The organism is Bradyrhizobium daqingense, from assembly GCF_021044685.1.
GTDB lineage: Bacteria > Pseudomonadota > Alphaproteobacteria > Rhizobiales > Xanthobacteraceae > Bradyrhizobium > Bradyrhizobium daqingense.
Genome location: NZ_CP088014.1, coordinates 57,672 through 169,820, shown reverse-complemented (window position 1 = coordinate 169,820; position 112,149 = coordinate 57,672). Strand labels below are relative to the sequence as shown.

The 112,149-nt window shown below is 64.0% G+C and carries 110 protein-coding genes (2 of these 110 running past the window's edge); 54 read left to right on the top strand and 56 right to left on the bottom strand.

Features of this window, described 5'->3' with window-relative positions:
- Positions 1 to 663 carry the 3' portion of a zinc-dependent alcohol dehydrogenase family protein gene (locus LPJ38_RS00800; protein ID WP_145630775.1) on the top strand. It extends 345 nt beyond the left edge of the window, so 663 of the gene's 1,008 nt are visible here — the last part of the coding sequence; its start codon lies beyond the left edge, outside the window; the stop codon is at positions 661 to 663.
- Here LPJ38_RS00800 and LPJ38_RS00795 read toward each other — a convergent pair.
- Complete coding sequence (locus LPJ38_RS00795; RefSeq protein WP_231088558.1) at positions 660 to 1,349, bottom strand: AraC family transcriptional regulator; 690 nt, start codon at positions 1,347 to 1,349, stop codon at positions 660 to 662. The genes LPJ38_RS00800 and LPJ38_RS00795 overlap by 4 nt on opposite strands.
- Between LPJ38_RS00795 and LPJ38_RS00790 the strand changes: the two genes are divergently transcribed.
- Together LPJ38_RS00790 and LPJ38_RS00785 are read left to right on the top strand one after the other, a co-directional pair.
- The gene (locus LPJ38_RS00790) at positions 1,348 to 1,488 is read left to right on the top strand and encodes a hypothetical protein (RefSeq protein WP_231088557.1); all 141 of its coding nucleotides are present in this window, start codon (positions 1,348 to 1,350) and stop codon (positions 1,486 to 1,488) included. The two genes, LPJ38_RS00795 and LPJ38_RS00790, sit on opposite strands and share 2 nt — an antisense overlap.
- Before the next feature lie 425 nt (positions 1,489 to 1,913).
- Positions 1,914 to 2,762 carry an outer membrane protein gene (locus tag LPJ38_RS00785; protein WP_145630777.1) on the top strand — a complete coding sequence of 283 codons (849 nt, stop codon included), beginning with the start codon at positions 1,914 to 1,916 and terminating at the stop codon, positions 2,760 to 2,762.
- Between the two features lie 21 nt (positions 2,763 to 2,783).
- Here LPJ38_RS00785 and LPJ38_RS00780 read toward each other — a convergent pair whose 3' ends face one another.
- Positions 2,784 to 3,983, bottom strand: a complete 1,200-nt coding sequence (locus tag LPJ38_RS00780; protein WP_145630778.1) for an MFS transporter — start codon at positions 3,981 to 3,983, stop codon at positions 2,784 to 2,786.
- 186 nt (positions 3,984 to 4,169) lie between these two features.
- On the opposite strand from LPJ38_RS00780, the gene LPJ38_RS00775 reads away from it, so the two are divergent.
- The 3 genes from LPJ38_RS00775 (at position 4,170) to LPJ38_RS00765 (ending at position 7,104) form a co-directional block, all read left to right on the top strand.
- A complete protein-coding gene (locus tag LPJ38_RS00775; protein WP_145630779.1) occupies positions 4,170 to 4,973 on the top strand; it encodes an MBL fold metallo-hydrolase in 804 nt (267 codons plus the stop codon).
- 152 nt (positions 4,974 to 5,125) lie between these two features.
- The gene (locus LPJ38_RS00770; RefSeq protein ID WP_145630780.1) at positions 5,126 to 6,142 is read left to right on the top strand and encodes an alpha/beta fold hydrolase; all 1,017 of its coding nucleotides are present in this window, start codon (positions 5,126 to 5,128) and stop codon (positions 6,140 to 6,142) included.
- Positions 6,143 to 6,156: 14 nt separating this feature from the next.
- A complete protein-coding gene (locus LPJ38_RS00765; RefSeq protein WP_145630781.1) occupies positions 6,157 to 7,104 on the top strand; it encodes a fatty acid desaturase in 948 nt (315 codons plus the stop codon).
- A gap of 56 nt (positions 7,105 to 7,160) precedes the next feature.
- On the opposite strand, the gene LPJ38_RS00760 is transcribed toward LPJ38_RS00765, so the two are convergent.
- Both LPJ38_RS00760 and LPJ38_RS00755 read right to left on the bottom strand, forming a co-directional pair.
- Positions 7,161 to 7,412, bottom strand: coding sequence for a hypothetical protein (locus LPJ38_RS00760; RefSeq protein WP_145630782.1), 252 nt, complete (start codon positions 7,410 to 7,412; stop codon positions 7,161 to 7,163).
- Between the two features lie 97 nt (positions 7,413 to 7,509).
- A complete protein-coding gene (locus tag LPJ38_RS00755) occupies positions 7,510 to 8,529 on the bottom strand; it encodes a helix-turn-helix transcriptional regulator (protein ID WP_145630783.1) in 1,020 nt (339 codons plus the stop codon).
- 88 nt (positions 8,530 to 8,617) lie between these two features.
- Here LPJ38_RS00755 and LPJ38_RS00750 point away from each other — a divergent pair, with 88 nt between their 5' ends.
- Positions 8,618 to 9,262: a glutathione S-transferase family protein gene (locus LPJ38_RS00750; RefSeq protein ID WP_145630784.1), complete on the top strand. Its 645-nt coding sequence runs from the start codon at positions 8,618 to 8,620 to the stop codon at positions 9,260 to 9,262.
- Between the two features lie 204 nt (positions 9,263 to 9,466).
- Here LPJ38_RS00750 and LPJ38_RS00745 read toward each other — a convergent pair whose 3' ends face one another.
- The 3 genes from LPJ38_RS00745 to LPJ38_RS00735 form a co-directional block, all read right to left on the bottom strand.
- Positions 9,467 to 10,252, bottom strand: coding sequence for an enoyl-CoA hydratase/isomerase family protein (locus LPJ38_RS00745; RefSeq protein WP_145630785.1), 786 nt, complete (start codon positions 10,250 to 10,252; stop codon positions 9,467 to 9,469).
- 247 nt (positions 10,253 to 10,499) lie between these two features.
- Entirely contained in the window at positions 10,500 to 10,718 is a 219-nt protein-coding gene (locus tag LPJ38_RS00740) for a hypothetical protein (RefSeq protein WP_145630786.1), read from the bottom strand.
- 117 nt (positions 10,719 to 10,835) lie between these two features.
- Positions 10,836 to 12,275 (bottom strand): TAXI family TRAP transporter solute-binding subunit, encoded by a 1,440-nt coding sequence (locus LPJ38_RS00735; RefSeq protein ID WP_145630787.1) that lies wholly within the window; start codon positions 12,273 to 12,275, stop codon positions 10,836 to 10,838.
- A 402-nt stretch (positions 12,276 to 12,677) separates the two neighbouring features.
- On the opposite strand from LPJ38_RS00735, the gene LPJ38_RS00730 reads away from it, so the two are divergent.
- Positions 12,678 to 13,025, top strand: coding sequence for a DUF3307 domain-containing protein (locus LPJ38_RS00730; protein WP_208750529.1), 348 nt, complete (start codon positions 12,678 to 12,680; stop codon positions 13,023 to 13,025).
- A 315-nt stretch (positions 13,026 to 13,340) separates the two neighbouring features.
- The gene (locus tag LPJ38_RS00725) at positions 13,341 to 13,739 is read left to right on the top strand and encodes a hypothetical protein (RefSeq protein WP_167520383.1); all 399 of its coding nucleotides are present in this window, start codon (positions 13,341 to 13,343) and stop codon (positions 13,737 to 13,739) included.
- Here LPJ38_RS00725 and LPJ38_RS00720 read toward each other — a convergent pair.
- Together LPJ38_RS00720 and LPJ38_RS00715 are read right to left on the bottom strand one after the other, a co-directional pair.
- Positions 13,736 to 14,050, bottom strand: a complete 315-nt coding sequence (locus tag LPJ38_RS00720; RefSeq protein ID WP_167520405.1) for a YkgJ family cysteine cluster protein — start codon at positions 14,048 to 14,050, stop codon at positions 13,736 to 13,738. The genes LPJ38_RS00725 and LPJ38_RS00720 overlap by 4 nt on opposite strands.
- Before the next feature lie 5 nt (positions 14,051 to 14,055).
- On the bottom strand, positions 14,056 to 14,754 hold the full coding sequence (locus tag LPJ38_RS00715; RefSeq protein WP_145630790.1) for a helix-turn-helix transcriptional regulator: 699 nt from the start codon (positions 14,752 to 14,754) through the stop codon (positions 14,056 to 14,058).
- A 127-nt stretch (positions 14,755 to 14,881) separates the two neighbouring features.
- Between LPJ38_RS00715 and LPJ38_RS00710 the strand changes: the two genes are divergently transcribed.
- Both LPJ38_RS00710 and LPJ38_RS00705 read left to right on the top strand, forming a co-directional pair.
- On the top strand, positions 14,882 to 15,154 hold the full coding sequence (locus tag LPJ38_RS00710) for a hypothetical protein (RefSeq protein WP_145630791.1): 273 nt from the start codon (positions 14,882 to 14,884) through the stop codon (positions 15,152 to 15,154).
- Positions 15,155 to 15,190: 36 nt separating this feature from the next.
- Positions 15,191 to 15,919 (top strand): glutathione S-transferase family protein, encoded by a 729-nt coding sequence (locus LPJ38_RS00705; protein WP_145630792.1) that lies wholly within the window; start codon positions 15,191 to 15,193, stop codon positions 15,917 to 15,919.
- Positions 15,920 to 16,121: 202 nt separating this feature from the next.
- Here LPJ38_RS00705 and LPJ38_RS00700 read toward each other — a convergent pair whose 3' ends face one another.
- The 9 genes from LPJ38_RS00700 to LPJ38_RS00660 all read right to left on the bottom strand — a co-directional run bounded on the left by LPJ38_RS00700 (position 16,122) and on the right by LPJ38_RS00660 (position 25,044).
- Complete coding sequence (locus tag LPJ38_RS00700) at positions 16,122 to 17,273, bottom strand: ABC transporter substrate-binding protein (RefSeq protein ID WP_145630793.1); 1,152 nt, start codon at positions 17,271 to 17,273, stop codon at positions 16,122 to 16,124.
- A gap of 91 nt (positions 17,274 to 17,364) precedes the next feature.
- Positions 17,365 to 17,784, bottom strand: coding sequence for an acyl-CoA thioesterase (locus tag LPJ38_RS00695; RefSeq protein ID WP_145630794.1), 420 nt, complete (start codon positions 17,782 to 17,784; stop codon positions 17,365 to 17,367).
- A gap of 10 nt (positions 17,785 to 17,794) precedes the next feature.
- The gene (locus tag LPJ38_RS00690; protein WP_060737208.1) at positions 17,795 to 18,556 is read right to left on the bottom strand and encodes an SDR family NAD(P)-dependent oxidoreductase; all 762 of its coding nucleotides are present in this window, start codon (positions 18,554 to 18,556) and stop codon (positions 17,795 to 17,797) included.
- Positions 18,557 to 18,581: 25 nt separating this feature from the next.
- The gene (locus LPJ38_RS00685) at positions 18,582 to 20,465 is read right to left on the bottom strand and encodes a feruloyl-CoA synthase (RefSeq protein WP_145630795.1); all 1,884 of its coding nucleotides are present in this window, start codon (positions 20,463 to 20,465) and stop codon (positions 18,582 to 18,584) included.
- Positions 20,462 to 21,271 carry a crotonase/enoyl-CoA hydratase family protein gene (locus LPJ38_RS00680; protein WP_145630796.1) on the bottom strand — a complete coding sequence of 270 codons (810 nt, stop codon included), beginning with the start codon at positions 21,269 to 21,271 and terminating at the stop codon, positions 20,462 to 20,464. The genes LPJ38_RS00685 and LPJ38_RS00680 overlap by 4 nt, the downstream gene beginning before the upstream one ends.
- A 243-nt stretch (positions 21,272 to 21,514) precedes the next feature.
- Positions 21,515 to 21,976: a DUF3237 domain-containing protein gene (locus LPJ38_RS00675; RefSeq protein ID WP_145630797.1), complete on the bottom strand. Its 462-nt coding sequence runs from the start codon at positions 21,974 to 21,976 to the stop codon at positions 21,515 to 21,517.
- 11 nt (positions 21,977 to 21,987) lie between these two features.
- Entirely contained in the window at positions 21,988 to 23,307 is a 1,320-nt protein-coding gene (locus LPJ38_RS00670; protein ID WP_145630798.1) for a TRAP transporter large permease, read from the bottom strand.
- Positions 23,308 to 23,309: 2 nt separating this feature from the next.
- Positions 23,310 to 23,819, bottom strand: coding sequence for a TRAP transporter small permease (locus tag LPJ38_RS00665; protein WP_025033898.1), 510 nt, complete (start codon positions 23,817 to 23,819; stop codon positions 23,310 to 23,312).
- A 208-nt stretch (positions 23,820 to 24,027) separates the two neighbouring features.
- Positions 24,028 to 25,044, bottom strand: coding sequence for a TRAP transporter substrate-binding protein (locus LPJ38_RS00660; protein ID WP_145630799.1), 1,017 nt, complete (start codon positions 25,042 to 25,044; stop codon positions 24,028 to 24,030).
- 264 nt (positions 25,045 to 25,308) lie between these two features.
- On the opposite strand from LPJ38_RS00660, the gene pobA reads away from it, so the two are divergent.
- Positions 25,309 to 26,424 (top strand): 4-hydroxybenzoate 3-monooxygenase, encoded by a 1,116-nt coding sequence (gene pobA, locus LPJ38_RS00655; RefSeq protein WP_145630800.1) that lies wholly within the window; start codon positions 25,309 to 25,311, stop codon positions 26,422 to 26,424.
- 274 nt (positions 26,425 to 26,698) lie between these two features.
- Positions 26,699 to 27,118 (top strand): PaaI family thioesterase, encoded by a 420-nt coding sequence (locus LPJ38_RS00650; protein ID WP_145630801.1) that lies wholly within the window; start codon positions 26,699 to 26,701, stop codon positions 27,116 to 27,118.
- Between the two features lie 147 nt (positions 27,119 to 27,265).
- On the opposite strand, the gene LPJ38_RS00645 is transcribed toward LPJ38_RS00650, so the two are convergent.
- A complete protein-coding gene (locus tag LPJ38_RS00645) occupies positions 27,266 to 28,150 on the bottom strand; it encodes a LysR family transcriptional regulator (protein ID WP_145630802.1) in 885 nt (294 codons plus the stop codon).
- Between the two features lie 122 nt (positions 28,151 to 28,272).
- Between LPJ38_RS00645 and LPJ38_RS00640 the strand changes: the two genes are divergently transcribed.
- Complete coding sequence (locus LPJ38_RS00640) at positions 28,273 to 28,905, top strand: pyridoxamine 5'-phosphate oxidase family protein (protein WP_145630803.1); 633 nt, start codon at positions 28,273 to 28,275, stop codon at positions 28,903 to 28,905.
- 261 nt (positions 28,906 to 29,166) lie between these two features.
- Here LPJ38_RS00640 and LPJ38_RS00635 read toward each other — a convergent pair whose 3' ends face one another.
- From LPJ38_RS00635 to LPJ38_RS00625, 3 genes are read right to left on the bottom strand one after another with little or no spacing between them, the layout of a single operon-like run.
- A complete protein-coding gene (locus tag LPJ38_RS00635) occupies positions 29,167 to 29,898 on the bottom strand; it encodes an ABC transporter ATP-binding protein (protein ID WP_145630804.1) in 732 nt (243 codons plus the stop codon).
- Entirely contained in the window at positions 29,895 to 31,664 is a 1,770-nt protein-coding gene (locus LPJ38_RS00630) for a branched-chain amino acid ABC transporter ATP-binding protein/permease (RefSeq protein ID WP_145630805.1), read from the bottom strand. The genes LPJ38_RS00635 and LPJ38_RS00630 overlap by 4 nt, the downstream gene beginning before the upstream one ends.
- Before the next feature lie 7 nt (positions 31,665 to 31,671).
- Positions 31,672 to 32,712: a branched-chain amino acid ABC transporter permease gene (locus tag LPJ38_RS00625; protein WP_167520384.1), complete on the bottom strand. Its 1,041-nt coding sequence runs from the start codon at positions 32,710 to 32,712 to the stop codon at positions 31,672 to 31,674.
- Between the two features lie 172 nt (positions 32,713 to 32,884).
- Here LPJ38_RS00625 and LPJ38_RS00620 point away from each other — a divergent pair, with 172 nt between their 5' ends.
- The gene (locus LPJ38_RS00620; RefSeq protein ID WP_145630806.1) at positions 32,885 to 33,406 is read left to right on the top strand and encodes a MarR family winged helix-turn-helix transcriptional regulator; all 522 of its coding nucleotides are present in this window, start codon (positions 32,885 to 32,887) and stop codon (positions 33,404 to 33,406) included.
- Positions 33,407 to 33,524: 118 nt separating this feature from the next.
- Here LPJ38_RS00620 and LPJ38_RS00615 read toward each other — a convergent pair whose 3' ends face one another.
- The 10 genes from LPJ38_RS00615 to LPJ38_RS00570 all read right to left on the bottom strand — a co-directional run bounded on the left by LPJ38_RS00615 (position 33,525) and on the right by LPJ38_RS00570 (position 44,860).
- Positions 33,525 to 34,808 carry a glycerate kinase type-2 family protein gene (locus tag LPJ38_RS00615; RefSeq protein WP_145630807.1) on the bottom strand — a complete coding sequence of 428 codons (1,284 nt, stop codon included), beginning with the start codon at positions 34,806 to 34,808 and terminating at the stop codon, positions 33,525 to 33,527.
- Between the two features lie 192 nt (positions 34,809 to 35,000).
- Entirely contained in the window at positions 35,001 to 36,230 is a 1,230-nt protein-coding gene (locus LPJ38_RS00610; RefSeq protein ID WP_145630808.1) for an ABC transporter substrate-binding protein, read from the bottom strand.
- A 172-nt stretch (positions 36,231 to 36,402) separates the two neighbouring features.
- Positions 36,403 to 37,632: an ABC transporter substrate-binding protein gene (locus LPJ38_RS00605; protein WP_145630809.1), complete on the bottom strand. Its 1,230-nt coding sequence runs from the start codon at positions 37,630 to 37,632 to the stop codon at positions 36,403 to 36,405.
- 252 nt (positions 37,633 to 37,884) lie between these two features.
- Positions 37,885 to 39,111, bottom strand: a complete 1,227-nt coding sequence (locus LPJ38_RS00600) for an ABC transporter substrate-binding protein (protein WP_145630810.1) — start codon at positions 39,109 to 39,111, stop codon at positions 37,885 to 37,887.
- Positions 39,112 to 39,230: 119 nt separating this feature from the next.
- On the bottom strand, positions 39,231 to 40,466 hold the full coding sequence (locus tag LPJ38_RS00595) for an ABC transporter substrate-binding protein (RefSeq protein ID WP_145630811.1): 1,236 nt from the start codon (positions 40,464 to 40,466) through the stop codon (positions 39,231 to 39,233).
- A gap of 39 nt (positions 40,467 to 40,505) precedes the next feature.
- Positions 40,506 to 41,525, bottom strand: coding sequence for a branched-chain amino acid ABC transporter permease (locus LPJ38_RS00590; protein WP_145630812.1), 1,020 nt, complete (start codon positions 41,523 to 41,525; stop codon positions 40,506 to 40,508).
- A 2-nt stretch (positions 41,526 to 41,527) separates the two neighbouring features.
- Positions 41,528 to 42,406 carry a branched-chain amino acid ABC transporter permease gene (locus tag LPJ38_RS00585; protein ID WP_060737194.1) on the bottom strand — a complete coding sequence of 293 codons (879 nt, stop codon included), beginning with the start codon at positions 42,404 to 42,406 and terminating at the stop codon, positions 41,528 to 41,530.
- Between the two features lie 13 nt (positions 42,407 to 42,419).
- Positions 42,420 to 43,133, bottom strand: coding sequence for an ABC transporter ATP-binding protein (locus LPJ38_RS00580; protein ID WP_145630813.1), 714 nt, complete (start codon positions 43,131 to 43,133; stop codon positions 42,420 to 42,422).
- Entirely contained in the window at positions 43,130 to 43,927 is a 798-nt protein-coding gene (locus tag LPJ38_RS00575) for an ABC transporter ATP-binding protein (RefSeq protein ID WP_145630814.1), read from the bottom strand. The genes LPJ38_RS00580 and LPJ38_RS00575 overlap by 4 nt, the downstream gene beginning before the upstream one ends.
- A 66-nt stretch (positions 43,928 to 43,993) precedes the next feature.
- Positions 43,994 to 44,860, bottom strand: coding sequence for an IclR family transcriptional regulator (locus LPJ38_RS00570; protein ID WP_167520385.1), 867 nt, complete (start codon positions 44,858 to 44,860; stop codon positions 43,994 to 43,996).
- Positions 44,861 to 44,991: 131 nt separating this feature from the next.
- Between LPJ38_RS00570 and LPJ38_RS00565 the strand changes: the two genes are divergently transcribed.
- The 6 genes from LPJ38_RS00565 (at position 44,992) to LPJ38_RS00540 (ending at position 53,520) form a co-directional block, all read left to right on the top strand.
- Entirely contained in the window at positions 44,992 to 47,088 is a 2,097-nt protein-coding gene (locus tag LPJ38_RS00565; protein WP_145630816.1) for a 3-hydroxyacyl-CoA dehydrogenase NAD-binding domain-containing protein, read from the top strand.
- A 109-nt stretch (positions 47,089 to 47,197) separates the two neighbouring features.
- Positions 47,198 to 48,880: a dicarboxylate--CoA ligase PimA gene (gene pimA / locus LPJ38_RS00560; RefSeq protein WP_145630817.1), complete on the top strand. Its 1,683-nt coding sequence runs from the start codon at positions 47,198 to 47,200 to the stop codon at positions 48,878 to 48,880.
- On the top strand, positions 48,877 to 50,064 hold the full coding sequence (locus LPJ38_RS00555) for an acetyl-CoA C-acyltransferase (RefSeq protein ID WP_145630818.1): 1,188 nt from the start codon (positions 48,877 to 48,879) through the stop codon (positions 50,062 to 50,064). Before pimA ends, LPJ38_RS00555 begins: the two co-directional genes overlap by 4 nt.
- Before the next feature lie 64 nt (positions 50,065 to 50,128).
- Positions 50,129 to 51,319, top strand: coding sequence for a pimeloyl-CoA dehydrogenase large subunit (pimC, locus tag LPJ38_RS00550; protein ID WP_145630819.1), 1,191 nt, complete (start codon positions 50,129 to 50,131; stop codon positions 51,317 to 51,319).
- A 134-nt stretch (positions 51,320 to 51,453) separates the two neighbouring features.
- A complete protein-coding gene (pimD, locus tag LPJ38_RS00545; RefSeq protein ID WP_145630820.1) occupies positions 51,454 to 52,596 on the top strand; it encodes a pimeloyl-CoA dehydrogenase small subunit in 1,143 nt (380 codons plus the stop codon).
- Between the two features lie 150 nt (positions 52,597 to 52,746).
- Complete coding sequence (locus tag LPJ38_RS00540) at positions 52,747 to 53,520, top strand: SDR family NAD(P)-dependent oxidoreductase (protein ID WP_145630821.1); 774 nt, start codon at positions 52,747 to 52,749, stop codon at positions 53,518 to 53,520.
- On the opposite strand, the gene LPJ38_RS00535 is transcribed toward LPJ38_RS00540, so the two are convergent.
- Positions 53,504 to 54,373 (bottom strand): hypothetical protein, encoded by an 870-nt coding sequence (locus LPJ38_RS00535; protein WP_145630822.1) that lies wholly within the window; start codon positions 54,371 to 54,373, stop codon positions 53,504 to 53,506. The two genes, LPJ38_RS00540 and LPJ38_RS00535, sit on opposite strands and share 17 nt — an antisense overlap.
- A gap of 29 nt (positions 54,374 to 54,402) precedes the next feature.
- Complete coding sequence (locus LPJ38_RS00530) at positions 54,403 to 55,761, bottom strand: MBOAT family O-acyltransferase (protein ID WP_158644751.1); 1,359 nt, start codon at positions 55,759 to 55,761, stop codon at positions 54,403 to 54,405.
- A gap of 274 nt (positions 55,762 to 56,035) precedes the next feature.
- Here LPJ38_RS00530 and LPJ38_RS00525 point away from each other — a divergent pair, with 274 nt between their 5' ends.
- From LPJ38_RS00525 to LPJ38_RS00500, 6 genes are all read left to right on the top strand, one after another.
- Entirely contained in the window at positions 56,036 to 56,227 is a 192-nt protein-coding gene (locus LPJ38_RS00525) for an endonuclease domain-containing protein (protein ID WP_231088556.1), read from the top strand.
- A 425-nt stretch (positions 56,228 to 56,652) separates the two neighbouring features.
- The gene (gene glpK / locus LPJ38_RS00520) at positions 56,653 to 58,158 is read left to right on the top strand and encodes a glycerol kinase GlpK (protein ID WP_145630824.1); all 1,506 of its coding nucleotides are present in this window, start codon (positions 56,653 to 56,655) and stop codon (positions 58,156 to 58,158) included.
- A gap of 211 nt (positions 58,159 to 58,369) precedes the next feature.
- On the top strand, positions 58,370 to 58,966 hold the full coding sequence (locus tag LPJ38_RS00515) for a GNAT family N-acetyltransferase (protein WP_145630826.1): 597 nt from the start codon (positions 58,370 to 58,372) through the stop codon (positions 58,964 to 58,966).
- A gap of 154 nt (positions 58,967 to 59,120) precedes the next feature.
- Entirely contained in the window at positions 59,121 to 59,312 is a 192-nt protein-coding gene (locus tag LPJ38_RS00510) for a hypothetical protein (protein WP_145630827.1), read from the top strand.
- A gap of 140 nt (positions 59,313 to 59,452) precedes the next feature.
- On the top strand, positions 59,453 to 60,196 hold the full coding sequence (locus LPJ38_RS00505; protein ID WP_145630828.1) for an RNA-dependent RNA polymerase family protein: 744 nt from the start codon (positions 59,453 to 59,455) through the stop codon (positions 60,194 to 60,196).
- Positions 60,193 to 60,666: a reverse transcriptase domain-containing protein gene (locus tag LPJ38_RS00500; protein WP_158644752.1), complete on the top strand. Its 474-nt coding sequence runs from the start codon at positions 60,193 to 60,195 to the stop codon at positions 60,664 to 60,666. Before LPJ38_RS00505 ends, LPJ38_RS00500 begins: the two co-directional genes overlap by 4 nt.
- A 543-nt stretch (positions 60,667 to 61,209) precedes the next feature.
- Here LPJ38_RS00500 and LPJ38_RS38215 read toward each other — a convergent pair.
- Both LPJ38_RS38215 and LPJ38_RS00495 read right to left on the bottom strand, forming a co-directional pair.
- Positions 61,210 to 62,085, bottom strand: coding sequence for a DUF3800 domain-containing protein (locus LPJ38_RS38215; RefSeq protein ID WP_404438576.1), 876 nt, complete (start codon positions 62,083 to 62,085; stop codon positions 61,210 to 61,212).
- 128 nt (positions 62,086 to 62,213) lie between these two features.
- The gene (locus LPJ38_RS00495; RefSeq protein ID WP_231088555.1) at positions 62,214 to 62,636 is read right to left on the bottom strand and encodes a DUF6636 domain-containing protein; all 423 of its coding nucleotides are present in this window, start codon (positions 62,634 to 62,636) and stop codon (positions 62,214 to 62,216) included.
- A 106-nt stretch (positions 62,637 to 62,742) separates the two neighbouring features.
- Here LPJ38_RS00495 and LPJ38_RS00490 point away from each other — a divergent pair, with 106 nt between their 5' ends.
- Entirely contained in the window at positions 62,743 to 63,372 is a 630-nt protein-coding gene (locus LPJ38_RS00490) for a glutathione S-transferase family protein (RefSeq protein WP_145630831.1), read from the top strand.
- Positions 63,373 to 63,769: 397 nt separating this feature from the next.
- On the opposite strand, the gene metH is transcribed toward LPJ38_RS00490, so the two are convergent.
- Both metH and metF read right to left on the bottom strand, forming a co-directional pair.
- The gene (metH, locus tag LPJ38_RS00485) at positions 63,770 to 67,615 is read right to left on the bottom strand and encodes a methionine synthase (protein WP_145630832.1); all 3,846 of its coding nucleotides are present in this window, start codon (positions 67,613 to 67,615) and stop codon (positions 63,770 to 63,772) included.
- Positions 67,616 to 67,620: 5 nt separating this feature from the next.
- Positions 67,621 to 68,532, bottom strand: a complete 912-nt coding sequence (metF, locus tag LPJ38_RS00480; RefSeq protein WP_167520386.1) for a methylenetetrahydrofolate reductase [NAD(P)H] — start codon at positions 68,530 to 68,532, stop codon at positions 67,621 to 67,623.
- Between the two features lie 370 nt (positions 68,533 to 68,902).
- On the opposite strand from metF, the gene LPJ38_RS00475 reads away from it, so the two are divergent.
- The gene (locus LPJ38_RS00475) at positions 68,903 to 69,919 is read left to right on the top strand and encodes an LLM class flavin-dependent oxidoreductase (RefSeq protein ID WP_145630834.1); all 1,017 of its coding nucleotides are present in this window, start codon (positions 68,903 to 68,905) and stop codon (positions 69,917 to 69,919) included.
- A gap of 129 nt (positions 69,920 to 70,048) precedes the next feature.
- Here LPJ38_RS00475 and LPJ38_RS00470 read toward each other — a convergent pair whose 3' ends face one another.
- A complete protein-coding gene (locus tag LPJ38_RS00470; protein WP_145630835.1) occupies positions 70,049 to 70,906 on the bottom strand; it encodes a prephenate dehydratase in 858 nt (285 codons plus the stop codon).
- A 21-nt stretch (positions 70,907 to 70,927) separates the two neighbouring features.
- On the bottom strand, positions 70,928 to 71,668 hold the full coding sequence (locus LPJ38_RS00465; RefSeq protein WP_145630836.1) for a 3-deoxy-manno-octulosonate cytidylyltransferase: 741 nt from the start codon (positions 71,666 to 71,668) through the stop codon (positions 70,928 to 70,930).
- Positions 71,669 to 71,884: 216 nt separating this feature from the next.
- Here LPJ38_RS00465 and LPJ38_RS00460 point away from each other — a divergent pair, with 216 nt between their 5' ends.
- The 6 genes from LPJ38_RS00460 (at position 71,885) to LPJ38_RS00435 (ending at position 80,378) form a co-directional block, all read left to right on the top strand.
- Positions 71,885 to 72,439 (top strand): c-type cytochrome, encoded by a 555-nt coding sequence (locus LPJ38_RS00460; protein WP_145630837.1) that lies wholly within the window; start codon positions 71,885 to 71,887, stop codon positions 72,437 to 72,439.
- A 210-nt stretch (positions 72,440 to 72,649) separates the two neighbouring features.
- Positions 72,650 to 74,548 (top strand): extracellular solute-binding protein, encoded by a 1,899-nt coding sequence (locus LPJ38_RS00455; protein WP_145630838.1) that lies wholly within the window; start codon positions 72,650 to 72,652, stop codon positions 74,546 to 74,548.
- Positions 74,549 to 74,562: 14 nt separating this feature from the next.
- A complete protein-coding gene (locus LPJ38_RS00450; RefSeq protein WP_145630839.1) occupies positions 74,563 to 76,443 on the top strand; it encodes an extracellular solute-binding protein in 1,881 nt (626 codons plus the stop codon).
- Positions 76,444 to 76,445: 2 nt separating this feature from the next.
- Complete coding sequence (locus LPJ38_RS00445; RefSeq protein WP_145630840.1) at positions 76,446 to 77,555, top strand: microcin C ABC transporter permease YejB; 1,110 nt, start codon at positions 76,446 to 76,448, stop codon at positions 77,553 to 77,555.
- Positions 77,555 to 78,733 carry an ABC transporter permease gene (locus LPJ38_RS00440; RefSeq protein ID WP_145630841.1) on the top strand — a complete coding sequence of 393 codons (1,179 nt, stop codon included), beginning with the start codon at positions 77,555 to 77,557 and terminating at the stop codon, positions 78,731 to 78,733. The genes LPJ38_RS00445 and LPJ38_RS00440 overlap by 1 nt, the downstream gene beginning before the upstream one ends.
- A gap of 7 nt (positions 78,734 to 78,740) precedes the next feature.
- Positions 78,741 to 80,378 carry an ABC transporter ATP-binding protein gene (locus tag LPJ38_RS00435; RefSeq protein WP_145630842.1) on the top strand — a complete coding sequence of 546 codons (1,638 nt, stop codon included), beginning with the start codon at positions 78,741 to 78,743 and terminating at the stop codon, positions 80,376 to 80,378.
- A 6-nt stretch (positions 80,379 to 80,384) separates the two neighbouring features.
- On the opposite strand, the gene LPJ38_RS00430 is transcribed toward LPJ38_RS00435, so the two are convergent.
- Together LPJ38_RS00430 and LPJ38_RS00425 are read right to left on the bottom strand one after the other, a co-directional pair.
- Positions 80,385 to 81,227, bottom strand: coding sequence for a C40 family peptidase (locus LPJ38_RS00430; RefSeq protein WP_145630843.1), 843 nt, complete (start codon positions 81,225 to 81,227; stop codon positions 80,385 to 80,387).
- Entirely contained in the window at positions 81,220 to 82,593 is a 1,374-nt protein-coding gene (locus tag LPJ38_RS00425) for a leucyl aminopeptidase family protein (RefSeq protein WP_145630844.1), read from the bottom strand. Before LPJ38_RS00425 ends, LPJ38_RS00430 begins: the two co-directional genes overlap by 8 nt.
- 23 nt (positions 82,594 to 82,616) lie before the next feature.
- Here LPJ38_RS00425 and LPJ38_RS00420 point away from each other — a divergent pair, with 23 nt between their 5' ends.
- Positions 82,617 to 83,087 (top strand): hypothetical protein, encoded by a 471-nt coding sequence (locus LPJ38_RS00420; protein WP_145630845.1) that lies wholly within the window; start codon positions 82,617 to 82,619, stop codon positions 83,085 to 83,087.
- A complete protein-coding gene (locus LPJ38_RS00415; protein WP_145630846.1) occupies positions 83,020 to 83,832 on the top strand; it encodes a tetratricopeptide repeat protein in 813 nt (270 codons plus the stop codon). The genes LPJ38_RS00420 and LPJ38_RS00415 overlap by 68 nt, the downstream gene beginning before the upstream one ends.
- A gap of 55 nt (positions 83,833 to 83,887) precedes the next feature.
- Here LPJ38_RS00415 and LPJ38_RS00410 read toward each other — a convergent pair whose 3' ends face one another.
- From LPJ38_RS00410 to LPJ38_RS00365, 10 genes are all read right to left on the bottom strand, one after another.
- Positions 83,888 to 84,862: a type II secretion system F family protein gene (locus LPJ38_RS00410; protein WP_145630847.1), complete on the bottom strand. Its 975-nt coding sequence runs from the start codon at positions 84,860 to 84,862 to the stop codon at positions 83,888 to 83,890.
- Positions 84,863 to 84,871: 9 nt separating this feature from the next.
- A complete protein-coding gene (locus tag LPJ38_RS00405; RefSeq protein WP_145630848.1) occupies positions 84,872 to 85,849 on the bottom strand; it encodes a type II secretion system F family protein in 978 nt (325 codons plus the stop codon).
- 10 nt (positions 85,850 to 85,859) lie between these two features.
- Positions 85,860 to 87,329, bottom strand: a complete 1,470-nt coding sequence (locus LPJ38_RS00400; RefSeq protein ID WP_145630849.1) for a TadA family conjugal transfer-associated ATPase — start codon at positions 87,327 to 87,329, stop codon at positions 85,860 to 85,862.
- 20 nt (positions 87,330 to 87,349) lie between these two features.
- Positions 87,350 to 88,618, bottom strand: coding sequence for a CpaE/TadZ family protein (locus tag LPJ38_RS00395; protein ID WP_145630850.1), 1,269 nt, complete (start codon positions 88,616 to 88,618; stop codon positions 87,350 to 87,352).
- Complete coding sequence (locus LPJ38_RS00390; protein WP_145630851.1) at positions 88,615 to 89,349, bottom strand: CpaD family pilus assembly protein; 735 nt, start codon at positions 89,347 to 89,349, stop codon at positions 88,615 to 88,617. Before LPJ38_RS00390 ends, LPJ38_RS00395 begins: the two co-directional genes overlap by 4 nt.
- Positions 89,350 to 89,368: 19 nt before the next feature.
- Positions 89,369 to 90,859 (bottom strand): type II and III secretion system protein family protein, encoded by a 1,491-nt coding sequence (locus tag LPJ38_RS00385; RefSeq protein WP_145630852.1) that lies wholly within the window; start codon positions 90,857 to 90,859, stop codon positions 89,369 to 89,371.
- Positions 90,856 to 91,653, bottom strand: a complete 798-nt coding sequence (cpaB, locus tag LPJ38_RS00380) for a Flp pilus assembly protein CpaB (protein WP_167520387.1) — start codon at positions 91,651 to 91,653, stop codon at positions 90,856 to 90,858. The genes LPJ38_RS00385 and cpaB overlap by 4 nt, the downstream gene beginning before the upstream one ends.
- Before the next feature lie 128 nt (positions 91,654 to 91,781).
- Positions 91,782 to 92,306, bottom strand: a complete 525-nt coding sequence (locus LPJ38_RS00375) for an A24 family peptidase (RefSeq protein WP_145630854.1) — start codon at positions 92,304 to 92,306, stop codon at positions 91,782 to 91,784.
- Between the two features lie 112 nt (positions 92,307 to 92,418).
- Positions 92,419 to 92,565 carry a hypothetical protein gene (locus LPJ38_RS00370; protein ID WP_167520388.1) on the bottom strand — a complete coding sequence of 49 codons (147 nt, stop codon included), beginning with the start codon at positions 92,563 to 92,565 and terminating at the stop codon, positions 92,419 to 92,421.
- A gap of 70 nt (positions 92,566 to 92,635) precedes the next feature.
- Positions 92,636 to 92,800, bottom strand: a complete 165-nt coding sequence (locus LPJ38_RS00365; RefSeq protein ID WP_008546920.1) for a Flp family type IVb pilin — start codon at positions 92,798 to 92,800, stop codon at positions 92,636 to 92,638.
- Between the two features lie 268 nt (positions 92,801 to 93,068).
- On the opposite strand from LPJ38_RS00365, the gene LPJ38_RS00360 reads away from it, so the two are divergent.
- Together LPJ38_RS00360 and LPJ38_RS00355 are read left to right on the top strand one after the other, a co-directional pair.
- Positions 93,069 to 93,896: a sterol desaturase family protein gene (locus LPJ38_RS00360; RefSeq protein WP_145630855.1), complete on the top strand. Its 828-nt coding sequence runs from the start codon at positions 93,069 to 93,071 to the stop codon at positions 93,894 to 93,896.
- A 159-nt stretch (positions 93,897 to 94,055) separates the two neighbouring features.
- Entirely contained in the window at positions 94,056 to 94,553 is a 498-nt protein-coding gene (locus LPJ38_RS00355) for a pilus assembly protein N-terminal domain-containing protein (protein ID WP_145630856.1), read from the top strand.
- A gap of 111 nt (positions 94,554 to 94,664) precedes the next feature.
- Here the strand turns inward: LPJ38_RS00355 and LPJ38_RS00350 are convergent, their stop codons facing one another.
- The 3 genes from LPJ38_RS00350 to LPJ38_RS00340 all read right to left on the bottom strand — a co-directional run bounded on the left by LPJ38_RS00350 (position 94,665) and on the right by LPJ38_RS00340 (position 97,015).
- Positions 94,665 to 94,877 (bottom strand): cold-shock protein, encoded by a 213-nt coding sequence (locus LPJ38_RS00350; RefSeq protein ID WP_145630857.1) that lies wholly within the window; start codon positions 94,875 to 94,877, stop codon positions 94,665 to 94,667.
- A gap of 247 nt (positions 94,878 to 95,124) precedes the next feature.
- Positions 95,125 to 95,415: a translation initiation factor IF-1 gene (infA, locus tag LPJ38_RS00345; RefSeq protein ID WP_008546913.1), complete on the bottom strand. Its 291-nt coding sequence runs from the start codon at positions 95,413 to 95,415 to the stop codon at positions 95,125 to 95,127.
- A gap of 25 nt (positions 95,416 to 95,440) precedes the next feature.
- The gene (locus LPJ38_RS00340) at positions 95,441 to 97,015 is read right to left on the bottom strand and encodes a DEAD/DEAH box helicase (protein ID WP_145630858.1); all 1,575 of its coding nucleotides are present in this window, start codon (positions 97,013 to 97,015) and stop codon (positions 95,441 to 95,443) included.
- A 502-nt stretch (positions 97,016 to 97,517) separates the two neighbouring features.
- Here LPJ38_RS00340 and urtA point away from each other — a divergent pair.
- From urtA to LPJ38_RS00265, 15 genes are all read left to right on the top strand, one after another.
- Complete coding sequence (gene urtA / locus LPJ38_RS00335; RefSeq protein ID WP_145630859.1) at positions 97,518 to 98,840, top strand: urea ABC transporter substrate-binding protein; 1,323 nt, start codon at positions 97,518 to 97,520, stop codon at positions 98,838 to 98,840.
- Positions 98,841 to 98,922: 82 nt separating this feature from the next.
- The gene (gene urtB, locus LPJ38_RS00330) at positions 98,923 to 100,530 is read left to right on the top strand and encodes an urea ABC transporter permease subunit UrtB (protein ID WP_145630860.1); all 1,608 of its coding nucleotides are present in this window, start codon (positions 98,923 to 98,925) and stop codon (positions 100,528 to 100,530) included.
- Positions 100,527 to 101,696 (top strand): urea ABC transporter permease subunit UrtC, encoded by a 1,170-nt coding sequence (urtC, locus tag LPJ38_RS00325; RefSeq protein ID WP_145630861.1) that lies wholly within the window; start codon positions 100,527 to 100,529, stop codon positions 101,694 to 101,696. Before urtB ends, urtC begins: the two co-directional genes overlap by 4 nt.
- Before the next feature lie 5 nt (positions 101,697 to 101,701).
- On the top strand, positions 101,702 to 102,463 hold the full coding sequence (urtD, locus tag LPJ38_RS00320) for an urea ABC transporter ATP-binding protein UrtD (RefSeq protein ID WP_060737172.1): 762 nt from the start codon (positions 101,702 to 101,704) through the stop codon (positions 102,461 to 102,463).
- A 3-nt stretch (positions 102,464 to 102,466) separates the two neighbouring features.
- Positions 102,467 to 103,162, top strand: a complete 696-nt coding sequence (gene urtE / locus LPJ38_RS00315; RefSeq protein WP_061846218.1) for an urea ABC transporter ATP-binding subunit UrtE — start codon at positions 102,467 to 102,469, stop codon at positions 103,160 to 103,162.
- Positions 103,163 to 103,192: 30 nt separating this feature from the next.
- Positions 103,193 to 104,023, top strand: coding sequence for an urease accessory protein UreD (locus tag LPJ38_RS00310; RefSeq protein WP_145630862.1), 831 nt, complete (start codon positions 103,193 to 103,195; stop codon positions 104,021 to 104,023).
- A gap of 37 nt (positions 104,024 to 104,060) precedes the next feature.
- A complete protein-coding gene (locus LPJ38_RS00305; RefSeq protein ID WP_007605424.1) occupies positions 104,061 to 104,363 on the top strand; it encodes an urease subunit gamma in 303 nt (100 codons plus the stop codon).
- 113 nt (positions 104,364 to 104,476) lie between these two features.
- Positions 104,477 to 104,782 (top strand): urease subunit beta, encoded by a 306-nt coding sequence (locus tag LPJ38_RS00300; RefSeq protein WP_026202067.1) that lies wholly within the window; start codon positions 104,477 to 104,479, stop codon positions 104,780 to 104,782.
- 57 nt (positions 104,783 to 104,839) lie between these two features.
- On the top strand, positions 104,840 to 105,379 hold the full coding sequence (locus LPJ38_RS00295; RefSeq protein ID WP_145630863.1) for an HD domain-containing protein: 540 nt from the start codon (positions 104,840 to 104,842) through the stop codon (positions 105,377 to 105,379).
- A gap of 34 nt (positions 105,380 to 105,413) precedes the next feature.
- Positions 105,414 to 107,129 carry an urease subunit alpha gene (ureC, locus tag LPJ38_RS00290; protein WP_145630864.1) on the top strand — a complete coding sequence of 572 codons (1,716 nt, stop codon included), beginning with the start codon at positions 105,414 to 105,416 and terminating at the stop codon, positions 107,127 to 107,129.
- Between the two features lie 128 nt (positions 107,130 to 107,257).
- Positions 107,258 to 107,557: a putative quinol monooxygenase gene (locus LPJ38_RS00285; RefSeq protein WP_145630865.1), complete on the top strand. Its 300-nt coding sequence runs from the start codon at positions 107,258 to 107,260 to the stop codon at positions 107,555 to 107,557.
- Positions 107,558 to 107,569: 12 nt separating this feature from the next.
- Positions 107,570 to 108,175, top strand: coding sequence for an urease accessory protein UreE (locus tag LPJ38_RS00280; RefSeq protein WP_145630866.1), 606 nt, complete (start codon positions 107,570 to 107,572; stop codon positions 108,173 to 108,175).
- A complete protein-coding gene (locus LPJ38_RS00275) occupies positions 108,156 to 108,884 on the top strand; it encodes an urease accessory protein UreF (RefSeq protein ID WP_145630932.1) in 729 nt (242 codons plus the stop codon). Before LPJ38_RS00280 ends, LPJ38_RS00275 begins: the two co-directional genes overlap by 20 nt.
- Before the next feature lie 158 nt (positions 108,885 to 109,042).
- Positions 109,043 to 109,666 carry an urease accessory protein UreG gene (ureG, locus tag LPJ38_RS00270; RefSeq protein WP_145630867.1) on the top strand — a complete coding sequence of 208 codons (624 nt, stop codon included), beginning with the start codon at positions 109,043 to 109,045 and terminating at the stop codon, positions 109,664 to 109,666.
- A 292-nt stretch (positions 109,667 to 109,958) separates the two neighbouring features.
- A complete protein-coding gene (locus LPJ38_RS00265) occupies positions 109,959 to 111,620 on the top strand; it encodes a CHASE domain-containing protein (RefSeq protein WP_145630868.1) in 1,662 nt (553 codons plus the stop codon).
- Here the strand turns inward: LPJ38_RS00265 and LPJ38_RS00260 are convergent.
- Positions 111,617 to 112,149 carry the 3' portion of a TetR/AcrR family transcriptional regulator gene (locus LPJ38_RS00260; protein WP_145630869.1) on the bottom strand. It continues 79 nt past the right edge of the window, so only the last 533 of its 612 coding nucleotides appear in the window; its start codon lies off the right edge, out of view; its stop codon occupies positions 111,617 to 111,619. The two genes, LPJ38_RS00265 and LPJ38_RS00260, sit on opposite strands and share 4 nt — an antisense overlap.

Sequence of the window (112,149 nt, the reverse complement as noted above, 5' to 3'; positions counted from 1 at the left end):
GAGGTGATGGTGCTCGACGCCGAGGGCGTCAGCCACATTCCCTCGCATCTGTCGTTCCAGGAGGCCGCTACGCTACCCTGCGCCGGCCTAACAGCTTGGCGTGCGTTGTTCGAACATGCCAAGGTACAGCCCGGCGACACCGTGCTGGTGCAGGGCACAGGCGGCGTGTCGATCTTCGCTCTGCAATTTGCAAAGCTCGCTGGCGCAAGCGTGATCGTGACCTCATCGAGCGACGCGAAGCTCGAACGCGCCAGGGCGTTAGGTGCCGACCACACCATCAACTATCGATCGGTTCCGGAGTGGGGCAAGGCCGCGGCGGCGTGGAGCGGCGGCGGCGTCGATCATATCGTCGAGGTTGGCGGCAAGGATACGTTTGCGCAATCACTGGAGGCCGCGCGCGTCGGCGGTACGATCTTGGTGATCGGCATCCTCACGGGCGTCTCGCAGCAGATCGCGATCTCGAGCCTGTTCGCCAAGAACCTGCACGTCATCGGCCTTTCTGTCGGCAGCCGCCGCATGTTCGAGGCCATGGCCGCTGGCATCGGACGGAACGCGATGAAGCCAGTGATCGACCGCACCTTCGGCTTCGAGGCCGTGCCGGATGCGATGCGTCTGATGCAGCGCGGCGGCCATTTCGGCAAGATCGTGGTCGAGTTCGCCTAGCTGGCGTCGCCGGCCAGCTTCCTCATGTCATCCGGCGTCTGCCCGAAGCGGCGGCGAAACACGCGGTGGAAGTAGGAGACGTCGTGGAATCCCGCAAGATGCGCGATCTCGATGATCTTGCGCGTGCGCATGGCGGGATTTCGAAGCAGACGCTCGGCGCGCAGCAACCGCTGCTCCAGCACGAAGCCGCTATAAGTGATGCCGGCCTGCTCGAACAGCAACTGGATGGTGCGCGGGCTGATCCGATGCGCGGCGGCAAGATCGGTGAGCGACAGCGCAGGACTGTCCAGCTGCGCCAGAATGTCCGATTTCAGGGTTTGGAAACGCGCCGCCGCGAGGCCGCGCAGTCGCGCCTCGTCGGCGACATCGCCGCGCGCCCCGATCATCAGCACGGCGAGGTCGAACAAATGTTGGGAGACCGCATCGAGCTCCGCGGGCGCGAGCTTGTCCGCATGAGCATGCGCGAGATCGTAATATCGCAGGAACATCGACGTGATCGGATTGGCGCCGGGGATCGACTGCGCGATCAGGTCCTCGGCATTCGGGCACGCGCGCAGCAGCGCCTTGCGCGGCAGCAGCGCGGTCTGGAAATTGCCGTGCTTGATCTGGGTGATGCAGGCGCCCTTGATGGAGGGGTCGCCGATGGTGATGTCGCCAGCGGCGATCTCCAACGGACGTTTGCCCATGGCCCCGCTCAAGGCCGAATTGGGTGACATCGTAACGATCAGTTCGTCGTTCGTCCCCAACGACACGAAAGACATCGGCGTGCCGAACGAGGCCGAGAGCCTGATGCGGGGAAGAATGGCGGGCGCAATGGTCCGGTGAACGCGTCCTTCTCCCACCGGCACGAAATCGACATTCGCCACCTGACGGCAAAACTGCTCGCGCCATTCTTCATAGGCCCGACCGTTCGGATCGCCATCGAATGAGAGTTGCGGCTGGGTCATCGATCGCTGGAATATATGCGCTGACGATTTGATGCGGATTGCATCCTCGTCGGCGCGCCGCGGTGCGGCAACCAGAAAAGCTCCGGATTGCGCAAAAAACCACTCGCAACTGCGCGGTGAGCCAGTGACGAGGTGCCGCAGGTCAGGCGTTCGCGAATTGTGCCCGGATCGCAACAGGCGGCGGCGGATCTGCAGGCCTTCACGTCAGTCCATCCAGCCTTTCGCCACTCCCCACGAACCGCGGCCGCATCCCGCCTATCGTCCCGCCCATAACGATTGGCCGATTGGAAGGAAATTGGTTCGATGACACGGCGTAGGAGCAGTTTGCTGCCCGTTCTTCTGGCACTTGGGCTTGGTGCGCTTTGCGCCACTGATGCAAAGGCCGCCGACATTGCGCTGAAAGCGCCCCCTGCGCCGCCGCCGGTCTTCAGCTGGACCGGCTTTTACGCGGGCGTTCACGCCGGCTACGGCACCGGTGACGGCAACGCCGCCTCGGTCGATCCCAGCGCGCTACTGGCCCTGTTTCCCGGCGTCAACAATGCGACGTCGACGGCGTCGGCGCCATTCACGCTCGGTGTGGGGCAATCCGGCTGGCTGGGCGGATTGCAGGCCGGCTACAATTGGCAGGCCGGTCATATGGTCGCCGGTGTCGAAGCCGATGTCAGCGTCTCCGGGATTGGCGGACGGGCATCTGGAGCTTATGCTCTACGCCCCGTTTTCCTCGTCGGGGATTTCGACAACTACACCGGCAGCGTGACGGTGACCCAGGACATTGATTATCTCGGCACGCTGCGCGGCCGCCTGGGTTATGCCAGCAACAATTGGCTGCTTTACGCGACGGGCGGTCTCGCCTGGGCGCATGTCAAGGCAAGCCTCGACAGCAGCCATGCGCGCCTGACTAACAATCTGCTCATCGCGGGATTTCCCGGCGCGCTGGACGGTCACGCCTCGGCAAGCGGCTACAATCTCGGATATGCAGTCGGCGGCGGCGGGGAATGGTCGTTCGCGCCGCGCTGGTCGCTCAAGGCGGAGTATCTGTATCTCTATCTCGGCCGCCAGCTCTCCTTGTCGATTCCCGGAACGAGCATGCCGGCCAGCGACATCGAACTGCACACGCTCAGGATCGGCCTGAACCGGCAATTCGCCCCGTGATTCCGGCGGTGGCGGTGAAGCTCAATACTTCTTCACCGTCGCGGCGAAGGCCAGCCACAGTGCCATCGAGGCGAGCCCGAAGCCGCCGAGCAGCAGGAAGGTCGGGCCGTAGCCGATCCATTGTGCGATCCAGCCGCCGAGCGCGGGGCTGAGGCTCGCGCCGACGCCTTGCACGGTGATGACGGCCCCCTGACCGAGGTTGATGCGGCCGGTGCCGTTGAGCGAGCGCGCGACCATGCCGGGAACGGCGACCGTCTGGAGCCCGGTACCGATGCCGTCGAGCACCTGCATCGGCACGACGCCCCACCATCCCGTGACGAAGAAGGCGAGCACGCCGCGGATGGGCAGGAACATGAAGGAGACCAGGATGATCGGCCAGTAGTTGCGCTTGCTGGCGGCCTTCATCGCGATCAGTGAGGTCACGACCATTACGCCCTGCGCGATCACCACGGTGGTCGCGACGAAGGTCGGACCGTTGGCTTGTCCCTCGGCCACCGCGGCAAGTCCGTAGAGCGGCACGATCGCGGCGTTGCCGAGATGGAATAGCGCCAGAGCCAGCGCAAGAACCAGGAGCGCGCGGTGTTTGAGCAGCATCGTGAAGGCGTCGGGCGCGCTGTCGGGATCGTCCTCCTTGCAGCCACGCGCGGCGCGGTCGTCGATCGCCTTGGCTGGAATCATCAGCACGCAGGCGATCGCGATGGCGCCGAACACGGCCGCCAGCGCGAAGACGGCAAAATAGCCATACTTGTAGCCGAGATAGCCCGAGAGCGCGGCGCCCACCATGTTGCCGGCGTGGTTATACGCCTGGTTGCGGCCGTTGAGCGCGTTGAAGCCCTTCTGCTTGGCGATGCCGAGCGTGATGCCCGTGACTGCCGGCACGATCGCGGCGCTCGCCAGCGACTGCGCGACTTGCGAGACCGTCACCGCCCAGAAATTTTGCGAGATCAGGATGATCGCGGAGGCCGAGACCACGCAGATGCCGGGAATGACGACCCACATCCGCTTGTTGCGGCTCGAATCGATGAAGCCCCCGATCGGCGTGGTCACCAGCATGCCGGCGACATTGCCGATCGTCATCGCAGTGCCGATCAGACCGGGCGCCCAGCCGCGCTCCTGGAGGAAGACGCCGATGAAAGGCCCGATGCCCGACTGCATGTCGGCCATGAAGAAGTTGAGCGCAAACAGGGGCCAGATACGAGACGTTGAAGGGCGCGATGTCATCGAGACGCTGAACTTGGTGCTGCCGATCGCATCGGATCTCGCATGAGGCGGGGACTGCGGGCCAATGGGGCCTGCGGCGGACCAGAACTTAACCTGTGCTCATCGCGTTGGTTCCGGCCGCCCTTGTGATCGCAGGCTTCGCGAATTCATGCCAAACTTGCGACGGTCTCAATCAGGATCACGGCCATGCCACTCTGGATCTGCGAAACCTGCGGCGCACAATTTCCGGACAGCGGACATCCGCCCGCATCCTGTCCAATCTGCGAGGACGAACGGCAGTATGTAGGTTGGAATGGGCAGATTTTCCTGACGCGCGAGACGCTGGCCGAACGCCACCGCGTCGTTTGGCGCGACGATCTCGGCCTTACCGGCCTCTCGCTCGAGCCGAGCTTCGCCATCGGCCAGCGCGCGCTGCTGGTGCCACTCGGCGATGGTTGCTTGATGTGGGATTGCGTGCCGCTGGCGACCGCGGAGGCGATCGCGCATGTGCGTTCGCTCGGCGGACTCAAGGCCATCGCGATCTCGCATCCGCACTATTATGGCGCGCTCGCCGATTGGAGCGACGCCTTCGGCGGCGTGCCGGTCTATCTGCACGCCGATGATCGCCAATGGGTGACACGGCCGCATGCGTCGATCGTGCATTGGACCGGCGAGAGTCAGCGCATCTCCGACGAGGTGCTGCTGCTGCGCACCGGCGGTCATTTCGCCGGCGCCACCATGCTGCACTCGTCGCGCGCCGCGGACGGCAGGGGCGCGTTCCTCACCGGCGATATCGCGCAGGTAGCGATGGACCGCCGCTTCGTCAGCTTCATGTATTCCTACCCCAACTACATGCCGCTTAACGCTTCCGCGGTACGGCGCATCGCGGCTGCCGTCGAGCCGCTCGCCTTCGATCGGATTTATGGCGCTTGGTGGGGCCGCAATATCGCGCGCGGCGCCAAGGCCGCGTTTGCGGCGTCGGTGGAGCGATATATCGCGGCCATCGCGTGACCTGCGCTCAAACCGTCTTGTGTTCGCTAAATAAATGTACTACTAGTACAGTATATCGACGGCGCAACGATGCGTTTGCTGGTTCGGCACGATCGATGCATCGTTTGTTTGGACGGTCGTGTTCTGCGGCCATGTGAGCGGAAGATGGACGCATGAGCGGGTCGAGCGATTACGAGATTTTCGAGCCGGGCAATGTCACGCTCCAGTCCGGCGCCGTCTTTCCGTCGCTGAAGCTCGCCTATAAGACCTATGGCACGCTGGGCCCTGCCAGGGACAATGTCATCCTCTACCCGACCTCCTTCAGCGCCCAGCACTTCGACACCGAATGGCTGATCCGGCCCGATGGCGTGCTCGATCCCTCACGCTACTTCATCATCATCCCGAACCTGTTCGGCAACGGCCTGTCGTCGTCGCCTTCGAACACCGCCGCGCCGTTTCCGAAGCTGACCTATCACGATGCGATCGCGGTCCAACACCGGCTGCTCACCGAACGGTTCGGCATCTCGAAGCTGGCGCTGGTCTATGGCTGGTCGATGGGCGGCATGCAGGCCTATCATTGGGCGGCGCTGCATCCTGACATGGTCGAGCGTGCGGCGATCGCCTGCGGCAGCGCGCGCTGCGCGCCCTATAACCATGTCTTTCTCGAAAGCGTGAAGGCCGCTCTGACCGCCGATCCCGCGTTCCGCGATGGCCGCTTCGTCGACAAACCCATCGCCGGCTACCGAGCGATGGGGCGGGTCTATGCCGGCTGGGCGATGTCGCACGGTTTCTATCGCGACGAGCTCTGGCGCGATGGGGGCTTCCCCTCGCTGGAGGATTATCTCGTCCGCACCTGGGATACGACCTTCGCGCGGCGCGATGCCAACGATCTCCTGGCGCAGATCGGCATCTGGCAAAGCGGTGACATCAGCGGCTGCCCGGCTTTCGCAGGCGATCTCGATCGCGCGCTGGCCGCGATCAAGGCGCACATGCTGCTGATGCCGGGCGCGACCGATCGCTATTTCGATGTCCGCGACAATGAGGACGAGCTCGGCCGGTTGACCGGCGCGAAATCCGCAGTGCTGCATCCGATCCCGTCGCTGCACGGCCATCGTGCCGGCAATCCCGTTGGCAATGCCCGCGATGAGGCCTTCATCAAGGCCGAGATCGCGGCGCTTCTCAGCAAATAGGGGGGCTTCCGATCATGACTGACGCGACCGTTCCTGAGCCCGGCCACCGCCTGAAGCCGCTGACGCCAGCGATGCTGCGTGAGCTGTCGGTCCGTTCCGATCTCAGGGGCGCCGCGCAGAGCCTCGGCCATTACGGCGTAATCCTGTTGCTGGGCACGCTGATCTGGATCGTCAGCTCGCGCCATGGCGTGCTCTGGGCGCTGCCGCTGATGGCGGTGCAGGGCTATGTCGTCGCCTTCCTGTTCATGGCGGTGCACGAGACCGCGCACAAGACGGCGTTCAAAAGCCGCAGCCTCAATCTGATCGTGGGCAATCTTTCCGCTTTCCTGATCGGATTGCCTTACGAATATTACTGCCTGTTTCACTGGGACCATCATCGCTACACGCAGGATCCGGAAAAGGACCCGGAGCTGATCGTCGGTGTGAAGCCAACCTCCGACACCCAGCTCGCGATCGCCTACAGCGGCCTGCTCCAGGTTGCCGTTCGTCTCCGGCTGATGCTCGGCCACGCCGTCACCGGGAGGGTCACCGCCCCCTGGATTCCCGAGAACAAGCGCGCCGTCATCGTACGCGAGGCGCGTGCCTATCTCGCCCTCTATACGCTGCTCTTCGCGTTGTCGCTGTGGTTCGCCTCGGCGCTTCTGCTCTGGGTCTGGATCGTGCCGCTCGTCATCGGGCAATTCTTCCTGCGGCCCTATCTCTACGCCGAGCATACCGGTTGCGACCGCACCCGCAGCGCCTTCGAGAACACCCGCACCACCTATACCGGTGCGATCGTCAAATGGTTCGCGTGGAACATGCCCTACCATGTCGAGCATCACGCCTATCCCTCGATCCCCTTTCACGCGTTGCCGAAGCTGAACGAGATCGTCGACGGTGAGATCGTCCATCGCGGTCGCGGTTACATCAGAACGACGCGCGAGACCTGGGCCTGGTTTCGCCGGCAGCGGCAGGCGGGATAGCTGAACGCAAAGCTCCGGTCGCGGCGCGACCGGAGCTTTGTCGTGACGGCGAGATATCAGTAGATGCCGTAAGCGCAGACATTCACGACGCGGACGCGCAGGCCGTGACGGGTCTGGACGAGGCGCTCCCGATAGCAGCTGCTGACGCCAGTGTTGAGGTAGATGCCGCCAACGCCCCAGCCGGGACCCCAGTGGTGATGACCGTGATGATGGTGATGGAAGCCGCCGGCCGAGGCCGCGGTGGGGGCGAGAGCGGCGACAGCGAGCGAGCCGGCGGCGATCAGACCAAGTGCAAGCTTACGAAACATCTTCATTCTCCATGTGGCGCAGGGCCATTGTTGTGTCCCTGCATCTCGGTCGGGTCGAAGCGGGAATGCGTTCACGCCGTTGGCTGAGAATCGTGTTTCAGGACTGTTTCGTCGCCCTCGGCGATTTACGCCGCCGCCCGGCTTTCGGCGCCGTGCGATAACGCGCGGCCATGGCCTGCGTCAGCTCGGCCAACTTGTCTCGGAGATCGACGGGCTCGAGCACTTCGGCCTCGGGGCCGAGCCGCAGCAATTCGGACGCCGCATGCCACGACGTCTTGCCCACCGGCACTCTCGCAATGCGCCAGCCATCGGTATCAGCGGTCTCCTCGAGCTGCGTACGCGCCTTGACGTAAGGCTGGCTCAGCGCGTCGAGCAGCTTGACGCCGAACGGCGACAGCCGCACGACCGCGACATTGGGATGCATCTCGGCTTCGAGACGAAGTGTCGCAGCCTGCCAGTAGGCAGCGAGATCGAAATCGGCAGGGCGATCGAAGCGGTCGTCGAGCGCCGTACAGTCGAGCACGCGCGCGACGCGATAGGTGCGAACGCTGCCGTCGACCTGCCCTGCGAGATACCAGCTGCCGCCCTTCAGCACGAGGCCGAGCGGTGCGACCCGGCGCTGCTTCTCCGAGCGCCAGCTATGGTAGCGGATTTTGATCAGCGTCCCGCGCAGAGCCGCGCCGGCGATGCTGCGCAGATGTTTGGGATCCTCGGCCTCGCCGAACCAGCCCGGCGCGTCCAGGTGAAAGCGCTCCTGCATCCGCCCGGCGTCCTCGCGCAAGTTCGGAGGCAGCGCCGCCATCAGCTTGTTCTGGGCGGCGATCATCGCAGCGTCGAGCCCGAGCGCCGCGGCCGGGCCCGGCAATCCCGCCAGAAACAGTGCGCTCGCTTCGCTCTGTGACAGCCCATTCAGCCGCACGCGATAGCCGTCGAGCAGGCGATAGCCGCCCTCCGCGCCGCGGTCGGCATAGACGGGAACACCTGACGCCGCCAGCGCGTCGATGTCGCGATAGATCGTGCGCACCGAGACCTCGCAGGCCTCAGCAAGCTTGGGCGCGGTGACCTGCCCCCTGGCCTGGAGGGTGGTGAGGATCGACAGCATCCGGCTCGCGCGCATGGTTCCTTTGATCATACCTGACAAAGGATGTCAGGTATGATCAGATACAAGCTGCGCCATCGCCAAAAGGCCAGATGGGAGTCCCGCCATGACCGATCCGAACCGCATCACGCTGTATTATTCGCCGCAGAGCCGGGCCACAGGCACGCGGGTGCTGCTGGAGGAGCTGGGCGCGCCTTACGATCTCCATGTCCTCAACATGAAGGCCGGCGAGCAGCGCCAGCCCGCCTACCTCGCCATCAATCCGCTCGGCAAGGTGCCGGCGGTCCGCCACAGCGAAGCGCTGGTGACCGAGCAGGTCGCGATCACCATCTATCTCGCCGATCTGTTTCCGCAGGCGGGGCTGACGCCCGCCCTCAACGATCCGCTGCGCGGGCCTTATCTGCGCTGGATAGCCTATTACGGCTCGTCGTTCGAGCCGGCCATGATCGACAAGTTCATGCAGCGCGAGCCGGCGCCGATCACGCAATCGCCCTATGCCGATTACGACACCATGCTGGGCGCGCTCGAGGCGCAGCTGTCGAAAGGGCCGTATCTGCTCGGCGAGCGCATGACCGCAGCAGACGTGCTCTGGGGCGTGGCGCTCAGCTGGACCATGATGTTCGGCATCGTGCCGAAGAAGGACGTCTTCGTCCGCTACGCCGAGCGCATGACCTCGCGTCCTGCGTTCCAGCGCATCAATGCAGCCGATGACGAGATGGCCGCGCAGCATGCCAAGGCGGTTGGGGGATAGCTGTCGTCCTAACCTGCGCCGTCGTCCCGGGGCGCGCAAAGCGCGAGCCCGGGACCCATAACCACAGGATTTGGTTTGGAGTTACCAGCCCTTTCCACAACCACACCCTGTGGCTATGGGCCCCGGATCGGCGCTCCGCTTCGCTGCGCTTGTCCGGGACGACAGCGGAGAATGAGGCGCCTCCTCGTACTCCTTGGTCAATCCTCAAAACCGCGGCGCTCTCTTCTCTCCAAACGCCTTGATGCCTTCCTTGATCTCGTCGCCGCGCATGCTGTCGCGGTGACGCTGGTCCGCGGCGGCTTCCTCGAGCTCGCCGCGGGCGAACTCGTTGATGGCGCGTTTCATGCCGCGCATCGCCTGCGGCGCGTTGCCGGCGAGGGCGGCCGCGAGCTTGTCCACCTCCTTGTCCAGCAATTCTACCGGCACCATCGCCGTGAGATAGCCGATGCGCAGCATCTCCGGCGCACTGATCTTTTGCGCGGTCAGGAACAGCTTCTTCGCATTGTCGAGGCCGAGCCTGGTCACGTAGCGCTTGATGCCGCTCGGGTAATAATGCAGCCCGAGCCGGGCCGCCGGCATGAACATCTCGGCGGTGTCGACGCCAATGCGGAAATCGCAGGCCAGTGCGAGGTCGGTCGAGCCGCCATAGACCCCGCCGTTGAGCCGGCAGATCGTGGGAACGCCGAGATCCTCGAGGCGGTTGACGATCACCTCGAACGCCGAGCCGGCGCTTTGCTGCTCATGGGCGCTGACGGCGCGCTCCGCCACCGAATTGAGATCATAGCCCGCGGAGAAGGCGCGCCCGGTGCCGGTCAGCACCAGCACGCGAATGGCGGGATCAGTCTCGATCCGGTCGAACAATTTCACCAGTTCGCCCAGATCCTCTGCCTGGAGCCGGTTGAGATGCTTGGGACGGTTGAGGCGGATGGTGGCGCGTGCGTCGGTGATGTCTAGCACGGGGCTGGATGCGGCGTCGGCTGTATCCGACATTCTTGTCTCCACTATTGTTTTCGAGCGCGGGACGTTTTGCATCGTTGCAGCCGGCCGTGGCAGCCGCAAACAGGGCCAAGGCAGAGATCAGCGAAGTGAGACATGCAGGACGGCGGCTCGGTTGGTCTGGGTCCAAGGTTGGACCTCTCGTTGCAAAGTGCCCGCCTGGACCGAGGCCGTCAACGACAGCGCCGGCAGCGTGGCAGGCATCGGCGCCCGCCGGTGGATGTTCCTTCGTTTCTCGGAACTACCTGAAATGCGGCGGTTCGTCATAGCCCCGGCGACTGCTGAAGAACAGCAGCACCATCAGGCCGATGCCGACGACGACGGAAAATCCCGCCCCCAGCGCGAGGGCCCAATAGCCTTCCGTCGGGATCGGCTCGCCTTCGACCGCCATGGCGGAATAGGCGAAATAGCCAACCGCCGTCAGCATTCCCAGCAGGAAGATGATGAGGAGCGTACGCATGCTGCGTTCTCCGGTTGCAATCCCGGAGCCAACGGTTGCAGATGAGGACGGTTCCTGGGTTCCGACCTTCAGTCCACCGTCAGGATGCCGCCTGACCAGAGGCATCAAGCCGGCCGATCAGGCGCTCTGCGCAGTTTTGACCACCACGACGTTGCTGTCGTCGTGCTGAGCGGGGCCGGCATCGCGCGCCGTCTTCTCGGTCTCGCCGGCATGACGTTTCAGATAGTCGCGGCGCATGCCGATCTCGTCGCGGACGAATTCGTAGCCGAGCTTGAAGGTGTCGAGCCCGTCCGTGCTGATCGTGCCGTCTCTGAGGCCGATGACCGCCCCGCGCAAAATGCCTTCCAGCTCGTCCTGGAGGGATTCGAGCTGGTCGAGCGAATGGGCGTGCTCGATCCGCTCGCCGACGTCGAGGATGGCGGTGGAGAGCTCGCTGGCCTTCTCCGGCGCGATCCGCGTGACCTTGGCGTAGATCGCGGCGAAGATCGAGCCGATGATGCTGAGTGCGGCGGCGCCCAGGTACATCAAGTCGCTGTACTTATCCAGGAACGACTTGGTGTCGTCGTTGATGTAATCGGCGGCGCCCCGATGTGCGATCACGAAGGCGTCCTTCTCGACCGAGGCCGGCTCGATCCGGGTGGCAAAGCCGTTGTCGAGCCCGAGCGCGGACTTGTTCTCGTAGACGATGCGCGCGAGCTCGCCCGCGGTGGTCGGTGACATCCTGGATTGCGCGACCAGCAGCCATTCGAGCCCGATCGTGTCGAGGTCGTCGTCGGGAATTTGCGGGGACGTCGACACCGTGCCCGCCGTCAGCGTCTCGTCGGAGATGCCGGGGAATTTGCGCGCCAGCGTCTTGGCTTCCTCGATCGCGTTCAGCGTGAAGCCGCCGCGCTTGGCGGCTTGCTCATAGGACTTGTCCCGCACCGCCTTCGAGGCATGGACGACGCCGATCACGGCGCTGAAGCCGTTTGCCGGGGCAAACAGCTTGTCGAGCGTTGCGCCCTGCGGCGCCATCTGGATCTTCGCGGCATCAGGGCCGTCGGAGACGTCGAGGATGCTGCGGACGAAGGCGAGAGAGGATTCGCTCTCGGCGATCACCGCGACTTTCTTCTTCTTCAGCTCGGCGAGCGACTTGATCTTCTTGTTGCCGGGACCGAGCAGGAGCACGAGATCGTGCTCGAGGACCGCAAGCGCGCGCGCCCGCAGCGGCACCTTGGCGTCCGTGCGCAGCACGGCGAGATCGGCCTGCTTGCGGTCGAACTGTGCGATCGCCTTGGTGTTATCAGCGTTGTTGACGATATTGATCCGCAAGCGGGATGCGTTGTTTTTTAGGAGCGTGGCGAGCTTGGCCGCGAACAGCGCCTCGTCGCTATTGGCAGCACCGACGGCAAAGGTCAGCGTTTCCGAATTGTGCAACAGCGTGCGGCCGGCCCAGACCGTGGCGAACGACAGCAGCAGGGTCAGCACGACGTAGAGGAAAACCTGCTGCTGGTTGGTCTTGATCACCTTGGGACGCCGAGGCGCCGGCTCGGTCGGCGATGGGCCTTCAGCACTCATGGCAGCACTCCGGCCTTATTCTTTGGTGGCGGCGCGCGGCATGGAAAGCGCAGCGAGCGCCCTGTAATTCGTAAACGTCTGAAAAAAGAACGAAATTCTCTGCCGTCGATGATAGCGCCAAGACAGCGGAATGCAAATTTCGAGCCGGGGGTAACCTTACCCCGCGCCACCGCGGCGATTGGTCATCCTATCACCAGTTAGCCACACTTGGCGATTTTCCAGTTCCCCCGGCTGCATTCCGCCGCGGGAGATGTCATAAATCGCACGTCCCGGCGATTTGACCGGTCCAAGAAGAAGTTGCGCTGAACGCTCCAATTTTTTCTTGTCCACGTCAATGAGGGCGTCAGCTTGTCGTTTCCATCCATGTCATCGGCGGTTCCGGTTGGCGCGCTCATTGGCTGGATGCTGCTGCTCACCTTCAAGCACATCATCGCCGATTTCGTCTTGCAGACCGCCTGGATGGCGCATGGCAAAGACCAGAAGCACGGCTGGGCCCTGCCGCTTCTGGTGCATTGCCTCGTTCACCTCTTAGTTGCGCTGCCGCTGATCCTGATCGTGGCGCCGAGATTCTGGTTCGTGGCGTTCATCGACTTCGTGATCCACATCACGATCGACCGCGCCAAGGGTTTCGTCTCGGCCAATTTCGGTGTCGACCTGGCCCATCCCTGGTTCTGGACCCTGATCGGCGTCGACCAGGCACTGCACCACCTCACCGGCTTCGGCCTCTCCATCTACATGGCAGCGAACTGACTGCCGACGGCCCTCGGTACGAGGCAATCCGTCATCGGGCGCGATAGTTCGTCATGCCCGGGCTTGTCCCGGGCATCCACGTTCTTCGCGCCGGGTGATTAGGCGTGGATGGCCGGGACATAGGCGAGCGGAAGCGACGCCGTCCTTTGGACGGCTATGCCCGGCCATGACGCCGTGGAAGCCTTTGAAAACCCGACCAAGGCGTCCCTCCGATTCGCGGCCAGGGCGCAACCACCCCGGGTGACTACCGGGCAGCGTGGTTAACCTTTCATTAGAGAATTGCGCTGCATCTTCCGCATACGAGGGAGAACTGCAATGTTTTCAAACCGCGACGCATTTGAAAGCGATTTCTGCCCGGTTCGCGACGAGCTCCTTGGCGAGATGTATCGCGCCAGCGAGAGTGGCCTACCGAGGCTGGTTGAGAGTGTTTCCCCTGACGCACGCGCCAAGCTGGCGCTGTTCTGCTATCGCCGCAGCCACCTGCATTCGCTGGCAGTCGCGATCGCTGCAAGCTGCAGCGAGCGTGACCTGATCGAGAACGGCGGCCGGGTCGGTTCGACGCTCTACGCGCTGTCGCGTGAAGGGACGGCGAAACCCTCGCCGTCGCTGTCGGGCGGGCGCAAGCCGATCACGCTGTCGACCAAGCCGCTCTCGGTGCTGGCACCGCTGGATGACGAGCTCGACGACGAGGTCAGCGAAGCGGTCCCGGCCTAAGCGGCGTCGATCACCGGCAGTCCGAACTTCCGCCGCGCCATCGCGCATTCGGCGTCACCGGGCATGCAGGTGCGGCACACCTCCGGCCGCATGGCATAGATGCCGCATGCGGTCTCTTTCCCGATCTCTCCCTGTAACGCCGAGCAGCGATCGCCCTCGCAGCGCATGCCGGATTGACGCGCATTGACGAGCGCCTCCGGGATCGCCGCAAGCTCCTCGTCGCTCTCGATCGAGAAGCGCGGCCAGTTCTGCGAATAGCCGCAGCAAGCGCCGCAGCTCTGGCAACAGCTCGACAGGTCGATCTCTTCCATCGTCGTCACGTGTCCTTCGGGGGACCCCAGACCAGGCTCTGCCGCCACCTTGCGCGCAGCACGTCGCGCCGTTCCGGATATTTCTCGTCGAGATAGGTCGCCTCGACCACGCGGTCGGTGCGGAAGCTGCGGAAATCGCTGCGCAGCTCGCACCAGGCGGCGAGCAGGCGCACGGCTTCGAGATAGCCGACCGAGATCGGCCAGATCATCCGCTCGCTGGCGCGGCCCTGCTCGTCGCGATAGCGCAGCATGATCTTCCTGCCCTCGTGGATCTGGGTGCGCGTGCGCGCCATGTCCAACCGGTCCGGCTCCCTGTTCCAGCTCGGCCGCGCCCGGCTCGCCGGCTCCAGCACGAAAGGACGCAGGCGCTCGGGCACGGTGTCGGCGATCTTGGCCATCAGATCTTCGGCGGCACGCGCCAGCGCGGAATCGGCGTGGCCCGCGACCCATTGTGCACCCAGCACCGCCGCTTCGATCTCGTCGGGCGTCAGCATCAGCGGCGGCAGGTCAAAACCCTTTTCCAGGATGTAGCCCATGCCGGCTTCGCCGCGGATCGGCACGCGCTGGCCGATCAGGGTTGCGATGTCGCGATAGATGGTGCGCTTCGACGTCTCGAGCTCGGCCGCAATCGCGTCTGCCGTCAGCGGCTTACGCGTGCGCCTCAGCACCTGGATGATCTGAAACAGCCGGTCGGCGCGTCTCATGACTGGTCTCTCGTCGCTGCATTTCTCTCGGTGGTCTTTTCAGACGGCGGCGCGCGGCTGCTGACAGGATGTTGGCAGCAGGGGAGTTCTATACCGGGACAACACATCGACTGAAGAGGATTTGTCCATGATCATTCCAACCCATTTCGGCCCGGCGGGTCCGCTGTGGCACGCCCAGATGCGGCAGGCGAGGGCGTTCAGCCGCCTCGTTTCGCTCGATCTCATGGCCGTCGATCTCCGATTCGCAGTTGCAGGCGTGGTGACACGCTTGCTGGTCCGGGCCGCGGACGCGCTGGTCCAGCATGTCGTTCGCAGTGTCATGGGCCGCGCCTTTCAGGGCGCCCGCTTCGCAGAAGATATCACGGCTGCTGCCACCATGGTGGCAGCAGCCGGCCGTTAAGTTCCGCCGGCTTTCGGCAGGTTCAGGAGAGGTTTCATGATCACGCTCTACGGCTTCGGCGCCGGCTTCGGCCTGCCGGAAATCAGCCCCTTCGTTACCAAGACGGAGGTGCAGCTCAAGATGGCGGAGTTGCCCTACCGGAAGGAGCGGGCGATGCCGCCCGCCTCACCCAAGGGGCAGCTGCCCTTCATCGACGACGGCGGTGAGGCGGTGGCCGATTCCACCTTCATCCGTGCCCATATCGAACGCCGCTACGGCTTCAATTTCGACGCCGGGCTCTCCTTGCAAGAACGTGCGCAAGCCTGGGCGTTCGAGCGGATGATCGAGCATCACGTCTACTGGGCGCTGGTCGGCGCGCGCTGGGTCGACCCGGTCAATTTCGCCAAGGGCCCGGCTCATTTCTTCGACGGCGCGCCCGAGCACAACCGCGAGAAGCTGCGCGAGGATGCGCAATTCCGCGTCGCCGAGAATTATCTGCTCTCTGGTCTCGGCCGCCATGGGCCCGATGACGACGTCGATCTCGCGGTCCGCTCGCTGTTTGCGCTCTCGGTGCAGCTCGGCGACAAGCCCTATCTGATGGGCAACAAGCCGTGCGGTGTCGATGCCACCGCCTTCGGCGCGCTTGCGGGCATCCTGACGCCGTTCTTCGAATCGGCCCTGCGCCAGCGCGCCGAGGGATTTCCGAACCTCACCGCCTATGTCGACCGCATGATGGACGCGTACTATCCGGAGTTCGCCTGGATGCCGCTGCGGCAGGCGGCGTAGCGCTCGTCTGTTGGCAGCGAGGGGCGCTGAGCCTTCCACACCGTCATGGCGGGGCTTGTCCCGGCCATCCACGTAATTCCGCTCGGTTCAAAGAACGTGGATGCCCGGGACAAGCCCGGGCATGACGCGCTGAGAGACCGGAGCAAAACAAAAGAGCCGGCCCGATGGGCCGGCTCTCGTCGCCTCAGAATTCTCGTTATGCCTACTTCACCAGCGTGTATTTGCCGTCCTTCACGGTGAGCAGGATGCGCGAGCGGTCGTCGAGGCCGTAGCGATCCTTTTCGGTGAAGTTGTAAACGCCCTGGCTCGCCGCCAGCTCCTTTTCCGTCAGCAGCGCCTGGCGGATGGCTTCGCGGAATTCAGGCGTGCCGGGCTTGGCCGTCTTCAAGGCCGCAGGAATGACGCGCTTGAGGATCTCGAACGCATCGTAGGAATGGCCGGCGAACTGGCTGCGGCTGTTCGGGCCGTACTTGGCCTCATAGGCCGAGTTCAGCGCGAGACCCGGCTTCTTGGTCAGCGCGCTATCCGGCTGTTCCTCGGGGGCCATGACGGGACCGGAGGCCATCAGCACGCCTTCCGCCGCTTTGCCGGCGATGCGGATGAAGTCCATGCTGGCCGCACCGTGAGTCTGGTAGATCAGGCCCTTGTAACCGCGTTCGCGCAGCTCGGTCTGCGGCAGCGCGGCCGCGGTGCCGGAGGCGCCGACCAGGATCGCGTCGGGATTGGCGGCGACGAGCTTGAGCACCTGTCCGGTCACCGAGGTGTCGGGACGCGCGAAGCGCTCCTCGTCGACGATGGTCATGCCCATCGGCACGGCCTGGGCCTTGAGGTCGTTGAACCAAAGGTCGCCATAGGAGTCGGAATAGCCGATATAGCCGAGCGTCTTCACGCCCTTGGACTTCATGTGGTCGTACAGCACCTTGCCGACGATCGGGATCGGCTGCGGCATCGCCACCGACCACTTCATGCGTTCCGGCGTGATCGGGAAGGGCGCGAGGCCGAAATGCGGGATGCCGGCCTCGTTGGCGACGTTGGAGACCGCAATGGTCGGCGGCGTCAGCGCCGAGCCCATGATGATGTCGGCCTTGGATTCGGTCACGAAGCGGCGGGCGTTGGTGGTCGCGGTGGTGGGATCGCCGCCGTCGTCGAGCACGATCACCTTCAGCGGCACGCCGCCGATCTCCTTCGGCACGAACTCCAGCGCGTTGCGCTCGGGAATGCCGAGCGCCGCGCCCGGGCCGGTCGTGGTGGTGGTGATGCCGATGGTGACTTCGCTGGTCTGGGCCAGCGCAGGCAATGCCGGCAGCGCCAGCGTGGCCGCGGTGATGGCAGCGGTCAAATAAAAGCGTTTCATTGATTCCTCCCTTGACGTGATGCTTTGAAAGCAGAAATCGGGGGGTAATTCAGCCCCCTCTTTTGGTGATGCGGCGATTTAGCTCCGGACTTTAGCTCCCGGTGAATTTGGCCACCATCTCCGCCGGGAATGGTGCCGATTTCAGCTTGTCGGGGTTGTCAGGATCGCGGCCGACCAGGACGCGGGTCTCGAAGCCCTCGATCGCCAGCGCCTCGCCCTTGTAGACGTTGTGCTTCACCTCGAAGCTCGAGCGCTTGATGCTCTCGATCTTGGTTTCGATGGTAATCCAGTCGCCATAGGTCGAGGGGATGTAGAATTTGGCCCGCGTGTCGACCATGGGAATGCCCACGAGGCCGTATTTGCGGACCAGGTCCTGCTTGGAGAAGCCGGCGACCTCGAACAGGGTCGAGGTCGAATCGTCGAACATCGCGAAATAGCGCGGGTAGTAGACGATGTTGGCGGGGTCGCAGTCGCCCCACTGGATCTGGACGTCGCGCCGGTTCACGAACATGAACGGGGCCTTACTTCGGCGCCATGCGCAGCGAGCCGTCGAGGCGCACCACTTCGCCGTTCAGATACGCATTCTCCACCATATGCAGCGCGAGCGCGGCAAACTCGTCGGCTTGGCCGAGCCGGCGCGGGAAGGGGATCGCGGCCGCGAGCGAGTCCTGGGCCTCCTGCGGCAGGTTGGCGAGCAGCGGCGTCAGAAACAGGCCGGGCGCAATCGTCAGGACGCGGACACCGAACTGCGCCAGCTCGCGCGCGATCGGCAGCGTCATGCCGACGATGCCGCCCTTGGAGGCCGAATAGGCCGACTGGCCGATCTGGCCGTCATAGGCGGCAACGGACGCGGTGTTGATGATGACGCCGCGCTCGCCGGTCGCCTGCGGCTCGAGCTTGGACATTTCGGTGGCGGCGAGGCGCAGCATGTTGAAGGTGCCGATTAGATTGACCTTGATCACCTTGTCGAAATCGGCGAGCGCCATCGGGCCGTCACGACCGACCACGCGCTTGGCAACGCCGATGCCGGCGCAATTGACCAGCACGCGCGCCGGCCCGTGGGCCTTCGTCGCTTGGGCGATCGCAGCTTCCGCGGAGGCGGCATCGGAGACGTCGCAGGTCACGGCCACGCCCTTGATCTCTGCCGCGACGGTCTCCGCCAGCTTGGCATTGAGATCGCACACCGCGACCTTGGCCCCCTGCGCCGCCAGCTTTCGCGCGGTGGCCGCGCCCAGTCCCGATGCACCGCCGGTGACGATGGCTGCCTGATCCTTCAACAACATGGCGTTCTCCTATAGCTTTGAGTTCTTACCCGACCGATATCACACGGCTCGACGGATTGGCAGCGTAGAGCTCTTCGATCAGCTCGCCGCGATGCTCCAGCACCGCGCGCTGGTTGATCGAGCCCTTGTCGGTGACTTCGCCTTTGTCGATCGAGAGCGGCGTGTCCAGCAGGATCGCGCGCGTGACGCGCGTCGAGGAGCCGGTGGCCTGGCTCAGGAAGCCCATCAACCGCTCGCGGAACGCTTCCCGCACCAGCCGGTCACGGGCGGTGACGGTGAGATTGTCGGCCGGCAGCGTCGGATTGATCAGCCGGCAGCCGTCGAGATCGAGCAGCACGATCGCGGAGATCTCGTCGCGGTTGATGCCGGCGATGACGACGTCGCGCACCAGCGGCGCGCAGGCCGCCACGAAGCGCGCGCGCAAGGGGCCGACGCTGACCCAGGTGCCGCTGGCGAGCTTGAAATCCTCGCTGACGCGGCCGTCGAAATCGAAGCCGGCATTCAGGTCATCGGGGTCGGCGGGCTTGAGCGCGTCGCCCATCTTGTAGAATCCCTCCTCGTCGAAGGATTTCGCGGTGATGTCGGGCTGGCGCCAGTAGCCGGGCATCACGTTCGGGCCCTTGGCGCGCACCTCCATCTTGCCGTTGTTGGGCACCAGTTTCGCGTCATTGCCCGAAACCGGCAGGCCGACATGGCCGGAGCGGCTGGTGCGCGGATTGACCGACATGAAGAAGGGCGCGGTCTCGGTCGCACCCAAGCCGGTGAGCATCGGCACGCGATAACCCTTTTCCTTCACCGCGAGCGCGTCGAGGCTGTCCCAGACGAACGGCGACAGCGCCGCGCCCGAGAAGAACATCGCATGCAGCCGGTCGAAGAACTTCGCCCGCAGGCCCTGGTCGTCGCGCAGATAAGGCAGCAGCGACTCATAGCCCTTGGGCACGTTGAAATAGACCGTCGGCGAGATCTCCTGGAGATTGCGCACGGTCTCCTCGATGCCGCCGGGCACCGGCTTGCCGGCGTCCAGATACATCGAGCCGCCATTGTAGAGCGTCAGCCCGATATTGTGGTTGCCGCCAAAAGTGTGATTCCAGGGCAGCCAGTCGATGATGACGGGCGGCTCGTCCTTGAGGAAGGCGAGCGTCTCGCGCAGCATCACCTGGTTGGCGCAGATCATGCGCTGGGTGTTGATGACGGCCTTGGGGTTGCCGGTCGAGCCCGACGTCAGCAGGAATTTCGCGATCGTATCAGGGCCGATCTTGCCGTGGACCTCGTCGAGATCGCCGCGGATCGGCGTCGCCATGAGGTCGGCGAGCAGGGTGACGTCGCGGCCCGGCACTTGGCCATAGGACGCGGCGATCTCGGTGCCGAGCGAAACGTTGGCGGCAAATGCATCGGCGAATCTGTCGGCATCCTCGGCGAAGACGAGGCCCGGTGTCAGCAGCTTCATCAGATAGGAAAGTTTGCCGTAGTCCTTCGACACCAGCGAATAGGCCGGCGACACCGGGCAGAACGGGATGCCGGCATAGAACGCGCCGAACGCGAGCAGGGCATGGTCGATCGAATTGCCGGAGAGGATGACGACCGGACGCTCCGCCGAGAGGCCGCGCGCGAGCAGGCCGGATGCGATGTGCCGGCTCGCGGCGAGCAGCTCGGCGTAGGTGATCTTGCGCCAGCCGTGGCCGCCTTCGCGCTCCGCCACGAAGATGCGGTCGGGCGTGGTGGTCGCCCAATGATGCAGGCGGTCGGTGATGCGGACAGGATAGTCGCCGAGCGGCTGCTTGGGCCGCAGGTAGATCGTGCCGTCGTCGCGGCGCTCGATGTTGACGACGGGATCGCCGAACGAGATCGGCCGCAGCGGGAAAGTGCTCGCGCCGCGCTCCATGCTGGAAGAGGACGGCTGCGCGCTCATGACTTCGGCTTCACCTTTGCGGTCTTGTGTTCGAGGAATTCGCGGATCCGCCGCTTGGCTTCCTTGTCGCTCTGCGCAACGGTCGCCATCAGCGACTCCATCAGGAGGCCCGTTTGCGGGTTGGCCTCCGCGATCATCGGCAGCGCCTGGAGCACGGCGAAATTGGTCAGCGGCGCGTTGGACGCGACCTTGGCCGCGAGTTCCATCGCCTTGCCAAGCCCGTTGCCGGCTTCCGTCACATATTGCGCGAAGCCGTAGGAGGCGCCTTCCGTCGCGCTGTAGACACGACCGGTCAGCATCATGTCCATCATCCTGGCGACACCGATCAGCCGCGGCAGCCGCACCGAGCCGCCGCCGCCGACGAAGATGCCGCGCTGTCCTTCCGGCAGCGCGAAATAGGTCGAGGGCTCGGCGACGCGGATATGCGCGGCACAGGCAAGCTCCAGCCCGCCGCCGATCACGGCGCCCCGGAGCGCGGCGATGACGGGCACGCGGCTGTACTGGATGCGGTCGAACACCCGGTGCCACATCTGGGAATGTAGCAGGCCGCCGGTGGCGTCGTGTTCGGTCAATTCGGAGAGGTCGAGACCACTGGAGAAATGGTCGCCGATGCCGTGGATCACCACTGCGCCGATGTCCTCGGGCAGGGATGCAAAACATTCGCCGATTTCCAGGATGATGCCGTCATTGAGCGCATTGCGCTTGGCCGGCCGATTCAGACCCACGGTCAGAACCCGGTCCGCCCGCTCTATCCTCAGCAGTCCAGAGGCGCCCGCGTTCGCGGTCTCGGCGTTTCCCTGTGTCATTTGCGTCCTTGTCAGAATAGTTATGTTGTATAACGATTTTTGGGGGAGTCAAGGTGGGGGCGGGGCTGGATCTCGGTGGCCATAACTGCGGCCCTGACGGGCAGGCGGCGGGGCCGGGGGGTAAGTCGGAAGTTACGTCCGTAACCAGGTTCTCCGTCATTGCGAACGCAGCGAAGCAACTCCAGAATCTTCCCGCGGAGGGGCTCTGGATTGCTTCGCTGGCAATGACGAGGTGTGCCGCCCTTACATCACCTGATGCACGTCGATCACCACGCGATCCGCATGGCGCGCGGCCGAGCCGACGAAAATGTGCTGCATCAGCCAGCGATATTTTTCGTGCCCGGTCTCGAACCGCGGCACGGTCCGGAAATAGATCAGTTTCGGATCGACCGGCTCGCCGCGCTTGAGCTTCTGCAGCAGCTCGACCGGGCCGAAGCGCATGCCCTTGTTCTCGACATAGACGGTCGCGCCGTCATCGGTCTCGAAGGCGTATTTCGCCTCGAGATCGATCAGCTCATTGGGCCGTATGGTCTGGAAGTCGGCGCCGAAAGGCAGCACCTTGCCGGTGATCGCGCCCGTCACCTCGCCGCCGATGATCGGAATGATGCGGCGAACGCCAATCCCGGTCTCGCCGGCGGTGATGACGTCGCCGATACGCGGGTGGATGGTGAAGACGTATTTCGTCGCTAGTGTTGGCGTGGTCATCACTTCGCCTCTCAATGCGCCATCATCCGGGTCGGCAGCCAGGTCGCCAGCAACGGGAATGCGATCAGGATCACCAGCCGCACCAGGTCTGTCGCCACGAACGGGATCACGCCCCTGAAGATGGTGGAGAAGGAGACGTCCTTCACTACACTCTTGATCACGAAGACGTTCATGCCGACCGGCGGGTGGATCAGGCCGAGCTCGACGGTCATGACGATGATGATGCCGAACCAGATCGGGTCGAAGCCGAGATGCATGATCACGGGGAAGATGATCGGCACCGTGAGGATGATCATCGCCATCGCGTCCATCAGGCAGCCGAGCACGAGATACATCACCATGATCAGCGCCAGCACGCCGTAGGGGCCGAGACCGAGCCCGGTGAGGAGTTCCGTCACCTTCTGCGGAGTCTGCGTCACCGTGAGGAAATAGCCGAAGATCAGCGCGCCGATCAGCACGGTGAACACCGCGGCCGCGGTGCGCGTCGCCTGCAGCAGCGAGGCCAGCACCTTCTCGCGGTCGAGGCGGCCGGTCAGAACGCCGATGATGAAGGCGCCGGTGGCGCCGACGCCGCCGGCTTCCGTCGGGGTGAAGCGCGGCAGGAAGGGCAGGCCGTAGAGGCCGCCGATGACGAAGACGAACAGCAGCACCGGCGCCCAGATCTCCTTCAACCCGGCAAAGCGCTCGCGCCACGGCGTCACCTTGCCCTTGGGCAGGAAGTCGGGGCGGAAATAGCCGATCAGGAAAATCGTGAGCATGTACATGGTCATCGCGAGCAGGCCCGGGATGATGCCGGCAATGAAGAGCTTGCCGATATCCTGCTCGGTGATGATGCCGTACACCGCGAGCACGGTGGAGGGCGGCAGCATCGCACCTAGCGTGCCGCCGGCCGCGATCACGCCGGTGGCAAAGGATTGCGGGTAGCCGAAGCGCCGCATCTCGGGATAGGCGACGGCGGAGAAGGTGGCCGCGGTTGCGACCGACGAGCCGCAGATCGCCGCAAAGCCGCCGCAGGCGCCGACGGTGGCGATGCCGAGCCCTCCGCGCAAGTGTCCGACGAAGCCGTTGGCGGCGCGGAACAGCTCGCGGCTCATGCCGGAATTGGACACGAACGAGCCCATCAGCAGGAACATCGGGATCACGCCGAAGGTGTAGTCAGTCACGGTCCGCATGGTGACCTGACCGACCATCTTCAGGGCCGGTGTCGAGCCCACCAGATAGCTAAAGCCGCACACGCCGACGAGGCCCATGGCCATGCCGACCGGCACGCGCAGCAGCATCAGGGCGAACAGGGAGACGAAGCCGATGACGGCGACGGCGTCGGTACTCATGGTCACTCCGTCACCTTGATCTTGGGTTCTTGCATGTCTTCGGGGTGGAAGATCAGCCGGTACGTGCGGATGGCGATCAGCAGCACGGCGCAGACGTCGCCGATCCAGGCGACGAGGAAGAACGGCCATGTCGGCATGTGCAGGTCGAAGGTCTGGACGTTGTCGTTGTAGGTTAGCCGGACCTTGTCGAACAGCGTCCAGGTCTGCACGGTGACGACGAACAGCAGCACCAGCGTCGCGAACACGTCGATCATGCGCTGGTGGCGCGGCCCGACATTGCCCCAGACCAGGTCGACGGTGATGTGGGTGCCGCGATAGGAGGTCGCCGCGATGCCCCAGAAGATCAGGATACCGAGCAGCATGCGGCCGATGTCGAAGCTGTCGGGAATCGAATAGTTCAGCGTGTTGCGCAGCAGCACCGACAGGAAGATGTCGAGCGCGACGATGCCGACGAAGCCGGCCGCGATCCATTCGATCGAATCGATCACGCGATCCATCCAGGAGCGCTTCATGGGGGAATCCTGTTCAAGGTCAGCGAAGTTGGATGCAGTCGCTTCCGCGAGGAAGGTGCGCTCCCTCCCCCGCTAGCGGGGGAGGGTTGGGGAGAGGGTGCTTCCACAATCGAGAGCCCCCAAGGGGAGAGAACCCTCACCCGCGCCTTCGGCGCGACCTCTCCCGCAAGCGGGAGAGGTGCAGCCAGCGCGCGGCCGCAGCTTCGCCTCACTCCGCCAGCGCGTTGTACTTCTTCAGCGACGCCTTGAGATCCGCGAGCGCGGCGTCTGGATCGGCACCGGCTTTCTTGGCGCCGTCGCTCCAGGTCTTGACCAACGGCTCGGCGGCCTTCTTCCAGGCGGCGGTCTGTTCAGGCGTCAGCTTGTAGACCTCGTGGCTGGATTCGGCCTTCACCTTGGCGATGCCGGCGTCCTCGAACTTGCCCCAATGCTCGCCGACCACGCCCGCCATCTCGACCGTGCAGTTTTTGTCGATCGCGGCCTTCTGCTTGTCGGACATCGCGTTGTACTTGTCCTTGTTGATCACGAACACGAAGGTCGTGGTGTAGAGCGGCGCCTCCATGTCGTATTTGGTCACCTTGTCGATGCCGAACAGCACCAGGGAGCCCCAGGGGAAGGTGACGCCGTCGGCGACGCCGCGCTCGATGATGTCGCGCACTTCCGGTGCCGAGGACTGCACGTTGGTGCCGCCGAGCGAGGTGACGAAATTCGCCATGGTGGCATGAGCGGGGCGGATCTTCAGGCCTTTCACGTCCTCCGGCGTCACGATCTTCTTGGTCTTGGAATGGAAGGACGAAGGCGAGTGCACGAAGGCGAGGCAGTATTTGACGTCCTTCATCTCCTTCTCGGCATATTTGCGGTACCAGGCGTCCAGCCCCATCGAGCCGCCCTTGGCGTCCGAGATCAGGAACGGCAATTCGCCCGCGCCGATGATCGGGAAGCGGCCGGGCTGGTAGCCGGGATTGACGTAGGTGACGTCGGCGATGCCGTCGCGCGCCATGTCGTAATGGTCGAAGGCCTTGCCCAGCTGCTGGGCCGGAAACACCTTGCCCTTGATGGTGCCGCCGGAATCCTTCTCGACCGCTGCGGCCCAGTCCTCCAGCGATTTTTGCAGCGGATGCGAGGCCGGCACCCAATGCGAGATCTTCAGATCGAAGGTCTTGTCCTGCGCGAACGCTGGGCTCACGCTTGCTGCCAGCAGCAAGGCCAGACAGGCTTTCCTCATCACGCGTCTCTCCCTGTTTTCGACGGCGGGCTTCGATGGCCCGGTCTCGTTAATTAACATGTTATCTAATTGGCCGACGTGTTCAAGCCGGAACTGGCGCGCGCCTTGTCGCGCCATCTACGTCAGCCATGTTGCATGGATATGTCGCTGCCCCGGCGACGACTGCTCCCTTTTGCGCAAACGTTATATGATATAATTATCTTCTGCGGACCTTTGCGACAAGCAGGCCGCGACCAAAACCTACAGGATCGGGAGGAGCAAGTATTGCGGACAAAAGTCGCAATCATCGGGGCCGGGCCGGCTGGATTGTTGCTTGGGCAACTGCTGCATAGCTACGGCATCGACAACGTCATCCTGGAGCGGCAGACACCGGATTACGTGCTCGGCCGCATCCGCGCCGGCCTGCTGGAGGAGGGAACTGTCTCCCTGCTCGACCAGATCGGCGCCGGGGCGCGGGCTCATGCCGAAGGCCTGGTGCATGAAGGCATCGAGCTCGCCTTCTCCGGCCGCCGCCACCGCATCGACATGAAAGGCGCGACCGGCAAGACCGTGATGATCTACGGCCAGACCGAGGTCACGCTCGACCTGATGAACGCGCGGAAGGCTGCCGGTCTCGTCTCGGTTTACGAGGCCAGGGACGTCCAGCCGCATGATTTCGACGGCAGTCACCCGCGCGTAACTTACGTCAAGGACGGCGTTACCCACACGATCGATTGCGATTTCATCGCCGGCTGCGACGGTTTCCACGGCGTCAGCCGTGCCAGCGTGCCGGCTACGGCGATCGAGGAGTTCGAGCGGGTTTATCCGTTCGGCTGGCTCGGCATTTTGTCGGATACGCCGCCGGTCAGTCACGAACTGATCTATTCTAACCACGCCCGAGGCTTTGCGCTCTGCACCATGCGCTCGACCAGGCGCAGCCGCTATTATGTGCAATGTTCGCTCGACGATCATGTCGACCAATGGCCGGACGACCGCTTCTGGGATGAATTGAAGCGCCGGCTCGACCAGGAGGCGGCCGACAGTCTCGTCACCGGCCCGTCGATCGAGAAGAGCATCGCGCCCTTGCGCAGCTTCGTTGCCGAGCCGATGCGCTTCGGCCGGATGTTTCTGTGCGGTGATGCCGCGCACATCGTGCCGGCGACCGGTGCCAAGGGGCTGAACCTTGCCGCTTCCGACGCGCACTATCTGTCGAGCGCCTTCCGCGAGTTCTACGACGAGAAATCCAGCGCCGGCATCGACGCTTATTCGGCCAAGGCGCTGGCGCGGGTCTGGAAAGCGGTGCGCTTCTCCTGGTGGATGACGTCGATGCTGCACAAATTCCCCGATACCGGCACCATCGGCGCCCGCATCCAGCTCGCCGAGCTCGACTACGTCACGTAATCGCAGGCCGCGATGACCTCGCTGTCGGAGAATTATGTGGGGTTGCCATTTTAGGGAGATATCGCGTGCCTTTCCACATCGTCATTGCGAGCGAAGCGAAGCAATCCAGAGATGTCTCCGCGGAGACAGTCTGGATTGCTTCGTCGCAAGAGCTCCTCGCAATGACGGTGCAGCCGTTTCAAACGCCCGCGCAAACTTCGTTTGAAACTTTGTAATTGATGCAACTGTCAGCCACATCGCGTTCAATGCCGGCAACCAGCAACGCGAGACTTCCATGCCCACCCCCGACATCCCCGCCGGCTTCGAGCCACACTTCCGCAAAGCCCCGCTCACCGATCCCTGGGAGCCGCTCTATTCGAAGAAGACCGAGAAGGGCGTCACCGTGGGACTGCGCCTGGCGACGCCGCACACCAACGCACGCGGGCTGATCCATGGCGGGCTGATCGCGGCGCTGGCCGATGCCGCCATGGGTTATAGCTGTGCCCAGGCGACGGGCTGGACGACGTCGTTCGTCACGATCTCGCTGTCGGTAGATTATGTCGGCGCGGCCGAGATCGGCCAATGGCTCGCGGTCGAAGGCGACGCGATCAAGACCGGCTCCACGATTTGCTTCGCGCAGTGCCTTGTGAAGGCCGACGACACCGTGATCGCGCGCGCCAGCGGGACGTTCAGGGTGGTGCCGAAGAAGGGCTGAGGCTCTCGTGCCCCGGACGCAGCGCAGCGCCTCTTCGGCGGTGCGCTGCAGAGCCGGGGCCCATCCATCGATATGGTACAGTGCAGCCATCTGGGTCCCGGCTCTGCGGTGCGGCACTTCGCGCCGCACCGCGTCCGGGACACGAATTCACACAAACCTCCACTCCGCCGTCTCCACCACGAGATCGACGAAGGCACGCACCTTGGCCGAGAGCAGGCGCGAAGTCGGATACACGATGTGGATCGGCAGTGCCGGTTGTTCATATCCGGCGAGCAGGATCTTCAGCCGTCCGCGCTTCAGGCCATCGGCGGCCTGATAGGCGAGCACGCGCGTCACGCCCCCGCCGGCCTCGGCATATTGCAGCGCTGCGTCGGCGCTGTTGCTGATGAAGCGAGGGGATAACGGCACCGCGATGTCGCGGCCGTCGCGCATGAAGCGCCATTCGGACCAGGGGCCGAACTGGACGGTCTGGTGCCCGGCGAGCGCCTCTGGCGTCTTCGGCTCGCCGTGACGCTTGAGATAGCCGGGCGAGGCCACCACGATCCGCCGCATCTCGCCGACCTGGCGCGCGACCAGCGAGGAATCGGCGAGATGGCCGATCCGGACGGCGGCGTCCACCGCGTCCTCGACCAAATTCACCAGATGGTCCGACAGCCGCAATTCGCAAGCGACTTCGGGATAGCGCTTGAGATAGGCGGTCATGACCGGCCCGACATGTAGCCGACCGAAGCCGACCGGAGCCGACACCACGAGGCGTCCGCTGGGCCGGTTGCGCTCCTGCCGCGCCGAGCCGTCGGCCTCCTCGACATCGGCAAGGATGCGCCTCGCGCGCTCCAGGTAGCGCGTGCCGACGTCGGTCAGCGTCACCTGCCGGGTGGTCCGCTGCAACAGCCGCGCGCCGAGATGCTCCTCCAGCGCCGCGATCAGGCGCGTCACCGCCGAGGGCGACAGGCGCAGCTTGCGCGCCGCCGGCGCAAAGCCGCGCAGATCGGCGACGGTGACGAAGACGTGCATGGCTTCGAGCCGGTCCATGGTATTATTGCATATATTGCAACGATGAAGTGTCAAGCGGCGCGATTGTTTTAGCGGCCGACTAGTCCATCTTAACTGGCGAAAGACGCAGGAATGCGCCCTGAACTTCAGGAGATGTTCCGATGACGACAGCAGTCCACACTTTCGCGAGCGACGTCGCCTTCTCGCCGGCGGTGAAGGCGATCCAGGCGCGCAAGGGCTCGCGCGAGGCCTATGCGCGCAGCGAGCAGCGCGGCTGGCGCACCGAGGTCGATGACAACCTTGCGGCCTTCCTCGCCGAGGCCAACAGCTTCTACTTCGCCACGGCTTCCGCGGACGGCCAGCCCTATATCCAGCATCGCGGCGGGCCCAAGGGCTTTCTCAAGGTGCTGGACAAGCGGACGCTCGCCTTCGCCGACTATGCCGGCAACCAGCAATTCATCACCCAGGGCAATCTCTCGGAGAACCCCAAGGCCTATATCTTCGTGATGGACTACGCCCATCGCCGCCGCGTGAAGATCTGGGGCGAGGCGCGAATCGTTGAGGACGACGAAGCGCTGACCACGTCGCTGATGCCGAAGGGCTACCGCGCGCGCCCCGAGCAGGTGATCCTGTTCAAGATCGCAGCCTGGGACACCAACTGCCCGCAGCACATCCCGCAGAAGTTCGATGCCGGCGATGTCGCGGCAGCGCTGGCCGCGAGGGATGCAAGGATCGCGGAGCTGGAGGCGGAGGTGGTGGCGTTGAAGGAGGAGAAGAGGACAGGAGGTTCGTAACGCGCCGCTCGTTTACCCTCCCCCTCAAGGGTAGGGTAATCGCATTTGAGAGCTATTTCTGCGGCCATCCTTCGACGCCCGCTTTAAGCGGGCTCCTCAGGATGAGGACGGAGTGCGTGGTTTGCAGTTTAAAAAGTCACCGACGCTGATTAGCCTCATCCTGAGGAGGCGCGTCAGCGCCGTCTCGAAGGACGAGGCGTGCGCACCGGCCGCCACTACAAGTCATATGCGATAGCCCTGCCCTCAAGGGGAGGATAAGAGTCACAACACACTTTCGCCTTCGTGCTGGAAGCCGAGATAGCTCGCCGCGACCCGCTCGTTCGCGGCGATGTCGCTGGCCTTGCCGCTGAGCACGAATTCGCCGAGCTCCATCACATAGGCCTGGTCCGCGATCTTCAGCGCGGCCTGCGCATTCTGCTCGACCAGCAGCACGGAGACGCCGCTGGCGCGCAGTTCGGTGACGATGCGGAAGATGTCGGCGACGATGATCGGGGCGAGGCCCAGGCTCGGCTCGTCCAGCATCAGGAGCTTCGGCTCGCCCATCAGCGCGCGGCCCATCGCGAGCATCTGCTGCTCGCCGCCGGAGAGCGTGCCGGCGAGCTGCTTGCGCCGCTCCTTCAGCCGCGGAAATAGCGCGTACACCCGCTCCATCGAGGCTTTCGCCTTGCTCCGCTCGATGCGGAAGGCGCCAAGCTCGAGATTGTCCTCGACATTCAAGGTCACGAACAATTCGCGATGTTCAGGGACGAGGCCGAGGCCCATCGCGACGCGATCCTCGATGTCGAGCCGGCCGAGGTCCTGGCCGGCAAAGGCGACGCGGCCCTTCAGCGGCAGGATGCCCATGATGGCCGAGAGCAGCGTGGTCTTGCCGGCGCCGTTGGCGCCGACAATGGTGACGATCTCATTCGCGCCGACCTCGAGCGAAACCGAGCGCACGGCCTCGACCTTGCCATAGGCGACATGCGCGTCGGCGACGGACAACAGCGCGCTCATGCCGCCACTCCGAGATAGGCCTTGATCACTTCCGGGTTGGTCTTGATCGTGGCGGGGGTGCCCTCCGCGATCTTGGTGCCGAAATCGAGCACCACGATACGGTCGGCGAGGTTCATGACGAAGCCCATGTCGTGCTCGACCAGCAGCACGCTCATGCCGCCGTCGCGCAGCTCACGCAGTAGCGTTGCCAGCCGCTGCTTCTCCATGTGGCGCAGGCCCGCGGCCGGCTCGTCGAGCAGCAGCAGCATCGGATCGACGCACAGCGCGCGGGCGATCTCGACGATGCGCTGCTGGCCGAGCGAAAGGCTGCCGGCGAGCTGGTGCATCTGCTCGGTGAGGCCGACGCGCTCGATCTGCCGGGCGGCTTCCGCGAGCAGCTTGGCCTCGTCGGCGCGGTCGAGCCGCAGCATCGAGGAGACGGGGCCGGCATGGCCCCGCAGATGCGCGCCGATCGCGACGTTCTCCAGGACCGTCATGTCAGGCACCAGCTTGACGTGCTGGAACGTGCGAGAGATGCCGAGCTTGACGATCTCCTGCGGCGGCGCCTTGTCGACCTTGCGGCCCAGCACCGAGATCGAGCCGGAGGTCGCCGACAGCACGCCGGTGATCAGGTTGAACGTCGTGCTCTTGCCGGCGCCGTTCGGGCCGATCAGCGCGACGATCTCGCGGGCGTGGACGTCGAAGGAGACGTTGTTGACCGCGACCACGCCGCCGAACTGCTTCCGCGCCTTGTCGACCTGGAGCAGGGTGTTGGACTCGCCGGGTGCGCGGGCGCGATGCTCCAGCTTCAGCGAGGTGTCGGGCGTCTTGCCACCGGTGCGCTCGGGCAGGAACGACATCAGCCAGGGCCAGAGGCCGCCGGGCGCGAGCTGGAGCAGCGCCACGAGCATGATGCCGAACACGATGGTCTCAACCTGGCCGGAGCCGGGCAGGAGCAGCGGCAGATAGCTCTGCAGCACCTCCTTCAGGATCACGACGATCGCCGCGCCCAGCACGCCGCCCCAGACATAGCCGGCGCCGCCGACCACGGCGATGAAGAGGTACTCGATGCCCATATGCGCGCCGAACGGCGTCGGGTTCACCGCGCGCTGAAGATGCGCGTAGAGCCACCCCGAGAGCCCGGCGAGCACGGCGGCGTGGATGAACACCAGGAGCTTGGCGCGCGGCGTGTGCACGCCGAAAGCTTCCGCCGCGACATGGCCGCGCCTGAGCGCGCGGATGGCGCGGCCGGTGCGGGAGTCCAACAGGTTCATCGTCAACAGCGCCGAGACGATCACGGCGATCCAGATCGCGTAATAGATCGAGCCGGGCGAGAGCATCTTGAACGTGCCGATCGACAGCGGTGGGATCGCCGAGATGCCGTCGTTTCTCCCCAGGAATTCCAGCTTGCTGAAGAGATAGAACAGCCCGAGCCCCCAGGCGATGGTGCCGAGCGGCAGGTAATGGCCGGACAGGCGGACGGTGATCAGGCCGAGCAGCACTGCGAACACGCCGCTGACCAGGAGCGACAGCGGCAATGTCAGCCAGGGCGACACGCCATAGGCCGTCGACAGCACCGCGGTGGTGTAGGCGCCGAAGCCGACGAAGGCGGCTTGTCCGAAGGAGGTCAGGCCGCCGACGCCGGTCAGCAGCACGAGGCCCATCGCGACGAGGGCGGCAAGGCCGATATTGTCGAGCAGCACGATCCAGAACGGTGGCATGCCCGGGATGAACGGGATCACCGCCATGACGGCTGCGAAGACGAGGATGGGAAGCCGGCTTTGCATCTTAGCCTCAGTCCTTCTCTTCCTCGACCGCGGGCGCGGCGAGCGAGCGCAGCAGCAGCACGGGGATCAGCAGCATGAAGACGATGACCTCCTTGTAATTGGAGGCGTAGAAGGACGAGAACGCCTCGACGGTGCCGACGACCAGCGCCGCGACGGCGGTGAGGGGGTAGCTGACCAGGCCGCCGATGATCGCGGCGACGAAGCCCTTCAGGCCGATCAGGAAGCCGGAGTCGTAGTACAACGTCGTGATCGGCACGATCAGGATGCCCGAGAGCGCGCCGATGACGGACGCGAGCAGGAAGGCGATCTGTCCCGACAGCGTCGTGCGGATGCCGGCGAGCCGCGCCCCCAGCCGGTTCACCGCGGTCGCGCGCAAAGCCTTGCCGTACAGCGTCAGGCCGAAGAACAGCCAGAGCCCGACGATGAAGGCGATGGTGATGGCGTAGACGGTGATGCTCTGGCCGGTGAAGCGTAGCGCGCCCGCGGTGAAGGCGCCGGACAGCACGGCCGGCCCGCGCTGGCCTTCGGCCCCGAAGAACAACAGGCCAAGGCCCTGGAGCGCAAGGTGGACGCCCACCGAGGCGATCAGCAGCACCAGCACGGAGGTGTGCGCCAGCGGCTGGAACGCGATGCGGTAGAGATAGAGGCCGATCATCGCCACGATCACCAGCGACAGCGCGATGCAGACCGCGATCGGCGGCTTCTGGGCGGCGAAGTACAGGGTCAGCGCCAGCACGATGGCCGGCAGCACGACGTTGGCGATCACGCTGCGCAGGATCAGGCGGCCGTGCAGGGCCTTGCGCGCGACGAACAGGTCGAAGGCGAAGGCGCCGATGCCCAGCGCCAGTGCGAGCTTGGCCGTGCCCGGCATCTGGCCCGCCGCCAGCGAGGCGTAGGTCAGCGCGCCATAGGTGACGAATTCGCCCTGGGGAATGAGGATGACGCGGGTGACGGCGAACACCAGCACCAGCGCCAGGCCGAGCAGCGCATAGATCGCGCCATTGGTGATGCCGTCCTGCACCAGGAACAGCATGATGGTGGTATTCAAGACCGGACGCTCCCCCTAATCCGGACCGGTCCCCGCGATTGTGGTGGACGGTCCGCTCACAGCCATTGAAAAACGCTGACGATATTTGATATGGTCCATAACAATTATCAAATATAACATCAAGGGTGGGGACGACCCATCCCGAATTTAGCGGGATTACGAGCACGAGGCGATGACCGTTTCCAAAACCGCTGAAAAGTTCTCCGAAAAGCCGGCCGACGCGGCCAAGGGCCGCAAGGACGCAGGCGAGCCGCAGACGGAGGCCCTCCAGCTCGGCGAGCTCTCCGAACAGCTGGGCTACGTCCTGAAGCGGGCCCAGCTCAAGGTGTTCGAGAACTTCCTGCGCTGCATGTCCTCGCTCCAGCTGACGCCGGCGCAATTCTCCGTGCTGCTGCTGGTCGAGAAGAATCCCGGCCGTAACCAGACCGAGATCGCCTCGACACTCGGCATCCTCAGGCCGAACTTCGTGGCCATGCTCGACAATCTCGAGAGCCGCGACCTGTGCGCGCGGATCCGCTCCACGAACGACCGCCGCTCGCACATCCTGGTGCTCACCGACAAGGGCAAGGCGGTGCTGGCCCGCGCCAAGAAGCTCGTCGCCACCAAGCACGAGGCGCGGTTGAACGATTTGCTCGGGCAGAGCAACCGCGAAGCCTTGCTTACGATGCTCGCGAAGATCGCCAACGAGTTTTGAGGGGCTCTCCACGTCCGCGTCATGCCCGGGCTTGTCCCGGGCATCCACGTCTATCTGGAGTGGGGAAGGCGTGGATGGCCGGGTCGAGCCCGGCCATGACGGAGGAAATACCTCGACCTCAATCCACCAAAATCACCCGGATGTCGTTCACATTGGTCAGCGTCGGGCCGGGCTGAAGCAGATCGCCGGTCGCCTCGAAGAACGTCGTCGCGTCGTTGTTGTCGAGATAGGCCTGCGGCTCGAGCCCCTGCGCCTTCATCTTCGCGAAGGTCGCCGCGTCGATCAGCGCGCCGGCGGGGTCGGTGGGATGACCGGCGCCGCCGTCGGCGCCGTCGGTGTCGGCGGCCAGCGCCGAAATGTTTGGCGTGTCCTTCAGGAGGCCGGCGAGGGCCAGCGCGTATTCCTGGTTCGGGCCGCCGCGCCCATTGCCGCGCACGGTGACCGTGAGCTCACCGCCGGACAGGATCGCGACGCGCTTGCCTTGCGCGCGGGCTTCAAGCGCGAGCCTGGCATGATCGGCGGCGACTTCGCGCGCCTCGCCTTCGAGATCGGCGCCGAGATCGATGGTCTCGAAGCCGGCCTCGCGCGCGAGCTTGACGGCGGCGTCGAGCGATTGCTTGGGCCGCGCGATCAGCTCGAACTGCGCGCGTGCAAAGGCCGCGTCGCCCGGCTTGCAGCTTTCATTGGCGGAATCGTCGAGCGCGCGGCGCACGGCATCGTCGATGTCGAGCTTGTATTTCGCGACGATCGCGCGCGCATCGGCGAGCGTCGTCGGGTCCGGCACGGTGGGGCCGGAGGCGATCGCGGAAGGATCGTCATGCGGCACGTCGGAGATCGCCAGCGTCACGATCTCGGCAGCGTTCCTGCCGGCGCGCGCGAGACGGCCGCCCTTGATCCGCGACAAATGCTTGCGCACCACGTTCATCTCGCCGATCGGCGCGCCTGAACGGAGCAGCGCCTTGTTGACCGCCTGCTTCTGCGCGAAGCCGATGCCCTCCACCGGCGCGATCCAGTTCGCCGAGCCGCCGCCGGTGAGCAGCACCAGCAGCAGATCGTCGGGGCCGGCCTCGCCCGCAAGCGCGAGCGTGTCGGCGGCGCCCTTCAGCCCGGCCTCATCCGGCACGGGATGTCCGGCCTCGACCACGCGGATGCGGCGGGTCGGCACGCCGTAGCCGTGGCGCGTGGTGGCGATACCGACGAGGCGCTCCGGCGCGAGCTTCAGCGTGTCGAGATAGTGCCGTTCGGCCGCAGCCGCCATCGCGCCGGCGCCCTTGCCGGCGGCGAGGCAGATCACGCGTCCCTTCGGCGCGGGGCGCAGATGCGGCGCCAGGATCATATTCGGATGGGCGGCGGCAACGGCGGCGTCGTAGAGCGAGCGGAGCAGGGGACGGCGGTCGGTCATGACGAAAGGCCTTGGTAGACGGGAGAGATCAGCGGGTGGGCGCCGCCGGTCACATGCCTAGCGCATCAGGCGCGAAAGCGTAAGCAGGCTTTGCCATCATTCGATTGTGCGATCGCGTGATCATGATCGGCGCACAAGCAAAAGCCCCCTGCGCCATCGGCGCAGGGGGCTTGTATCGCTGGTTCCTCGCGACTAGCCGCCGGCGTCGGCGCTGATCACGTCCCCGAACAGATCCCACTTGTCGCCCTTGAACTTCATGAGCTGGAGCGAGCTGATCGGTGCGAAGTCGTTCGCGCCGGTGTTGATCTTGATGCCGGGCAGCAGCACTTCGGTGCGGAAGTCCTTCAGGCTCGCCGCCTGCTTCATGACGTTCTCGCGCGTGAGATTGTCGCCGCACTTCTTCAGTACCTCGACCAGCGTCTGTGCCACGCCGTAGCCGACGATGGTGCCGCCGTCGAGCTTGTCGCCTTCGGGGAAGTACTTCGTCATGAACTCCAGGAAGGCTTTCATGCCGGCGTCGTCCTTCCACTGCGGGTCGGACACGTCCTTCAGGTAGGCGGCCGAGATGATGTCCTGCGAATTCTCGAAGCCGGCGGGCTTGATCACGCTGCCGACCGAGGCCGAGACGTTGTTGAGGAAGTGCGTCGGCTTCCAGCCGATTTCGGAGATCTTCTTGATCGCCTGCGCCGCGAATTTCGGCGTGGTGATGTTGACGAAGACGTCGGCGCCGGTCGCCTTCAGCTTGACGATGTGGTTGTCGATGGTCGGCTCCGATGTCTCGTAGCTTTCCTCCAGCACGATCATGCTTGCGGCCTTGGCCCCCAGGCCGTCCTTCAGGCCCTTCAGATAGTCCTTTCCGTAATCGTCGTTCTGGTAGAGCACGCCGATCTTGGCGTTCGGCATCGCCTTCAGGATGTACTTCGCGTAGATCTGCGTCTCGCTCTGGTAATTGGGCTGCCAGCCCATCGTCCACGGGAAGTTCTGCGGATCGTTCCACTTGGTGGCGCCGGTGGCGACGAACAGCTGCGGCACCTTCTTCGAGTTCATGTATTTCTGGATCGCCGAGTTCGGCGGCGTGCCGAGCGAGTTGAAGACCAGCAGCACCTCGTCGCTCTCGACCAGCTTGCGGGCCTGCTCCACCGTCTTCGGCGGCGAATACGCGTCGTCGTAAGAAACGAAGTTGATCTTGCGGCCGTTGATGCCGCCCTCTTCGTTGATCTTCTTGAAATAGGCGGCTTCGGTCCGCCCGATGATGCCGTAGGCGGAGGCCGGTCCGCTGTAGGGCATGATGTTGCCGATCTTGATCTCGGTGTCGGTCGCGCCGGTATCGTATTTCTTCTGGGCAAATGCGGTGGATGTCGTGGCCGCAAAGAGCACGAGCGCCAGTGAAGCGGCCGCAAGCTTGCCGGTGACAGCGGGCATTCCAATCTCCCTATTTTTTCTTGATGTGTGTGCGTCCCTTTTCTTGACTTGATTGTTTTTGGTGACGTGGCCGCAATTCAATACGATTTGGTGGGCGCCTTCAAGAAAAAGCCCCTGCGACGACGCCGCAGGGGCTGCTTCTTTAGTAGTCATTGGGGGCAAGACCGCGCCCTTAGCCGCCCACGTCGCTACTGAGGACGTTGCCGAACAGCTCCCAGCTTTCGCCCTTGAAGCGCATGAGCTGCACTTGGGATAGCGGCGCGAAGTCGGTGGAGCTCGTGTTAACCTTGATACCCGGCAGCAGGCCGCCGGGCTCAAAGTCCCGGATGGCGGCTGCCTGCTTCATGACGTTAGCTCGAGTCAGATCGTCGCCGCACGCCTTCAATACATGCACGAGACCCTGGGCTACGATGTATCCATACATCACCGCCGAATCCGTGCGGTTGGCTTCCGGATAGTACTTGTCGAGGAACTCATTCCAGGCCTTCATCGCCGGATCGTTCTTCCATTGCGCGTCGGTCGCATCCTTGTAGTAGTTCGAGGAGATGATGCCTTGCGAGGCCTCGAAGCCGGCCGGCTTCATGACGCTGCCGATGGAAATCGAGACGTTGTTGAGGAAATGCATCGGCTTCCAGCCGATCTCATGCATCTTCTTGATCGTCTGAGCTGCAAATTTCGGCGTGGTGACGTTGAAGAACACGTCAGCATCCGTCGACTTCAGCTTGACGATGCTGGAGTCGATGGTCGGCTGCGCCACCTCGTAGCTTTCCTCGGCCACGATCATCGACGCCGCCTTGGCGCCCAGGCCGTCCTTCAGGCCCTTGACGTAGTCTTTGCCGTAGTCGTCATTCTGATAGAGGATGGCTATCCTGGCGCCTGGCCTTTCCGTCAGAATGTACTTTGCATAGATGCGGGCTTCAGTCTGGTAGTTCGGCTGCCAGCCCATCGTCCAAGGAAAGTTCTGCGGGTCGTCCCATTTGGTGGCGCCGGTGGCGACGAACAGCTGCGGCACCTTTTTCGCGTTCATGTATTTCTGGATCGCCGTGTTCGGCGGCGTGCCGAGCGGGTTGAAGATGAGAAACACCTCGTCGCTCTCGACCAGCTTGCGCGCCTGCTCCACGGTCTTCGGCGGGGAATAGGCGTCGTCATAGGTGATGAAGTTGATCTTGCGACCGTTGATGCCGCCCTCCGCGTTGATCTTGCGGAAATAGGCCTCCTCGGTCTTGCCGATCACACCATAGGCGGAGGCCGGTCCGCTGTAGGGCATGATGTTGCCAATCTTGATCTCGGTGTCGGATGCGCCGGTGTCGTATTTCTTCTGTGCCGATGCTGCCGTGGACAAGGCGGCAGCCAGCAGGAAGGCGGCCGAAAAGGCTGCCAACCGCACGTGCATTGCAGGCATCTTGTTCTCCCTGGGTCGGTTGAATGTGTCGATTGTTCTTGATTTGGGAGCGATCGTTGCGCGCCGCTCTGCCCCACATTCAATACCCATCCATCGCGGCCAGCAAGAAAAAGCACGCCTGGGCCACCGTCACAGGATGTACAATTGATTTGGAGCCTACGGAATATTCCGGCGCGTGAGATTTTGCGCGCCGTTAATCAATTGCGCTTAAATTGCCGATGCAAGGCGGAGCTATCTTGAATTGCGCGACGCTCAGTGCCCGAGCTCGCTCGAGATCACATCGCCGAACAGCTCCCACTTCCTGCCTTTGAAACGCATCATCTGGAGCTGCTCGATCGGGGCGAAATTGTCCGGCGCGGTGTTGATCTTGATCCCGGGCAAGAGCGTATCGGGCTCGAAATCCTTCAAGGAAGCGGCCTGCCTCATGACGTTCTCGCGGGTGAGATCGTCGCCGCACATCTGCAGCACCTTCACCATGGTCTGCGCCGCGGCATAGCCGAACACGACGCCGGCATCGAGCTTGTTGGCCTTGGGCTCGTACTGCGCGAGGAAATTGTAGAACTTCCTCATGCCGTCGTCGGCGTTCCATTGCGGGTCGGAGCCGTCCTTGGCGTAGCTCGCCGACAGGATGCCTTGCGAGATCTCGAGGCCGGCCGGCTCCAGCACGCCGCCGACCGAGGCCGAGACGTTAGAGATGATCTGCATCGGATGCCAGTTGATCTCCGCCGCCTTCTTGATTCCCTGCGCGGCGAATTTCGGGCTGGTGATGCTGATGAGGATGTCGGCGCCCGTGGCCTTCAGCTTCACGACGTGCTCGTCGATCGCCGGCTCGGATGTATCGTACGGTTCTTCCAGCACGATCATCGAGGCCTTCGGTCCCAGCCCGTCCTTCAGTCCCTTCAGATAGTCTTTGCCGAAATCGTCGTTCTGGTAGAGCACGCCGATCTTGCCGTCCGGCTTCTCCTTCATGATGTATTTGGCATAGATGCGCGCCTCGCTGACGTAGCTCGGCTGCCAGCCCATGGTCCAGGGATACTGCTTGGGGTCGTTCCACTTCGAGGCGCCGCTCGCCACGAACAATTGCGGCACCTTCTTCTCGTTCATGTATCTGCGGATCGCATTGTTGGTGGATGTTCCGAGCGAGCCGAAGATCAGCAGCACGCCGTCGCTCTCCACCAGCTTGCGCGCCTGCTCCACCGTCTTCGGCGGCGAGTAGGCGTCGTCATAGGAGATGAACCTGATCTTGCGGCCGTTGATGCCGCCCTCGGCATTGATCTTGTTGAAATAGGCCGCCTCGGTCTTGCCGATCGCGGCATAGGCGGAGGCGGGGCCGCTATAGGGCATGATGTTGCCGATCTTGATCTCGGTGTCGGAGGCGCCGGTATCGTATTTCTTTTGCGCCAAGGCCCCGCTGCTCATCGCAGTGCACAATGCGAAGGCGGCCGAGAAGGTCGCAACCTGAAAACGAACGGCGATCATTGTTCTCCTACCCCGGGCTGGATCGGCGCCGCATTGAACAAGATTGACGCCGGCCGTCAACAAAAAGCCCCCGCGGTCGCCCGCGGGGGCTTATCAACTCGAATTGTCGCGTCAGCGCTTCACTCGGAGGCGACGTCGCCGCTGATGATCTCGCCGAACAGTTCCCACTTCTCGCCCTTGAAGCGCATCATCTGGAGCTGCGCGATCGGAGCGAAGTCGGTGGCACTGGTGTTGATCTTGACGCCGGGCAGCAGGGTGTCCGGAGCGAAGTCCTTCAACGCGGCGGCCTGCTTCATGATGTTGGCGCGGGTGAGATCGTCGCCGCACATTTCCAGCACCTTGGCGAGCGTCGACGCTGCGCCGTAGCCGTAGACCATGCTGGTATCCGACTTGTCGGCGCCGGGCATGTATTTGTCGACGAACTCGTTCCACTTCTTCATGCCGGGGTCGTTGGCCCATTGCGGATCCGTCGAGTCCTTGGCATAGGCCGCCGACAGCACGCCCTGCGCGTTCTCGAAGCCGGCCGGCTTCATCACGCTGCCGACCGAGATCGACACGTTGGTGAGGATCTGGAGCGGCTTCCAGCTGAGCTCGGCGGTCTTCTTGATGGTCTGGGCCGCGAACTTCGGCGTGGTGTAGATCAAGAGCACGTCGGGATTGGCGGCCTTGATCTTGACGATGTGGCCGTCGACCGACGGCTCGGACACCTCGTAGCTCTCCTCCATGATGATCATGGACGAGGCCTTGGCGCCGAGGCCGTCCTTGGTGCCCTTGAGGTAGTCTTTGCCGAAATCGTCGTTCTGGTAGAGGATCGCGACCTTGGCGTCCGGCTTCTCCTTCATCAGCCATTTCGCGTAGATCTGCGCTTCGCTCTGGTAGGAGGGCTGCCAGCCGATGGTCCAGGGGAAGTTCTTCGGATCGTTCCACTTGGTGGCGCCGGTGGCGACGAAGAGCTGCGGGATCTTCTTGGCGTTGAGGTATTTCTGGATTGCCGTGTTCGAGGGCGTGCCGAGCGGGTTGAACACCACCAGCACCTCGTCGCTCTCGACCAGTTTGCGCACCTGCTCGACGGCCTTCGGCGGCGAATAGCCGTCGTCATAGCTGACGAAGTTGACCTTGCGGCCGTTGATGCCGCCCTTGTCGTTGATCATCCGGAAATAGGCTTCTTCGGTCTTGCCGATGACGCCATAGGCCGACGCCGGACCGCTGTACGGCATGATGTTGCCGATCTTGATCTCGGTATCGGACGCACCGGTGTCGTATTTCTTTTGGGCGAGTGCAGCGCCGGAGGTGAGGGAAATGGCCGCCGTTGCCGTGACCAGCGCGGCGGCTCGCAGTGTTCTTCCAAAAAGCAATTCGATCTCCTTCTTCAATGAACGCCTGGATGAGAGTCTTCAGTTCTTCCTGATCTTGCCGGCGAGTTGCTGGCCCAGGATCGCGATCTGCCGTGCGCCATGCGGCACCAGGTAGATGACGAGGAACAGGAGGACGCCGAACACGGCGCCGGAGAGGCCCTTCGAGATGCTCTCCGCCATGTTCGGCACGAAGATGATGAAGGCCGCGCCGACGAACGAGCCGGGCAGCCAGCCGACGCCGCCGACGACCATGCCGAGGAACAGCGAGATCGCGAGCGTGATGGTGTAGCTGTCGGGCGCGACGAATTGCACGGCGATGGCGCCGAGCGAGCCGGCGACGCCGGTGATGCCCGCGGACACCCCGAAAGCCAGTGTCTTGTAGAGCGCGACGTTGACGCCCATCGAGGAGGCTGCGATCTCGTTGTCGCGGATCGCCATGAAGGCGCGGCCCGAGCGGGAGCGCAGCAGGTTCACCGAGAAGATGTAGATCGCGATCGTCACGATGAGCGTGAAATAGTACAGCCACATGTCCTGCGACATCGGCAGGCCGAACGGCGCATCCGGCTTGGTGACGACGAGGCCCTGCACGCCGCCGGTCCAGTGCTCGAGGAAGTTCAGCTTGAGCAGCTGCGGCATTGCGGTGGCGAGTGCGAAGGTCGCGAGCGCGAGATAGATGCCCGATAGCCGCAGCGCCGGCTTGCCGAACAGGTAGCCGAACCCGAAGCAGATCGCCGCGGAAATCGGAATGGTCAGCGCATAGTTGACGTTGGCATGCTCCATCAGCACCGCCGAGGTATAGGCGCCGACGGCGTAGAATGCGCTCTGGCCGAGCGAGAACTGGCCGGAACCGCCGGTCAGGATGTTCAGCGCCAGCACCGCGAGTCCGTAGATCAGAAGCATCGTCATCTGGAAGATGATGAAGTTCTTGACGAACATCGGCACGACCAACAACGCCGCCAGCACCACCAGCGAGGTGCCGGTGCCCAGCGTCATGGCCCGCTTCGGAACCGCCTCGACCGCCTGGTGGCCTTCGGCGACGACTTCTTCTGCTGCGCTCATGATCAAACTCGCTTGACGATTGGCCGGCCGAACAGGCCAGCGGGTTTGACGACCAGGACGGAGATGATCAGCGCGAGCGCGATCGGGAGCTTCAGTTCGTTGCCGACGCCGGGGATGTAGGTCCCGGCGAGGTTCTCGAACACGCCGACCAGGAAGCCACCGACCACGGCGCCGAACGGGCTCGACAGTCCGCCGAGCACTGCGGCGGCGAAGCCATAGATCAGCACGCCGCCCATCATGTTGGGCTCGAGGAAAACGACCGGAGCGATCAGCATGCCGGCGATCGAGCCGATCGCGGTTGCCATGCCCCAGCCGAGCGCGATCATCCAGCTGGTGTTGATGCCGACGAGGCGGGCCGATTCAGGCACCGAGGCGGCGGCGCGCATCGCAAGACCGATCCGCGTGTACTGGAAGAAGAAATACAGCGCGAGCAGCAGCGCAATCGTGACGCCGATCATGCCGGCCTGGTGGGTGGAGATCAGCTGGCTGCCGAGGAACGGTGCGGAGCCGAACGGGGTCGGATATTGCTTGATCGTGAAGTCCCAGATCAGGCCGGCCGAGGAGTTGATGATCGCAAACAGCGCGATGAAGCCGGCGACATTGGTCAGCACCGGTGCTTTCGCGAGCGGCTTGAACAGGATGCGCTCGATCGCGATCCCCGCGACGAAGGAAAATGCCAGCGTGATCAGGAAGGCGGCCCAGTAGGACACGCCCCACTGCATCAACTGCCAGGAGATGAAGGTCGAGAACATCGCCATCTCGCCTTGCGCGAAGTTGAGATGATCGATGGCCTGGTAGATCATGACGACGGCCAAGGCCATGCAGGCATAGATCGCGCCCGTGGCGATGCCGGCCAGGACCTGGTTGGTGAACAGCTCCATTGTCCCGGCTCCCTCAGTAACCCAGATAGGATTTGCGGATTTCTTCGTTGTTCGCGATGTCCTTGGCTTTACCGGACATCACGATACGCCCCGTCTCGATCACATAAGCCTGGTCGGCGAGTTCGAGCGCGAGTTGCGCGTTCTGCTCGACCACGAGGATCGACACCTTGTCCTCGCGGTTGATCTTGCCGAGGATGCCGAACAGGTCACGCACCACCAGCGGCGCGAGGCCGAAGGACGGTTCGTCCAGCAGCATCAGGCGCGGCCGCAGCATCAACGCGCGCGCGACCGCGAGCATCTGCTGCTCGCCGCCGGAGAGCGTGCCGGCCTGCTGGGTGTGGCGTTGCTTCAGGACCGGAAAATGCGCATACATGCGCTCGATGTCGGAGACGATGCCGGCGCGATCCTTGCGGGTGATGGCCCCCAACTGGAGATTCTCCTCCACCGTCATATTGGTGAAGGTGCCGCGGCCTTGCGGCACGTGGGCGATGCCGAATCGCACGATGCTCTCGGTGGAGCGGTTGTTCAGCGGCTGACCCTCGAACTCGACGCCGCCGGTGGAGCGCACCATGTTGCAGATCGCACGCAGCGTGGTGGTCTTGCCGGCGCCGTTGGCGCCGAGCAACGTCACAAGCGAGCCCTCGTTGAGCGAAAAGGACAGGCCATGGAGCGCCTGGACCTGGCCGTAATAGGCGCGCAGATCCTTGACGTTGAGCAGTGGCGTCATTGGTCTTTGCTCCCGAGATAGGCCTTGATGACGTCGGGATCGGCCTGCACCTGAGCCGGCGTGCCTTCCGCGAGTTTCTTGCCGAAATTCAGCGCGACGACGTGGTCGGCGATCGACATCACGAGACCCATGTGGTGCTCGACCAGCAGCACGGTCATGTGGCGCTCGTCACGGATTTTGCGGATGAGGTCGCCGAGCACATGGACTTCCTCGTGATTGAGGCCGCCGGCGGGTTCGTCGAGCAGCAGGATCTTCGGATCGGCCGCCAACGCACGTGCCAGCTCGACCCGCTTCTGCGTACCGAACGGTAGGCCGGACACGACCGTATGGGCGACGTCCTCGAGATCGAGGTAAGCAAGGATCTCGTAAACCTTCTTGTTGACGGCGCTCTCGCTGCGCCGGACCCAGGCAAGCTTCAGGGAGTCGCTGATGATGTCGCTGGAGGTCTTCGAATGGGCGCCGACGCGGACGTTGTCCATCACCGAAAGGTTGGGAAACAGCGCCACGTTCTGGAAGGTGCGGCCGATGCCGATCTCGGCGATCCGGTGCGGCGGCCGCGTCAGGATGCTCACGCCCTCCATCAAGATGTCGCCGGACGACGGCTGATAGAGCCGCGAGAGACAGTTGAAGAGTGTAGTCTTGCCGGCGCCGTTGGGACCGATCAATCCGAGGATGGCTCCCTTGTGCATGTCGAAGGACACGCCATTGAGCGCGACGATACCGCCGAACACGACACTGACGTCGCGAACGGCGAGCAGGGGCGACGTCCCCTGCGCGAGCTGTGCCTGCGTCATCTCGTCTCGCCCACGCGATTCAGTGGGCGATGGTGCGATGCGAACCGCTCCCGGCGATGACAAAGACTATCTGATCCCCTCGGCCACGCGTGCAACTCTTCCTCCTGATCTCAGCTTTTTGCTGGTTTCTTTTTTGGATTGCGGCATCAGACCCCCGAGTGCCGCTTCGATGTTCCTTACCATCGCGAGCAGACGCGGTCCAATGTCGTTGATCAAGCGCTCTTCCGTGAAGCGGAATGCGGGCGCGCCGCAGTTGAATGCGTAAGGTCCAGTTCCGTCGTTGAGCTTGAGCGCGACGCCGGCGGCGCCGATGTCGTCGTGCCAATCGCCCACGGAAATTGCAAAGCCGTATTTCGCTACGGTCTCTCCGGAACGCTCCAATCCATCGCGCATCTTCGGCCAGCGGCTGCCGTAGTGCTCGCGCAGCAGACGCGAGAGCTCCGCACGATCGTCAGCGTCGAGTGCCCAGAAATAGGCGCGGCCCATCGCGCTGGTTGCAATCGGCACGCGAGAGCCGACGTCAAGTTGAACGCCGACGGTCTCGCTGCCGCGGCTCTGCCCGAAATAGATCATGCTATGACGATCGCGGCCGCCGACGGCGACGGCGCCGCCGGTCGCGCGCATCAATTCCTCGCGAAACGGCTCGGACAAATGTCGAACACCGAGATTGGCGAGTGCGGCGTAGCCGAGCGACATCGCCGCGGGGGTGAGCTGGTACTTCTCGAACCGGGGAACCGGCGTCAGATAACCGAGCTTTGTCAGCGTATAGGTCAGCCGCGACACGGTCGGCTTGGGCAGATTTGTCCGCGCCGCGATCTCTTGATTGCCGAGAAGGCCGTCATTGGGTTGGAATGCGCGCAATACGTCCAGTCCGCGGGAAAGCGCGACGACGAAATTCCGATCGGTCGCAGTCTTCTTTCCTGTACGCTTCATCCCTGATCTGCTTCTTGCGCGGAGTCGTTGACAACGTCCGTGCTTCAAAATAACCCTGCCGTCAAGATGCGGAATTAAATTCCGCACCGCGAAATCGACAAAAGCATATAGCCCCACCAAGGAGGGACACCGTGAGCGAAGTGGTCAAGCTTGAGCGTCATGACGAAGTCGGCATCGTCACGGTCAACAGTCCTCCGGTCAATGCGCTGAGTGCCGCAGTGCGCGGCGGAATCCTGGAGTGCATCAAGGCCGCTGTCGCCGATCCTGCCATCAAAGGTATCGTGCTGACCTGCGCCGGCCGCACCTTCATCGCGGGCGCCGACATCACCGAGTTCGGCAAGCCGCCGAAGCCGCCGGCGCTCAACGACGTGTTGTCCGAAATCGAGAATTCGCCGAAGCCGGTGGTCGCCGCGATCCACGGCACCGCGCTCGGCGGCGGCCTCGAGGTTGCGCTCGCCTGCCATTTCCGTGTCGCGGTGAAAGAGGCCAAGCTCGGCCTGCCCGAGGTGAAGCTCGGCCTGCTGCCGGGCGCGGGCGGCACCCAGCGCTTGCCGCGCGCGGTCGGTCCCGAGCTCGCCGTCAAGATGATCGTCGGCGGTGATCCGATCGGCGCTGCGGAAGCGCTGAAGAACGGCCTGATCGAGGAGATCGTCGAAGGTCCGGCCTCCGGCGGCGAGGCCTTCGTGCGCAAGCTGCTCGCCGAGAAGCGTCCGCTGCGCCGCCTGCGCGATGACGATTCCAAGCTCGCGGCGGCCAAGGCCGATCGCTCGATCTTTACCAATGCGGTTGCCGCCATGACCAAGAAGTCGCGCGGCCTGGAGGCGCCGTTCGCGGCAGCCGACGCCGTCGGCTACGCCATTGACCTGCCCTTCGACGAGGGCCTGAAGAAAGAGCGCGAAGGCTTCCTCAAGCTCGTCACCAGCGAGCAGTCCAAGGCGCAGCGCTACGCCTTCTTCGCCGAGCGCGAAGCCAACAAGATCGCGGGCGTGCCTGAGGGCACCAAGGGGCGGCCGGTGAACCGCGTCGCCATCCTCGGCGCCGGCACCATGGGCGGCGGCATCGCGATGTCCTTTGCCAATGCCGGTATCCCGGTCACCCTGATCGAGACCGCCGAGGAGCAGCTCAAGCGCGGCATGGGCATCATGCAGAAGAACTGGGAGGCGACTGCAGCGCGCGGCGGCATTCCGGCCGATGCGCCCGCCAAGCGCATGGCGCTCATCGACGGCAAGGTCGGCATCGAGAATGTCGGCGATGCCGACCTCATCATCGAGGCCGTGTTCGAGACCATGGCGGTGAAGAAGGAAGTGTTCGGCAAGCTCGACCAGTACGCCAAGCCGGGCGCGGTGCTCGCCTCCAACACGTCCTATCTCAACATCGACGAGATCGCGAAGTCGACCAAGCGTCCGCAGGACGTGCTCGGCATGCACTTCTTCTCACCGGCTAACGTCATGAAGCTGTGCGAGATCGTGCGCGCCGACAAGACCGCGCCGGACGCGCTGGTCACCGCAGTGACGATCGCACGCAAGATCGCGAAGGTGCCGGCCGTGGTCGGCGTCTGCGACGGCTTCGTCGGCAACCGCATGCTCGCCCAGCGCAGCAAGCAGTCCGAGAAGCTGTTGTTCGAAGGTGCCTTGCCGCAGCAGGTCGATGCCGTCGTCACCAAGTTCGGCATGCCGATGGGGCCGTTCGCAATGGGCGATCTCGCCGGCCTCGACATTGGCTGGCGTTCGCGCAAGGACCGCGGCATCAAGTCCGAGATCGCGGACGCGCTGTGTGAGGCCGGCCGTTTCGGCCAGAAGACCGGCAAGGGCTACTACAAGTACGAAGCCGGTTCGCGCGCTCCGATGCCGGATCCGGAGGTCGAGAAGCTGATCGACGAGACGCTGCTGCGCCTGGGGCGCAAGAAGCGCGTCGTCAGCGACGAGGAGATCCTCGAGCGCATGATGTATCCGATGGTCAACGAAGGCGCGAAGATCCTCGAAGAGGGCATCGCCGCGCGACCCTCGGACATCGACGTGGTCTGGCTCTACGGCTATGGCTGGCCGATCTATCGCGGCGGCCCGATGTTCTGGGCCGACAGCGTCGGCCTCAAGCACATCGCCGACCGCCTGGCCTTCTACGCCAAGGAGACCAACGACCCCAGCCTCGAGCCCGCCCCGCTGCTGAAGAAACTCGCGGCGGAAGGCAAGACCTTCGCCTCGCTGGCGGCTGGGTCGAAGGCGGCGTGAGGGTTGGCGTCATTCCGGGGCGATGCGCAGCATCGAACCCGGAATCTTGAGATTCCGGGTTCGCCCTTCGGGCGCCCCGGAATAACGGTCTGTGTGGTTTAGAGAAGCAATGACCCATCCCGGCGAACAATATTATCCCGAGGGCGTGCGTTGGGACGACACCATCGTCCAGGGCACGCTCCCGGACCTGCTGTCGAAGGCCGCCGCCGAGTACGGCCCGCGCGCCGCGCTGGAATTTCGCGACCGCGCCATCTCCTACGCCGATCTCGCCGCGCGAGCCGAGCGTGCGGCTGCGGCGTTCCTTCGCGCCGGCTGCGGCAAGGATTCCTCCGTCGCGCTGTTCCTCGGCAACACGCCGGATCATCCCGTCAGCTTCTTCGGTGCGCTGAGGGCCGGCGCCCGCGTCGCGCATCTGTCGCCGCTCGACGGCGAGATTGCGCTGACGCACAAGGTCTCCGATTCAGGATCGCGGCTGCTGGTCACCTCGAACCTCAAGGCGCTGCTGCCGACCGCGCTGAAATTCCTGGAGAAGGGCCTGATCGACCGCCTCGTCGTCTGCGAGGACGATGATTGGGGCAAGGTCGGCACGCCGCAGGCCGCGATCCCCAACGATCCCCGCATCGTCACGTTCAAGACCTTCGTCGAGGGCGCGGCCGTGCCCGCAGCATGGCCGAACGTCGGGGCCGACGACGTCGCGCTGCTGCAATATACCGGCGGCACCACCGGCCTGCCCAAGGGCGCGATGCTGACGCATGGCAATCTCACCTCGGCGGTGTCGATCTACGACGTCTGGGGCAAGCCGTCGCGCGCTGCACGTGGCGACGTCATCGAGCGCGTGATCTGCGTGCTGCCGCTATTCCACATCTATGCGCTCACCGTGGTGCTGCTGTCCTCGCTGCGCCGCGGCAATTTGATCTCGCTGCATCAGCGCTTCGACGTCGAGGCCGTGATGCGCGACATCGAGATCAAGCGCGCGACATATTTTCCGGGCGTGCCGACGATGTGGATCGCGATTGCCGCACTGCCGGACCTCGACAAGCGCGATTTCTCCTCGCTCGCCACCATCGGCTCCGGCGGCGCGCCGCTGCCGGTCGAGGTCGCGAGCTTCTTCGAGCGCAAGGTCGGCAAGAAGCTCAAAAGCGGCTGGGGCATGACCGAGACCTGCTCGCCCGGCACCGGCCATCCGCCCACCGGCCCCGAGAAGCCCGGCTCGATCGGCCTGATGTTGCCCGGCATCGAGCTCGACGTCGTCGCGCTGGACGACCCGAGACGCGTGCTGCCGCCGGGCGAAGTCGGCGAGATCCGCATCAAGGGCCCGAACGTCACCAGAGGCTACTGGAACAAGCCGGAGGGCTCCGCGGACGCCTTCGTCGACGGCCGCTTCCTCACCGGCGACATCGGCTATATGGATGCGGACGGCTATTTCTTCCTGGTCGACCGCAAGAAGGACATGATCATCTCCGGCGGCTTCAACGTCTATCCGCAGATGATCGAGCAGGCGATCTACACCATTCCCGGTGTGCACGAGGTCATCGTGCTCGGCATTCCCGACCCCTACCGCGGGGAAGCCGCAAAAGCCTTCATCAAGCTCAGGCCCGAGGCAAAGCCGTTCTCGCTCGACGAGCTGCGCAGCCAGCTCGCGGGCAAGCTCGGCAAGCACGAATTGCCGGCCGCGGTCGAGTTCGTCGACGATCTGCCGCGCACGCCGGTCGGAAAGCTGTCGCGTCACGAGTTGCGCCAGCAGCAGAAACCGTCACAATCCACTCAACAAACATCAGGAGGTCGCTCTTGACCGACGCCGTCATCGTTTCCACCGCCCGCACCCCGATCGGAAAGGCCTATCGCGGCATGCTCAACGCCACCGAGGGGGCGACCCTGCTCGGCCACGCCATCGGCGAGGCCGTCGCGCGCGCCAAGGTCGATCCGAAGGAGGTCGAGGACGTCGTGATGGGCGCAGCGCTGCAGCAGGGCGCGACCGGCGGCAACATCGCCCGCAAGGCGCTGCTGCGTGCCGGCCTGCCCGTCACCGTCGCCGGCACCACCATCGACCGGCAATGCGCCTCGGGCCTGCAGGCGATCGCGCTCGCCGCGCGCTCGGTGATCTTCGACGGCGTCGAGATCGCGGTCGGCGGCGGCGGCGAGTCGATCAGCCTGGTGCAGAACGACAAGATGAACGGCTTCCACGCCCAGGACCCGGCGCTGCTCAAGATCAAGGGCGAGGTCTACATGCCCATGATCGACACCGCCGAGGTCGTCGCCAAGCGCTACGGCATCTCGCGCGAGAAGCAAGACGAATATTCGCTGGAGAGCCAGCGCCGCACCGCGGCTGCCCAACAGGGCGGCAAGTTTAGGGACGAGCTCGCGCCGATCACCACGCAGATGGCGGTCACCGACAAGGCGACGGGTGCCGTGTCGATGAAGGAGGTGACGCTGTCGCAGGACGAAGGTCCGCGTCCCGAGACCACCGCCGAAGGCCTCGCCGGCCTCAAGCCGGTGCGCGGCGAAGGCTTTTCGATCACCGCCGGCAATGCCAGCCAGCTCTCCGACGGCGCCAGCGCCTCCGTGATCATGAGCGACAAGGAAGCTGCCAAGCGCGGCCTCAAGCCGCTCGGCATCTTCCGCGGCTTCGTCTCCGCGGGCTGCGAGCCGGACGAGATGGGCATCGGCCCGGTCTTCGCCGTGCCGCGCCTCTTGAAGCGCCACGGCCTCACCGTCGACGACATCGGCCTGTGGGAGCTGAACGAGGCCTTCGCCGTGCAGGTGCTGTATTGCCGCGACAAGCTCGGCATCGACCCCGAAAAGATCAACGTCAACGGCGGTGCGATCTCGGTCGGCCATCCCTACGGCATGTCCGGCGCACGCCTGACCGGCCACGCGCTGATCGAAGGCCGCCGCCGCAAGGCGAAGTACGCGGTCGTGACGATGTGCGTCGGCGGCGGCATGGGCGCTGCCGGATTGTTCGAGGTGTTGCAGTAGTTCGCTGTCGTCCTGGCTTCCGCCGGGACGCTGACAAGAAAAGTTTCGCTCACAGGAGGATCCGATGGATCTCGCATTCACGAAGGAAGAGCAGGCGTTTCGCGAGGAAGTGCGGCAGTTCTTCCGCGACAACGTGCCGCCGGATACGCGGCGCAAGATGGTCGAGGGCCGCCACCTCTCGAAGGACGAGATGGTGAATTGGTGGCGCATCCTCAACAAGAAGGGCTGGGGCGTCAGCCACTGGCCGAAGGAGTATGGCGGCACCGGCTGGACGCCCGTGCAGCACTACATCTTCAACGAGGAGCTCCAGGCTCATCCGGCGCCGCAGCCGCTTGCCTTCGGCGTCAGCATGGTCGGCCCCGTCATCTACACCTTCGGCAACGAGGAGCAGAAGAAGAAGTATCTGCCGCGCATCGCCAATGTCGACGATTGGTGGTGCCAGGGCTTCTCCGAGCCCGGTTCGGGATCTGACCTCGCCTCGCTCAAGACCAAGGCCGAGCGCAAGGGCGACAAGTGGATCATCAACGGCCAGAAGACCTGGACCACGCTGGCCCAGCACGCCGACATGATCTTCTGTCTCTGCCGCACCGACAACAATGCCAAGAAGCAGATGGGCATCTCCTTCATCGTGTTCTCGATGAAGTCGAAGGGCGTCACCGTGCGCCCGATCCAGACCATCGACGGCGGCGTCGAGGTCAACGAAGTCTTCTTCGATGACGTCGAGGTGCCCTATGAGAACCTGATCGGCGAGGAGAACAAGGGCTGGGACTACGCCAAGTTCCTGCTCGGCAATGAGCGTACCGGAATCGCCCGGGTCGGCGTCTCCAAGGAGCGCATCCGCCGCATCAAGGATCTCGCCTCCAAGGTGGAATCCGGCGGCAAGCCGATCATCCAGGATCCGGCCTTCCGCGAGAAGCTGGCGGCCTGCGAGATCGAGCTGAAGGCGCTCGAGCTGACGCAGCTCCGCGTCGTCGCCGACGAAGGCAAGCACGGCAAAGGCAAGCCGAACCCGGCCTCCTCCGTGCTGAAGATCAAGGGCTCCGAGATCCAGCAGACCACCACCGAGCTGCTGATGGAAGTGATCGGCCCGTTCGCCGCGCCCTACGACGTGCACGGCGACGACGGCTCCAACGAAGCCATGGACTGGACCGCTCAGATCGCGCCGAGCTACTTCAACAACCGCAAGGTCTCCATCTACGGCGGCTCCAACGAGATCCAGCGCAACATCATCGCCAAGGCGGTGCTGGGGCTCTAGGCGTCATTCCGGGGCGCGCCTCAGCGCGAACCCGGAATCCATAACCACGATCGGGAGTATGGATCCCGGGCTCGCGCGATGCGCGCCCCGGGATGACGAAGCCAAATAATTCCGGGTACGAGGAACCAAAAAACATGGATTTTGATCTGAACGAGGAGCAGCGGCTTCTCAAGGAAAGCATCGACGGCCTGCTGACCGATTCCTACGATTTCGAGCAGCGCAAGAAATACATGAAGGAGAAGGGCGGCTGGAGCAAAACCGTCTGGCTCAAGCTCGCTGAGCAGGGCCTGCTCGGCTTGCCGTTCAGCGAAGCCGATGGCGGCTTCGGCGGCGGCGGCGTCGAGACCATGATCGTGATGGAAGCGCTCGGCAAGGCGCTGGTGCTCGAGCCTTATCTTGCAACGGTCGTGATCGGCGGCGGCTTCCTGCGCCATGCCGGCACCGACGCGCAGAAGGCGGCGCACGTGCCAGGGATCATCGACGGCAGCAAGACGCTGGCGTTCGCCCAGCTCGAGAAGAACGCGCGCTATGATCTGTTCGACGTCTCGACGACAGCGAAGAAGAAGGGCGATGGCTGGGTCATCGACGGCGAGAAATTCGTCGTGCTCAACGGCGAGAACGCCGACACGCTTGTCGTCACCGCGCGTACCAAGGGCGACCGCCGTGACAAGACCGGCATCGGCGTGTTCCTGGTCCCCGCCGACGCCAAGGGCGTTGCGAAGAAGAGCTATCCAACCCAGGATGGCCTGCACGCCGCCGACATCACCTTCACCGGCGTCGAGATCGGTCCGGACGCCGTGCTCGGCAATCCCGAGGATTCGCTCGCACTGATCGAGCGCGTCGTCGACGAAGCCCGCATCGCGCTCTGCGCCGAGGCGGTCGGCCTGATGGACGAATCGCTGAAGACCACCGTCGAGTACATCAAGACGCGAAAGCAGTTCGGCGTCGCGATCGGCTCGTTCCAGTCCCTGCAGCACCGCGCCTCCGACATGTTCGTCGCCGCCGAGCAGGCGCGCTCGATGTCGATGTTCGCGACCATGGCTGGTGATTTCGAGGACGCGAAGGAGCGCAGCAATGCCATCGCCGCGGCCAAGGTACAGATCGGCAAGTCGCTGAAATTCGTGGGCCAGCAGTCGATCCAGCTCCACGGCGGCATCGGCATGACCATGGAGGCGAAGATCGGCCACTACTTCAAGCGCCTGACCATGATCGAGAACACCTTTGGCGACACCGACTACCATCAGCGCCGCGTCGCTGATGCGGGCGGGTTGATCTGACGCTGCCGCGCAAGGCGGGAGCCACACAAAGGTCGTCATGCCCGGGCTTGACCCGGGCATCCACGTCTTGGCAGTCCGAAGGCGTGGATGGCCGGGTCAAGCCCGGCCATGACGGCGGAGTGAATGAGCGCAATCAGCAGAGCAACAACAATGAAAAACACTCCGTTCGATCTCACCGGCAAGGTCGCCGTCGTCACCGGCTCCAGCCGCGGCATCGGCCGCTCCTCCGCCGAGTTGCTCGCCAGGCTCCGGGCCAAGGTCGTGGTCTCCTCGCGCAAGGCGGATGCATGCAAGGAGGTCGCCGACGGCATCAATGCGACCGGCGGCGATGCCATCGTCATTCCCTGCAACATCGCGCGCAAGAACGAGGTCGAGGCGCTGATCGCGGGCGCGACGAAGCATTACGGCAAGATCGACATCCTCGTCTGCAACGCCGCAGTGAACCCGTATTACGGACCGCTGCTCGACATCACGGACGAAGCCTTCGACAAGATCATGGGCTCCAACGTCAAGAGCAACATCTGGCTCTCGGCGCTCGCCATTCCGCAAATGGCCGAGCGCGGCAACGGCTCGGTGATCATCATCTCGTCGATCGGGGGCCTGCGCGGCTCCACGGTGATCGGCGCCTACGGCATCTCGAAGGCTGCCGATTTCGCGCTGTGTCGCTCGCTCGCGGGCGAATGGGGCCCGAAGGGCGTCCGTGTCAACTGCATCGCGCCGGGCCTCGTCAAGACCGATTTCGCCCGCGCGCTGTGGGAAGACGAAGCCAACCTGAAGCGCCGCACCGCCACCACGCCGCTGCGCCGCATCGGCGAGCCCGACGAGATCGCCGGCGCCGTGGCCTATCTCGCCTCTGACGCCTCGAGCTTCATGACCGGCCAGACCATCGTCATCGACGGCGGCGTGACTACCGCGGCGGTGTAGTAGCGGCACGCGCGGTTAGCGCGCCTTCGATCGCGCGCACGACGATCAGGGCGGACCGTTCGTCGAGATGCACGCCGTCGGCCCAGCGCAGCTCGCTGCGCGGCGGCTCGACCGGAAGCCAAAGCCCGCGATCTGGAAAGGCGTTGTCGACGATCTCGCGGGTCGTCCTGACAAGGCGCGAGCCCTCGATCTCCGGCGCGAAGGGCACATGAATGAGGAGGACGCGCGCGCCGCGCCGCTGCAGCTCCTCGACGAGCTGCTGGATGCGAATCGCATTGGCGCGAACCGGCACAGTCGGATCACCCTCGTTCATCTGCGCCACGGCACGGTCGAGATAGACCCTGTTGTCGAACGGATCAGGCGGCTGGCCGAGCAGGCGATCGCGTTCGGCACGCGCCTGGGCCGGATCCGGCGGCGCGTGATTCCACGTCTCATAGGCTGCAACCGCCGTGCGCAGCGGGCGCAGCAACGAGGCCTGCACGCCCGCGCCATGCGAGAATCTCTCGATCAGCGCGCTGTCGGGCTCGCGCGACAGCACGTTGGTCTCGATGAGAATGGTTTTCGGCAGGCGCGCCTGCCGGGCGACGATCTCGAGCCCGGTCACCGGCGAGCCGCCGGCCAGCGCCAGATTGCGGACGCTGGGCAGCGAGAAATATTCCTCCTTGAGGCGCCACGTCACCGAGCTGCCGACCAGCACGATGTCAGGCGTGGGCTCGCGCACATAGCGGTTGAGGGTGACGAGGCTGCCGTCGCGGGTGGTGACGGCCGGCTGCTGCAGGGCCGAGCCGAAGCGCGCGGTGGCGAAGCCGCAGACGAGCAGCACCACCGCCGCGACAGCGGCGCATTTGACCATCCACGAAAGCGTCGAATCCTGCCGCATGATCAGAACTGGAAGTAGATGAAGGCGCTGTCGGGCCCGGCCTCGAGATAGGCAAGCGCTGCCAGCGTACCATAGAGATACGGCTCCCATCGCCGCAACCGGCCTTCCATAAGCGCGCCGATGCCGGCATGCTGGATGATCACCGGCAGCGCGTAGAGTAGCGCGAGGTTATAGAACAGCTTCGGCGGATTGGGCGCATCCGTCGCGACGAACATGCCCTCGAGGTAGTCGAGCGCATGATCGAAGTTCGGCAGCTTGAAGAAGATCCACAGCATCGTCACGCAGAAGAACACGGCGCCCATCCGGATCGCCCGCACCGCAGGATTTGCATCGCCGAGAAGCCTCAGGAACGGCCGCTCGATCACGAGCAGCAGCCCGTGCGCCATGCCCCACAGCGCGTAGCTCAGGCTCGCGCCGTGCCAGAGCCCGCCGAGTGTCATCACGATCATCAGGTTGAGATAGGTTCGCATCCGCCCGTGCCGGTTGCCGCCGAGCGGGATGTACAGATAGGTCCTGAGCCAGGTGGACAAGGAGATATGCCAGCGCGTCCAGAACTCCGAGAACGATGCCGAGATGTAGGGCAGGTTGAAGTTCACGGGCAGGCGATAGCCGAACAACAGGCCGAGGCCGAGCGCGATCGCCGAATAGCCGAAGAAGTCGGCATAGATCTGGTAGCTGTAGAGGAACACGAGCAGCCAGCGGTCCTGCGTGCGCAGCGTCTCGTAGAGCGGGAAGTCCATATAGGACGTCATCTCGTTGAGGTTGTTCGCCACATACAGCTTGAAGAAATAGCCGACCAGAATCCATTTCGCGGCCTCAGCGAAGGCGACGTCGTTGATCCGCTTCGGAACGATTTGCGGCATGAACTGGGCCGCGCGCGTGATCGGGCCGGACACCAGCTGCGGAAAGAAGATGATGTACAGGAACACCTCGCGCAGGCCGACGCTGCGCTTCTCGCGCGTCAAGTCAACCAGCAGGCTGATGTTGTGGAACACGAAGAACGAGATGCCGATCGGCAGCGGCAGCCGCAGCAGGAAATCGATCGGCGCGACGCCGGTCAGATGGCTTGCTGCGGCATCGACGAACAGGAATTTGTATTTGAAGAACGCCAGCAGACCGAGGTTGAAGACGATGCCGGCCGGCATCCACACGCTTCGGTTTTCGAACGCGAGCACCAGGCAGACATGGGTTCCGAGCACCGCGACCAGCAGCAGCGGCAGCAGCTCGGGCTGACCGAAGCCGTAAAAGAACACGCTCGCAGCCACCAGCAGCTGCACCTGGAAGCCGCGCAACGGCGGCAAATAATAGGCGCCGAACACCACCGCGACGAAGATGCCGAACTGAAAAGAGGTGAAAGTCATGTCGCCCCGTTTACCCGGCCCGGCGTGTAGCATTTTTGCGGAAACGGTCCTAGTCTCGCGCGATGGAGGTGCAGCACGACGACGGCGACGGTCCGACTATGAATGACCAGAGGTTGCATTGCAGGCACGTCTCTCTTATTCTCCCCTGGAGGGGGAGGGTCGCTCGTGCGAAGCACGAGCGGGGTGGGGTGAAGCCACACTGATGGTCTCGAAATCAATCCGACAAGCCGCGGCAAAGAAGCTCAGGGCGAACACCACTCCACACGAGCGGATCTTGCGTGCGCTCAATGAGCTCCCGATCGAGGGCTCGCACTTCCGCCGGCAGGCGCCGATCGGCCCCTACATCGTTGACTTCCTCTGCCCGGCCAAGCGCCTCGTCATCGAGCTCGACGGCGGGCACCACAATGAAGACGACACGGCCGCACAGGACCTCGAACGCCAACGCTGGCTGGAACGCGAAGGTTAGTTATCCGGTTCTGGAATTCGGAGATCACGGCCGACCTGACCGCCGTGCTCGAACGGATCTATGTCGAGCTATACGGCTCGCGCGAGGCGAAAGCCGTGCCTATGAAGCACCGTCGAAGCTACGCTGCGGGCCACTTCCCTTACCCTCCCCTGGAGGGGGAGGGTCGTTGCGCATGCAATGCGCAGCGGGGTGGGGTGACGGACTATCCGCGAATGCGGTTTGTCTGATGTGCGGCAAAAGTGCTTCGACTAGGAACGAGAGACCTCCTTTGCGGCCCCACCCCGCCCCGCTCGCGCTTCGCGCGATCGACCCTCCCCCTCCAGGGGAGGGTAAGAGGACGGCCACCTTGACCTCATGGCGGCAATCCCGTTTCTTTGGCGCGACACAATGATGCCCTCCAGGGGGAAACACCAGGGTAAGCCGCCATGTCTTTCGTCCTCGCCATTGACCAGGGCACCACCTCTTCGCGCGCGATCGTGTTTCGCGGCGATATTTCCATTGCGGCGAAGGCGCAAGCCGAGTTTCCGCAGCATTTTCCGGCGTCGGGGTGGGTGGAGCACGAGCCCGAGGACATCTGGACCTCGACCGTGATGGTGTGCCGCGAGGCGATCGAGCATGCCGGCATCACGGCAAAGGACATCGCCGCGATCGGCATCACCAACCAGCGCGAGACCACCGTGGTGTGGGACCGCGCCACCGGCCAGGCCGTGCACCGCGCCATCGTCTGGCAGGACCGCCGCACCGCCGACATCTGCGCCAAACTGAAAGCCGACGGTCGCGAGCCCGTGATCTCGCAGAAGACCGGACTGATCATCGATCCCTATTTCTCCGGCACCAAGGTTGCCTGGATTCTCGACCACGTCCCCGGCGCGCGGGCGCGCGCCGCGCGCGGCGAGTTGATGTTCGGCACCATCGATTGCTATCTGCTCTGGCGACTCACCGGCGGCAAGGTGCACGCCACCGACGCCACCAATGCCTCGCGCACGCTGCTGTTCAACATCCACACCGGAGAGTGGGACGACGAGCTCTTGGAGATCATCGGCGTGCCGCGCTCGATGCTGCCCGAGGTGAAGGACTCCTCCGCCCGCTTCGGCGAGAGCACGCCGGATTTGTTCGGCGGCCCCATCGCCATATCGGGCATTGCCGGCGACCAGCAGGCTGCCACCATCGGCCAGGCCTGCTTCCGGCCCGGCATGATGAAGTCGACCTATGGCACCGGCTGCTTCGCGCTGCTCAACACCGGTACCACGCCTGTGGTCTCCAAGAACAAGCTCCTCACCACCGTCGCCTATCAGCTCGATGGCAAGCGCACCTATGCGCTGGAAGGCTCGATCTTCGTCGCAGGCTCCGCGGTGCAATGGCTGCGCGACGGGCTCGGCATCATCAAGCACGCCGCCGAGACCGGCCCGCTCGCCGATCAGTCCGATTCCATGCAGAGCGTCTATCTCGTCCCCGCCTTTGTCGGCATGGGCGCCCCCTACTGGAATCCGCGCGTGCGCGGCGCGCTGTTCGGCCTCACCCGCAACACCGGCCCCGCCGAGCTCGCCCACGCCGCGCTGGAAAGCGTCTGCTACCAGACCTTCGATCTCTGGGCCGCGATGCGTGCGGATTGGCCGAGCTCGGAAACCGCCAGCGTCGTGCTCCGCGTCGACGGCGGCATGACCGCCTCCGACTGGACCATGCAGCGCCTCGCCGATTTGCTGGATGCGCCGGTCGACCGCCCCGTGATCCAGGAGACCACCGCGCTCGGTGCCGCCTATCTCGCCGGCCTCAACGCCGGCGTCTATCCCGAGCCGACCAAGTTCGCCGACAACTGGCGCCTCGAGCACCGTTTCAAGCCAAATATGAGCCAGGCCACACGCGAGAAGAAGCTCGCAGGCTGGGCAAGGGCAGTGAGGGGCGTGCTGGCGAGTGATGAAGGGGAGGGGTAGGCGTAGGTACAGCGTCGCAGCTCGATGCCGCGAGGCGCGCCAACTGTGTCCACGTCGTCATTGCGAGGAGCCCTTGCGACGAAGCAATCCAGACTGCTTCCGCGGAAAGATCCTGGATTGCTTCGCTGCGCTCGCAATGACGGAGTGCCGCGCTGCTGTCGCTCCTCAAACGGCGCCGCCCGCTCGCCCATAACGGAAAGAAGCAACTCGCATGATCCTCCCTGACGGCTATTCCGACGTGCCCGCCGGCAAGATCGCAGCCGTCGTCACCCATCTCGAGATGACCGCACCTCCCGCGCCCCGCGCCGATCCCCCTGGCGCATGGAGACTGCGCAAGGTCGACGCGCCCGCGCTCGATTGGTATCGCGATCTCTTCCGCCGCGTCGGCGAAGACTGGCTGTGGTTCTCGCGCGCCCGCATGACCGACGCCGAGCTCGCGGCGATCATCCACGCAGCCGGAATCGAAGTCTACACTCTCGTCCTTGACGGCCGCGACGAAGGCCTGCTCGAGCTCGACTTCCGCGAGCCCGGCCAGTGCGAGCTGGTCTATTTCGGCGTCACCGCTGGTCTCATCGGCACCGGCGCCGCCCGCTTCCTGATGAACCGCGCGCTGGAGATCGCATGGTCACGCGATCTCCGCCGCGTCTGGGTGCACACCTGCACCTTCGACCATCCCTCCGCCGTCGCATTCTACCAGCGCTCCGGCTTCCGGCCCTTCCGCCGCCAGATCGAAGTCGAGGACGACCCGCGCCTCGACGGCACCGCGCCGCGCGATGTGGCGCGGCACGTGCCGATCATCCAGTTGTAACTGGCCGCGTTCGCTGGGTGGGAGTAGCGCCTAAAGAGCGCCTTCGAGCAATTGCTGAGCCGGCGGAGAGAATCGCCGTGCCGATGCCACTTGTGTCAAGAGATAAAACTTTCTGCCAACTATCTAGTAGGGGTTGTTTCGCTCGGGCGCCCACTTGAAAGCCGAGAAGATTGACCTAAATTGCGGAAGCATTCCTCAACTTGGGGTGTTATCCGGCTACGAAGATCCGTTCGGGGGAGCCGGAGTGACGGTTGAAACTGTCAAGGCTGAAGTTTGCAATGATATTGATCGCCATCAGAATGGTGAACTCCGTATCGGCGCAGGCGCAGTCGCGCCGGGTGCGTAGCATCTGGACGACAGTATAGACTACAAAGTCGATTGTTTGCGGGTAAGAGTCTTCGAGTGGACTCGCTGCTAACGGTGCAGGGTGAGGTCATAACCGGACCGCAACTGGTTACCTCACCCTCTCTCGCTCTGGGAGGCACGATGGATACTTGGAAGATTGCTTCCGAGAATTTGAAGCGCTACCCCCATTTCGACGCTCAGCTCTCTATCGCGGCTGCCACTAAGCTAGCTACCGATCCTAAGGCTGTTGCGTCGCACACATTTTATCCCTTCCTATTGTACTCGGACCGTTGGACGCGTTTCGCCCCGCTAGGCAAACAAGGCGATGTGAAGCTGCGGCCTATCCGGTATTCTGCTCGGGGCGATGCGTACATTTTCTCCTATTATCGTCACGTCCTCTCAAGAGCTTATGAGGCTGCTCTAGCCAGTAACGCATTATCGGATTCGATTCTGGCGTATCGACGAATAATGGACGAGGACGGTAAAGGGAAATGCAACATTCACTTTGCTCGAGATGCGTTTGATACGATTAGTAAGCTCGGAAACTGCTGCGTGGTTGCGCTTGATATCAGTGGCTTCTTCGAATCGTTGGATCATGATCGATTAAAGGCAGCGTGGTGTGAGCTATTGGGTGTGAAGAAGCTGCCGGAGGACCATTTCAGAGTCTTTCGCGCAATTACAAGATATACCGTTGTCGAAAAACAAGCTGTCTATGAGCGCCTTGGATATTTTGGTCCTAAACCCTCCTCAAAATCTGGGAAACCCTCCAGCGGATATCTAGTTTCTTATAAGGACATGCCCAAGCAATTGTGCAGCGGACTCGAGTTTAGACAGAAAATCGCTGGGGGGGGGACGGCTCGAAGAGTATTGTCGATGTCAATTTGAAAAATTACGGAATCCCACAAGGCTCTCCCATCTCCGATTTGCTGGCAAATATCTATCTCCTGAAATTTGACTGCGCAGTTCGCGAGCGCATTGCGAAGCTAGGAGGTGTCTATTTTCGATATTCAGACGATATCCTCTTGATCTGTCCCGGAGGAGAGGATGTTGGGAAGTCGTTAGCGTACGATATGCGAGTCATGATCAAGAAGTTTGGCGAGAAGCTTGTCATCAAAGAAAAGAAATCTTCCGTGTTTGTATTCAGTTCAAAGGGCAGCACTCAAGTTTGCACTTTGGTCCAAGGTGAGCAGGACAAGAACGGATTAGAATATCTAGGCTTCCGGTTTGACGGAAGGAAAGTTTTCATCCGAGACAGCACGTTATCCAATCTCTATCGGAAGGTCACGCGCAATGCTCGGTCTGCCGCAGTCTCTCTTGTGAAAAGATATCCTGGCAAGGACGCTTCCTTTTTATGAGGACATTTGGACTGCGAGAAGCTGATTGAAAGATTTGGTCGTGTGCAAGACTTCGCAGAGGTGGCAGACGATTACCGGAAATGGACGTTCTGGACTTACGCACGTCGTGCAGTAAAAATCTTTGGTGCGAAAGGTTTGACGATCTCACGACAATTGCGCGACTTTCGCTCAAAGGTGAAGGGTCGAGCAGAGAGGGAGCTTGAAAGAGCTCTTGAGAGGGCAGGCATTGTTTGAGTGCGCTCTTTCGAGCCAGCAGACCTTAGAATGGTACCTGCTTTCCCCGTCGGTAAAAACTCCTGCGGCGTCGCATTGGAGCATGTCGATCCAGATTGCTTCGGCCAGCAAGTGAATCCCTCGCGCTGCCACGCCCCTATAAGCCAGCACCGGCGGCGGGGGGCATCACGACGTCACCGCGCACCCTGATCGCAACACGCGCCGCCCGCCTCTAAATGAATCGTGCGCAGGAGATCGCAGGATCACGCGGGTCTGGGCGTGCGAAGCGGTATGCGGGAAAGCACCCAGAAAAATGCTTTGCTCCATTGGCTACGATTGTAGCTTATACCCGACCGAGAGTAGACCGCGCCGCTGATCTGTCGATACTGGTCCGCGAAATCCATCTGGTAGCAACTTGAATCCATAGTCCCTTGGGGACGTGCTCACCCGAGCGAATTTCTTATTGAGGAGTTCGAGGTAGACCGGATTCACATTTCCGAACCACGATTCATCAAGAGCCCGATAAATAGCGCTCGCCGCGCAATCGGCGATCTGGAGGCCGATTTCGTCTTTATGTTTGCGGCTGTCAATGTCAAAGACGTTCAAGACTGACCAATCGATTGTTCCCTTGTTATTAAAGTATCCTCGATCGCGCCGCTCGGTCTTAAGCTTTATGAGATACGCTCCGGTTTGCGAATACGAAAGATCTTTTCGGCGTGAAAAGATAATCTGCATCGAGCGGGTCTCTCCGTAGGCACGGTAGGTCCACCGTCTGCATTCAGCGCTTGCTCGCTCAAGAAGATAACGAAATAGGCTGTTGTAGAACCAATTGTATCTGCGAGGCCGAAGTCGGCCACGAGAGAATTCCATGCTCCTCGCCTCACATCGCAGGTTTCTGTAGCCGCGCATGTTTCGTTTGTTTGACACTATCGCTATCAGTTCCAGTCTAAGGCCGGCGATCGCGCGGGTCACAATGAGCTTCTGCTCCTCGCTTAGATCACGAAAGTGGATTTGTTCGGAGGCGGGCAGTCCGATCTCCGATTTTATCCTGCCAAAAGCTTGTACCAGTTCTGGATATTTGCTGGTCCGAACTAGGACACCGCACAAAACGAAGTACTCAGATGCACCATCGACGTCGATAGGCCTTATTCGCTCAAGACCTTCGTCTCCTGCCTCATCGACGAACAGATAAAACCCGCAATTCATGGAGCGTGTGCGCAATTGTATTCAGAGAAATTGCATGAATGGCCACACTATAGCTGTTCTCAACTAGTGCGAGCAATAGATGTTGCTTCGCGAAAGAGGGACGTTTTAGTGTAGTGTTCTGCAGCTTCTCAAAACACCTCCTGCCTCCCCCGCGCCAGCGAAAAACCCCGCTGCATCGCGTTGAAGCACGTCAGCCCGCTCTGCTCCGACCGGCACGTGAATCCCCCGCGCTGCCACACCTCGCCATAAGCAAGCACCGAAAGCGAGGCGTCCATCACGGTGTCGCCGGCGCAGATGCGGCCGGCAGCGCCCTTCGCGCTCATCTCGAAGGCGTGGCCATAGTCGAGCTCACAATCGGCTGGCCGGCGCGGGCGGACCTCCAGGTTTATGATGTCGCAGCGGAGCACGCCCTGTCCGTCATTGCTGAAGAACTGGCAGGCGATGTTCTTCGAGGGCGTGAGAAAGCCGATTGGGCGGTCCTGGGCGTGGACCGCGGTGGCCGCGACGAAGGGCGCGAGAAGACAAAATTGCAGATATCGCATGCGTACCATGAACTCCGGTCGGTCATGCCCGGACTTGATCCGGGCATCCATCGCTTTCTAATCTGAGGAAAGATGGATTGCCGGGTCAAGCCCGGCAATGACAAGAGGTGCGCAGATGTTCCTGATCGGCCAATACGATTCCCCCTTCGTCCGCCGCGTCGCGATTGCGTTGCGGCTTTATGGGCTGGCCTTCGAGCACAGACCGTGGTCGACCTTCGGGGACGCCGACAAGATCGCGCCCTATAATCCCCTGCGCCGCGTGCCAACGCTGGTGCTCGATGACGGCGAGGCGCTGATCGAGAGCACGATCATCCTGGACTATCTCGACGACTTCGTCGGCCCCGACAAGGCGATGCTGCCGCGCGGCGGCACCGAGCGGCGCAAGCATTTGCGCATCTGCGCGCTCGCCTCCGGCCTCGGCGACAAGGCGGTGAGCCTGCTCTATGAGCGCGTGCTGCGGACGGAGCAGCTTTCGCTGTGGGTCGAGCGCTGCCAGGCGCAGATCGCGGACGTGCTCGCCGTGCTCGAGGCCGAGCGTGCCAAGGTGACGACGCCGTACTGGCTGGGCGAGCGCATCGGCCATGCGGACGTCGCAGTCGCCTGCGTCGTCCGCTTCACCCGCGAGGCCCACCCGCACCTGTTCGACGCCTCGCGCTATCCGGCACTGAGCGCGCATGCCGAGCGCTGCGAGGCCCTGGCGCCATTCAGGGAGATCGCACAGCCGCTGGCACCGCCGAAGGGGTGATCTTTACCCTCCCCTGGAGGGGGAGGGTCGATCGCGCGCAGCGCGAGCGGGGCGGGGTGACAGACCATCCCGGATCTCGCTGCTTCGATTCGCGCCGTCTCGAGGCTCTCAGCGATCTCGTTCTTGGCTTCACCCCACCTCGGTCCGCATTCCGCTACGCTGCATGCGAACCGATCCTCCCCCTCCAGGGGAGGATGGGCATCGTGTGTGTGTGGGAGAGTGACAGAACCCATCGACCGCCTTTGCGTCACCGCGCGCACCAGCCGATGATGCAATAATACCCCTGTTTTGCCCGACGTCGCAAACCGTTTTCGGTAAGACAGAAATTATTCAAACTTTTCAACCCCATCGCTACTGTGCATGGGGTTGTTTTTTCACTTCGGTTTTGGAGGCGCGCTTACCCCGCCCCAGCGCGCTTCCTTTGCCAGACCAGATGCACCGCGCAGGTACAGCCCGGCGGGTGCGAGGCGAGGTCCTCAGGCGTCTCGTCGTTGGCCGGCCTTGCCGCGAAAGCCTTGTCCTCCCGCGACGGGATGTAATTGAGCACCGGCGCGAGCCAGCGCTCCGTCTCCGCTACGGTCATGCCTTTGCGCGCGGCGTAGTCCTCGACCTGGTCGCGCTCGATCTTGCCGACGCCGAAATAATAGCTCTCAGGGTTTGCGAAATAGAGCCCCGACACCGACGAGCCCGGCCACATCGCAAAGCTCTCGGTCAGCTTCACGCCGGCGGTTGCTTCGGCGTCGAGCAGCTCGAACAGCGTCGCCTTCTCGGTGTGATCGGGCTGGGCGGGATAGCCGGGCGCGGGACGGATGCCCTGGTACTTTTCCAGGATCAGCTCCTCGCTCGTGAGCGCCTCGTCCGGTGCATAGGCCCAGAACTCGCGGCGCACGCGGGCATGCATGCGCTCGGCAAAGGCCTCGGCGAGGCGGTCGGCCAGCGCCTTGCACAGGATCGAGGAATAATCGTCGTTGGCCATCTTGAAGCGATCGGCGACCGCATCCTCGCCGATCCCGGCGGTGACGACGAAGCCGCCGATATAGTCGGGCACGCCTGCCGGCGCGATGAAGTCGGCGAGCGCCGCGTTGAAGCGGCCTTCGCGCTTCTCCAGCTGCTGGCGCAGCGTGTGCAGCGTCGCGATCGGCTTGGTACGGCTCTCGTCGGCATAGAGCACGATGTCGTCGCCTTGCGCATTGGCCGGCCAGAAGCCGATCGTCGCGCGCGCCCGGAACCATTTTTCCTTCACGATGGTGTCGAGCATCTTGCGCGCGTCGTCATAGAGCGAGCGCGCGACCTCGCCGACCTTGGCGTCGTCGAGGATGGCGGGGAAGCGGCCCGCGAGCTCCCAGGTCTGGAAGAACGGCGTCCAGTCGATGTAGGGCACCAATTCAGCAAGATCGTATTCGTCGAAGCTGCGGGTGCCGAGGAAAGTCGGCTTCATCGGCTTGCTCTTCGCGAAATCGATGGGAACGCGGTTGGCGCGGGCATCGGCGAGCTTCAGGCGCTTCTTGTCGGCCTGCGCGCGCAGATGCGCCTCCGAGATTTTTGCGTATTCGGCACGGACGTCGGCGGCATAGGCCTCGCGCTTCTCCGGCGACAGCAGTGCGGAGGCAACGCCGACGGCGCGGCTGGCGTCGTTGACGTGCACGACAGGACCGGCGCGATAGCTCGGGTCGATCTTGACGGCGGTGTGCACGCGACTGGTGGTGGCGCCGCCGATCAATAGCGGCAGCTTCAGGCCTTCGCGCTGCAACTCGCCGGCGAAGAACGCCATCTCGTCGAGCGAGGGCGTGATCAGGCCCGACAGCCCGACGATGTCGGCCTTCTCCGCCTTCACGGTCTCGACGATCTTCGCCGCGGGCACCATCACGCCGAGGTCGATGACCTCGAAATTGTTGCACTGGAGCACGATGCCGACGATGTTCTTGCCGATGTCGTGGACGTCGCCCTTCACCGTCGCCAGCACGATCTTGCCGGCGGACGATGAGCCCTCGGTGCCGATGCCGTTGGCGAGATTGCGTGCCTTCTCCTCCTCCATGAAGGGCATCAGCCAGGCCACCGCCTGCTTCATCACGCGCGCCGACTTCACCACTTGCGGCAGGAACATCTTGCCGTCGCCGAAGAGGTCGCCGACCACGTTCATGCCGGCCATCAGCGGGCCCTCGATCACGTCGAGCGGACGCGACGAGCTCTTGCGGGCTTCCTCGGTGTCCTGCTCGATGAATTCGGTGATCCCATGCACCAGCGAATGCGACAGCCGCTTTTCCACCGGCCATTCGCGCCAGGCGAGATCGGCTTCCTTGCTTTCGGTCTTCTTGCCGCGGAATTTCTCCGCCAACGCCAAGAGGCGTTCGCTCGCGCCCGCATCGCGGTTGAGGACGACGTCCTCGCAGGTCTGGCGCAGCTCGGCGTCGATGTCGTCATAGACGATCATCTGCCCGGCATTGACGATGCCCATGTCCATGCCGGCCTTGATGGCGTGATACAGGAACACCGAGTGCATGGCTTCGCGCACCGGCTCGTTGCCGCGGAACGAGAACGACAGGTTGGAGACGCCGCCCGAGATGTGTGCGCCGGGCAGGTTCTGGCGGATCCAGCGCGTCGCCTCGATGAAGTCGACGCCGTAATTGTTGTGCTCCTCGATGCCGGTCGCGATCGCAAAAATGTTGGGATCGAAGATGATGTCCTCGGGCGGGAAGCCGACCTTGTTCACCAGGATGTCGTAGGCGCGCTTGCAGATCTCGGTCTTGCGCGCGAACGTGTCGGCCTGGCCGATCTCGTCGAAGGCCATGACGACGACGGCCGCGCCATGGCGGCGGGCGATCTTGGCTTCGTGAATGAACTTCTCCTCGCCCTCCTTCATCGAGATCGAGTTGACGACCGGCTTGCCCTGCACGCATTTCAGGCCGGCTTCGATCACGGAGAATTTCGACGAGTCGACCATCACGGGCACGCGGGCGATGTCCGGCTCGGCGGCCACGAGGTTGAGGAAGGTCACCATCGCCGCTTCGGAATCGAGCAGGCCTTCGTCCATGTTGACGTCGATGATTTGCGCACCGTTCTCGACCTGGTCGCGCGCGACCTGCAGCGCGGCCGTGTAATCGCCGGCGGTGATTAGCTTGCGGAATTTCGCAGAGCCCGTCACGTTGGTGCGCTCGCCGACATTGACGAAGGGAATGGCGTCCGTCAGCACGAAGGGCTCAAGGCCGGAGAGCCGCAGGCGCGGCTGGATCTCCGGCACGATGCGCGGCTTGTGCGGGGCGACGGCGGCCGCAATCGCCGCGATGTGGTCCGGCGTGGTGCCGCAGCAGCCGCCGACGATGTTGACGAGGCCGTCGCGCGCAAATTCGCCGATCAGGCGGGCCATGTAGTCCGGGCTCTCGTCATACTGGCCGAACTCGTTGGGCAGGCCGGCGTTCGGATAGGCGCAGACGAGCGTGTCGGCGACGCGGCCGATATCGGCGATATGCGCCCGCAGATCCTCGGCGCCGAGTGCGCAATTGAAACCAATAGTGACGGGCTTGGCGTGCCTCACCGAGTTCCAGAACGCCTCCGGCATCTGGCCCGAGAGCAGGCGGCCGGATTTGTCGGTGATGGTGCCCGAGACCATCACCGGAACGTCGATGCCGCGCGCTTCGGTGATCTCGGCGATCGCATAGAGCGCCGCCTTGGCGTTCAGCGTATCGAAGATGGTCTCGACCAGCAGCAGATCGACGCCGCCGTCGAGCATGCCGTTGATCTGCTCGCCGTAGGATTTGCGCAAGTCGTCGAAGGTGACGGCGCGGTAGCCGGGATTGGAGACGTCGGGCGAGATCGAGGCGGTGCGGTTGGTCGGGCCGATGGCACCCGCAACGAAGCGCGGCTTGCCGTCTTCGGCCTCGACGCGCCGTGCCGCGTTGCCGGCGAGGCGGGCGCCTTCGCGCGCCATCTCGTAGACGATGTCGGTGAGATCGTAATCGGCTTGCGCGATCGACGTGGTGGAGAAGGTGTTGGTCGCGACGATGTCGGCGCCGGCGCGCAAGTACGCGGCGTGGATGTCCTCGATCGCCTGCGGCTGGGTCAGGATCAACAGGTCGTTGTTGCCGCGCAGGTCGCGATGGAAGTTCTTGAAGCGCTCGCCGCGGAAGGCGGCCTCGTCGAGCTGGAGGTTCTGGATCATCGTGCCCATGGCGCCGTCGAGCACGAGGATGCGCTCGCGCGCGGCATTGAGCAGGGCAGTTCGCTTGGGTGAGGTGGGCACGGTCATATGTCTCAAGCCGCCTTCTGCGCGCTCTTGGCGCGAATGCCGAGCAAATGGCTGATCGCGAACACGAGATCGGCGCGGTTCATGGTGTAGAAATGGAAGGTGTCGACGCCGCGTTTGGCCAGCTTCTGAACCTGGCCGGCGGCAACCGTCGCGGCCACCAGCTTGCGGGTCTCGGCATCGTCGTCGAGGCCGTCGAATTTCGCGGCGAACCAGTCCGGTACGGTGGTGCCGGCGCGGGTGACGAAGGCTCTCGCCTGCTTGAAATTGTGCATGGGCATGATTCCCGGCACGATCGGAATGTCGATGCCGCGGGCGCGGACGCGGTCGAGATAGCGGAAGTAGAGATCGTTATCGAAGAACACCTGCGTGATCGCGCGCGTCGCACCCGCATCGACCTTGGCCTGAAGCGTGTCGATGTCGGCATCGAAGTCGCGCGCTTCCGGATGTTTCTCCGGATAGGCGGACACGCTCACCTCGATGTCGCCGTGCCGCTTCTTGATTCCCGCGACGAGTTCGGCCGAGCTCTGGTAGCCGTCGGGATGGCTGCTATAGGGCGTGCCGATTCCGCCGGCGGGATCGCCGCGCAGGCCGACGATGTGGCGCACGCCGACCTCATGATAGCGGTCGACGATCTCGTCGATCTCGCCGCGCGAGGCGCCGACGCAGGTCAGATGCGCGGCCGGCAGCAACGCAGTCTCCCTCAGGATGCGGGCGATGGTCGAATGCGTGCGTTCGCGGGTCGAGCCTCCGGCGCCGTAGGTCACCGAGACGAATTTGGGGTCGAGCGGGGCCAGCCGGTTGATGGTGTCCCACAGATTCCGCTCCATCTCTTCCGTCTTGGGCGGAAAGAACTCGAAGGAGATCGCAGGCCGCCTCAGGTGCCCCTCTGCTGTCGCAGGCGTCGTCACGTCAGTCATGGCACCACTCACTCCAATGTCAGGCAGCGGTCGGTCTACCTTGGAGAGGCTAAGATACGCCAAAGGCGGTATCGCCAACAGCCCATCGGTAATGGGAAATTGCCCATTCTTAGCCGTTTGAGGCGAGTTTTGTTAGGGGAGGAAGTGCTAGTGGGAAACGTAGTGATCACGTGATGTGGCGGATTTTATTGCATTTTTGTCCGAGTTACTTCGTTCCGGGTCAATGAATCTTGCAGTGGGCAGAAAAGTCGATGGATTTGCGTGCACAGATCATCCCAACAGGTAGCTCCGAATTGCCCCCGGCTCGTACACGTCAGGCCTGCGCAGCCTGCCGTTGCCGCGGCACAGCTCTCCATTACGTTAACGCGCCATGATCCCGCTCTCAGTCCTCGACCTCTCGGTCGTCACCACCGGCACCAAGCCCGCCGCGGCGCTGCGCAACAGCATCGACCTCGCGCGCCACGTCGACGGGCTCGGCTATGTCCGCTACTGGCTCGCCGAACATCACAACCTCGCATCCGTCGCGAGCCCCGCGCCCGACCTGATGATCGGGCAGATCGCGGCGGTGACGAAGCACATCCGCGTCGGCTCCGGCGGCGTGATGCTGCCCAACCACGCGCCGCTGGTGGTGGCCGAGCGCTTCAAGATGCTGGAGGCGCTGTTTCCCGGCCGCATCGACCTTGGTCTCGGCCGCGCCCCCGGCACCGACGGCGCCACCGCCTACGCGCTGCGCAGCCGGCTCGATCGCCGCGAGGGCGACGATTTCCTGGAGCGGCTGCACGAGCTGATCTTGTGGGAAACCCGCGAATTCCCCTCGGGCCATCCCTACAACAACGTCGTCGCCATGCCCGACGATACCAGGCTGCCGCCGATCTGGCTGCTCGGCTCCAGCGACTATTCGTCCGAGCTCGCCGCGCAGGTCGGCATGGGCTTCGCCTTCGCCCATCATTTCGCCTCCCACGACGCGGTCGACGCGATGGTGCATTATCGCAACCGCTTCCAGCCCTCGGCCTGGCGTCCGTCCCCGCATGCGATCCTCGCGGTCGCGGCCATCGCGGCCGACACCGACGAGGAGGCCGAACGGCTCGCCAGCTCCTTCGACCTCAACCGCCTTCGCCGCGACCGCGGTCAATATCTGCCGCTGCCGAGCGTCGAGGAGGCGCTGGCCTATCCCTATACGGATGCCGAGCGCATCTCGATCCTGCGCAACCGCTCGCGCCTGTTCGTCGGCAGTCCGGCGACCGTGCAGAAGAAGCTTCAGCCGCTGATCTATGCCAGCAAGCCGGACGAGCTGATGGTGATCACCGCGGTGTACGACCACGAGGCGCGGAAGAAGTCCTATTCGCTGCTGGCGGAGGCGTTTGGATCGGTGAAAGGTGGAGGCTAGTCTAGCTGTCGTCCCGGCGAAGGCCGGCACCCATACCGCGTGATGTCTCTGTTGAGACAAGGTGTCAGAGATTCTTCCGCAGCAACGCGCGTTGGTGGTTATGGGCCCCGGCCTTCGCCGGGGCGACCACTAATCCTGCGTCTCGCTGAACGTCGCGCGGAACGGATGGCCCGGATAGACACCGACGATGCGGAATTCGCGCGAGAAGAACTTCAGCTCCTCGATCGCAAAGGCGAGGCCCTTGTCGTCGGGGTGACCGTCGACGTCGGCATAGAACTGCGTCGCGAAGAAATTGCCGTCGACCATGTAGCTTTCGAGCTTGGTCATGTTGACGCCGTTGGTGGCAAAGCCGCCGAGCGCCTTGTAGAGCGCCGCCGGCAGGTTGCGCACCCGGAAGACGAACGTCGTGACCAGCGAACCCGAGCCTTGCGCCGCCCATTTCGGCTCGCGCGCCAGCACCACGAAGCGCGTGGTGTTGTGCGCCTCGTCCTCGATGTCCTCGGCGAGGATGTCGAGGCCGTAGATCTTTGCGGCGAGGCGCGAGGCGATCGCGGCGACGCTCTTGTCCTTGCGCTCGGAAATGTCGCGGGCGCTACCGGCGGTATCGGCATGCACGATCGGCTTGATGCCGAGCTTGCGGATGATGCGCCGGCACTGGCCGAGCGCATGCACATGGCTCTCCACGCTCTTGATGTCTTCGAGCCTGGTGCCCTTCACAGCCATCAGCTGGTGGCGGACTGGCAGAAACCATTCGCCGACAATGAAGAGGCCGGAGGCCGGCAGCAGATGGTGGATGTCGGCGACGCGGCCCGCGACCGAATTCTCGATCGGGATCATGCCGAGATCGGCTTCGCCGGACGAGATCGCCGACAGCGCGTCCTCGAAGGTGGCGCAGGGCATCGGCTCGGCGTCGGGATAGGCCTCGACGATGGCGATGTGGGAGTTGGCCCCAGGTTCGCCCTGGAATGCGATCTTCATCTTGCTCATGTTCGGCCTTGTAGCAGCGGCTCAGGATTTGGAAAGGATGCTGCGTGCGGTCTCCAGGTCCGCGGGCGTATCGACACCGCGGGGCACGGTATCGACGATGGTGAAGTCGATGCGCATTCCGGCCTCCAGCGCCCGGAGCTGCTCGAGCTTCTCCTGCAATTCCAGCGGAGACGGCGGTAGCGAGACGTAGCGCTCCAGCGCGGCGCGGCGATAGGCATAGAGGCCGATATGGTGGTAACGCGGTCCGTCGCCGGTCGGGGCGGTCGCGCGCGTGAAATAAAGTGCGCGCATCCGCTTGCCGCCAAGCGAGGTCCCGATTGCTTTCACCACGCTCGGCGCGAGATCCTCTTCCTCGGTGTGGATCTGCGAGGCCAGTGTTGCGATGTCCACCGCCGCGTCTTGCAGCGGCGGCAGCACTTCGCGGATGTTGTCGATGGTGATGGTCGGGAAATCCCCCTGGAGATTGACCACGATCTCGGCCTTGCCGTCGGGATCGAGCTTCTGCATGGCCTCGTGGATGCGGTCCGAGCCGGAGGGGTGGTCGGGGCGGGTCATCACGGCCTCGCCGCCATGGGCCGTCACCACGGAGGCGATCTCCGGCGTGTCGGTTGCGACGGCGACCCGGCCTATCGCAGCGGCCTCCGCGCGGCGCAGGACATGCACGATCATCGGCAGGCCCGCGATGTCGGCGAGCGGCTTGCCGGGCAGGCGGGTGGCGGCCATGCGGGCTGGGATCAGCACCAGGATGCGGGAGTCGATCATTGGGTCAAGGGCCTGGAAACGGGGCATTTTCCGCGCCGACAAGCGGCTGGGGACGGGCTGAAAGCGGGGTCGCTTATACGGGTTGCCAGACCCCGGGCAAACCGATATCTCAATGGCAAAACTCGGGGAAACAATGGGAATGTTTGATTCTCCCGAGGCGCGTCCTGGCGGCCGCTTGGGCCGCTGTTTCCTTCTTGCGGTGGGGCCTGGCCGGAAATGGACTCTTTCGAACTCAATAAGATCATGGGTGCCGTGCTTGGCACCTGTCTTTTTCTTCTGGTGACCAGCTTCACCGCCCAGGCGCTGTTTTCGCCCAAGATGCCGGAAAAGCCGGGCTTCGAGATCGCAGTGAAGCAAGATGCCGGTGGCGGCAAGGAAGGCGCCGCTGCCGCCGCACCGTCCGAACCGATCGAGAAGCTGCTCCAGACCGCCTCCGTCGAGAAGGGCGCGGCGGCCGCCAAGAAGTGCGGCGCCTGCCACACGTTCGAGAAGGGCGGCCCGAATCGCGTCGGTCCGAACCTCTATGGCGTCGTCGGCGAGGCCAAGGGCCAGGGCCGTGGTGGCTTCAACTTCTCTGCTGCCTTGAAGGCCAAGGGCGGCGACTGGAGCTTCGACGACCTCAACAAGTTCCTCGCCAATCCGAAGGGCTTCATTCCGGGCACGGCGATGGGCTTTGCCGGTATCGCCAAGGACTCCGAGCGCGCCGATGTCATTGCCTATCTGAATTCGCTGTCGGAGAAACCCCAGCCGCTGCCGACGGCGTCGAAGTAAGGTCCCAATATTCCGTCTTGGAATTGCGGCCAGGCTGGCAAGCCTGGCCGTTTCCTTATCCGGACCTCGCGGCGACGTTATCGGGGCGTTTGGCCGCATCCGATAGGCCGCCTGGGCTTTCAAGATGAGGAAAAAGCAACATATTCGGTCGAAACCTCGCCTATATTGGGAACTTAAAGGAGTAACCTCCTTCAAGACAGGGATGTAGATTTGGCCATTACCCGACGCGATCTCCTGCTCACCGGCACTGCCGCCGCAGCGCTCCCCGCCCTTGGTTCCGTCGCGGGCGTTTCCGTCGGCGCCGCGCACGCGCAGTCTTCCAGCGAACTGCCCTGGCGCCACGCGCTGTCGCTGTTCGGTAAGGTCAAGTACCCCGCCGATTTCAAGCGCTTCGATTACGTCAACCCGGAAGCGCCTAAAGGCGGCGTCGCGCGCCAGATCGCGGTGGGCACATTCGACAATTTCAACATCGTCGTCTCCGGTGTGAAGGGGCAGGTCGCCGGCGCCGTCACCTTCATCTACGAATCTCTCACGACGCCCTCGCTTGACGAGGTCTCGACCGAATACGGCGCGCTGGCCGAAGCGGTCAGCCATCCGGACGATTTTTCCTTCGTCACCTATCGCTTGCGGCCGCAGGCCAAATGGCATGACGGCAAGGCCGTCACGCCCGAGGACGTGATCTTCTCGCTCGAGTCCTTCAAGAAGCACCATCCGATGTACTCGGCCTATTACAGCCATGTGGTGAAGGCCGAGAAGGTCGGCGAGCGTGAGGTGAAGTTCGTATTCGACGCGCCCGGCAATCGCGAACTGCCGCAGATCGTCGGACAGCTCACGGTCTTGCCGAAACATTGGTGGGAGGGCACGGACGCCCAGGGCCGCAAGCGCGATGTCTCCGCCACCACCTTGGAGGTGCCGCTCGGTTCGGGCCCCTACAAGGTCAAGGAATTCGTAGCCGGCCGCTCGATCGCGCTGGAGCGCGTCAAGGATTATTGGGGCCGCGATTTCGCGATCAATGTGGGCCGCAACAATTTCGACGAGCTGCGCTACGAATATTTCCGCGACGGCACCGTGGCCATCGAAGCCTTCAAGGCCGATCAGGTTGACTGGCGCACCGAGAACAGCGCCAAGAACTGGGCGACGGCCTACGACTTCCCGGCCGTGAACGAAAAGCGCGTGATCCTCGAAGAGTTCGCCAATCGCAGTTCCGGCGTGATGCAGGCGTTCGTGCCGAACCTACGCCGCGCCAAGTTCAGCGATCCCCGCGTGCGGCGTGCGCTCAACTACGCCTTCGACTTCGAGGAGATGAACAAGCAGATCTTCTTCGGTCAGTACAAGCGCATCAGCAGCTATTTCGATGGCATCGAGGAGCTCATGGCGACCGGCGTGCCGCAGGGCAAGGAGCTCGAGATCCTGGAGACGGTCCGCGCCCAGGTGCCGCCCGAAGTCTTTACGACGGCTTATAGCAATCCGGTCGGTGGCAGTCCGGAAGCCGTGCGCGATAATCTGCGCGAGGCGCTGCGCCTGCTCAAGGAGGCCGGCTACGAGGTGCGAGATCGCAAGCTGGTCGACGTCAAGACAGGCGCCCAGTTCACCCTGGAGCTGCTGAACTCCGATCCGAGCTTCGAGCGGATCACGCTGTTCTACAAGCCGTCGCTGGAGCGGCTCGGCATTGCCGTCAGCGTGCGGACGGTCGATCCGACCCAATACGAGAACAGGACCCGCGATTGGGATTTCGACATCATCACGAACTCGTGGGGCGAGTCGCAATCGCCCGGCAACGAGCAGCGTGAGTTCTGGTCGTCGAAAACAGCCGATATCGCGGGGTCTCGCAATATCGCCGGCATCAAGAATCCGGCCATCGACAAGCTGATCGAGCGAGTGATCTATTCCACGGATCGCGACGACCTCGTCGCCGCCACCAAGGCGCTCGATCGCGTCTTGCTGTGGAATCACTACGTCGTGCCGCAATGGACTTACAACAAGGTGCGTACCGCACGTTGGGATCGCTTCGGCCGGCCGGCGGAACTGCCCAGATACGGTCAGTCCAGCTTCCCGTTCATCTGGTGGTATGACGCAGACAAGGCGGCGCGGATCGCAAAGAAGTCGTGAAGGACATTGCCCGCATGACGCAGATGTCACGTCGCCATGTGTTGGCCTTGGGTGTTGGCGCCTTGGGTGCGTCCATCGGATCGCCCCTGCTGCGCGCGCGGGCATCAGAAGCGGGAGGCGAGGCCCACGGCATTTCCGCGTTCGGCGATCTCAAATATCCCGCCGATTTCCGCCATTTCGACTACGTCAATTCGGCTGCGCCGAAGGGCGGCACGTTCTCGCTGATTCCGTCCACAAAATCGCATAACCAATCTTATCAGACCTTCAACTCGCTCAACGCCTTCATCCTCAAGGGCGATGGCGCGCAAGGCATGGACATGACGTTTTCGCCGCTGATGGTGCGCGCGAGCGACGAGCCGGACGCGATGTACGGGCTTGCCGCAAAATCCGTGCAGATATCGCCGGACCGGCTGGTCTATCGCTTCACGATGCGGCCGGAGGCGAGATTCCACGACGGCACCAGGCTCACCGCGCATGATGCTGCGTTCTCGCTGACGACGTTGAAGGCCAAGGGCCACCCGTTGATCATCGTGCAGATGCGCGACGTGGTGAGCGCTGAAGCGATCGACGATGCGACGCTCGTCGTCACCTTCGCCAAGGGACGCGCCCGCGATGTGCCGCTCTATGTCGCCGGGCTGCCGATCTTTTCGAAAGCCTATTACGCGTCCCGGCCGTTTGACGAATCGACGCTGGATATCCCGCTCGGGTCCGGTCCGTACAAGGTCGGCAGGTTCGAGGTCAATCGCTACATCGAGTTCGAGCGGGTCAAGGACTGGTGGGCCGCCGATCTGCCGCCCTGCCGCGGCAGCTACAATTTCGATGTGGTGCGCTATGAATTCTATCGCGACCGCGACGTCGCCTTCGAAGGGTTCACGGGCAAGAACTATCTCTACCGTGAGGAGTTCACCTCGCGCATCTGGGCGACGCGCTATGACTTCCCGGCCGTGAAGGACGGCCGCGTCAAGATGGAGGTCGTGCCCGACGACACGCCCTCCGGTGCGCAAGGCTGGTTCATCAATACGCGGCGCGACAAGTTCAAGGATCCGCGCGTGCGCGAGGCCTTGATCAACGCCTTCGATTTCGAGTGGACCAACAAGACCATCATGTACGGCGCTTACGCCCGTACGGTGTCGCCTTTCCAGAATTCCGATCTCATGGCAGGCAATGCGCCGCCGTCGCCGGAAGAGCTGAAGCTGCTGGAGCCGTTTCGCGGCCAGGTTCCCGACGATGTCTTCACCGCGCCGTTCACGCCGCCGGTCACGGACGGATCTGGACAGGATCGCGGCCTGTTGCGCAAGGCGCAGCAACTGCTCAACGAGGCCGGCCTGCCGATCAAGGATGGCAAGCGGATGCTGCCGAACGGCGAGGCGTTCAGGATCGAGTTCCTGTTGGACGAGCCGTCTTTCCAGCCGCATCACGCGCCCTACATCAAGAATCTGGCGACGCTCGGCATCGAAGCCAACATACGTCTCGTCGATGCCGTGCAGTACAGGGCGCGCCAGGACGAGTTCGACTTCGACCTGACGATCCAGCGCTTCAGCATGTCGGCGACGCCGGGCGATGCCATGCGTTCGTTCTTCTCCTCCCAGGTCGCGGCGACCAAAGGCTCCTACAATCTCGCAGGCGTCGCCAGCCCGGCCATCGACGCCATGATCGAGAAGATCATGGCAGCAGATAGCCGCGAGGATCTGACTGTCGCCTGCCGCGCCTTCGATCGCCTGTTCCGCGCCGGCCGCTATTGGGTGCCGCAATGGTACAACAAGACGCATCGGCTGGCTTATTGGGATCAGTTCGGCCATCCAACGAGGCTGCCGCGGTATGCCAACGGCGTCGGCGCGCCCGACATCTGGTGGCATGAACCGGCCAAGGCCGCCAAGCTCGAGCAGGCGAAATAATCATGAGCGCTTACATCGCCCGCCGTCTCCTCCTGATGATCCCGACGCTGCTGGGGATCCTCTTCGTGTCCTTTGTCGTCGTGCAGTTCGCGCCGGGCGGGCCGGTCGAGCGCGTGATCGCGCAGCTGTCGGGGGCCGACACCGGCGGCACGTCACGCATTTCGGGCGGCGGCGATTTTGCGCAGCGCGCGCCGGGGCAGGTCGGGGCCGGGGGCGATGCCGTCAACTCGAAATATCGCGGCGCGCAGGGGCTCGATCCCGATTTCATCAAGAAGCTGGAGGCGCAGTTCGGCTTCGACAAGCCGGCGCCCGAACGCTTTCTCCTGATGGTGTGGAATTTCGCGCGCTTCGATTTCGGCAAGAGCTATTTCCGCGACGTCAGCGTGATCCAGCTGATCAAGGAGAAGCTGCCGGTTTCGATCTCGCTCGGGATCTGGCTGACGCTGATCACTTATCTGATCTCGATCCCGCTCGGCATCCGCAAGGCGGTCAACGACGGCGCGCGCTTCGATACCTGGACGTCGACCGTTCTCGTGCTGGGCTATGCGATTCCCGGCTTCCTGTTCGCCATCCTCCTGATCATCCTGTTTGCCGGCGGCTCCTTCTTCAACTGGTTCCCGTTGCGCGGTCTGACCTCGGACGGCTGGTCGCAGTTTCCCTGGTACTGGAAGATCATCGATTATTTCTGGCACCTGACGTTGCCGCTGATCGCCATGGGGCTCGGGGCGTTCACCACCATGACATTCCTGACCAAGAACTCGTTCCTGGACGAGATCCGCAAGCAATACGTCATGACTGCACGCGCCAAAGGATGCAGCGAGAGCCGCGTGCTCTACGGCCATGTCTTCCGTAACGCGATGCTGATCGTGATCGCAGGCTTTCCCGGGACTTTCATCCACGCCTTCTTCTCGGGCTCGCTGCTGATCGAGACCATCTTCTCGCTGGACGGGCTGGGGCTGCTCAGCTTCGAGAGCGTGCTCAACCGCGACTATCCCGTCGTGTTCGGCACGCTCTACATCTTTTCGCTGGTCGGCCTCGTGATCAATCTGATCTCCGACCTCACCTATATGTGGATCGACCCCCGGATCGATTTCGAGGCGCGGGAGGTTTGATGACGCTGACTGCGCCGACGCCGATCGAGACCACGGCGAAGTCGCCGCTCGGCGATGCCGTGCCGATCACGCGCAAGTCGTTTGCGCCGTCGCCGCTCAACAAGCGGCGCTGGCAGAACTTCAAGGCGAACCGCCGCGGCTACTGGTCGTTCTGGATCTTCATCGCCCTGTTCGTGATCTCCCTGTTCGCCGAGCTGATCGCCAATGACCGGCCTTTCCTGATCAAGTTCGACGGCCGGCTTTATTGGCCGGCCTTCGTCACCTATTCGGAGACGACCTTCGGCGGCGATTTCGAGACGGCGGCCGACTACCGCGACCCCTATCTGCAGAAGCTGATCAAGGACAAGGGCGGCAGTATCGTCTGGCCGCTGATCCGCTATTCCTACGACACCCACAACCTGGATCTGCCGACGCCGGCGCCGTCGCCTCCGACCTGGATGCTGACCGAGAAACAATGCCAGCCGGTGGTGGAGAAGAAGGGGCTGAAGAGCTGCCGCGACCTCGAATACAACTGGCTCGGCACCGACGATCAGGGCCGTGACGTGGTGGCGCGCCTGATCTACGGCTTCCGCATCTCGGTGCTGTTCGGCCTGTGCCTCACCATCGTCTCGTCCGTCATCGGCATCGCGGCCGGCGCGGTGCAGGGCTATTTCGGCGGCTGGGTCGATCTCATCTTCCAGCGCGTCATCGAGATCTGGACGGCGATCCCCTCGCTCTATCTTCTCCTGATCCTGTCTTCCGTGCTCGTGCCCGGCTTCTTCGTGCTGCTCGGCATCCTCCTGCTGTTCTCCTGGGTTTCGCTGGTCGGTCTCGTGCGGGCGGAGTTCCTGCGCGGGCGCAATTTCGAATACATTCAGGCCGCGCGCGCGCTCGGCGTCTCCAATCGGGTCATCATGTTCCGTCACCTGCTGCCGAACGCGATGGTCGCGACCATGACGTTCCTGCCCTTCATTCTGTCGAGCTCGGTGATGACGCTGACGGCGCTCGATTTCCTCGGCTTCGGCCTGCCGCCGGGATCGCCCTCGCTGGGCGAGTTGCTGTCCCAGGCCAAATCCAACGTGCAGGCGCCCTGGCTCGGCTTCTCCGGCTTCTTCTCGGTTGCGATCATGCTGTCGCTGCTGATCTTCATCGGCGAAGCCGTGCGTGACGCCTTCGATCCGCGCAAGACGTTCAGGTGAGGGCGTGATGGACGCGATCAACCAGCCCTTGCTCAGCGTGCGCGATCTCTCGGTGGCCTTCCACCAGGGCGGCGCCACCACGCTCGCGGTCGACAAGGTCTCGTTCCAGATCAAGCGCGGCGAATGCGTTGCGCTGGTCGGCGAGTCCGGCTCCGGAAAATCGGTCAGCGCGCTCTCGATCCTGAAGCTGCTGCCTTATCCGAACGCCTCGCACCCTTCGGGCAGTATCCGCTTCAAGGGCCAGGAGCTGATCGATCGCTCGGAGCAACAGATGCGGGAGATTCGCGGCAGCGACATCTCCATCATCTTCCAGGAGCCGATGACCTCGCTCAATCCGCTGCACACGATCGAGGCGCAGATCGGCGAGATCATCCAGCTGCACAATCCGACCAGCAATGCGCAGGCGCGCAAGCGGACGCTGGAATTGCTGACCCAGGTCGGCATTCCCGACCCCGAGACGCGGCTGAACAGCTATCCGCACCAGCTCTCCGGTGGCCAGCGCCAGCGCGTGATGATCGCGATGGCCCTCGCCAACGAGCCGGATCTACTGATTGCGGACGAGCCGACCACGGCGCTCGACGTCACCGTGCAGGCGCAGATCCTGGCCCTGCTCGCCGAGATCCGCTCGCGGCTCGGCATGAGCCTGCTCTTCATCACCCACGATCTCGGCATCGTGCGCCGCATCGCTGACACTGTCTGCGTCATGAAGAGCGGCGAGATCGTCGAGCAGGGACCGGTCGAGCAGGTCTTCAGGACCCCGAAACATCCCTACACGCGCGACCTGCTCGCCGCGGAGCCGAAGCCGGACCCTGCGCCACCACAGCCGGATGCGCCGGTGGTGATGTCGGTCGATGATCTGAAGGTCTGGTTTCCGATCAAGCGCGGCTTGATGCGCAAGACGGTCGGCCACATCAAGGCGGTCGACGGCGTCAGCGTCGCCGTGCGCAAGGGCGAGACGCTCGGCGTGGTCGGCGAATCCGGGTCGGGCAAGACCACGCTGGGGCTCGCACTGTTGCGGCTCATCTCATCGAACGGGCGCATCGTCTTCCTCGGCAAGGACATCCAGGGCCTGCGGTTCAAGGAGATGCGCCCCTTCCGGCGCGACATGCAGATCGTGTTCCAGGATCCGTTCGGCTCGCTCTCGCCGCGCATGTCAGTCGCAGACATCATAGCCGAAGGCCTCTCCGTGCATCAGCCGGGACTGTCGCGCGAGGAGCGCGAGGCGCGCGTCGTCAAGGCGCTGGAGGACGTCGGGCTCAATCCCGAGACCCGCTTCCGCTATCCGCATGAATTCTCCGGCGGGCAGCGCCAGCGCATCAGCATCGCGCGCGCGGTGGTGCTGGAGCCGGATTTCGTCGTGCTGGACGAGCCGACCAGCGCGCTCGACATGCTATTCCAGGCGCAGATGGTCGACCTGTTGCGCGAGCTCCAGCGCAAGCGCGAGCTGACCTACATGTTCATCTCGCACGATCTGCGCGTCGTCGCCTCGCTCGCGAGCCACCTGATCGTGATGCGCGGCGGCAAGGTCGTGGAGGAGGGGCAGGCCGCCGAGCTGTTCAAGAATCCAAAGACCGATTACGCGCGCGCGCTGTTCGCGGCCGCATTCCGGCTGGAGACGGCAGGGAATGGGTCGGTGGCGACGTAGCGTTCGTCAGAGCCGCTTGATTGCGGCCACCTCGCTGCCGGCCTGCCTGATCCGCGCAATCGCCGGTTCGATCGGCTCGATCACGGTCGCCATGTGATGGGCATTGGCGTGAACCATGGTGCTGGCGTCGCGGACGATGGCGACATGGCCCTTCCAGAAGATCAGATCGCCCCGACGCAAGCTGCGCCGCTCAAGCGGGTCCAGCGCGCGGCCGAGGCCGGCCTGCTGCATGTCGCTGTCGCGCGGGCAGCCGATGCCCGAAGATGTCAGCGAGACCTGCACCAGGCCCGAGCAGTCGATGCCAAGACTGCTCTTGCCGCCCCACAGATAGGGCGTGCCGACGAAGCGTTCGGCAACGGTGACGAAATCCGGCTCGCGGTGATCGAGCGGCGCGAGATGCGTCCTTGGCAGGAACGTTCCGTCGCGGCTCACGGCGAAGGGCCCATCCTCGCGCACGATCGTGAGCTTCGATCCCAGCACCAGCGTGTCCGCCGGCGGCAGCTTGATCGAGGGGCCGGGAAACGCAAACGTCCGCAGCGCGCTGACGACGTGGGTCGGCGCCGCCGTAGGGCGCGCCAGCGCTGCATCGGGCAGCCAGCCGACATAGCCGTCGCCGTTGAGCTGACCCCAGGCCCAGCCTTCGCCGTTGCGGTCATAGACCGTGACGCGCTCACCGCGCAGCGCCTCGGTCATCAGCATCGCACCCGGTGACGGTTGCTCGCGCACCGGTGCAACCGGCTCGACCACCTCGAATTCCTCGCCGCTGACGTAGCGATCCGCCGCGACCTTGCCTTCGAGATATTTCGCGGCGATGTCGCCCCGTGCCGGCGTTATTCGCGGATCATGCATAACGTTCGCTCAGGAGTGCGTAGATGGCCCGCGCGGCCTGGCACTCGCCACCTTCGGGCCGCGCCGGCTTGGCCGACGGCGTCCAGCCGTAGATGTCGACATGCAGCCAGCTCGCGGCGTGCTCGACGAAGCGTTGCAGGAACAGCGCGCAAGTGATCGAGCCGGCGAAGCCCCCCGACGGCGCATTGGTGATCGTCGCCGTCTTGGAATCCAGCCACGCATCGTAAGGCGGCCATAGCGGCATGCGCCACAACGGATCGTTCTCCTTCGCCGCGCAACGTGCGACATCGGCGGCCAGCGTCTCGTCATTGGTGTAGAAGGGCGGCAGATCCGGACCCAGCGCCACGCGGGCCGCGCCGGTCAGTGTGCCCAAGTCGATCAGCAGCTCCGGCTTCTCCTCGTCGGCCAGCGCCAGCGCGTCGGCAAGCACCAGGCGTCCTTCCGCGTCGGTGTTGCCGATTTCGACCGTGATGCCCTTGCGCGAGGTGAAGATGTCGAGCGGACGGAAGGCATTGCCGGCGACCGCATTCTCAACGGCCGGGATCAACACGCGCAGCCGCACCTTCAGCTTCGCGTCCATCACCATGCGCGCGAGCGCCAGCACGTTGGCGGCGCCGCCCATGTCCTTCTTCATGATCAGCATGCCGCTCGACGGCTTCAGGTCGAGGCCGCCGGTGTCGAAGCACACGCCCTTGCCGACCAGCGTCACCTTGGGATGATCAGGATTGCCCCAGCCGATGTCGATCAGCCGCGGCGCGCGGCCGGAGGCCATGCCGACGGCATGGATCAGCGGGAAGTGCTTCTCCAGCTCCTCGCCCATGGTGCAGGCGAAGCTTGCGCCGAATTCGGCGGCGAGCGCTTGCGCGGCCGCGGCGAGCTCCTCCGGTCCCATGTCGTTGGATGGCGTGTTGATGAGGTCGCGCGCGAGCATGGTCGCGTCTGCGATGCGGTCGATCTCGGTCGCATCGACGCCCTCAGGCGGCACCAGCCGGACCTCGGGCCTGTCCGCCTTGCGGTAGCGCGCGAAGCGGTAAGTGCCGAGCACGAAGGCGAGCGCTGCGAGGCGTGCATCGTGCGGCGCATTGGCGAAGCGATAGGTCCCCGGCGGCAGCAGGCCGGGCAGGGCCCCCGGCCTGAACAGGTCGCGCGATTTCGCACCTTCATCCTCGAGACCGAACAGCACCCGCGCGATCGCGCCATCGGGGGCAGGCAGGGCGAGATAGCCGCCCGGCTTGGCGGAGTAAGCGCTCGCGGCGGCGAACTGGCGTTGCGCCGGCGGCAGCGTCTCGCGAACGGCATCCCAGCTCGTCTTGGTCACGAAGGTGATGGGGATGGCAATTGAGGTCGTCTCGAAGACAGAAGGCATTGCGGATCCGGATCAACAAGGTCATGCGAACGGACGAGACTTCGCAGAGTTTCGCCGCCGCTGCAATCGGCTTCGCCATCGAGATCGGTTCCTGCGCCGCGCTGAAGCTGGATCAGGCTGCAGCGCTCGCCCGGCGGCTGTTGATGCGCCGCAGCTTCTATGATGAACCGGAGCCGGATTGGACGCATGCGTTCTGCACCTACGTCGTCTCGGCGCCGCGCGAGGGTGTCGAGCTTCAGGCGCGACGAAGAGCGAAATCGCTGTGCGACCTGAACGAGGCATTGAGAGCGTTCGGCCTCGATCTCGGCGAAGCGCCGCCGCAGGCGCTGCCATGGGGCAGGCAGGCTGACGTTAACCGCTCGTTAGGGTTAACAGTCTATTGCTGGCACGTTCGGCTCGATCAATTGGCTCGAGAGTCAAATCGTCATGCGTCAACGGTTCAGTCTTGCCCGGCTTCTTGCGTCCGCCTCGCTCGGCGCGATGGTGGCGATTAGTCTCGGCGGCTGCACGGCCATGTCGAAGCTCTCCGACGTCACGGGCTCGGTCGGGACGCGCGCGGAAGCTGCCCCCACCGATCCGGCGCGCGCCGCCGAAGTCTATGGCGAGCGCTATCGCGCCAATCCCAAGGACGCCGAAGCCGCGCTGGCCTATGGCCAGGCCTTGCGCGCCAATGGTCAGCGCGCCCAGGCCGCCGCCGTGCTCGAGCAGGCGACGATCGCCAATCCCGGCAACAAGGCGCTGCTCGCCCAGTATGGCCGGGCGCTCGCCGACAACGGCAATTTCCAGCAGGCTTTCGACGTGCTGGCGAAGGCGCATTCGCCCGACAATCCGGACTGGCGCCTGCTCTCGGTACAGGGTACCGCGCTCGATCAGATGGGCCGTCACGAGGAGGCGCGCTCCTACTACGCGAGCGCGCTGAAGATCGCGCCGGGTGATCCCGGCGTGCTCTCCAATCTCGGCCTGTCCTACATGTTGACGAGGAACCTGCCCAAGGCCGAAGAGGCGTTGCGGCAGGCTTACGCTTCGCCACGCGCGAGCGCCCGCGTGCGGCAGAATCTCGCTTTGGTCGTCGGTCTTCAAGGTCGCTTCGCCGAGGCGGAGATTATCGTGAAGGCAGACCTGCCGCCGGATCAGGCCGCGGCCAACGTCGCCTATCTCAAGGACATGCTGAGCCGCAACGACGTCCCGCGCGGTGCTCCGAAGCGGACTCCGGTCGCCTCGCTCAGCCAGCCCGACTGATTGATCTGATCATTGGAAGGCAACGACGCCGGCGAACTGCGCGCGGTCTCGCGCCTCAGTGCAGCTCGGTGATCTTGATGCCCGTCGGTCCGAGAATGACCACGAACAGCACCGGCAGGAAGAACAGGATCATCGGCACCGTCAGCTTCGGGGGCAGTGCGGCTGCCTTCTTCTCGGCCTCGTTCATGCGCATGTCGCGATTCTCCTGCGCCATGACGCGCAGGGAATGCCCGAGCGGCGTGCCGTAACGTTCCGCCTGCTGAAGTGCGAGACACACCGACTTGACGCCTTCGAGCCCGGTGCGCCGGGCCAGGTTCTCATAGGCCATCTTCCGGTCCTGCAAATAGGACAGCTCGGCCGTGGTCAGCGCGAACTCCTCCGACAGCGCGATCGACTGGCCGACGATCTCGGTCGCGACCTTCCGGAACGCCATTTCGACCGACATGCCGGATTCGATGCAGATCAGCAGCAGGTCGAGCGCATCTGGAAACGCGCGCTTGATCGAGAGTTGGCGCTTGGAGATCGCGTTCTTGAGGAAGAGCATCGGCGCCTGAAGTCCGAGATAGGCTGCGCCGATGCAGATGCCGATCTTGATCGGCATCGACTGCTCGAGGTGCGCGATCAAGAAGACGTAGATGGCGGCGCCGACGAAGAGCGCGAGCGGAGCGACCGCGCGGGCAAACAGGAAGGTGATGTAGGGAGCCTGGCCGCGATAGCCCGCCATGATCAGCTTGTCCCGGGCGGCTTCCTGCGCCACCCATTTGGTGAGGTTGAAGTCCTCGACCACCTTGGAGACGAGCTGCTTCGGTGTCTGGCGCAGCGAAACCTTTTCGTTCTTGTTGAGGCGCTCGCGCTCGCGCTGCCGCAAGCGCTCTCGTTCGCTCGCCACCGCCTTCATGCGCTTGGAGAGTCCCTCGCCGGCAAACAGCGGCATCACCAGCGTATAGACGGTTGCGCTGGCGGCAATGGCCGCCAGCAGCATGGTCATGAAGCGGACGTCATGTAGCTTCGAAACGAGAAACTCGACCATACGACACCGTCAGAAATCGAAGTTGATCATCTTCTTCATCACCATGATGCCGATCGACATCCAGATCACGCAGCCGACCAGCATGAGCTGACCGGTGGGGTGGGTCCAAAGCAGCGAGATGTAGTGTGGCGTGGTGAGATAGACGAGGAACATCACGATCGGGGGCAGCGAGCCGATGATGCCGGCCGAAGCCTTGGCTTCCATCGACATCGCCTGGATCTTCTCCTTCATCTTCTTTCGGTCACGCAGCACCTTGGAGAGGTTGCCGAGCGCTTCGGAGAGGTTGCCGCCCGACTTCTGCTGGATCGAGATCACGATGCCGAAGAAGTTCGCCTCAGGCAGCGGCATGCGCTCATAGAGCCGCGAGCAGGCCTCGCCGAGCGGCATGCCGATCGCCTGCGTCTCGATGATGGCCAGGAACTCGCTGCGCAGCGGCTCCGGTGAATCGGCCGCTACGACCTTGATCGAGTCGAACAGCGGCAGACCCGCCTTGATGCCGCGCACGATCACGTCGACCGCATCGGGAAGCGCCGCCAGGAACTTGGTCTCGCGTCGCTTCTTCAGGAAGTTCAGCGCCCAGCGCGGCAGGCCGAAGCCTCCGGCAAAAGCGAGGCCGGCGGCGCCCAGCAAGCCGCCTCCGACGAGCATCGCCGCGGCGAACAGCAGGCCTGCGACGACGGCGGACACGACCCAGAATTTCTGCGGGGTCCAGTCGAGTCCTGCCTGCGAGATGCGGACGCTGAGCGGAACGCTCTTTTCCTGCTGACGCCGCGCCTCGAGATCCTTGAGCGAGGTCTCGACCTGCTCACGGCGCGATCGTTGGTTCTTCTCGGTCTGCTTGGCTGCGGGCGCGTCGGCGCGCGCGATCGAGGCGCGGCGGCTTTCCGCTTTCCGCTCTCCGGACAGCAGCGGATAGAGGAAGACCCAGGCGATGCCACCGACGGCGGCAGTGGCGAGAAAGGCGAGGGCGAGGACCTGCATGTTCATGGCGACCTGCTCAATTCGGCGGTGCCGATTCCGCGGCGTCGAGCGCGGCGGCGAGACGCTTTTCCTCGCCGTAATAGCGGGCGCGTTCCCAGAATTTCGGGCGGCCGATGCCGGTCGAGCGGTGCTTGCCGATGATCTTGCCGTTGGCGTCTTCGCCGATCAGGTCGTAGAGGAAGATGTCCTGCGTGATGATGGTGTCGCCTTCCATGCCCAACACCTCGGTGATGTGCGTGATGCGGCGCGAGCCGTCGCGCAGGCGCGCGGCCTGGACGATGACGTCGATGGAAGCGCAGATCATCTCGCGGATGGTGCGCGACGGCAGCGAGAAGCCGCCCATGGTGATCATGGATTCGCAGCGCGACAGCGCCTCGCGAGGATTGTTGGCGTGGAGCGTGCCCATCGAGCCGTCATGGCCCGTGTTCATGGCCTGTAGCAGGTCGAACGCCTCGGGTCCGCGGACTTCGCCGACGATGATGCGCTCGGGGCGCATACGCAGGCAATTGCGCACCAGCTCGCGCATGGTGACCTGGCCTTCGCCTTCGATGTTGGGCGGCCGGGTTTCGAGCCGCACCACATGCGGCTGCTGGAGCTGGAGCTCGGCGGCGTCCTCGCAGGTGATGACGCGCTCGTCGTGCTCGATGTAGTTGGTCAGACAGTTCAGCAGCGTCGTCTTGCCCGAGCCGGTACCGCCGGAGATCAGCACGTTGCAGCGGACGCGGCCGATGATCTGGAGGATCTCGGCGCCTTCAGGCGAGATCGCGCCGAACTTGACGAGCTGATCGAGCGTCAGCTTGTCCTTCTTGAACTTTCGGATGGTGAGGGCGGGACCGTCGATCGCCAGCGGCGGCACGATGGCGTTGACGCGGGAGCCGTCGGCGAGGCGCGCGTCGCAGATCGGCGAGGATTCGTCGACGCGGCGTCCGACCTGGCTGACGATGCGCTGGCAGATGTTGAGGAGCTGCTGGTTGTCGCGAAAACGGATGCCGGTGCGCTGGATCTTGCCCCCGACTTCGATGAAGACGGTGCCGGCCCCGTTCACCATGATGTCCGCGATGTCGTCGCGCGCGAGCAGCGGCTCCAGCGGGCCGTAGCCGAGCACGTCGTTGCAGATGTCGTCGAGCAGCTCTTCCTGCTCGGCGATCGACATCACGATGTTCTTGATCGCGATGATCTCGTTGACGATGTCGCGGATTTCCTCGCGCGCGGACTCCGAATCGAGCTTGGCGAGCTGGGCGAGGTCGATGGCCTCGATCAGCGCGCCGAAGATGGTCGCCTTGACCTCGTAGTAATTGTCCGAGCGCCGGCTCTCCATGGGGGGAGGCGGCGGGGCCTTGACGGGGGCGAGCGGCGGCGAGGCGACGGCCGGCGGGGGCGGCGCGCGCGACACCGTCGGCGCCGGAGCCAGGGAAGGCTCGGGCGCCACGGCGCCGGGCTTGGGAGCCCGCAAGTCGGTGTCTGTTCCGCTACGCTTACCGAACACTTAACGACTCCATGCGGCGGCTATTTTCCCCGCAACTTCTCAATCAGGGGTGAAAACAAGGACGACTTTTGTTTCTTCGTCTCGCTGCGGCCGGTGAGGCGCTGGGCGATCTGGAGGAACATCTCGATCGACTTGTGGTTGGCGGAGATCTCCGCGATCATCTGGCCGTTGTTGGCCGCCGAGCCGAAGATCTGCGGTTCGAACGGGATCGAGGCGACCGGCTGGCTCTCGATCGCCTTGGCGAATTCTGCGGCGGCGATCTCGGGCCGTTTCGGGACGCCGACCTGGTTCAGGCAGTAGAGCGGCGGCCGGTCGTTGGGGCGCGAGGCCTTCAACAAATCGAACAGGTTCTTGGTGTTGCGCAGATTAGCGAGATCAGGTGCCGCCACGATCAGGATGTCGTCCGCGCCGACCAGGGCGCGCTTGGTCCAGCCCGACCATTGGTGCGGGACATCGAGCACGATGCAAGGCATGGTGGAGCGCAGCGTGTCGAACACGGAATCGAACGCATCGGAACCGAAATCATAGACCCGGTCGAGCGTCGCAGGCGCCGCCAGCAGGCTGAGATGGTCGGTGCATTTCGACAGCAGGCGGTCGATGAAGGCCGTGTCGACGCGATCGGGAGAGAACACCGCGTCGGCAATTCCCTGTGGCGGGTCCTGGTTGTAGTCCAGGCCGGCCGTGCCGAAGGCGAGGTCGAGATCGGCGACGACCGCGTCCATCGCAAGGTCGCGAGCGATCGCCCAAGCGACGTTGTGCGAGATGGTGGACGCGCCGACGCCGCCCTTGGCGCCGACCACGGCGATGATGCGGCCGACCGCCTTGGCTTCGGGCGCCGAGAACAGGTTGCAGATCGAGCGCACGACGTCGATCGCGCCGACCGGCGCGAGCACGTAGTCGCTAACGCCGCGGCGCACCAGCTCGCGGTAGAGCATGACGTCGTTGATGCGGCCGATCACGACCACGCGGGTACCGGCATCGCAGACGGTGGCGAGCTGGTCGAGCCCGCCCAGGAGGTCGTTGCGGCCGTCGCTCTCGAGCACGATCACGTTCGGCGTCGGGGCAGAGCGATAGGCTTCGATCGCCGCCGCCATGCCGCCCATCTGGATCTTCAGATGGGCCTTGCCGAGACGGCGATCCTCTCCGGCCGACTGCACCGCGGCAGCGGTCTCCACGGTCTCGCAGAAGGCCTGCACCGAGACACGCGGCGAGGGTGCAATATGCTCCTCAACAGGTGGCGGCGGAGTCTCCGGCTGCTCTTCTTGAGGTTGGCGAGCGTAGCTGATCATTTGCCGGTGTCGCTGAGTTTGGCCTTGTCGGCTTCGGGATAAGTGGTCGCCGTGGTCGTGCCCTTGCGGTATTTCTCGAAGGACATGGTGCGGCGCGCCGTGTAGGATGGCGTTTCAGGCCTCGGCTGCTCGAGATCCGAAGGATTGGCGACCATCGCAGCGAGATTCCGCTGATAGGCACAGCCGTAATTGTAATAGTCCTTGTTCTCGAACCAACGCTTGTTCTTCATCGAGGGACCGATGTCCTCCGGCCACAGGCCGCAGGGACCCGCGACCGCGGCGATCTTGGAGTAAGTGAGTCGAATCGGCGGCAGGAAGCGCTTGTCTTCCGGCTGATAGGGACGAGCGACGATGCCCCGCGGCGGAACGCCTGCTGCCGCAAGCATCGCCTGGATTTCACGCATGGTGTCCGCCACCGGACGCGCATTCGGCGTGCCGGACGGCACGTCGATACGGATGGCGCCGGTCCCCTCGTGCAGCCAGGCTGACGCGACTCCCATCACGTCGGCGCGTTGGGCGGCGGTGAGGCCCCCGCGCGCATGGCCGACGAAAACGACGATCGAGCGGTTCTGCTCTTCGACCGCGATCGGATGGCGCTGTTTGTAGTCGTCCGGAATGGAGGCGGTGAGCGCTTCGTCGTGCTGGCAGCCGCCGAGGGCGAGCGCCATGCCGACGAGCGCGCCACCGAGGCATAGGGCGCGCTTGCGAAGCTGGGGTGGTCTTGTGTTCATCGTGAAGTCCCCGTTCGCCTCAGTCGGTGATGAAGCCGTAGGTGCCGCGGTAGTTTCTGGCCGGTTCGGTCCGGTTCGGCACACCGTAGATGCGGTTGATGTTGCCGATCAGTTGGGCCTGCGGATCTGCAGGCGCGGAGAAGCCGTCATCCGGGCGCGACAGATCCTTTTGTGCGACCGCGCGAACGACATAGGGCGTCACGATCACGACCAGCTCGGTCGCGTTGTTGACGAAGTCGCGACTACGGAACAGCGTGCCGAGGATCGGGAGCTGCATCAACCCCGGCAATCCACTGACGGCCTGCTTGGTCTGCTGCTGGATCAGGCCGGCCATCGCCATCGCGCCGCCCGAAGGAATTTCCAGGGACGTCTCGGCGCGGCGGGTCCTGATCGAGGGCACCGTCAACGAGTTCACCGAATTCGCGCTCACGGCCTGGGACAGCGTGATCGAATTCTCGTTCGACAGCTCCGAGACTTCCGTCATCACGCGCAGGCTGATCTTGCCTTCGCTCAGAACGATCGGCGTGAAGTTGAGCGAGATGCCGAACTTCTTGAAGCTGATCTGGGTGGTACAGACATGCGTGACGGGATCGCACGCATAGCCCGCCGGCACCGGGAATTCGCCGCCGGCGATGAAGGTCGCGGACTCCCCGGAGATCGCGGTCAGGTTCGGCTCGGCCAGCGTCCGGATCACGCCCGCAGTCTCCATCGCGCGCAAGGTGGCCTGCACGCTCGGCGTCGCGCCGAACTTGGTGGTCAGGTTGTTGCCGTCGACGAGATTGCGGCCGAGGGCCGTGAACGGATTGGAGTTGGTGAAGCTCACCACCGAGGTGCCGTAGTTCAGATTCGCGGAGAGGTCGATGCCGAGCTGCTTGACGATGTTGCGCTGGACTTCGGCGACGGTCACCTTCAGCATGACCTGGTCGCGGCCGCGGACCACGATCGAGTTCACCACCTTGTCGGGGCCACCGGCCAGTCGCGCGGCGAGGTCGTTCGCCTGCTGCGCCTCCAGCGGGTTCGCCGCCGTGCCGCTCAGGACGACGCCGTCGCCGAGGCCGTCGATCTGGATGTCGGAGTTGGGCAGGATCTGCTTCAGCGCGGCCCTCACGCCGTTGAGGTCGCGCTTGACCGCGATGTCATAGGCCGCAATCTGCTGGCCGGCGGAATCGAAGAACACGATGTTGGTCTGGCCGACGGTCGCGCCGATGATGTAGGCGCGCTGCGCCGAGCGGACCACCGCATTGGCGATCTTGGGATCCGCAACCAGCACGTCCTTGATATCCCGCGGCAGATCGATCACGACGGACTTGCCGACGCCGAGCGAGAGAAAGCGCGCGTTGATCTGGCCGTCGGCCGCGACCGGGGCGACCGGGCGGTAGTCGGCAGCGACCACGGGAGTCAGCACCGGGTTGAGCGCCAGCGCAAGAGCGGCCGAAAACGACAGAGCGCGAACCACCGAGGTTCGCATCGTCACCGCGTTCGCCCTGTGCTTGATATCGACTGTCTTCATCGTGCTTTTGCCGTCTGACTCGGAATGCCGTAGCGGATGATCGAAACGCCGTCGCGCTTCTGCGCGGAGTCATCGAGCGTGATCTCGCTCACCTTGACGTCGGCTATGCTGCGCAGCGCCAGCGACAGCGTCCCGGCCTGGCGGGCCGACGAAAGCGCCTGGGTCTGCGCGGCATTGAGTTCCAAGGTCACGGTCTTGCCGACCACCGTGTTCTGGCCATCCTTCTCCTTCGGCGCCTGGTCGATGGCGAGGACACGGATGTTAGCCAGGATGATCTCGGAGGTGATGATGTCGGGGGCGCCGTTGCTCTGGTCGGGATTCTTGAGGCGGCGCGTGAGGATCACATCGACGCGGTCGTTGGGCAGGATGAAGCCGCCCGCGCCGGTCTCCGGCGAGATTTCGGTCGAGATCGCCCGCATGCCGCTCGGCAGGATTGCGGCCATGAAGCCGGAGTTCTCTGCCTTGACCAGCTTCTGGTCGCGGATCGGCTCGCCCTGAATGAAGGGAGCGCGCGCGATCGAGCCAGCCACCTGGGTCGCGCCCTCGGGACGCTCATTGCGGCGGATGAAGGCGGCGCTGGCGGTCGCGGCCGGCCAGGTCTGCCATTGCACGTCTTCCGGCTTGACCGTCTGGCCGAGACCGATGTCGTTCTTGGCGACGAGGACGTCGACGGTCGGGAGCTGCGCAACCGGAGCTGGAGGCGGCGCAGAATTGTCCGAGCCGCTCGCCAGGTACGCGGCGACGCCGCCGGCGCAGATGGCGACCGTCAGGACGACAATGCGTGCCCTATTCATACGCTTCACTTTCCAACAAGACGCCGCGACGCTGCCGCCGCCGTAATCGGCAGTTGACCAGCTATTCGTCAAAGCATGGTTAATGAGGCGTATCTAAATCGCCTTAACGCAGGGTTACCCCAGTGCGTTCAGCGCAGTGCAAGGTGAGCGAGGTCGATCGCCTTCACCCATTCGGTCTCCGGATAGACCATCAACGCGCTCAGCGCGAGCGCGATGCCGTAGGGAATGCCGCTCTCCTTGGCGTGCAGCCGTGCGAGCCAGGCTTGGCCGGCCAGCCCGTAGGGCAGCGGCCATTGCCGGAACTGGAGCAGGAGCAGCGTCAGCGCCCCACCGAACAGCGAGGCGTAGAGCAGGAAGTTCATCAGGTGGGCAAAGCCGAACCAGAGCGCGACGGAGGCTGCGACCTTGGCATCGCCGCCGCCGACCCAGCCCATCGCAAAGCAGCCGAAGGCCACGACCAGCACGAGTGCGCCGGCGCCGACATGGCTCAGCACCTCGTAGGGTGCCATGCCGCCGGCGAGAGCGAGGGCGAAGAAGCCTGCGACCAGGACCAGCGACACGCGGTTCGAGATGGTCATCGTGAAGAGATCGCTCGCCGCGGCGAAGGCCATGAGGGCCGGGAAGAGCATAAGGCGCGCAAGGTCGAGGATCATGGGCTGCGTCTTGGGGCCTGGTTGTTCGCGGAAGCTGGCGCCGGGCATGCTAGCCCGCAGTGCTAAACAAACCGACAACGGCAGCCGGGCAGCGGCTCCGGCGAAAACGTGCTCACCAGAGGCTGGCAATGCGCACGGCGAGCACGGCCGTCGCAAGCAGCAGCGCAAGGCAGACCCAATAGGCCGGCGAGCCGGCATGCGCCGCCTCGGCCTCGTTCGCCGCGACCGCGGCCCTGGTTCTGTACTCGCGCAACGCCACTGGAACTCGCCGTCTTCAGGAAAACAAAGGCCCCGGAGGTCCGGGGCTTTTGCAGTCGCTCGTCGGTCGCTTACTTCAGCGAGGAGCTGATCGAGCCGAACTTGGTGTTCATCGTGCTGCCGAGGTTGTTGACCACGGTGATGATGGCCAGCGCGATGCCGGCGGCGATCAGACCGTATTCGATGGCGGTGGCGCCGGATTCATCCTTGGCGAAACGCGCAATCAGGTTCTTCATGAACAAAACTCCGTCTGGTTGGGATCGCCTCGTTCGGCGGTGTCTTTGACGCGACGAACATGTGAGCCGAGCTCTTTCGGTAGAGTTAATTCGATCGCGCAAACCCGCGCCTTGCGCGATGCTTTTGGCCAGAGTGAATTTCGCCTTAAGGGCGGAGTTGAAATTCGGTCCCGTGCCGAATGCAGCGCACGCGCGCCGCGGGCTTCACCCTCCCTTAAATTTCGCGGAGTAGGTCTAGGCTGAACAGCAATTCCGAAGTGAGGCGACGATGTCGAGCCTGCCCATGCAAGTCGCCCTGATGCTCGGCGAGACCATCCAGAAGATGCTTCCCGTCACGCTGGTGCTCGCGGCGGTCTTCACCGTGCTGGAGCATTTCTGGGCCTGCAATCCCGGCGCGCCGTGGTGGCGCAAGCGCGAGATCCTCACCGACATCTGCTATTGGTTCTTCGTACCCGTGTTTGCCCGCACCATGCGGATCGGGCTGCTGATCGTCGGCGCCGGCGTCGTCTTCAACATCCACGATGCCGACGAGCTCATCGCCTTCTACGACAACGGCCATGGCCCGCTGGCGCAGCTGCCGCTGTGGGCGCAGGCGGTGCTGTTCCTGGTGCTGTCCGATTTCATGCTGTACTGGCTGCACCGGCTTTTCCATGATGGCGGTTTCTGGAAGTACCACGCGATTCATCACTCCTCCGAGGAGATCGGCTGGATCTCCGCGGCACGCTTCCATCCCGTCAATCTCGTGCTCGGGACGATCGGCGTCGACGTAGTGCTGCTGATGGCCGGTATCTCGCCGAACGTCATGATCTGGCTTGGCCCGTTCACCACCTTCCATTCGGCCTTCGTACACGCCAATCTGAACTGGACCTTCGGACCGTTCAGATATTTGCTGGCGACGCCGGTGTTCCATCGTTGGCACCACACCTCGATCGAGGAGGGGGGCAACACCAATTTTGCCGGGACATTCCCGATCTGGGACGTGCTGTTCGGCACCTTCCGTATGCCGCAGGGCCGGCTGCCGCAGGATTACGGCAAGGACGAAGCGACCATGCCGAAGGAGTTCGGCGGCCAGCTCGCTTTTCCGTTCCGCCGCTAGGGCGCGGCTGCGAGCGCCACGAAGGCGCCGGTCCCTTCAAACAATCATCGGCGAGTTTGCGGAGTGTTCATGAATTAAAGGCAGGTTAGCCGGATCGGGCACCGGCTCCGCTGTGATCTGATCGTTTCTGCCGGTTTGTGACGTCCCGGGGGTATGTGTATGCGTAAAGAGTTGCTGCGCCGTCAGGCGCGCGTCTGCCTTCTGGTTGCGGCTGCGGGGCTGGCATCGCCTGGTGCCGGGCTTGCCGAGCCCACCGCCGATACCATTGCCGTCAATGTCGACCAGGCCAAGCTGGTCCGTCTCCCTGGCAAGGTCGCGACCATCGTCGTCGGCAATCCGCTGATCGCCGACGTCACGCTCCAGCCCGGCGGCATGATCGTCGTGACCGGTAAGGGCTATGGTGCCACCAATTTCATCGCGCTCGACCGGGGCGGCGAGATCCTGGTCGACCGCCAGATCCAGGTCGAAGGTCCGAGCGATCGGCTCGTCACCGTCTATCGCGGGATAGAGCGCGAGTCCTACAGCTGCATGCCGCTTTGTCAGCGTCGCGTGACGCTCGGCGACAGCGACACCTATTTCAACAACACGATGAGCCAGGCGGGTTCGCTGAGCAACAATGCCAGCGGTACCGCCGGCGCGGGCGCCAAGACCAACTAAACCCGGCGTATCCTCATCGCTCGGTAGTCAGGGACATGAAAAAGGCCGTACGTCGTGCACGGCCTTTTTTGATTCTTTGACTCGCCTGAGCCGATCCAAGGCCCGGCGGGCTCAACCGGCGGCGCGGAGGTTGTCCGCTGCCGACTTGCCGGAGCGGCGGTCGGCCACGATCTCGTAGGAGACCTTCTGGCCTTCCTGCAGCGTGCCGAGGCCGGCGCGCTCGACGGCGCTGATGTGAACGAACACGTCCTTGCCGCCATCGTCGGGCTGGATGAAGCCAAAGCCCTTGGTCGAGTTAAACCACTTCACAGTTCCCATGCTCACGGGGGTAGTCCCTTCTCGGATACACAATGTAAAAGCCCGCTTGCGCAGGCAGGTTAGATCGAATTTTTGGAAGGGTCGTCAGCGTGTCTAAACCGGCTGTACCGGTGGATGCTAATGTCGTCCGGCCGAAAATCGATTAATTCATTTTATCGGAATTAAGGCCTACAGACAATCCGGACATGCACAATTTTTTGATCCGCCGTGATGTCCACGGCGGATCAGCATGCCCTTGCGCGTCGAGAGGCGATCAGCGGCGGCGGAACTGGCCGCCGCGCTGCGGGCCACCTCGCGGCGGACCGCCGGCCGTCGCCGGACGTTCGTCCTTGTGACGGAAAATCAGCCGGCCCTTCTCAAGGTCATAGGGCGACATCTCCACCGTCACGCGGTCGCCCGCGAGTGTCTTGATGCGATTCTTCTTCATCTTGCCGGCGGTGTAGGCAACGATCTCGTGTCCGGCGTCGAGCTGCACGCGGTAGCGGGCGTCGGGGAGGATTTCGGTGACCAGTCCTTCGAACTGGATCAGCTCTTCCTTAGCCATGTGGTTGTCTCCAGGTCGTGGACGGCTAGTGCGAATGAGGGTTGCGGTTCGGTCGGCCGTTGGGACGACTCTCGCGACGCAAAAAGGCAACGCCTTGTATTCCATCAGGCTTGCCGGCGCTATGCGCGGGACGCTGTTCCGACCGATCGGTTGGTGAGGAATTCACCTTACCACCGGAACCGTGACGACGGCGAGCCCCCTTCGCGGCCCTGTGGCCTTCGTTGGGCCTGCCATCAACAGGTCTGCCCTCGGCATGGCGGCCTTCGCCGTGCCTTCCGTCCATATGCCGTCCGTCGCCCTTGCCGGCGCCATGGCGGCGTCCGTCGGCATGCCTTTCGTCGGTACGCCTGCCGTCACCATGGCGTGCACCCTGCGGACGCTGGCCTGGACGGCCGCCCGGCCGGCCCTGTCGCTGCTGGGCCGGGGGAGGGCCCGCGTCGCGGCGGCCGGCATCGGTGCGGAGATCCTCGCGTGGCAGCGCCACCTTGATCAGCCGCTCGATGTCGCGGAGATAGCTGAGCTCCTCACCGCCGGCGACCAGCGAGATCGCGGTGCCGTCGGCGCCCGCACGCGCAGTGCGACCGATGCGGTGGACATAGGTCTCGGGCACGTTGGGCAGGTCGAAATTGATGACGTGGGTGATGCCATCGACATCGATACCGCGGGCGGCGATGTCAGTGGCGACCAGGGTGCGGATCTCGCCCGACCGGAACAGGCCCAGCGTGCGTTCGCGATGGTTTTGCGACTTGTTGCCGTGGATGGCGCTGGCGGGGATGCCCGCCTTCTCGAGCGTCTTCACGACCTTGTCGGCGCCGTGCTTGGTACGGGTGAAGACCAGAGCCCGGTTGACCGGTTCTTCCTTCAGCAGCCTGGCGAGGAAGGACGGCTTGGCGGAGAAGTCGACCTGGATGATGCGCTGGTTGATCCGCTCGGCGGTCGAGGAGACCGGGGTCACCGCGACACGGGCGGGGTCACGCAGCATGGCATCGGCGAGCTCGGCGATGTCCTTCGGCATGGTGGCCGAGAAGAACAGCGTCTGCCGCTTGATCGGCAGCTTGGCGACGATTTTGCGGATGTCGTTGATGAAGCCCATGTCAAGCATGCGGTCCGCCTCGTCGAGCACGAGGAACTCGACGCTGGACAGCTTCAAGCCGTTGCTCTGCACGAGGTCGAGCAGCCGGCCGGGCGTGGCGACCAGAACCTCGACGCCTTGCATCAGCGAGCGGACCTGGCGGCCCATCGGCACGCCGCCGATCGCGAGCGTCGACGACAGGCGGATGTGGCGGCCATAGGCGTTGAAGCTGTCCAGGATCTGGCCGGACAGTTCGCGGGTCGGCGACAGCACCAGGACGCGGGCGGTCTTGGGCTGCGGCTTGATGCGGTTCTCGAGCAGGCGATGCAGGATCGGCAGCGCGAAGGATGCGGTCTTGCCGGTGCCGGTCTGGGCGATGCCGACGACGTCGCGGCCGGTCAGTGCGAGCGGGACGGTCTGTGCCTGGATCGGGGTGGGGGTGACGTAGTTCTCTTCACGAAGAGCGCGTGCGATCGGTTCGGCGAGGCCGAAGTCCTGAAACGAAGTCAAAAGAGGGGTTCTTTCCATGTCGAAGCGGGCGCCCGGCGCATTCGGCGCGGCGCGCGCAAAAGGGTGTCAAGAAGACACCTGCGTGTTTGGGGTGTCGGATGGCTTGGGAGATATGGGGCAAGCCAGAGGCCCGGTAGGGCTTAAGAACACGCGGCTCGCTACGACCCCTTGATTCGCAAGAAGTCTCGGCCCCTCATATGGAACATTGCTAGGGCGCTTTCAAGGCAAGCACGCCGCAAACGACGATGCAGTGCAGAAATAATTGTGCTGGAAATTTAGCCAAAACGAGCGATTTGCATATAAAACAGGCTGCCTGCCACTTCCGCATACATGCCAGCTGCCCATGATTTAGGCGGGTTGACTGCGGCAAAACTAGGAATAAAGGCTATTTTACAAGTCAAAACAGTAACTTGAGGGGTGCCTAGCCCATGGCATGGTTCTTGCGAATCCGTTAACCGCAGGCGGCCGTGGGGCCGTTTCGCAGCGTTTTTCACGTCTGCGTCAGGGAGATGATACACTCATGCTTAGCAAATCCACTCACGATATAGCGGCGTCATTTAGCCGCCGCGGCGTGCTCGCCGCGACCGCCGCGCTGATGCTTGGTCTGGCTTCATTGACCGGCGCCAAGGCCGCGGACGATACCATCAAGGTCGGCGTGCTCCACTCCCTGTCCGGCACGATGGCCATCAGCGAAACCACGCTGAAGGACACCATCCTCTTCCTGATCGACGAGCAGAACAAGAAGGGCGGCGTTCTCGGCAAGAAGCTCGAAGCCGTCGTCGTCGACCCCGCTTCGAACTGGCCGCTGTTCGCCGAGAAGGCGCGCGAGCTGATCACTAAAGACAAGGTGTCGGTGGTGTTCGGCTGCTGGACCTCGGTGTCGCGCAAATCGGTGCTCCCCGTCTTCAAGGAGCTGAACAGCATCCTGTTCTATCCCGTGCAGTACGAGGGCGAGGAGAGCGAGCGCAACGTATTCTACACGGGTGCTGCGCCGAACCAGCAGGCGATCCCTGCCGTCGACTACCTGATGAAGGAAGAGAAGGTGAAGCGCTGGGTGCTCGCGGGCACCGACTACGTCTATCCGCGCACGACCAACAAGATCCTGGAAGCCTATCTGAAGTCAAAGGGCGTCGCCCAGGAAGACATCATGATCAACTACACGCCATTCGGTCATTCCGACTGGCAGACGATCGTGGCCGACATCAAGAAGTTCGGCTCGGCCGGCAAGAAGACCGCGGTTGTCTCGACCATCAATGGCGACGCCAACGTTCCCTTCTACAAGGAGCTCGGCAACCAGGGCATCAAGGCCAAGGACATCCCGGTGGTCGCGTTCTCGGTGGGTGAGGAAGAGCTCGCCGGCATCGACACCAAGCCGCTGGTCGGCCATCTCGCCGCCTGGAACTACTTCCAGTCGATCAAGTCGCCGGAGAACGAGAAGTTCATCAAGGCGTGGCAGGCCTACACCAAGAATCCGAAGCGCGTGACCAACGATCCGATGGAAGCGCACGTGATCGGCTTCGACATGTGGGTGAAGGCAGTCGAGAAGGCGAAGTCGACCGATCCCGACAAGGTGATCGATGCTCTCCCCGGCATCGAAGCCAAGAACCTGACCGGCGGGACCTCCAAGATGCTCCCGAACCACCATATCACCAAGCCGGTGTTCATCGGCGAGATCAAGGGCAACGGCCAGTTCGACGTGGTCTGGAAGACCCCGAGCCTCGTCCCCGGCGATGCCTGGTCGAAGGAGCTCGATGGCTCCAAGGACCTGGTCGGCGACTGGGTCGGCAAGAAGTGCGGCAACTTCAACACCAAGACCAACAAGTGCCTCGGCTCGGGCTCCTGATTCCGATCTGACGCCTCCTTGCAAGCTCGGAGAGGGCGGCGATCCCGCCGCCTTCTCCACCCATTTCTGCCGGGATCAATCAGTGCCAGCCCATTTGTCCGCACGCCTATGTTCGCTCGTCCTCTCGCTGTTCCTGATCGCATTCGCGTTGCCGGCCTTCGCCGGCCCGTTCGAGGATGCCGTCGCCAAGTTCGCCAATGACGATTTTTCCGACACGGAAGAGGCGATCGGCGCGGTCGCGGGCAGCGGCAATGCGTTGGCCTTCCCGATCATCAGCGCGCTCCAGGACGGCCGCCTCATGGCCGATCCCGACAGCAAGAAGGTTTACGTCACCGGCGCCGACGGCAAGTCGATTGACGCTGCGACCGGCCAGCCCGTGGCCAGCGTTCCCGACAGCGCGAGCGCGGTTCGCCTCAACAACCGCCTGCGTCGCAGCGTCGACGCTGCGATCGGCAGCTTGACGCTGCAGTCGCCGGATGTTGGAACGCGTCTCCAGGCCGCGCAGTCGGTGTTCAAGTCGCATGAGGAGACCGCGCTGGAGGCGGTCGATGCCGCGCTCGCCAAGGAAAGCAACAGGTCCGTCAAGACCGCGCTCGGCGAAGCCCGCGCGGCTATCCTGCTGTTCAAGCCGGACGCGACCGAGGTCGAGAAGCTCGAAGCAGTCGCCACTCTCAAGGCGCGCGGCGACCAGGAGGCCCTGGCGCTGCTCACCGGCATGGGCGACCAGCCGGCCTCGGTGACCAAGGCTGCGGCGAGCGCGATCGGCTCGATCCAGAGCTCACTGGCCGTCTGGTCCACGGTGCAGAACGCCTGGTATGGCCTCTCGCTCGGCTCGGTGCTGCTGCTTGCGGCGATCGGGCTTGCCATCACCTTCGGCGTGATGGGCGTCATCAACATGGCCCATGGCGAGATGGTGATGATCGGCGCCTACACCACCTTCGTGGTGCAGGAGGTGATCCGAACCCGATATCCCGGCCTGTTCGACTATTCGCTGCTGATCGCTGTGCCGCTTGCCTTCCTCGTCGCCGGGGCCATCGGGGTCCTGATCGAGCGCAGCATCATCCGCTTCCTCTATGGCCGTCCGTTGGAGACGCTGCTCGCGACCTGGGGTCTGTCGCTGGTGCTGCAGCAGGCGGTGCGCACCATGTTCGGCCCGACCAATCGCGAGGTCGGCAATCCCTCCTGGATGAGCGGCGCCTTCGAACTCGGTCAGATCACCATCACCTATAACCGGCTCTGGATCCTCTGCTTCACGCTTGCCGTGTTCGTAATCCTGCTGGCGATGCTGCGCTACACCGCGCTGGGCCTCGAGATGCGCGCGGTGACGCAGAACCGCCGCATGGCGGCCTCGATGGGCATCGCCACCTCGCGCGTCGACGCGCTGACTTTCGGGCTCGGCTCGGGCATTGCCGGCATTGCCGGGGTGGCGCTGTCGCAGATCGACAATGTCAGCCCCAATCTCGGCCAGAGCTACATCATCGACAGCTTCATGGTCGTGGTGTTCGGCGGGGTCGGCAATCTCTGGGGCACGCTCGTCGGCGCCTTCACGCTCGGCATCGCCAACAAGTTCCTGGAGCCGGTCGCCGGCGCCGTGCTCGGCAAGATCGCCATCCTCGTTCTCATCATCCTGTTCATTCAAAAGCGGCCGCGCGGACTGTTCGCGCTCAAGGGCCGTGCGGTGGAAGCATGACCCCTCACATGCTGACGCGATCGCTGGACCGCAGCGCGACGATCTTCCTCGCCGTCGTCGCGGCCTGCGGCATCCTCATCCCGCTCTCCAACCTGCTGCTGCCCGCCGGCTCGTTCCTGCAAGTGCCGACCTATCTCGTCGCGCTCTGGGGCAAATATGTCTGCTACGCCATCCTGGCGCTCGCGATCGATCTGATCTGGGGCTATTGCGGCATCCTCTCGCTCGGTCATGGCGCCTTCTTCGCGCTCGGCGGCTACGCCATGGGCATGTATCTGATGCGGCAGATCGGCACCCGTGGCGTCTACGGCAATCCGATCCTGCCCGACTTCATGGTGTTCCTGAACTGGGAGAAGCTGCCCTGGTACTGGTATGGCTTCGACATGTTCTGGTTCGCGGCCCTGATGGTGCTGGTCGTGCCGGGCCTGCTCGCCTTCTGCTTCGGCTGGCTTGCCTTCCGCTCCCGCGTCACCGGCGTGTATCTGTCGATCATCACGCAGGCGATGACCTACGCGTTGTTGCTCGCCTTCTTCCGCAACGATTTCGGCTTCGGCGGCAACAACGGCCTGACCGATTTCAAGGACATCCTCGGCTTCAACGTGCAGGCCGAGGGGACCCGTGCCGCGCTGTTCGCGCTGAGCTGCCTGGCGTTGATCCTGGGCTTCCTGATCTGCCGCGCCATCGTCTCGTCCAAGCTCGGCAAGGTCTTGATCGCGGTGCGTGACGCGGAATCGCGCACGCGCTTCCTCGGCTACCGCGTCGAATCCTACAAGCTGTTCGTGTTCACGGTGTCGGGCTGCATGGCCGGCGTCGCCGGCGCGCTCTACGTGCCGCAGGTCGGCATCATCAATCCATCCGAATTCGCTCCCGGCAATTCGATCGAGGCGGTGATCTGGGTCGCGGTCGGCGGCCGCGGCACGCTGGTCGGCGCCGCGCTCGGCGCCGTCGTCGTCAACTACGCCAAGACGTTCTTCACCTCGGGCATGCTGGCGCCGTACTGGCTGTTCATGCTGGGCGCGCTGTTCATCCTGGTGACGTTGCTGCTGCCCAAAGGCATCGTCGGCACCTTCTACGCCTGGTGGGACCAGTCGAAGGAGAAGAGCTCCGCCGCGGCCACCGCGAGCGCTGCGGCCGAAAACGGCGTCACCGAACCCAAGATGGCGGAGTAGCGGTCATGAACGTGATGGACACCCGCACCACCTCCGCAATGCTCTATCTCGACGGCGTGCACGTCTCCTTCGACGGCTTCCATGCCATCAACAATCTGTCGTTGACGCTCGAGCCCGGCGAGATGCGCGCCATCATCGGCCCGAACGGCGCCGGCAAGACCACGATGATGGACATCATCACCGGCAAGACCAAGCCCGACGAGGGCACCGTGCTGTTCGACGGCGTCACCGACCTGACGCGGCTCGACGAGACCCGCATCGCCGAGCTAGGCATCGGCCGCAAATTCCAGAAGCCGACTGTGTTCGAGAGCCAGACCGTGCAGGACAACCTCCTGCTCGCGCTCAATGTCGATCACTCGGTGCGCGGCACGTTGTTCTGGCGCGGCAGCAAGGCCGAGGCCGAGCGCATCGACAAGGTGCTGGAGACGATCCGTCTCACGGAGGCCCGCAACCGCCTCGCCGGCAGCCTCAGCCACGGCCAGAAACAATGGCTCGAGATCGGCATGCTGCTGGCGCAGGATCCGAAGCTGCTTCTCGTCGACGAGCCCGTTGCAGGCATGACCGACGTCGAGACGCATCTCACCGCCGAGCTGCTGAAAGAGATCAACAAGACCCACACCGTGATGGTGGTCGAGCACGACATGACTTTCGTGCGCGAGCTCGGCGTCAAGGTCACCTGCCTGCACGAAGGCACGGTGCTCGCGGAAGGAACGATCGATCAGGTCTCGTCCAACGAGCGGGTCATTGAAGTGTATCTGGGACGCTGAGCGATGCTTGAGGTCAAGGACATCAACCTGTTCTACGGCGCGGCGCAGGCGCTGCGCGGCGTCTCCATCTCGGCCGAGCCGGGCAAGGTCACTTGCGTGCTCGGGCGCAATGGCGTCGGCAAGACCTCGCTGCTGCGCGCCATGGTCGGGCAATATCCGATCTCCTCGGGCGCGATCATGCTCGACGGCAGCGACATCACCGGCCTGAAGCCCTATGAGCGGGCCCGCAAGGGCATCGGCTTCGTGCCGCAGGGCCGCGAGATCTTCCCGCTGCTGACGGTCGAGGAGAACCTCAAGACCGGCTTCGGCCCGCTCAAGCGCGAGGACAAGCACATTCCGGACGACGTGTTCTCGCTGTTTCCGGTGCTGCAATCCATGCTCGGCCGGCGCGGCGGCGATCTCTCCGGCGGCCAGCAGCAGCAACTCGCGATCGGGCGCGCGCTGGTGATGCGGCCGAAGCTGCTGCTGCTGGACGAGCCGACCGAGGGCATTCAGCCCTCGATCATCAAGGATATCGGCCGCGCCATATCTTATCTCCGCAATCTCGGCAACATCGCCATCGTGTTGGTCGAACAATATCTCGACTTTGCCTGCGAACTCGGCGACAGTTTCGCGGTGATGGATCGCGGCGCGGTGAAGTTCACTTGCGACCGATCCAATCTCGACGCGAGCGAAATCAGCCGTCAGATGGCGCTCTAGGCCATTCTGCCGCGACGGCTGGGGAAGCGGATGCGCAGCGACGTTTCGGTCACATCCGGGGTTTTCGAGGCGAACCGCGCCCGCGGCGCGGTGCGCTTCGACGTGCATGCGCGCGATGGGGTGACGCGGCGTGGAGCCTTGCATGAATCCGGCTCACTGCGCGTGCGCTTCCCCTCGCCGGAGGGCGAGGGGCTGTCCGGCGTGTTCGTCAACACGGCCGGCGGGGTCGCCGGCGGGGACAGTTTCGATATCGATATCGCAGCAGGCCAGGGTGCGCGGCTGACGCTGACCACAGCGGCGGCCGAAAAGATCTATCGTGCGCCGGGCGCTGCGGCGCAGCTCAGCATCGCCTTGAAGGTCGACGCGGACGCGCATCTTGCCTGGCTACCCCAGGAAACGATCCTGTTCGATCGCGCCCGGGTTCACCGCCGCTTCGATATCGCGCTCGATGAGACCGCCTCGCTCCTGCTTTGCGAGATCGTCGTGTTCGGCCGCACCGCCATGGGCGAGCGGATGGAGCAGGGCGAGTTCGTCGATCGCTGGCGGCTGTCTCGCGGCGGCAGGCTGGTGTTCGCCGAGACCGTCAAGCTCGACGGCGATATCGGCGCAAAACTTGGCCGATCCGCCGTCGCCAAGGGCGGCGCCGCGATCGGCACGGCGCTGATCGTGCCCGGCGATGAGGCCCTGGTCGAGCGCATCCGCGAGACATCGGAATCCTTCTCCGGCGAGGTCGGAATATCGGCCTGGAATGGCTTTGCAATAGCGCGGTTCTGTGCCCAAGATGCGGCGCGTTTGCGGGCCGACATGATGGCGGTGCTGGCACGCGCCGGCGCGGCGCTGCCGCGGCTGTGGTTGAATTGACCGGTTGAATTGATGCGTTGAACGGAAGAGATGTCGCATGAATCTGTCTCCCCGCGAAAAGGACAAACTTCTGATCTCGATGGCGGCCATCGTGGCGCGCCGCAGGCTGGACCGCGGCGTCAAGCTCAACCATCCCGAAGCGATCGCGATCATCTCCGACTTCATCCTCGAAGGCGCACGTGACGGCCGCACCGTCGCCGAGCTGATGCAGTCCGGTGCGCAGGTGCTGACCCGCGACCAGGTGATGCCGGGCATTCCCGAGATGATCCATGACATCCAGGTCGAGGCGACCTTTCCGGATGGCACCAAGCTCGTCACCGTGCACGAGCCGATCAGATAATTCAAATTCGTCATTCCGGGGCGCCCGAAAGGGCGAGCCCGGAATCCAGAGATTGTTGATCGAGATTCCGGGTTCTCGCTCCGCGAGCGCCGGAATGACAGAGGAAGACAGGAATGATCCCCGGCGAACTCTTCATCCAGGACGGCGAGATCGAGCTCAATGCCGGCCGCAAGACCGTGACGCTGACGGTCGCCAATACCGGTGACCGCCCGATCCAGGTCGGCTCGCATTACCACTTCTTCGAGACGAACCCGGCGCTGAAATTCGACCGCAAGAAAGCCCGCGGCATGCGCCTCGACATCGCCGCCGGCACCGCCGTACGTTTCGAGCCCGGCCAGACCCGCGACGTCCAGCTCGTCGCCATGGCGGGGAAGAAGACGATCTACGGTTTCCGCGGCGACGTCATGGGAAAGCTGTGACCTCCACAGGAACGAGCACGGTGCGGCACGGTTGAGGCGAAAACGGAGGTATTTGCCATGCTGTCACCTATCCGGCTCGTCTCCGAAGCTGCCGAACTTGCCGCGCGCCGCCACAACGGTATGACGCGCAAGGGGCGGGGTCAGGAGCCCTACATCAATCATCTCGCCGAGGTCGCGAACCTGCTTGCGACCGCGACTGATGGTACCGACGCCGAACTGGTCGCGGCCGGCTGGCTGCACGATACGATCGAGGACACCGACACCGCGCGCGAGGAGCTCGCGCAAAGGTTTTCCGATCGTGTCGCGTCCCTCGTCCTCGAATGCACCGATGACATGAGCCTGCCGAAGGCCGAACGACGGCAGAAGCAGATCGAGGACGCTCCGAAGAAATCCGCGGGCGCCAAACTCATCAAGATCGCCGACAAGATCAGCAATACAGGGGCGCGCATTCAAACTGACCTGACCGCCGAGGAGCGCGACGATCTGGCCGACTACGTGGAGTGGGCGACGCAGGTCGTCGCAGGCTGCCGCGGCGGCAATGCGTGGCTCGACGAGAAATTCGATGATGTCGTGAAAGCAGCGAGGGTCGCGCTGTGACCGACCAGAAATTCAATCGCAAACGGGGCTTGTGATGTCCGTCAAAATGAAGCGTTCCGTCTATGCCGGCATGTTCGGCCCGACCACCGGCGACAAGGTGCGGCTTGCCGACACCGACCTCATCATCGAGGTCGAGAAGGATTTTACCACCTATGGCGAGGAGGTGAAGTTCGGCGGCGGCAAGGTGATCCGCGACGGCATGGGGCAGTCGCAGGTTACCAACAAGCAGGGCGCGGCCGACACGGTCATCACCAATGCGCTGATCGTCGATCACTGGGGCATCGTGAAGGCCGATGTCGCCATCAAGGACGGCCTGATCTCCGCGATCGGCAAGGCCGGTAATCCGGACATCCAGCCTGGCGTCACCATCATCATCGGTCCCGGCACCGACGTGATCGCGGGCGAGGGCAAGATTCTGACCGCCGGCGGCTTCGACAGCCACATCCATTTCATCTGCCCGCAGCAGATCGAGCACGCGCTGATGTCAGGCGTCACCTCGATGCTGGGCGGTGGCACCGGCCCGTCGCACGGCACGTTCGCCACCACCTGCACGCCAGGCCCCTGGCACATGGGTCGGATGATCCAGTCGTTCGACGCTTTCCCGGTCAATCTCGGCATTTCCGGCAAGGGCAACGCCTCGCGGCCCGCCGCGCTGGTCGAGATGATCAAGGGCGGCGCCTGTGCGCTGAAGCTGCACGAGGATTGGGGCACGACGCCGGCCGCGATCGACAATTGCCTGTCGGTCGCCGACGATCACGACATCCAGGTGATGATCCACACCGACACGCTGAACGAGTCGGGCTTCGTCGAGGACACGATCAAGGCGTTCAAAGGCCGCACCATCCACGCCTTCCACACCGAAGGCGCCGGCGGCGGTCACGCCCCCGACATCATCAAGGTCGCCGGGCTGAAGAACGTGCTGCCGTCCTCGACCAACCCGACGCGCCCCTTCACGCGCAACACCATCGACGAGCATCTCGACATGCTGATGGTGTGCCACCACCTCGATCCCTCGATCGCGGAAGATCTGGCCTTTGCGGAAAGCCGCATCCGCAAGGAGACCATCGCCGCCGAGGACATCCTGCACGATCTGGGCGCGCTCTCGATGATGTCCTCGGACTCCCAGGCGATGGGCCGTCTCGGCGAGGTCATCATCCGGACCTGGCAGACGGCCGACAAGATGAAGAAGCAGCGCGGGTCTCTGCCGCAGGACAAGGGCAAGGACAACGATAATTTCCGCGTCAAGCGCTACATCGCCAAATACACCATCAATCCCGCGATCGCCCATGGCGTCTCGAAGCTGATCGGCTCGGTCGAGAAGGGCAAGCTCGCCGATCTCGTGCTGTGGTCGCCGGCCTTCTTCGGCGTCAAGCCGGACTGCATCGTCAAGGGCGGCAGCATCGTCGCCGCGCCGATGGGCGATCCCAACGCCTCGATCCCGACGCCGCAGCCGGTGCACTACCAGCCGATGTTCGGCGCCTTCGGCAAGGCGCGGACGGCATCTTCCGTGGTGTTCACCTCGAAGGCCGCGATCACCGGCGGCCTCGCGCGGAAGCTCGGCATCGAGAAGAAGCTCTATGCGGTCCAGAACACCCGCGGCAAGATCTCCAAGAAGAGCATGATCCACAACGACGCCACGCCCAATATCGAGGTCGATCCGGAAACCTATGAGGTCCGCGCCGACGGCGAGTTGCTTACCTGCGCGCCCGCCGAGGTGCTGCCGATGGCGCAGCGATATTTCATGTACTGAAATAGCGCCTCGACGCATGTCTCAGGGACATGTTGGGGGCGTCTTTTCGCGTTTTGCGTTCGATCCCGCCTGGTCTAATGTCCCGCCCGGTATCGTAACCTGAGAAGAAAAAGCCGGGAGGATTTCTCGTGATCTACGTCGTTGCCACCTTGACCATCAAGCCCGAAACGCGCGCCGAATTCATTGCAGCGGCTACCGCCTGCATCAAGGAGACGCGGAAAGGGCCCGGCAATATCGCCTATGACATGCATGAGAGTGTCACCGATCCCAGCAAGATGGTGTTCGTCGAGCAGTGGGAAAATGCCGAGGCGCTGGTGCGGCATCGTGCCATGGAGCACATGAAGACGTTCGGCCGTGTCGCGGTGAAGTGCTTCACGGCGCCGCCGAAAATCGAGGTGATCACGCCCGAGAAGGTCGAGACTCGGTAACGGGGTAAACGCATGATCCGGGCGACGCAGGTCAAGGGGCAGCACCGCTTCACGGAAGCGCCGGCGGATACGGTCGTGCTCGATTTCGACGATCGGCACCGCCGCCGCATGGCGATGACGGGCACGCGGGGGCTCGAATTCCTGCTCGACCTGGAGAACGCCGTCGCGCTGCGCGGCGGCGATGCGCTGGTGCTGGAGGACGGCCGGCTGGTCGAGGTGGTCGCTGCGCCCGAGCCGCTGCTGGAGATCCGCGGCCGCGATCCGCACCACCTCATTCGCGTCGGCTGGCATCTCGGCAACCGCCATTTGCCGACGCAGATCATGGCCAAGGCCTTGCGCATCCGCCGCGACCACGTCATCGAGGCGATGGTGAAGGGGCTCGGCGCACGCGTGATCGAGATCGAAGCGCCGTTCGATCCCGAGGGCGGCGCCTATGCCGATGCCGGCCACGCGCATGGACACGACCATGCGCATCACGATCACAGTCATGAAGGTCATCATGATCATCATGGCCATGCCGCGCATGACCATGGTCACGACCACCACCATCACCACGACGAGCATTGCGATCACCCCGACCATCACCACGGCCACATGCATGCTCATGACCACAAATGAGCCGGTCCGTGCCGGTGACCTCGCCGAGCACGAGGCGGCGGCGCTGTACCGGTTGATGACCTGGCTGTCGCCGGCCTTCCCGGTCGGCGGATTCTCATACTCCAGCGGCATCGAATGGGCGGTCGAGGCCGGCGACATCACCGATATTGCGACGCTGGCCGACTGGCTCGACGCCATGCTCGGCGACGGCTCCGGCTTCTGCGATGCGACGTTCCTGGTCCATGCCTATCGCGCCGCCGAAGCGGACGAGACGGCCACCTTGAACGAGATCGCCGAGCTCGCGGCCGCGTTCGTGCCGTCGCGCGAACGACAGCTGGAAACCACCTCACAGGGCCGCGCCTTCGTCGATATCGCTCGCGCGGCCTGGGATGCTGACGGGCTGGATGTCATGATTGCGGCATGCCGCACGCCATTGGTCTATCCAATCGCGGTCGGCGTGGTCGCAGCACAGCATGGTGTGCCGCTGGCGCCGACGCTGCACGCATTCCTGCATGCACTGGTCTCGAACTGGATCTCCGCGGCCGGCCGGCTCATTCCGCTCGGCCAGACCGACAGCCAGCGCGTGCTGGTGAAGCTGGAAGCCGCCGTCGCCGCGACCGCAAATCGTGCGCTGAATGCGGCATTGGATGATCTCGGCAGCGCGACGTTTCGCGCCGATCTCGCCAGCCTGCGGCACGAGACGCAATACACGCGGCTGTTCCGGTCGTGAGCGGATTTCATCGATCGTCGTCCCGGCGCAGGCCGGGATCCATAACCACAGATGTGAGTGGTTGTGGAAGGATGTGGCCACAGCCGGCCGTCCCAATCGGATTCGGTGGCTATGGGTCCCGGCCTTGGCCGGGACGACGTTAGGAAAGAGCGAGCGACATGTCGAAATCTCACGGCCCCTTGCGTGTCGGCGTCGGCGGCCCGGTCGGATCGGGCAAGACGGCGTTGATGGACCTGCTCTGCAAGACCATGCGCGAGCGCTATGACATCGCCGCGATCACCAACGATATCTACACCAAATGGGATGCGGAGTTTCTGGTGCGCTCGGGCTCGCTGACGCCGGACCGCATCGCGGGGGTCGAGACCGGCGGCTGCCCGCACACGGCCATTCGCGAGGATGCCTCGATGAATCTCGCCGCGGTCGCGGACATGCGCGCGAAATTTCCCGGCCTCGACCTGGTGCTGATCGAGTCAGGTGGCGACAATCTCGCTGCCACTTTTTCCCCGGAGCTGGCCGACCTCACCATCTACGTGATCGACGTCGCCGCCGGCGACAAGATCCCGTCCAAGGGTGGGCCGGGTATCACCCGGTCGGATCTTCTCGTCATCAACAAGATCGATCTGGCCCCCCATGTCGGCGCCTCCCTGGAGAAGATGGAGACCGACGCCAGGCGCATGCGCGGCGAGCGGCCCTTCGTCATGACCAACCTGAAGAAGAGCCTGGGGCTGGACCGCATCGTCGGCTTCATCGAGGCCAAGGGCGGCCTGACCCGGGCGGGCTGACGCGACGACTTAGCGCAGGCGTTTTTCGCCATAACGCCGGGCCTGGGGCCGCAATTGCGGAACAAATTTCGGACACGGCGATTAATTACCTCCTGCGCCTCTGGCGCAATCAATGCCGGCTGGACGTGGCCGGCTGGATTAAGCTTTTCAGGCGACCTACGTTGCGTACTGATGCCTCCTCCTCCATTATCTCCGCCATTAAGGTCCACCCTGTTTCGGCACATGCCCGTTCGAGCGGCGTTCATATGCTCTGTGTTTATTGCCGACCTTCTGCTTTCGCTTGAGTAGTCGCGTGGTCCGGCTGGGTTTCATCATCGGCTTCATCGCTCTGCTCGGAGCCTTGCTCTCCGGGCTTGCGGCCTATCGCGTCCACGATCAGGAGCTGGCGCTCGATCGGATCGCGCTCGCGCGTGCGATCGACGTGCACGCAAGCCTGGTTCAGGACCGTCTCACCGAGCGAGAGCTGCTGGCGCGCGTCGCCTCGGGCCTGTTCCGCACGCCGTCCGTGATCAAGCCGAACATGCTGGAGCCGCTGCGCTCGGCCATTTACGCTTTCAAGACCGACTTTGTTGTCGCTGGATGGATCGCCCGGCTGAAGCCGAACGAACTCGCGGCGGCGCAGGCTGCCATTGCCGGCGCCGGCTTTCCGAATCCTCAGATTCGCGCCTTTGACGACAAGCCGATCGATCCGGTCGACGTCACCCAGCCGATCGACGTGCTGATGGATCTCGAGCCGCGCAGCAACGAGACCAAGGCGCTGCCGGGCCGCAGCTACGATCAGGATCCGGTTCGCAGCGCCATGCTGACGCGCGCGAGGGTCGAGAAACGGTCGATCGCCTCGGACCCGATCCCGCTGCTTCGCGGCGACGGACCGATCGGAGTCATTGTGGCCGCGCCGGTCATTCCCGAAGGAGCGACGGAGCCGGCCGGATTCGTCACGTTTTCCTACGAGCTTGCCACGCTGATGCTGACCAATGACGACATGTCGTTGTTCTCGGTCGCGCTCAGGGATCCGCGCAAGGACGGCAGCGAGCTGGTCGCCAACGACCTGGGCGTGGTCTCCACGCGCGTAGCGGTGGCAGACGGACAGGCGCCGTCGGCGACGCGCACGGTGAGCTTCGGCGGCCGCGATTGGCAGCTCAGCTATTACGCGAAAGCCAACTCGGCCCGGCGCGCCGAGCAGACCGCCATCATCGTTGCAGCGATCGGCTTCGCCATCACCGCGATGGTGTGCGGCCTGTTCGGCTATGTCGCCTACAACAATCTGCGGCTCAGTCGCGAAATCCAGGTGCGGATCGGCTTCGAGCGCCGGCTGACCGCCGTCATCGACGAGCTCAACCACCGGGTCAAGAACATCCTGGCGGTGATCCAGTCGATCGTGACGCGCACGCTACGTCACGGCTCGGACATCGACGTCGCGCGCGAGCTCCTGATCGGCCGCATCCACGCCATGTCCAACGTGGTCTCGCTGCTCAGCGAGAGCCAGTGGCAGGGTGTCAAGCTGAAAGGCTTGTTCGAGGCGCGCGCCATCCCGCATGCCGATCGTATCGCCGTCACCGGTCCCGACATTGCCGTCAGCGCGCGCGCGGCGCAGAGCCTGTCGTTGCTGTTCTTCGAGCTCGCCTCGCATTCCGACGAAGGCCTGTCGCTGGTCGGCAAACATCCGAACATCACCGCCAACTGGACGGTGACGGGCGAGGGCGCCGACGAGATCTTCAATTTCCGCTGGGAGGAGTTCAACACCAGCGAGGCGACGCGCCGTCCCGATTCCGATTTTGGCTTGATACTGCTCGACCGCGTCGCGCCCGAGGCGTTAGGGGGCACCGCCAAGCGCTACTTCACCGACGTCTCCTATGTCTACGAGTTGACCGCGCCGATGGAGACGGTGGTCGATATGAGCGAGCGGGACCGCACGGACAAGATCTCGGCGCCGGTCCGGCCTGTGCGAGGCTAGCCCTTCGGCCGCAACACCAGATCGACCAGGTTGCGTGCATAGGCCGGCGTGATCGGCGCGATGCCGAAGACGTAGCGGTAGAACAGCCCGCCATAGATCGCGTCGTAGAGATCCTGGGGTAACCCCTCGGCCAGGATGCTACCGTCTTTCTGGCCCGCGGCAATCATCCCCACCAGCGCGTCGCGGCGGAATTGCAGATAGCGGGCGTAGAACAGCTCCGCGGAGCCGGTCTTCGAGATGCATTCGGAGATCACGGCGAGCTGCACCTTGCCGAACTCGCCCTGCAGCGCCTCGGCATAGGCCGCGGCATGGCGGCGTGCGCGCGTGGCCGGCGTACCGGAGCTTTCCGGGGGCAGCGGCAGCATCTGCGCCGCGTGATGGAGAAAGGCGTCGATCAGAAGCGCCTCACGCGACGGCCACCATTTGTAGATCGTCATCTTGGAGACGTCGGAGTGGCGCGCGACGGCGTCGATGGTGGTGGCGGCAAGGCCGGTGGCAGCCATCAGCGCATAGGCGCTTTCGAGGATGG

Bases quoted from the DNA above. Each gene is read 5' to 3' on its own strand.
- LPJ38_RS00790 (WP_231088557.1), top strand. From the start codon at position 1,348: ATGGCCCCGCTCAAGGCCGAATTGGGTGACATCGTAACGATCAGTTCG.
- LPJ38_RS00795 (WP_231088558.1), bottom strand. From the start codon at position 1,349: ATGGGCAAACGTCCGTTGGAGATCGCCGCTGGCGACATCACCATCGGC.
- LPJ38_RS00785 (WP_145630777.1), top strand. From the start codon at position 1,914: ATGACACGGCGTAGGAGCAGTTTGCTGCCCGTTCTTCTGGCACTTGGG.
- LPJ38_RS00780 (WP_145630778.1), bottom strand. From the start codon at position 3,983: ATGACATCGCGCCCTTCAACGTCTCGTATCTGGCCCCTGTTTGCGCTC.
- LPJ38_RS00775 (WP_145630779.1), top strand. From the start codon at position 4,170: ATGCCACTCTGGATCTGCGAAACCTGCGGCGCACAATTTCCGGACAGC.
- LPJ38_RS00770 (WP_145630780.1), top strand. From the start codon at position 5,126: ATGAGCGGGTCGAGCGATTACGAGATTTTCGAGCCGGGCAATGTCACG.
- LPJ38_RS00765 (WP_145630781.1), top strand. From the start codon at position 6,157: ATGACTGACGCGACCGTTCCTGAGCCCGGCCACCGCCTGAAGCCGCTG.
- LPJ38_RS00760 (WP_145630782.1), bottom strand. From the start codon at position 7,412: ATGTTTCGTAAGCTTGCACTTGGTCTGATCGCCGCCGGCTCGCTCGCT.
- LPJ38_RS00755 (WP_145630783.1), bottom strand. From the start codon at position 8,529: ATGCGCGCGAGCCGGATGCTGTCGATCCTCACCACCCTCCAGGCCAGG.
- LPJ38_RS00750 (WP_145630784.1), top strand. From the start codon at position 8,618: ATGACCGATCCGAACCGCATCACGCTGTATTATTCGCCGCAGAGCCGG.
- LPJ38_RS00745 (WP_145630785.1), bottom strand. From the start codon at position 10,252: ATGTCGGATACAGCCGACGCCGCATCCAGCCCCGTGCTAGACATCACC.
- LPJ38_RS00740 (WP_145630786.1), bottom strand. From the start codon at position 10,718: ATGCGTACGCTCCTCATCATCTTCCTGCTGGGAATGCTGACGGCGGTT.
- LPJ38_RS00735 (WP_145630787.1), bottom strand. From the start codon at position 12,275: ATGAGTGCTGAAGGCCCATCGCCGACCGAGCCGGCGCCTCGGCGTCCC.
- LPJ38_RS00730 (WP_208750529.1), top strand. From the start codon at position 12,678: ATGCTGCTGCTCACCTTCAAGCACATCATCGCCGATTTCGTCTTGCAG.
- LPJ38_RS00725 (WP_167520383.1), top strand. From the start codon at position 13,341: ATGTTTTCAAACCGCGACGCATTTGAAAGCGATTTCTGCCCGGTTCGC.
- LPJ38_RS00720 (WP_167520405.1), bottom strand. From the start codon at position 14,050: ATGGAAGAGATCGACCTGTCGAGCTGTTGCCAGAGCTGCGGCGCTTGC.
- LPJ38_RS00715 (WP_145630790.1), bottom strand. From the start codon at position 14,754: ATGAGACGCGCCGACCGGCTGTTTCAGATCATCCAGGTGCTGAGGCGC.
- LPJ38_RS00710 (WP_145630791.1), top strand. From the start codon at position 14,882: ATGATCATTCCAACCCATTTCGGCCCGGCGGGTCCGCTGTGGCACGCC.
- LPJ38_RS00705 (WP_145630792.1), top strand. From the start codon at position 15,191: ATGATCACGCTCTACGGCTTCGGCGCCGGCTTCGGCCTGCCGGAAATC.
- LPJ38_RS00700 (WP_145630793.1), bottom strand. From the start codon at position 17,273: ATGAAACGCTTTTATTTGACCGCTGCCATCACCGCGGCCACGCTGGCG.
- LPJ38_RS00695 (WP_145630794.1), bottom strand. From the start codon at position 17,784: ATGTTCGTGAACCGGCGCGACGTCCAGATCCAGTGGGGCGACTGCGAC.
- LPJ38_RS00690 (WP_060737208.1), bottom strand. From the start codon at position 18,556: ATGTTGTTGAAGGATCAGGCAGCCATCGTCACCGGCGGTGCATCGGGA.
- LPJ38_RS00685 (WP_145630795.1), bottom strand. From the start codon at position 20,465: ATGAGCGCGCAGCCGTCCTCTTCCAGCATGGAGCGCGGCGCGAGCACT.
- LPJ38_RS00680 (WP_145630796.1), bottom strand. From the start codon at position 21,271: ATGACACAGGGAAACGCCGAGACCGCGAACGCGGGCGCCTCTGGACTG.
- LPJ38_RS00675 (WP_145630797.1), bottom strand. From the start codon at position 21,976: ATGACCACGCCAACACTAGCGACGAAATACGTCTTCACCATCCACCCG.
- LPJ38_RS00670 (WP_145630798.1), bottom strand. From the start codon at position 23,307: ATGAGTACCGACGCCGTCGCCGTCATCGGCTTCGTCTCCCTGTTCGCC.
- LPJ38_RS00665 (WP_025033898.1), bottom strand. From the start codon at position 23,819: ATGAAGCGCTCCTGGATGGATCGCGTGATCGATTCGATCGAATGGATC.
- LPJ38_RS00660 (WP_145630799.1), bottom strand. From the start codon at position 25,044: ATGAGGAAAGCCTGTCTGGCCTTGCTGCTGGCAGCAAGCGTGAGCCCA.
- LPJ38_RS00650 (WP_145630801.1), top strand. From the start codon at position 26,699: ATGCCCACCCCCGACATCCCCGCCGGCTTCGAGCCACACTTCCGCAAA.
- LPJ38_RS00645 (WP_145630802.1), bottom strand. From the start codon at position 28,150: ATGGACCGGCTCGAAGCCATGCACGTCTTCGTCACCGTCGCCGATCTG.
- LPJ38_RS00640 (WP_145630803.1), top strand. From the start codon at position 28,273: ATGACGACAGCAGTCCACACTTTCGCGAGCGACGTCGCCTTCTCGCCG.
- LPJ38_RS00635 (WP_145630804.1), bottom strand. From the start codon at position 29,898: ATGAGCGCGCTGTTGTCCGTCGCCGACGCGCATGTCGCCTATGGCAAG.
- LPJ38_RS00630 (WP_145630805.1), bottom strand. From the start codon at position 31,664: ATGCAAAGCCGGCTTCCCATCCTCGTCTTCGCAGCCGTCATGGCGGTG.
- LPJ38_RS00620 (WP_145630806.1), top strand. From the start codon at position 32,885: ATGACCGTTTCCAAAACCGCTGAAAAGTTCTCCGAAAAGCCGGCCGAC.
- LPJ38_RS00615 (WP_145630807.1), bottom strand. From the start codon at position 34,808: ATGACCGACCGCCGTCCCCTGCTCCGCTCGCTCTACGACGCCGCCGTT.
- LPJ38_RS00610 (WP_145630808.1), bottom strand. From the start codon at position 36,230: ATGCCCGCTGTCACCGGCAAGCTTGCGGCCGCTTCACTGGCGCTCGTG.
- LPJ38_RS00605 (WP_145630809.1), bottom strand. From the start codon at position 37,632: ATGCCTGCAATGCACGTGCGGTTGGCAGCCTTTTCGGCCGCCTTCCTG.
- LPJ38_RS00600 (WP_145630810.1), bottom strand. From the start codon at position 39,111: ATGATCGCCGTTCGTTTTCAGGTTGCGACCTTCTCGGCCGCCTTCGCA.
- LPJ38_RS00590 (WP_145630812.1), bottom strand. From the start codon at position 41,525: ATGAGCGCAGCAGAAGAAGTCGTCGCCGAAGGCCACCAGGCGGTCGAG.
- LPJ38_RS00585 (WP_060737194.1), bottom strand. From the start codon at position 42,406: ATGGAGCTGTTCACCAACCAGGTCCTGGCCGGCATCGCCACGGGCGCG.
- LPJ38_RS00580 (WP_145630813.1), bottom strand. From the start codon at position 43,133: ATGACGCCACTGCTCAACGTCAAGGATCTGCGCGCCTATTACGGCCAG.
- LPJ38_RS00575 (WP_145630814.1), bottom strand. From the start codon at position 43,927: ATGACGCAGGCACAGCTCGCGCAGGGGACGTCGCCCCTGCTCGCCGTT.
- LPJ38_RS00570 (WP_167520385.1), bottom strand. From the start codon at position 44,860: ATGAAGCGTACAGGAAAGAAGACTGCGACCGATCGGAATTTCGTCGTC.
- pimA (WP_145630817.1), top strand. From the start codon at position 47,198: ATGACCCATCCCGGCGAACAATATTATCCCGAGGGCGTGCGTTGGGAC.
- pimC (WP_145630819.1), top strand. From the start codon at position 50,129: ATGGATCTCGCATTCACGAAGGAAGAGCAGGCGTTTCGCGAGGAAGTG.
- pimD (WP_145630820.1), top strand. From the start codon at position 51,454: ATGGATTTTGATCTGAACGAGGAGCAGCGGCTTCTCAAGGAAAGCATC.
- LPJ38_RS00540 (WP_145630821.1), top strand. From the start codon at position 52,747: ATGAAAAACACTCCGTTCGATCTCACCGGCAAGGTCGCCGTCGTCACC.
- LPJ38_RS00535 (WP_145630822.1), bottom strand. From the start codon at position 54,373: ATGGTCAAATGCGCCGCTGTCGCGGCGGTGGTGCTGCTCGTCTGCGGC.
- LPJ38_RS00530 (WP_158644751.1), bottom strand. From the start codon at position 55,761: ATGACTTTCACCTCTTTTCAGTTCGGCATCTTCGTCGCGGTGGTGTTC.
- glpK (WP_145630824.1), top strand. From the start codon at position 56,653: ATGTCTTTCGTCCTCGCCATTGACCAGGGCACCACCTCTTCGCGCGCG.
- LPJ38_RS00515 (WP_145630826.1), top strand. From the start codon at position 58,370: ATGATCCTCCCTGACGGCTATTCCGACGTGCCCGCCGGCAAGATCGCA.
- LPJ38_RS00505 (WP_145630828.1), top strand. From the start codon at position 59,453: ATGGATACTTGGAAGATTGCTTCCGAGAATTTGAAGCGCTACCCCCAT.
- LPJ38_RS38215 (WP_404438576.1), bottom strand. From the start codon at position 62,085: ATGAATTGCGGGTTTTATCTGTTCGTCGATGAGGCAGGAGACGAAGGT.
- LPJ38_RS00495 (WP_231088555.1), bottom strand. From the start codon at position 62,636: ATGGTACGCATGCGATATCTGCAATTTTGTCTTCTCGCGCCCTTCGTC.
- LPJ38_RS00490 (WP_145630831.1), top strand. From the start codon at position 62,743: ATGTTCCTGATCGGCCAATACGATTCCCCCTTCGTCCGCCGCGTCGCG.
- metH (WP_145630832.1), bottom strand. From the start codon at position 67,615: ATGACCGTGCCCACCTCACCCAAGCGAACTGCCCTGCTCAATGCCGCG.
- metF (WP_167520386.1), bottom strand. From the start codon at position 68,532: ATGACTGACGTGACGACGCCTGCGACAGCAGAGGGGCACCTGAGGCGG.
- LPJ38_RS00475 (WP_145630834.1), top strand. From the start codon at position 68,903: ATGATCCCGCTCTCAGTCCTCGACCTCTCGGTCGTCACCACCGGCACC.
- LPJ38_RS00470 (WP_145630835.1), bottom strand. From the start codon at position 70,906: ATGAGCAAGATGAAGATCGCATTCCAGGGCGAACCTGGGGCCAACTCC.
- LPJ38_RS00465 (WP_145630836.1), bottom strand. From the start codon at position 71,668: ATGATCGACTCCCGCATCCTGGTGCTGATCCCAGCCCGCATGGCCGCC.
- LPJ38_RS00460 (WP_145630837.1), top strand. From the start codon at position 71,885: ATGGACTCTTTCGAACTCAATAAGATCATGGGTGCCGTGCTTGGCACC.
- LPJ38_RS00450 (WP_145630839.1), top strand. From the start codon at position 74,563: ATGACGCAGATGTCACGTCGCCATGTGTTGGCCTTGGGTGTTGGCGCC.
- LPJ38_RS00445 (WP_145630840.1), top strand. From the start codon at position 76,446: ATGAGCGCTTACATCGCCCGCCGTCTCCTCCTGATGATCCCGACGCTG.
- LPJ38_RS00440 (WP_145630841.1), top strand. From the start codon at position 77,555: ATGACGCTGACTGCGCCGACGCCGATCGAGACCACGGCGAAGTCGCCG.
- LPJ38_RS00435 (WP_145630842.1), top strand. From the start codon at position 78,741: ATGGACGCGATCAACCAGCCCTTGCTCAGCGTGCGCGATCTCTCGGTG.
- LPJ38_RS00430 (WP_145630843.1), bottom strand. From the start codon at position 81,227: ATGCATGATCCGCGAATAACGCCGGCACGGGGCGACATCGCCGCGAAA.
- LPJ38_RS00425 (WP_145630844.1), bottom strand. From the start codon at position 82,593: ATGCCTTCTGTCTTCGAGACGACCTCAATTGCCATCCCCATCACCTTC.
- LPJ38_RS00420 (WP_145630845.1), top strand. From the start codon at position 82,617: ATGCGAACGGACGAGACTTCGCAGAGTTTCGCCGCCGCTGCAATCGGC.
- LPJ38_RS00415 (WP_145630846.1), top strand. From the start codon at position 83,020: ATGCGTCAACGGTTCAGTCTTGCCCGGCTTCTTGCGTCCGCCTCGCTC.
- LPJ38_RS00410 (WP_145630847.1), bottom strand. From the start codon at position 84,862: ATGGTCGAGTTTCTCGTTTCGAAGCTACATGACGTCCGCTTCATGACC.
- LPJ38_RS00405 (WP_145630848.1), bottom strand. From the start codon at position 85,849: ATGAACATGCAGGTCCTCGCCCTCGCCTTTCTCGCCACTGCCGCCGTC.
- LPJ38_RS00395 (WP_145630850.1), bottom strand. From the start codon at position 88,618: ATGATCAGCTACGCTCGCCAACCTCAAGAAGAGCAGCCGGAGACTCCG.
- LPJ38_RS00390 (WP_145630851.1), bottom strand. From the start codon at position 89,349: ATGAACACAAGACCACCCCAGCTTCGCAAGCGCGCCCTATGCCTCGGT.
- LPJ38_RS00385 (WP_145630852.1), bottom strand. From the start codon at position 90,859: ATGAAGACAGTCGATATCAAGCACAGGGCGAACGCGGTGACGATGCGA.
- cpaB (WP_167520387.1), bottom strand. From the start codon at position 91,653: ATGAATAGGGCACGCATTGTCGTCCTGACGGTCGCCATCTGCGCCGGC.
- LPJ38_RS00375 (WP_145630854.1), bottom strand. From the start codon at position 92,306: ATGATCCTCGACCTTGCGCGCCTTATGCTCTTCCCGGCCCTCATGGCC.
- LPJ38_RS00365 (WP_008546920.1), bottom strand. From the start codon at position 92,800: ATGAAGAACCTGATTGCGCGTTTCGCCAAGGATGAATCCGGCGCCACC.
- LPJ38_RS00360 (WP_145630855.1), top strand. From the start codon at position 93,069: ATGTCGAGCCTGCCCATGCAAGTCGCCCTGATGCTCGGCGAGACCATC.
- LPJ38_RS00355 (WP_145630856.1), top strand. From the start codon at position 94,056: ATGCGTAAAGAGTTGCTGCGCCGTCAGGCGCGCGTCTGCCTTCTGGTT.
- infA (WP_008546913.1), bottom strand. From the start codon at position 95,415: ATGGCTAAGGAAGAGCTGATCCAGTTCGAAGGACTGGTCACCGAAATC.
- LPJ38_RS00340 (WP_145630858.1), bottom strand. From the start codon at position 97,015: ATGGAAAGAACCCCTCTTTTGACTTCGTTTCAGGACTTCGGCCTCGCC.
- urtA (WP_145630859.1), top strand. From the start codon at position 97,518: ATGCTTAGCAAATCCACTCACGATATAGCGGCGTCATTTAGCCGCCGC.
- urtC (WP_145630861.1), top strand. From the start codon at position 100,527: ATGACCCCTCACATGCTGACGCGATCGCTGGACCGCAGCGCGACGATC.
- urtD (WP_060737172.1), top strand. From the start codon at position 101,702: ATGAACGTGATGGACACCCGCACCACCTCCGCAATGCTCTATCTCGAC.
- urtE (WP_061846218.1), top strand. From the start codon at position 102,467: ATGCTTGAGGTCAAGGACATCAACCTGTTCTACGGCGCGGCGCAGGCG.
- LPJ38_RS00310 (WP_145630862.1), top strand. From the start codon at position 103,193: ATGCGCAGCGACGTTTCGGTCACATCCGGGGTTTTCGAGGCGAACCGC.
- LPJ38_RS00305 (WP_007605424.1), top strand. From the start codon at position 104,061: ATGAATCTGTCTCCCCGCGAAAAGGACAAACTTCTGATCTCGATGGCG.
- LPJ38_RS00300 (WP_026202067.1), top strand. From the start codon at position 104,477: ATGATCCCCGGCGAACTCTTCATCCAGGACGGCGAGATCGAGCTCAAT.
- LPJ38_RS00295 (WP_145630863.1), top strand. From the start codon at position 104,840: ATGCTGTCACCTATCCGGCTCGTCTCCGAAGCTGCCGAACTTGCCGCG.
- ureC (WP_145630864.1), top strand. From the start codon at position 105,414: ATGTCCGTCAAAATGAAGCGTTCCGTCTATGCCGGCATGTTCGGCCCG.
- LPJ38_RS00280 (WP_145630866.1), top strand. From the start codon at position 107,570: ATGATCCGGGCGACGCAGGTCAAGGGGCAGCACCGCTTCACGGAAGCG.
- LPJ38_RS00275 (WP_145630932.1), top strand. From the start codon at position 108,156: ATGCTCATGACCACAAATGAGCCGGTCCGTGCCGGTGACCTCGCCGAG.
- ureG (WP_145630867.1), top strand. From the start codon at position 109,043: ATGTCGAAATCTCACGGCCCCTTGCGTGTCGGCGTCGGCGGCCCGGTC.